We start from the raw sequence: 115,343 nt of genomic DNA, 5'->3' as shown, positions 1-115,343 counted from the left end.
AAACTGCACCATGACATTTCCTTGCTTTAAGCGTTGTAAGTTACTGTCCAATTGGGTTGAATCTTTAAAAGATAAGGGTTCCATATCATACGCTTGTCCTCTTTTAGCCATTTGCAATTTTAATAAAACATCGCAATGTGTATCGATTAGTTTCATGCTAAAATCTCCCTATTTAGTGTTGAATTTCTCTCTTAAAGTTGAATTTTTTCGCTCCTATAACGTACTCTTTTCCTTAACAAATTCAATGCATTTTTCAGCAATATGTTCTTTGTCATTATCGAGTGTTGCTACATGATAGCTGTTATCCAATGAAATAAGTTTTCGATCCTCCGCTAAAATCGTTTCAAAAATTTCTTGTGAATTCTCTGGTGGTACGACATGATCCTCTACTGATGAGAAAATAAGTGTGGGCATTTTTATTTTCCCTAAATTATTCCGTACCTGTTCTGATAAGGTCATAAGCTCTTTCATTGATTTCACTGGTGTTTTAGCATAAGCGAGCTCTTCCACGTTTTCTTGCTTTATATCGGATCCAATTCCATCAATGAACCTCGTATCTGTAGGGGCTAAATCCTTATACGCAGCATTCATTTCTGGCATATGTGTTGCTGCATTAATCGGCATAATCCCCTTTAGTTCTGGATGATGTTCGGCCAAGTATAATGTCAGTGTTCCACCCATTGATAATCCTGTAACAAACACTTCCGAACATGTAACGTTTAATTTTTTCAGTCCATTTTCAACCGTTTCAATCCAATCTTGATATGTTGCTTGTTCCATATCTTCTGGTGTTGTCCCATGCCCGGGTAGCCTAGGACCAAATACAGTAAAACCAGCTTCAGCCAACTGTTCACCTAAAAAAAGCATGCTTTGTGTTGACCCTGTAAACCCATGAATCACGAGTACCCCTGTTTGATTCCCAGGAAAATAAAATTCCTCAGCCCCATTCATGACCTGACCATTATTTACCACAGCAATTCCCCCTTAATAAAGTTTGATAATTCCATCTTATCACAAATATGGGACATGGGGACAGGTTAGGTGTCCCACTTCTTTCTCTTTGGGAATAGTTCGCTGTTTCCGTGCCACATCAGCTTTTTAGGCCCTGCCACCCACTCATCATGACTGGGACAAGGAACCTGTCCCCACGTCCCACACAAAAAGAGGACTCGGGTTGAGTCCTCTTTTTGCGTATGCTGTCTATTTGTTACGATTTTGCATACTTTGTTCGGCGATTTGGATCATTCGTTTGACCATTTCGCCACCCACCGATCCGTTCTCACGTGCTGTCGTGTCAGCTCCAGGCTGAACTCCGAATTCATTTGCAATTTCTTCTTTCATGTTATCCATTGCATTTTCCGCACCAGGCACTAACAAATCATTATTGTTGTTGTCTTTTGCCATGTTTGATCACCTCTCGTGGGGTTTGGAACAGAAATCTGTTCAACCTTATCATTTAACGATGAGCATGTATTATTCCTGGTGAATGGTGGTGTTTTAAGATTTGTTTACTTCTTTCCATGTCCTTACCAAACCATTGATAATTGGCTCCAGTACATCATTATCAGTATTGTACTTACTATGTGAAAATGGATTCCAGCTTGTAAACATTCCACCAACATTCACGGCAACATCTTTTGTGACATGGGTTTGGAACGTATCATTTAATGATTTTAATGGATAAGCAAGCACGTCATCTTTATCATAGAAATTAAGCCATTCTCCTTGAACAGTTGGGTAATAATTTTTCAACACTGGCGAAGGAACGTAAATGGGTGAGCCAAAATCAATATATCGTAAAGACCACAATGCCATTGGACTCCCCATCGTGTAAAAAAGTGTAAGTGTATCCCCTTTTTCTAAAGGAGAATTTTCCATCGATTGTTTTGTCCACGTCCCTATCTTTTCCCGCCTAAACTGCAAATCAAAAAAGTAATTACTTGCAACAATAGAGCCAAGACTATGACTTATCACACATAATGGCGCATCAGGACCAGCCTTTTTCTTTAATTTACAAAGCGATTCTGCAAGCAGAGCATGCACCTTATCATAATTTTGCGCACCTATCGTAGTTGGCTGATAGGCTACAGCATCGGCAAGAAATTCAATCGTGAATTGTCGCAATCGATGGTAATCCAAGTCTGCCTCTTTTTGTACTCTGTTCCAAAGTTTTTCTTGTTCTCCTTCAAATACTGCCGACCAAAATACCGGTTCAAATACCAATTCCTGGTCCAGATTTTCTTGATGAAACTTTTTTGTAAAACCATCTGTTATTTTTTTAATCATTTCTTCAGCAAAATTTTGTTCAGGTGTTCCCGCTCCATGAAGTACCGCAACAGCAATTTTTTGCGTCATGGGCTCACTCCTTAGCTAGGATTGAAAGAAGTTCGATCATGTTATTACCATTGTATTGAAACTAACTTCATTGCAAAAGATATAATCTACCTATTTACGCCGAATGAAAAGACCTATTTTATGACGTACTTTATTCTGGAAAAATCTCACCAAGTTTGCGTACATCTACATTCCCACCCGAAAGGACACATGCTACCTTTTTGTCTTTAATCCCCAACTTACCGGACATTGCAGCAGCTACTGTTACAGCGCTTGAAGGTTCAATTAGCTGTTTCATTCGTTCGAGAACGAAAAATAATGCGTGTCGAATTTCTTCTTCACTGACAAGTACCAATTTATCCAAATACTTTTGAACAATCGGAAAGGTTACATCACCAGGTTGACTTGTTCGGAGTCCATCAGCAATGGTTCTTGTTTCTGAAATAGCTGTAATTTCACCTTTTTCCAATGACAAAAATGTATCATTAGCAATTTCCGGTTCGACTCCAATAACTTTTACATGAGGTTTTGTTTCTTTTATCGCCGTTAGGATTCCGGAAATTAACCCACCTCCACCGATCGGAACGACAACAACATCTACATTGTCCAGTTGTTCAAGAATTTCCAGACCTACAGTGCCTTGGCCAGCAATAATATATGGATCATCGTATGGTGGTATGTACACTCCGCCTTCATTTTGGGCTAGTTCTTTTGCACGAGGAAGGCGTTCTGCAGAAGTGAATCCACATTTTTCAATTTTTCCGTTATATGCTTCGATCGCTTGAATTTTACTCAATGTTGCATCTTCAGGAACAACAATTGTCGCAGATATTCCTAGTTCATTAGCGATATATGCAACAGCTTGACCGTGATTACCAGATGAAGCGGCTGTTACAAATGTTGCACCATCCTTTACAACCTGCTTGACTTTATTTGTGGCTCCCCTAATTTTAAATGCCCCAGTTTTCTGCAAATGTTCTCCCTTTAAATAAATGTCATTTCCACAAAGAGCGGATAACTGTTGTGATTTTATAATAGGTGTTTCGTGAATAATTTCTGCGATTTGCTTTCGTGCTTGATGGATATCGTTAATCGTGATCATTAGAAAAGCCCCTTTTTATGTAAAAATTAAAATAATACATAAAATAAGGATAATCGATTCATTTGCTCTTAATCAATTATCCTGCATTTATTTCTGGGCATTTGCAGTGCGTGCCAGGCACCCAAACAATTCAAAATAGTTCGGGTACCTGGCACACACGATTAGAAGAGAATTATTTCTCTCCCAGTCTCTCATCTACAAATTCGCTCCAATCCGTAACAAATTCATCAAAATTTCCAGGTGTAATATCTTCTTTATCCGTTCCTTGTCCTCCGTATTTTTCAACCGTCCCATCCTCAAATTGCAGCCATAAATTCCAGCTGTATCCATCCTGATAAGTAGCAGGATCTTCAAAGGTATAATCTTGCTTCCATTCTTGAACGTCATGCTTTTCTAAAATCTCCATTACCTGTTCGGCGTTGTTAATTTTAACCGTCCCATCATTAAAGCGGAGGCCACGATTACGCATCGAAGGATTTTTATAAATCTCTTTATTTGCAACATCGATTGCTATTTCATTCATTTCAGATATGCTCCAATCGCTGAAGTATACTTTGATTACCTCTTGCAATGGATGTTTTTCTTTTGCGTCTGGTGCTTTCCTTATAAAAGCAAAATCATAAATATCAATCCCATTCATGTCTTTTCCCCCATTTCCTTCATTTACTTCATCTTTGATTTTCTGACTATTTGCATCATCATCTCCATTTTTCTTTGTAAATGTTTGACATCCAATTACCGCTAAACATACCGTGAATATTGCTAAAAAATAGAATATTCCCTTCATTAGTCGTCACCTGCTGTCGACATAGATTTGAACATTTCATCCATATGTTGTTTTGATTGATATAAAAATTGCTCAATGCTTTCTATTCCATTATCTTTCTTTTCATCATCTGGTGTCATAATACGACCATAGTATTCAGCGAAGCCTTCCCGATTCGGTTCTCTTATTCTCTGCCCATAACCCTTTGTCCAGACGCCACGCATCAAATAACCGTTGGAACAAACGCCGAGTATGGTTGTTTATTTCAAAAAATCCTGTTCTGTTTGTTCGTGTACAGCCAAAGCACGCTGGTTCTGATATTGTTTTTCAGTTACATGCTGCAGCTTATTTGTAATTTGTTGCATCTGTTCCTCACTGTTTTTCATTCTTTATTCATCCATTCTTCGCTTTGTTATACGTGTTCATATCTTCAACGGCGTCGTTTATGGGCAGCAATGGCTCGAAGTTGTTTTGAAGTTCAATATCCGTTCGTTCAAATTCTTTTAAGGCCAACTGAATATTTTGGACGGTTTGTTGAAAGGCTTGATTAAACTGTTGCGCCAGTTCCAACGCTTGTTGATTGGTTTTTTGCGCTTTCTGATTCACAGTGAGTGTCGTTCGTTCGTCTTTTGAAATGGTGTTGGAAGTTGCTTGTTGGATAGCGTCCGAAGCGTTTCCCATACGTGTGGCAATTTGATCCGCGGTTAGAAAATTAATCTGAATCATTGCATCCTCCCAAAATCCTATCATTTTTAAATAACGGTTAATTTCTGAATTTTATCACATTTATAGATTATTGTAGCATGTTTGAGAGGAGTTACAAGTGATTATTGGTGTAAAACACTGTCATTTCTTGAAATTGCAACTTTCTTCCTATATTGTTTTTAAACCCGACCTCCTTGAACAGAGATTTGCAGTGCGTACGGTTTTCCTAGCACACACGATTATTTTGGTATTTTAAAAATTCGGTCATAAGAGTCAAATTACCACTTTTACATCCCCCTAATCAAAATGAAATAAAATTGTAAGATTATTTTTCTAAAAAAAGGCAATAGCTTGGTAAGAGATACTCTTTAATCGTAATAAAAGTTTTATCAAATGGCGAATGCCCAATTTTAAAAATGAAACTTACCAGATGAAACGAAGGGGTGGTATTCATGAAAGGCATCATACTTGCTGGTGGAAGTGGAACAAGACTATCACCAAGTACAAATAGCATTAATAAACATCTGTTGGCGGTTTATGATAAGCCGATGATTTATTATCCATTATCTGTATTAATGCTAGCTGACATGAAAGAAATAATGATCATCAGTACCCCCGCTGACAGGCCACGATTTGAGCAACTGTTAGGTGATGGGTCAGAGCTTGGAATTTCGCTTTCATATGGAGAACAGGTTGAACCAAATGGAATTCCAGAAGCATTTATGATTGCGGAGGATTTTATCGGAAAGGATGATGTCACCTTAATACTTGGTGATAACGTTTTTTACGGGCAAGGGTTTACGACTCTGCTGAGAAATGCAATCAAACACCATAAACATGCAACCGTGTTTGGCTATCGAGTAAAGGACCCAGAACGATTTGGTGTAGTCGAATTTGACCATCAACAAAAGGTGGTTTCACTGGAAGAAAAACCAACAGAACCACGCTCAGACTTTGCCGTAACAGGATTATATATTTATGATAACCGGGCTGCTAACTTTGCCAGAAAGCTCAGCTTCTCCAAACGCGGAGAATTAGAAATTACCGACTTAAACAAGGAATATTTAAAACGAGGAGAACTAGACGTTCAATTGTTAGGAAGAGGGTTCGCCTGGATGGATGCTGGGACGCATGATTCTTTGTTTGATGCGGCGGAATTTGTAAAGAATATTCAGCAACGCCAAGGGTTCAAGCTCGCTTGTTTGGAGGAAATTTCCTATTACATGGGGTATATCGATAATGAAATGCTAATGAAGAAAGGGAAATCGATGGAAAAGAATGACTATGGAAAATACTTACTGGAAATCGCTGGACGTAAACATACACAACAATACTGGGAAGCCATCGATCAGAATCCAATGTTAGGACTGGTAGAAAATGAATAAACAGAAACCAACATTGCTTGTAACTGGTGGGGCGGGATTTATTGGATCTAATTTCATTACGTACTATTTGGAAAAGTATCCTGATAAACAACTACTAAATATTGATAAACTCACTTATGCCGGATCAACAGCAAACTTAAACGAAGCAGAAAAATATGAGGGCTATCATTTTATTAACGGCGACATTACCGATGAAGCATTGATAGATAGAATTTTTACTGACTTTGATATTTCTGGCGTCATCCATTTTGCCGCAGAATCCCATGTCGATAGATCGATACAGGATGCCAAACAGTTTGTCGAAACGAATGTTATCGGTACGACGGTTCTTATGCAGGCAGCTCGAAACGCATGGGGAAACCAAGGTATGCTCAAAGAAAAACGATTCCATCATATTTCTACTGATGAAGTTTACGGATCACTCGGTGCAACAGGTAAATTTCATGAACAGACACCATATGATCCGCGCAATCCTTATAGTGCGTCAAAGGCAGGGGCCAATTTACTTGTCAAAAGCTTTGGTTCTACCTATGGGATGAATGTCGTTATCTCCAGCTGTTCGAATAATTATGGGCCAAGACAGCACAAGGAGAAACTAATTCCAACAATCATCGCAAACGCGCTAGCCTTACAACCGATCCCTATTTACGGTGATGGCCAGCATATCCGCGACTGGCTCTATGTGGCGGATCATTGTCGTGCTTTAGATCTTATCTACCATCATGGAAATAGACTAGAAACATATAATATCGGTGGGGGAAATGAACGGACGAATATCGCAATTGCAATGGAAATTTGCGACATTCTGGATCAATTGAAACCGGAAATCAAAGCACATTCGTCCATTCGTAGTTTTAAAGAACTTATTTCGTTTACCACAGATCGTCAAGGGCATGATCGTAGGTATGCTGTTGACGACACAAAACTTCGGCAATCATTAGGCTGGCAACCTGTCGTTTCATTTGAATCTGGTCTAAAACAAACAGTCGCATGGTACGTAAATCAATGGGAAAAAGTAACCCTTTAATCTCAGTCGTTGTCCCTGTTTATGGTTGCCAATCATGTCTAACAGATTTATATAATCGCGTTGCGGCTACCATTGAGTCGATTCCAGCCCGACTTGAGATGATTTTAGTCAATGATGCCAGTCCAGATCATGCTTGGGAAGCCATTAAACAATTAAGTGTACAGGATGATCGTGTGAAAGGAATTGATCTTGCTCGAAATTTCGGGCAACACCACGCGATCACTGCAGGACTTGACCATACAACTGGGGACTGGATTGTCGTGATGGATTGTGATTTGCAAGATCGCCCTGAGGAAATTGTTAAGCTGTATAACAAAGCGCAAGAGGGATATGAAGTAGTTTTTGGTAAACGCATCGAACGACAGGACGGGTGGTTCAAGCGCAAATCATCGCAGTTTTTTTATCGTGTGTATGATTATTTTACAGGCGGTTCATCTGACTGTACAATCGCCAATTTCAGTATTAGTTCAAAAAAGGTTGTAGAAAGTTTTCGGCAAATGAGAGAACAAAATCGTTTCTTCCCTTTATTTATCCAGTGGATGGGATATCGAACAGGGACAGTTCAGGTCGAACATAACGCAAGAAAAGCAGGGAAAACATCCTATAATCTAAAAAAGCTGATTTCACTTGGGACAGATGCGATCATCTCCCAATCGAATAAACCGCTACGCCTATCGATTCAATTTGGCTTTTTCATCTCCCTTGTGTCCTTTCTGTATGGGGTGTTTTTAGTTGGCCGATATTTTTTCCTTGATGTACCAGTAAAAGGTTGGACCAGTGTGATGGTTTCCATTTACTTTATCGGCGGACTAATTTTTTTCAATATTGGCGTACTCGGTCTCTATCTTGGAAAAGTGTTCAATGAAACGAAAGGGAGACCATTATACTTGATCCGCCAAACGACTGAAGTATTGGAGGAAGATACGAATGACGGGAGCTGATTGCATGACAGAACATTTGCGACCTACACCGTGGGATAAACGGAATTTTTCTATTAACACATATGAAGTTATGTCTTTGACGGAAGAGGCACTTTCAGAAACCGACCAGCAGGAGGGCCATTATACTGTTAAAATCGACTCTTTACAAAGTCCTGAGAAGTTGCTGAATCACGGCTTTTACTATATGGATACATTGATCGAGCCAGTTTGTAAACATGAAAAATTCATGCCCTTTGATCGTGACGGCACATCGATTTCGAAGGATTACCAGGCTCAGGATGTTTTTGATATTGCCGGGGGAGCCTTTGTCCATGGACGATTCCACCGCGATTTTAATATTCCATCACCCCTTGCTGATTTACGTTATATAAACTGGGTAAAAGATTTACATGAAAAAGAGCAGATTTTCGGGCTGTTTTATGAACAGGAACTTGCTGGTTTTTATGGCTATGAAGATGACAAAGTTCTTTTACTCGGTATAAAAAAGGATTTCCGCAACAAAGGTCTTGCAAAAGCATTCACAAGCAAAGGCTGTCAGGAACAGTTCAACCTTGGTCATGATACGCTCCGGACATCGATTTCAGCTGCGAATGTGGCATCGTTAAATCTATTCTATTCGCTTGGATTCCGCTTGAAACATACGGTTGATGTTTACCACAAATTAAATGGTACGAAGCCAATGGAAGTGTAGCAATGGGATATGCATATATTTTTGGGACCATATTTTTTACCGTTTATGGACAACTGATTTTAAAATGGAAAATTGATCGGGCTGGGAATCTCCCTGAATCAGGGGTAGATAAACTACTTTTTCTTTTACGGCTGTTACTTGACCCTGTCATCTTATCCGGTTTTCTTTCCGCGTTTGTCGCTTCCCTATTCTGGATGGCGGCAATGACTAAATTTGATATTAGCTATGCATATCCATTCATGAGCCTGTCGTTTGTTTTGGTTTTCCTGCTATCCGTTTTTCTTTTTCAGGAACCAGTTAATGTCCAGAAAATTGCTGGGCTCGGGTTGATTGTCTTAGGCATTATTGTGACAAGTCAATCGTTGTGAGATCGGGGTGCGGGTGCGGTCTGAGTTGTCCGGCGACTTTCCGCGTTCGTCCGGCGACTTTTCCCGTTTGTCCGGCGACTTTCCGTGGTTGTCCGGCGACTTTTCGCGTTCGTCCGGCGACTTTCCGTGGTTGTCCGGCGGCTTTTCGCGGTTATCCGGCAACTTTTCGCGGTTATCCGGCAACTTCCGGCGGTTGTCCGGCGACTTTCCGTGGTTGTCCGGCGACTTTCTGCGTTCGTCCGGCGACTTTCCGTGGTTGTCCGGCGACTTTTCGCGTTCGTCCGGCGACTTTCCGCGTTTGTCCGGCGACTTTTCGCGGTTATCCGGCAACTTCCGGCGGTTGTCCGGCGACTTTCTGCGTTCGTCCGGCGACTTTCCGTGGTTGTCCGGCGACTTTCCGCGTTTGTCCGGCGACTTGCCTTAGTCCGCCGACTTTACTGCTTTTATTAAAATGTGAGGTGATAACGTGATTCCGTTTAATAAACCGTGTACTGTTGGAAGTGAAGAGGCGGCAATCAAAGCGGCGATCAAAAATAGTAAACTATCAGGTAATGGTCCGTTTGGTAAGAAGTGTACCGATTGGTTGGAGGACCGTTTGCAGTGTGAAAAAGCTTTGCTGACCCCATCGTGTACCGCTGCATTGGAAATGACCGCCATGTTAACTGAAATCAAAGACGGGGATGAGGTTATCATGCCATCCTATACCTTTGTATCGACCGCAAATGCCTTTGCAATTAGGGGTGGAAAAATCCGTTTTGTCGATGTCACACCAGATACGATGAACATCGACCCTCAACAAATAGAAGCGGCGATTACAGATCGTACTAAAGCTATTGTTGTTGTTCATTATGCTGGGATTGCTTGTGATATGGATGCCATTATGGAAATTGCCTACAAGCATGGACTATGGATTATTGAAGATGCGGCACAAGCTTTGTTGAGTACATATAAAGGAAAACCACTAGGAACGATCGGTCATTTTGGTACCTTTAGCTTTCACGATACGAAAAATTACACCTGTGGGGAGGGTGGTGCACTCATTATCAATGACCCCTCTGCGGTGGAACGAGCGGAAATCATCCAGGAAAAAGGAACAAACCGCCAGCAATTTAAGAAAGGAATGGTCGATAAATACACATGGCGCGATATTGGCTCTTCTTTTTTATTAAGTGAATTAAACGCCGCATATTTACACGTTCAATTCCAGCATGCCGATATAATTAATGAAAATAGATTGCAAACCTGGCATCACTATCAACAGGAACTGCATTCAATTGAAAACATAACAATTCCTCATGTACCAAAGGATTGTATGCATAACGCCCATATGTTTTATATTAAAACGAAAGATGAGACAGAACGCGACCAGTTAATGGATTACTTAAACAAACACGCCGCCATCATGACAGCGACACATTATGTGCCATTGCATAGCTCCCATGCTGGAAGAAAATACGGAAAGTTTATTGGCAATGACTTAAACACAACGACCGAAAGTGAACGATTATTACGTTTACCGTTATACTATGGAATCGGAGAAGAGGCAGTCGATTATGTGGTCAAAACGATTCACACCTTTTACCAAACATAAATACGTAATCATCGCATGTTTCATCATCTTGGCCTACTTAATGCCATATTACGTGCTCGGTGAGGATACCCATATTCGTGTACATGACAATTTAGACTCCAACATCGTCTGGTATAAAATGCTTGCAGAAAGTGGACAGATTTTCACCCTGAAAGATGTTACCTTGCCAAATGTTATTAACGGATTACCGAGAAGTGCACTCCCTTCCGCGTTCGATGCGATGGTCTGGATGTATGTGTTATTTCAGCCAATGACTGCATATATGATTGGGCAAACAATCATGAGGTTTGTTGCTTTTTTTGGTATGTATTTGTTGTTGAAAAATCATATCCTTCGAAATAACAATGTACCCCTCATTTCGGCTGGGGCTGCATTAGGATTCGCCATTTTACCGTATTGGCCATCTGGCTTATTATCTATAGCTGGGTTGCCATTAGCGTTACATATTTTTCTAACAATCCGTTCATTAGGAAAAACGGCACCAAAATACTATTGGATTATATTATTTCTGATTCCTTTTTTCTCTAGTTTTATTTTAACATTCGTTTTTTTCTTGGCACTAATGGGATTATGGTGGCTGTACGATTGGATTCGGTTGAAGCAGGTAAATTGGGCATTTTTTGCAGCGATAGTAGGTATGACGGGTATTTATGTACTAAAAAATTACTTGCTCATTTACTCGATGTTTTTCGAAAGTAATTTCGCATCCCATCGCAATGAATTAGACCTTGGACATAAAGACTTACCTGGAACATTCGATTTATTTTTGCATAATTTAATCAACGCTCACACGCACGATTTATCATTGCACTTTTTGATTATTTTTCCCGTAATTGGCCTTGCATTGCTTGTGGCGGCTTATCGTAACCTAAAACCGAAGCAGCTGATTGGCTTTTTTCTATTTAACGTGTTTCTTTCATTATGGTACGCTTTTTGGTACTGGGAAGGCTGGCGTGTTGTAAAAGATAATTTCATGGTTGCCAACACCTTTAATTTTAGCCGAATTCATTTTTTCCATCCAGCAATTTGGTATCTTTGTTTCGCGATCGGATTGACAATTCTATGGAAGCACTTTAAATTTTTCAAACCATTCGTTGTCATCTTGCTTGTCTTGCAATGTTGGATGGTGTTTCAGTTGAATGAGGAAAACAAATACAGTGAGATCGGCACACCATCATTCAAACAGTTTTATTCTGAGTCCTTATTCCAAGAGATTGAGGATTACATTGGTGATGATCAGTCAGACTATCGCGTTGTCAGCATTGGTCTGCATCCAACTATTGCACAATACAATGGATTTTACACATTGGACACATACAATAACACCTTTCCACTAAGTTATAAACACAAGTTTCGCAAAGTGATTGCCCCAGAGCTCGAAAAAAACACTAAGCTAAAAAGTTATTTTGATACGTGGGGTGGCAGGTTGTACATGTTCGTTGGTGACTTGGGAAAACACTATATGTTCACCAAAAACAGTAAAAAAACGATTGATGACCTTACCATTAATACGGATGCATTAAAACACTTAGGTGGCGATTTTATTTTTTCGGCATTACCAATTGAAAATTTTAAGGAAAATGGACTTCGTTATGAGCGTAGTTTTGTGAAGGATAATTTGCCCTGGAAGATTTATTTGTATCGTGTTGTTGGAAGTGGTAAATAAAAACAGGGAGAGTAGAACGAAAGAATTCGATCTACTCCCTCATCTATAAAATGTCGTTGTTATTTTGCTGCGCTTCCTGCACTTGCTGGCGTGTATCGTGCAGTTGTTCAGAGGCTTGCTGGAATTGCGGATTTTTCGTTGCTTCCGTTCCTGCTTGCTCGCGGGCAGTTTGTAATTCATCCTCTGCTTGTTGTAACTGCTGTTCCGCTTGCTCCAACAGTTGTGCATCTGCCCCTTGTGCATCACTAACAGCTTGCTGGGCCGCTTGTATCTGCTGGCTGGCTTGTTGTAGTTTCTGATGTAAGTTTTGTTGCGTCATATAAGTACCCCCATTATTTTTGATGGAAAACTATCTATATTGTTCCTTGAATTTTTCCATTTATGTATTACTCCTTAACTAAGCAAAAAGAGTTCCTGGTATGAATGACCAACAACTCTTTTTGCGATTTCTTTTAATTATGCTCCATCAGCAATTCGACAAATCGGTCCCCCACTTCTCTTGTCGAACGTTTTCCACCTAAATCAGGGGTGAGTTGCTCGGGCTCGCTAAGTATTTCTTTTATAGTCTTTAAAATAGCGCTTCCCCATTGCTCCTCACCGAAGAAATCCATCATCTGACTAATGGACCAGATGGCAGCAAGCGGATTAGCTAACCCTTTTCCAGCTATATCTGGTGCCGAACCATGGACAGGCTCGAACATGGAGGGAAAGTTTTTTTCCGGATTAACATTGGCCCCTGTCGCAAGGCCCATTCCACCTGTTATTGCTGCACCGATATCTGTCAAAATATCGCCAAATAAATTAGATGTCACCACAACTTCGAAGCGTTCTGGATTTGAAACAAAATAAAGACTTGCAGCGTCAACGAGATAAGAATATGTTTTTACATCTGGATATTCTTTTCCAATTTCCTCAAACACCTCATCCCAGAATACCATGGAATAATTTAAGGCATTCCCTTTACTAACACTTGTCAATGTTTTATTTACTTTACGAGCCTCTTCATATGCATAACGAATAATCCGCTCCGTTCCTTTTCGAGAAAATACCCCTGTCTGCAATACTACTTCTTCAGGTTTTCCCTTATACAACCAATCCCCAACTCCGGCATATTCTCCCTCACTATTTTCCCGGATGACAAGAAAGTCAATGTCCTTCTCCGTTTTTGATTTTAAAGGTGTCAAGCTAGGATGCAAAAGTGTAACCGGACGTAAATTCACATACTGATCAAATTCTTTTCGGATCCTCAGTAATAAATCCCTTAATGAGATATGATCAGGTACGCCTGGGTAGCCAACAGCCCCAAGATAAATCGCATCGACACCTTTTAATTTTTCCATTCCGTCCTCATCCATCATTTTTCCATTTTCAAGATAATACTCACATCCCCAAGGATACTTCGTGAAAGAGAATGAGATCGAATCATCCACCTTTTCAATCGCCTGTAAAACTTTTACACCTTCTGCGACAACTTCTGGTCCAATTCCATCCCCTGGTATGAGTGCGATTGTGTAATTTTTCATGATTTCCCCCCTACGTGTTTAAGCGCCAATCTTACTATCCGCTTCCATAAATTTTTTTTCGTGTCGATTGCCCAAATAACGGAGCAAGAAGAATTGAACGATAATCCCCGCAATTAAAAGGGCGATACTACTTCCGATCAACGAATACGACAAATATAACACGCCGGTAATTCCTGCTGGCACAAGTGCATAGGGAATTTGTGTGTTAACATGGGCAATGTGATCTGATTCAGCAAAGATGGATGCCATGACTGTCGTGTCTGAAATCGGTGAAACGTGATCACCAAAAATGGCTCCTGCAAAAATAGCACCAATAACGATATGAACGAGGTCAATTCCACCAATGGAAAACGCTAATGGAATCGCGATCGGCGTGAGAATGGACATGGTTCCCCATGAAGTTCCCGTGGCAAATGAGATAAACATGCCAATAACAAAAACCAAAAACGGGACAAGTGCTGCAGTCATCCAACCCTCTGTTGCGTTAACCACAAACTCAGCTGTACCAAGTTCAGATGTGACGGTGCCAATTGACCATGCCAACACAATAATAACAAGCGCTGGCAACATTGTCCGAATACCGCCAAGGAGCGTATCTTCACACTTTTTTAAACCCATTCCTTGCACAAGCGCCAAAATAATCCCGACAACTGTCATGGCAAAAGCACCCCATGTCAGTGCAATTGAAACATCAGTATCAGCAAGGGCATTCATAATCGACTTTCCTTCAGCTCCGCCACCTGTATACCACAATCCCCAAATACTTACGGAAATCAATGTGATAAGTGGCAGAAAAAAATTCCAAACACTACCATCTTTTTTATGTGGCTCACCTAAATCTTGATCAACGGAAGACAGTGGTGTTGAACCTTCTGGGATCAATTTTCCCGTTGTCTGTGCTCGATGTTCTGCTTTCGCCATTGGTCCAAAGTCTTTTCCGGCAATAATCATCGGTACAGCTAACAGACAAAGAATTGCATAAAAATTCCACGGTATGGAATGCAAAAAAGCAAAGTAAGGTTCCACACCCATGATACTCATGCTGGCAAAAGCCCCTGCAATCAAGGAGACCTGAAAACCGATCCAGTCGGAAACCGGCCCCAAAGTTGCCATAGGGGCAGCAGTTGAATCAAGTATATAGGATAACTTTTCTCTTGATATTTTATGTTTAGCAGTGATGTCTTTTGAAGCATTTCCTACAATGACAGAGTTCACGTAATCATTAAAAAAGATGATAATTCCTAAGAAGTATGGTAAAAATTGAACACGTCTTTTTGTCGTTAATTTTTTTTCCAGAATCCTTATGAGGCCATCTGATCCACCAGTTTTAAACATGAAGGCTGCACCGGCTCCAAGTAATGCCGTCATCACGAGAAAACGCGCATTCCAAGGATCAATCATCACATCTTTCATCCATGTGAAGGTTATACCTACTGCTGCAAATGGATTCCCACCAGCCGCAATCAGACCGCCAACCCAGATACTGATGAAAAGTGAAAGCAAAACCCGCTTCGTAACAATGGCCAGTACCACTGCAACGATTGGTGGAATAACGGATAAAAAATCCATGTGTTTCCCTCCTTTTTCGTCAGGCTGTTTTATAAAAAATTGTCGTTTTTTACACAATATATATAAAATGCTAAGTAAGTAATATTTTGGGTTAGCATTGTTTATTGCTTTCTACCCCGTAGCCCGTATAAAATCAAGCATTATAAAATTGCAATAATATGATAAGGCACGACACCAGCGAAGGAAATACACGTAGACTCCTGCGGGAAAGCAACAGCTGAAGATCCCGCAGGACAAGAAAGGCTTCGGCAGCGTTACATCGCACGCAGAAAAAGTGGTTTTCCTTTTTCAAGGAAGTGGTTTTCTTCCGAGGAAGCTGAAGCGTTGCCCGCGGAAAGCGTAGTGTATTTTCCGTAGCGATTATTAGTGCGCACTTGTTATCAACTACGCCATTCCCTTAAAAGGTTGTTTAAAAGCTCCCAAACTAAAAACAATGAAGTGTTGAATTCGCCACCAATCACTTGATTTAAGTAAGAAAGAAGTACGTGTCTACACATACTCCCTTCGAATCCGTTCCATTAACCCTGACAATACTTCATCAACAATGCTATTCATCCAACCAGCAATTTCACGTGCATTGATTTCTTCGTCCCCCTGTTTACCGAGTAAAACCACTTCATCCCCTTCACAGACATCAGGTATACTTGTAACATCAATCAATGTTTGATCAAGTGAAATCGTGCCAACAATTGGCGCTCTTTTTCCACGGACAAGCATTTCTCCTCTGTTAGACAGTGCACGCTGGTAACCATCTCCATGACCAATTGGTACGATCGCTATTTTTTCCGTTGTTGATGTGATGTAGCTACCACCATATCCAACTGGTGTGTTCGGTGATAGTTTTCGAACATGTAAAAGCTTTGATTTTAATGTCATGACAGGTTTAAGTGTTATTGTATCTCGCTGACGAAGTGCTGGCGGATAGCCAAATAGTGCAATTCCTGGTCTGACCATATCTAGAAGCATGTCATTTCTTTCAATCGCAATTGTTGATCCCCCAACATGGTGGAGGGGAAAATCATATCCATGGCTTTTTAAATCCGTCATTGTATTATTAAATAACATAAATTGTTGTTCTGTCGTTACCCAATCCGCTTCATCTGCACTTGAAAAGTGTGTATAAACTCCTTCCCATTGCAAACCTGGAAGATGATAACACGATCGGCAAAAATCCACCATGTTCATTGGGTCAACGCCAAACCGATGAAGTCCTGTGTCCATTTTCAAATGTACCGGGGTTATTTTATGCTGTTTAATCGCCTCTTCACTAATGGCATTCGCCAGTTTCTGATTGGATATGGAGGCTGTCAATCCGTAACGGACAACATCTGCTGCCCGATCTGGAGTAACGGAACTTAGAATATGAATAGGTACGTCAATGCCATTTTCACGAAGCATTGCACCTTCTTCAACAGCTGTTACACCTAGACGCTCTGCCCCAGCGTTAATGGCTGCGCGCCCGATTGGAACGATTCCATGTCCATACGCATTTGTTTTGATAACTGCTAGAAGTAGACAATGGTTCGTGTGCTCACTTATTGTTCTAATATTTTCTTTAAACGCAGCTAAATCTACCACAGCTACTGTCGGGCTTTGGGATACCAGATTCATTGAATACAACAAGGGTTGGTTCCTCCCCTACACAGGTATCGTTTTACTAAACCGAATTCATCACGTTTCACACAACTTGCTAGTAAAGCGTGCGAAATTCCTGCACAATTCGCTTCGTTATTTCACCAGGTTTTCCAGAACCGATCACCTTATCATCAACCTTCAGAATAGGAATGACATCTGATTTTGTAGCAGTAATAAAAACTTCATCCGCGTTGAGTAAGTCATCAACTGAATACTGTGTTTCGTTCACATTTAATTGTAGCGCGTCACATAGTTGAAGGATTTTCTTCCTTGTAATCCCATTTAAAATAAAATTGTTTGCTGGATGTGTGTAAAGTTCCCCATTTTTTACGATAAACACGTTCGATGCGCTCGCCTCTGTAACAGTTCCATCACGGTGTAGAATCGCTTCGATTGCATTCTGCTCTACCGCTTTTTGCTTGGCTAGCACATTAGGAAGTAAGTTGAGTGTCTTAATGTCACAGCGCAACCAGCGAATATCTTCGGTCAGCACTGCGGTTGCACCTTGATCTTCTACATCGGTCATTCGCTCTTCGGCTCTTGTGTATGCAACGGTTACTGGCGAAACATCAGTGCTTGGAAACTCATGCCATCTAGGTGCAGCCCCCCGGGAAATCTGCATGTAGATAATCCCTTCCGTCAATCCATTTACCTCGACAAGCTTTTCTAAGTTCTTTTTTACATCACCAACCGAACTGGGCAATGTTAATTGAACTTCCCGAGCACTTCTCTTCAGACGCTCTAAATGTTCATCTATCATTAATGGATTACCATCGTAAACGCCAATCACTTCATAGATTCCGTCACCAAATTGATAGCCACGATCCTCGATATCAATTAGATTTTCTCGATCGACAAGTTGATCATGATACAACATTTTTGCCACTATAAAACCTCCCTTTCGTTTTCGGCTATTAAGAAAGTCTGGACTTATATCGATGGGCGACATCCAATAGAACGGATGTATCCACACTACATCCACTGATTACGACCACAACATGGGAGCCTAATGGAACCTTATTATTTAAGATGGCCCCAATTCCAGAAGCTGCTGCCCCTTCAATCGCCATGTGGTGTTTATCCAGCATGACCGCCATCCCTTCTGCAATTTCATCTTCTTGTAGCAAAACAATATCATCAACATATTGCTGAACCATATCAAACGTATACTGATTGTTAGTGCCAATACCGCCTAGTAAACTATCAGCCAACGTGTCTTGTTCTTTTATCGTAATTGGTTTTCCAGCTTGAATGCTCTCATACATTGTGGCCCCACGTGCTGTTGATATTCCGATCACCTGGATAGACGGATCAACCGATTTTAATGCCAATCCTAACCCTGAATTCAATCCACCACCAGATAAACCACCAATTACAGTATCAACTTTCGGCAAATCATCAAGCAATTCCAAGCCAATTGTTCCCTGGCCTGCAATGATATGCGGATCATCAAATGGGTGAATCACCGTGAGTCCGTGCTGTTTTTCTAACTGATAACTGCGCTGTTCTGCATCATCCTGTGATTCACCATAAATTTCAATTTGTGCACCTGAATGTTTTAATGCATCCACTTTCGCTTGGGGAACACGGTTAGAAATACAAATCGTGGCATCTATTCCTAATTTCTTAGCAATGTAAGCAACACTCATTCCAAAATTCCCAGTCGAAAACGTTGTCACCCCACGTTCCATTTCAGCTGACGTTAGGCTTAAAATTTTATTTGTTGCTCCCCTAATTTTAAAAGAATTACTGACATTCAAATTTTCAAGTTTCAAGTGAACAGATGTCCCTGTAAAGTCGGACAGTGCTGGCGAATAGATGAGGGGCGTTTTCGTAACAATCGGAGAAATCCGCTTCCGTGCCTCCCAAACATCCCTTAGTACAGGTTTTTCTATCATTTTATCCCCTCATTTCTATGTCTCGTTTGCGGTGTGCGCGACTTTTTGCCGGAGATGCGCGACTTTCCGAAGACAGTAAGTGATTAACTGTGGCTGATCGTCTACCATTCAATTAAAAAACGCCTGACAGTCTCTGCCAAAATAGATGCGCCAACTGGTAACACCTGTTCATCTATATCAAAATTTGGTGTGTGCAGATCACGAGTTTTTCCGTCTGCTACGGCACATCCAAGGAAAAACATTGCTCCGGGAGCGGCCTCTGTCATATGGGCAAAGTCCTCGCCGCCCATGCCAAATGGCGTTTCTACTATTGTAAAACCGGGGTATAAATCCTTAATAACACCTTTAATTAGTTGGTTAACCTTGGGGTCATTTTTTAATGACGGATCCTCAGGTGTTATCATTAATTCATAATCACCATCTAACGCCCTCACAAGTGAAAAAGCTTTCTCTAACTCGGCATGTAGCAGTTGTCGAACTTCCGGCTGATAACTTCGGATCGTACCCTTAAGAGATACTTCAGACGGGATTACATTGCTTGCTGCCCCAGTTTGAATACTACCGATGCTGATAACCGCTGGGTCAAGCGGTGATATGCGCCGTGCTACAACCCCGTGTAATGCCTGCAACACTGGTCCGAGCATCCAAATCGGATCCTTTCCCAGATGAGGATAGGCGCCATGCCCACCAGTTCCAAAAATCTCCGCTGCGAACACATCGACATTGGCCATACTATAACCATCATGAACTTTTACCTCGCCAAGCTGATTCTCCGGGCTCATATGCAAGGCAATTACGCAATCCACATCAGCCAACACACCAGCCCTAATCATGTATGGAGCCCCTGTCGATCCAGTTGCATCTGCCATTTCCTCGGCAGGCTGGAATAAAAATTTTACCGTTCCTTGTATTTCCTTATTTTGAAAACTTTCACCTATTAAACTAGCAACACCTAATCCAATTGCAGTATGTGCATCATGACCACATGCATGCATCACACCATCATGTTGCGATTTATAATCATGTTCATTCTCTTCCTGAATTGGCAAGGCATCCATATCTGCCCGAATCGCGATCGTTGGCCCATTGCCAGAAGAAAGGGTGCCAACGACGGCGATTGGATAGCCTACCCCAACCTCCACTTGCATGCCCGGGATTTTCCCCAACACTTGAGCTACATATTGTGCTGTTTTCACTTCTTGAAAACTAAGTTCCGGGTACATATGAAACCTTCGCCGCCATTCTACCATTTGTAAAGCTAGCTTTTTTGCCCTATCAAGCATTGCATTGTTTACCGAAGCCACAACCAAGCCCCCTTTAGTTAACCAACCTCCTTCAGTCAACCTACAGATGCGATCGCAGTAATTTCCACCTTTCCCTCTAATAATTGACTGCCAACTGTAATCCGTGCTGGCTTTACGTCAATATCTTTAAAATAAGATTCATAGACACGATTGAATTCTTTAACATTTTCTTGATTTAAATCAGAGAGATGACAGAAAACATACACGACATCAGCTAATGTTGCCTGCTTTTCTGCTAAGATATATTTAATATTCTCAAGGCTGGCAGCAGTTTGTTCAGCGGTTGTGTCACCAGCTGAAGCACCATTTGGCTGAATACCGTCTTGACCTGACACAAAAATCAACCCATCAATTTTGACTCCTTGGGAATATGGACCACTTGGCTTTGGTGCATTTTCTGTTTGGATCATCTGTTTCAAAAAGATCACTTTCCTTTCCATTAGCGGGAAGCAAAATCCTGCCTTGGTTAGCCTAAAGGAAAAAAATACCTATCTTATTCCATACCAATGGAAACATATTGTGACTCTATAAACGCATCGATTCCTTCGTGACCGCCCTCACGGCCAATGCCACTTTCCTTCATTCCACCAAAAGGAACCTGTGCCGCTGATGGTGCGCCGTCATTCCAGCCAACAATTCCAAAGTCGAGCTGCTCAATTATACGGGTACCTCTAGCCACATTTTCTGAAAACACATAGGCAGCTAAACCATATGATGTATCATTTGCCAATTTTACAGCTTCATCGTCGGAAGCAATTTTTTGGATTGGTGCCACAGGGCCAAATGTTTCTTCCTCCATCACCACCATCGATTGATCCACATCTTTGATGACAGTTGGTGCGTAAAATACTCCACCATATTGTGTTATCGGTTCTCCACCGGTTACGACTGTCGCCCCTTTTGCTACTGCGTCCTGAACGTGATGCTTTACCTTATCAAGTCCTGCTTGATTAATTAATGGACCAATAGCAACGGATTCATCCGTACCGTCGCCAACTTTTAATTGCTCTACTGCCTTGGCAAATTTCTCGACAAACTGATCATAAATACCCGCTTGAACATAAATCCGGTTGGCACATATACACGTTTGACCAGCATTTCTGAATTTAGAAGCCATGACACCTTTAACAGCCAAATCAACGTTTGCATCGTCTAAGACAATCAATGGTGCATGCCCGCCAAGTTCCAAGGATAACCGTTTTACCTGGTCAGCACTTTGTCTAATTAAAATTTTCCCAACTTCGGTAGAGCCCGTGAAGGTAATTTTACGAACTCGATCATCTTTCATAATGGCACCAGCAATTTTAGACGATGATCCGGTCACAAGGTTTACAACGCCATTTGGAAAACCTGCTTCTTCACATAGTTCCATTAATTTCACAGCTGTTAATGGGCTTTCACCTGATGGCTTCATAATCACTGTACAACCGGCTGCTAGTGCTGGACCCATTTTCCGTGTTAACATTGCTGCTGGAAAATTCCATGGCGTAATTGCTGCCACAACACCAACAGGTTTTTTCCATACTCGCAGCCGTTTTCCGGAAGCATGTGACGGAATCGTTTCGCCATAAATCCGCTTGCCTTCTTCTGCAAACCATTCGATAAAAGAAGCAGCATAGGCTACTTCTCCTCGCGATTCATTGATTGGCTTCCCCATTTCTAATGTCATGATTTGGGCTAATTCTTCTTTGTTTTCAATTAGTAGTCGATACAAGTGTTTTAAGTAACCCGCACGTTCATATGCTGTCAGCTGTGACCACGACTGATAAGCCTCATGGGCAGCGTCAATTGCCTGTTTCGTTTCTACCTCCCCACCTTTTGGTACCGTTCCAAGAAGTTTCCCATTAGCTGGGTTCGTCACGTTTAATGTGTCAAGGTCATCACCAACCCATTCCCCATTGATGTGCATGGCATAAGCTTTTGTTTTGACTTTATTCATTATCCCGATCACTCCAATCCGTTTATATTCGGCTTTGCCCGTGCTTAACTTTTAGCACCAACAAGAACAGTTTCGATTGATTCTTCTAAAATATTTAACCCTTCTTCCAATTGCTCATCTGTAATCACAAGTGGCATAAGCAAACGGATTACATTATCATAGACCCCTGCTTTCAGAGTGATAAGTCCTCGCTGATGGGCCGCTTTTAAAATCTGGTTTGTTAACTCTTTTTCCGGTTCTTTGCTTGTGCGATCTTTTACAAATTCTAAGGCACACATTGCCCCAAGTCCTCGATAATCACCAATAACATCAAACCGATCATACAGCTGTTTAAATTTATCCATAACCCGTTTACCAACCGCTTGCGCACGTTCATTGATGTTTTCCTTTTCCATAACTTCCAACACTGCAATCCCAGCACGACATCCGAGTGGACTTCCGCAATATGTTCCACCTAATTCACCTGGACGTGCTGCATCCATAACTTCTTCACGGCCAATCACACCACTGATCGGCAATCCGGCAGCCATTGACTTGGATATCGTGATCAGATCTGGATCAACGCCGTAATGCTCCATTGCAAAGTATTTACCTGTACGTCCAAAACCTGTTTGAATTTCGTCCGCGATGAACAGAATTCCATGCTGTTTACACAATTCATAAACACCTTGAACAAATGCCTTACTCGGAACAATAAAGCCGCTTTCCCCTTGCACTGGTTCCATAATGAATGCCGCTACGAGACTCGGGTCCACTTCACTAATGAAAAAGTTTTCCACTTGTTGTAGCATGAATTCCGTATATGCTTCCTCACTCATCGATTCCTGACGCCGGTACGCATATGGATACGGGGCATGGTAAATTTCTGGAGCAAATGGTCCGTATTCATATTTATATGGTTTTACCTTACCAGTTAATGACATTGACAGTAATGTTCGCCCATGAAAACCACCAGAGAATGATACAACCGCCTGCCTCCCTGTATATTTCCGGGCAATTTTGATCGCATTTTCAACCGCTTCCGCACCACTATTTAAAAACATGACTTTCTTGGTAAAATTCCCCGGTGCCAGTGCTGCAATTTTTTCTGCAAAGTCAATATACGGATCATACATCATGACATTAAAACCGGTATGAGTGTATCGATCCACTTGGTCATGCAAAGCACTGACAACAGTCTCATGGCTATGACCGATATTAATGCATCCAATCGCTCCAGCAAAGTCGATGAATTGATTGCCATCAACATCCTTCAGCAGTGCACCTTTTGCTGATTCAACAAAGGTTGGGATGCCATAGCTAACACCTTGTGGCACAACATCATGTCTGCGATCAAGCAGTTCCTTTGCCTTTGGTCCAGGTAATTCCGTTTTCACATGTGCAAATTGTTTGCTCATTTTGCTGAAACCTCCCCATTTTTATTTAGTTGATTAGCACCAAGCAGCTTTTCCTCTACATAGCTAATATGCGTTTGTACCTGATTCTGAACAGTCTGTATGTCTTTAGAAGTGAGTGCATGAAGTAAATCCTGATGTTCTTTGTAAAATGATTGTGGACTCGAATAATACTTGTCGAGATGCATGAGAAATGTTCTGATTTGTACTTGAAGTGAATTGTATATTTTTATAATACGGGAATTATGGCATAAGTTAACAACATAGCTGTGGAATTTCATATCGAGGTCAAACAACTCATTCCAGTCCTTTTCCCCGGCTTTTTCTTGCATTTGACTGGTTATTGCCTCCAGCTCTAGTAAATGTTGTTTTTCAAGACGTGGTATGGCATCAGTAAAGGCTCGAGTCTCCAACAATGTTCGTAATTCGATCATTTCGTCCAGATCTTGTTCCGTGAAGTTTGCAACGTACGTCCCTTTTCGTGCTTTACTGATCACTAATTCTTCAATTTCTAGCGTTTTTAATGCTTCTCTTATCGTACTTCTGCTGACATCAAACCTTTCCGCCAGTTCTGTTTCCAGCAAACGCTCCCCAAACTGAATTTCTTTATTCCAAATTTGTTTTTTTAATGCGTCCGCAATAAGCTGACTTAATGGTTTTTGCAAAATAATACTATCATCATCCATATGCAAAACCCCTCTCCATCTAACACATAATTGTTTTATGTCGATTGTCGACATCATTACATATTCATCATAATTCAGACTATTTAGATTGTCAATTATATTTTAGATAATTTTAAATATTTATTTTTCATATTGACTTCTCGCTCATTTCTAGCTATTTTAGGGGTAGTTACTGATTAACAGGAAACGGAGGCATTCAATGAAAAAAAAGATTATTGCGTATAACCGTGTAGAGAAGCCTGTCCTGGAAAAGTTACAAAAAAAATACGATGTGCATTTTTTTAAAAACATCGATACCAAAAACGATCCAAATTTTTTGGAACATGTAAGCCAAGCCGAGGGAATCATCGGGCTAGAATTAGAAGTGGACTGTAAATTACTGGAGCGAGCACCTCGTTTAAAAATTGTAAGCAACGTCTCTGTCGGCTATAACAACTTGGATTTGGATCAACTAAACAAGTTAAACATCATGGCCACCAACACACCAGGCGTGCTAACAGACACTGTCGCCGATACTATTTTCGGTATTCTTATTGCCACCGCCAGACGAATTCCAGAACTGGATCAATTCGTAAAAAATGGTGAATGGGTTTCTGAGGCAGTTGAAAAAGAACATTTTGGCATCAATGTTCATCATAAAAAACTAGGTATAATTGGCATGGGGCGTATTGGTCAAGCAATTGCGCAGCGGGCTCACTTTGGTTTTGATATGGACATTTTATACCATAGTCGGACACGTAAACCAGATGCCGAGGAAAAATATACGGCAACATACCTTGATCTCGATGCATTATTACGTGAATCTGATTTCATTTGCTTAATCACACCACTAACACTGGAAACAAAAGACCTCATCGGAATACGGGAATTTCAGTTGATGAAAAAATCAGCAATTTTCATTAACGGCTCTAGAGGAAGAACGGTTGTGGAACAGGATCTGATCGAGGCACTTCAAAATGGTGAAATTGCTGCTGCTGGGTTGGATGTTTTTGAACAAGAGCCGGTTGATCCGGATAATCCGCTACTGCAAATGAAAAATGTCGTGACGACCCCACATATTGGATCTTCTACACATGAGACAGAACTGGAAATGTCGAAACTCGCTGCTTACAATTTGGAAGAAGGATTAAGCGGTAGGAAGCCACCAAACCTGATTAATCAAAGTGTGTGGCACGGAAAATAGGCGGGGGATTATATCTCCGCCTATTTTTCGTGATAATTTGTATATGTCGAGTGATAGGACTACATCTTCGAGCGATGTCTATGCTTTTTCAATCGACAGCAACACATTTATGAGCGGCGCCTATGCCTTTTCGATCGACAGCGCTACATTTTTTGAGCGAAACATGCGCTTTTTCCATTAAGCCAGCCGAATATTTGGTTTAACCAATAGCTCGCGTGGAAAATCCGCGAGTACTTCACAACCTGTATCCGTTACCCGAAATGATTCACTAATTTCAACTCCCATTTTTTCCATCCAAATGCCAGGGATTAAATGAAAGGTCATATTTGGCTGTAATACAGTACGATCACCAGGTCTTAAACTAGCTGTATGCTCCCCCCAGTCAGGCGGATAGTTAAGCCCCATAGAGTAGCCCATACGTGATTCTTTCTTAATTCCGCTTTTCTCAATTACCCTCCGCCAAACTAATTCAAGCTCTTCACAAGTTACACCTGGTTTAACGGCATCAAGCGCTGTATTAATCCCTTCAACAACAACATCAGCTACATATTGCAACTGCTCCGATGGCATACCAATTACCGCTGTTCGAGCTAATGGTGAATGATAACGTTTGTAGCAACCTGCCAATTCAACAATCACTGGATCACCCTGTTTGAACGTATCATCCGTCCAAGTCAAATGACATGCAGATGTTTTATCACCTGTAGGGAGTAATGGAACAATTGCAGGGTAATCCCCGCCAAAATCCTCCAAGCCGCTGATTTGCGCATGTGCGATTCCTGCTACGACATCACATTCTCGAACCCCTTCATTTAACGTATCAAAAGCAACTTGCATGGCTTTTTCGGAAATTTTTGCAGCCTGTTTAATATAATCGATTTCCTGTTCCGATTTTATAATTCGAACCCAATTGACCATATTTGTACCATCTTTAAAGGTGGCATTAGGTAATCCTTGCATAAGTTGCATATAACATTTAGCCGTAAAATAATAAGCATCAAGTTCAACAGCAATGGTTTGATTATCACGCTTTTTCATTTTTAACAGGTCACAGACAAAATCCATTGGGTGTCTTATTGTTGATTGAACATAATTATCGGCATATGGAAGAATATGGTCTGCATCAAGCCATGTTGTATGTTTCGCCGCACTAGCATCCTGCCCACGACCTACCCAAATCGGCTGATCTTCATCAAGCATCACAATAAGTAGTTGATGAACGTAAAATGACCAAGCATCATATCCGGTTAAATAATTCATGTTTGCCGGATCAGTTACCAACAGAACATCGACTCCAGAATCAACCATCCGCTGTTTCGTTTTGGTCAACCTCGTTTGAAACTCAGAAATAGGAAATGTTAACACATTCATCCCTTCCCCTCTTGCATAATTTAACTGACGCTCTTTTGAACGCGCTTACATAAATTGAAAATGAATTTGCATTAATGGTGAGTTTGGTTAATTAGTATGATGTGGGCTGATATAATTTAACAGATATTGTCCCGCGTAAACGGGCAGTAATAGCGTGGAAAGTAAGAAAACCCCACTAAATAAAAGATGAGTATTAGAAGAAGTTTTACCTTATCCAATAGATACATAAAAGAATGAATCATGGAAAATAATGAACTTTTGTCGATTGTCGACACTGTGTTACTACTATTATAGTTCAGTTCTTTTTTTAAAGTCAATAATTATTTGAATAATTAAAATGTACTATTATTTTATGAAATAATACCTTAAAATGCTATTGTTCAAACTTAATTTAAGAAAAAATGGGAATTAGTTTAGATCGTTATTTAGGCTCTTTGTTGCTTTATAATTTCGTAGTTGAAAGAAAATGCAACGCACTATACCCAGCGGAGGAAATACACGTAGACTCCTGGGGGAAGAGAGGCATCGGTGAGACCCCGCAGTGCGTTAGCACGAGGAGGCTCAACAGCCGCCCCCGGAAAGCGAAGTGTATTTCCGTAGCGGTAATTAGTGCGCATTTTATATATATTGTGTCAAAAAAACAATCTTTTAGAAAACAGCCTTTTTTAAAAGACTAAAAAGCTCGACATTGCTTCATTAGCTAATGTCGAGTTTTTACATTCTTATACTTAGAAAAATTGCCAGTTATCACAAAAACAAGTAGACGGGATAACTGCATTTATGCAATACGGTCAATTTCTTTTTTCATATGATCATCTGCATATTTTTTTCCGTACTTCGCCATCGAAATTTTATATAGAATCACACCTAGGACAGCCCACAATCCAACAATCGCCCATTCGTAAGGCCAAATCAGAGCGGACGGCATTCCTGGCATATACAATATGGATATTCCTGCAGCCAATACCACTGCAATCCAACCAAGTGTTGTGCCGCCAGGGAGTTTAAATGGGCGTTTCATTTCAGGCGCTCTTTTTCGTAGGATGATAAACGAAATAGCCACCATCAACCAGGCAACAACTAACCCAAGTCCACCAGCATCAACCAACCATACAAGTGCTGGACGTCCTAATAATGGAGCAACTGTTGAAAATAGACCAATCAGCAAAATTGCTTTATGTGGCGTTTTATATTTTGGATGCAATTCACCAAGGGCTTTTGGTAGCATTCCCGCGTTCGCAAGTGCATAAATTGCACGACTACCACCTACATAGAAACCAATCCAGCTTGTTAATATCCCACCAATACCACCAAGCACAAGGATATTGCCCATAAAGCGGCTATCCCCAAAGGCCTTAGCCATTGCATCAGCTGTTACTAGATTTGACTCACCGATTTCAGCTGGATTCATTATCCGTGACACTCCAAAAATAATTGCAATATACCAAACAACCGCAAGAATGACCGATACGATTAGTAATTGACCGATTCTCTTCTGTGGTAGATTTATTTCTTCGGCAGCTTGTGGTATGACATCAAATCCAACAAACATAAACGGCGTCATAATAATAACCGATAGTAAGCCTGCAACCCCTTTCTCAAATAATGGCTGCATGTTTTGTACATTTCCACCAACAGTACTCCCCGTGATTAACAAGAGTCCCGCAATGATGATTAACAATGTGAAAATAAATGTAATCACTGTTGTCAGCTTGATCCCACGGTAATTAATCCACGTTATGAGTAAAGATCCAACAATACCGATCCCAGCCCATGTAGCAGTTACATCCCATCCTGCAATTGTGTATAAATAACCTTGACTATAATTGGGAATTAAATACTCGAAAACAGTTGGCAGTGCAACAGCTTCAAAAGCAACTACAGAAACATAACCAAGAATAATCGCCCAGGTAGCGATAAAAGATGCTACCCTTCCCATCGCCTTATAACTGTAAACATGCTCCCCTCCAACAAGCGGTAATGCCGATGCTAGTTCCGCATATGTAAGCCCGACAAAAATAACTAATGTTCCACCAATTGCAAAAGCAAAAATGGCCCCAAGTGATCCTGCCTCGGTTATCCATAAGCCAGTTGTTACGACCCATCCCCATCCAATCATCGCCCCGAAGGCAAGTGCTAGTACTTCCTTATTCCCCAAAATCTTTAATAGTTTTTGTTCGTTTTTCATTTGCTCCCCTCCAATCGGATCATTATAAAGTCACACTATTCAGTTAACTATGATTACACAAACTCTTATAATTATCTTTATGCTGGTCTTGGTGCAATTATTTATCTCTCTTTGTGCTCTTATACATCCTACGCATTGCAAATCTCTACCAAAAAACTTCATTATATAAAACGGAGGCGACAAACCACCCCCGTTTTAGTGCGTAACGCCAAGTTGACTTTGAACTGCCAGTACTGCATCATGAACTTTCTCAACCAATGTATTAACTTGCGATTGATCCATAATGAGTGGTGGTGCAAAGCAAATAATGTCTGATCCGTCATACGTAACAGGGCGACAGATGACTCCTCTTTCATGTAAAGCTTCGATCACTTTCGGTGCAACTTTTAAATCCGGAGAAAAACGCTTGTTTGTTTTCGGATCCTGCAGGAGTTCAATTGCCCCGAGAAGGCCAATCGTTCTAACATCTCCAACAATATTTAGTTCATGTTTCATCCGTTGGAAGCCTTTCAGCAATACTTCACCCATTTTTCGAGAGTTTTCCACCAACCCCTCTTGTTCCATAATTTCAATATTCTTCAATGCCACAGCTGCGGCAGTTGGGTGCCCACTATATGTAAAACCGTGAAATAGCGTACCCTTCGATTTTTCTTTCAACACGTCATGAATATGATCGGAAACAACAACTCCTCCAAGTGGAATATAACCACTAGTAACCCCTTTAGCAAATGTCATCATGTCAGGAGTAACGTTCCAATTCTCCATTCCGAACATTTTTCCAGTTCGTCCAAATCCGGTGATCACTTCATCCGCAACAAATAAAATACCGTATTCATTACACAACGCGCGTACTTCTTTAAAATAATCTTCGGGTGGAATTAGTACACCACCTGCACCTTGGACAGGCTCTGCCATAAATGCTGCTACTGTTTCCGGTCCTTCTGTTTCAATCGTGTGGCGTAGTGACATGATGGCTTTTTCCGTACTACTTCCATATGGTGTATCCGCATGGGTAATGTCCGTCATCATGTGACCAGCCATCCCCCAAAATTCAGGAATCCCCGTCACACTTGTCGAAGCTGCCGCAACCCCGTGATAGCCACGTTTTAGTGCAATAATTTTACGTCGTTGTGGTTCCCCTTGTATCTTCCAATAATGACGTACTAACTTTACTGCCGAGTCATTCGATTCCGATCCTCCTGAAGTGAAAAAAACGCCATTTAATCCTTTGGGGCTGATGTTCGCAATTTTTTCTGCTAGTTTAATAGCCGGTTCATGGCTAAACGTAGAAAAAGCGGAGCTAAATGCCAAGTTTTTCATTTGTTGTGCAGCAGCTTCAGCCAGTTCCTCTCGCCCGTGCCCTACATTGACATTCCACAATGATGACATCGCATCAATGTATACGTTTCCATTTTTATCTGTTAAATAAATCCCCTCCCCCTTTTCCATAATCACCTTTGCGCCATTTTCCTGTTGCTGTTTGATTGATGAAGTCGGATGAATAAAATACTTTTTATCCAATTCGATTAAATTGTCCAATATGAATCCCCCTTTTATTCAAAATAGTTTTCGTAAATCAAAAAACCAGCAATACAGGCAGATCAAATAAGCATACTCTCTCTACCTATATTAACTGGTTTTAATCCAAGGTCTTGCTCCACTTCATCAGTAGAGTCAATTAGATTTAGCAGTCAATCATAATCTTATTATTAATAATTTACCAAATATTCAAACCGAAGTCAAACCTTTTTAGATCAAAATGTATTTGTCTATTAAAGTTTTAGAACATTTATCTCAAATTATTTTACCTTAAAGTGAGTGTTCAAAAGGTTGCCAAATTAGAAGCAAGCCAACGATGAGATTGGCCGCTTATTATTTGGTGACTATTTGAACAACCTCTTAAACAAAAATATCATGGTAAAGAACTGTAAATCTATTAGCTTGCATTAAGAATACATAAGAAAAGAGCATCCAAAATAGTGCTGCTCTCTTCTCTATCTAGATTTATATTTCAATAAATCGAGGGAATTTTTAACTATGTTCGATCCCAAAAACGTTGATGAGCGATTGCGGAGACAAAATCTTTTCCAAAGTTTGGATTGTTTGCAGCAAAAACGACCCCGGCCAAGTTATTTCCTTCTGTTGATTTAATATAAGACTGGGCTGTCGTTGCAACACCAATTGGTTTATAGTGTTTGTATTGTTCACTTACATAATGCAAAATTTGCTGATTGAATTTTGCTTGATTTTCAGTTCTTCCACCAACAACATAAGTAGAGTCATAGAGGACAGGATATGTTGAAACAAAAGGCTTATCAACTTCAATTTTTGTGCCATCATCCCCAGTAACCATGCCAAGATTTTCACTAATAATCTCTATAAATACCCCATATTGCTTCAAGGTGTTAAGAACACTTTTTACCTCCTCACCGTTAAATCCATTGCCAATTAATACCCCAACTTTTCGTGTGTATGCATAATGTGGAGTATTTGCCATAGAAACCGCTGGGGAACTCTTCGTAATCGGGACATTTGAACCCTTTGGACGTTCTACACCAACATTGTCGGCAATGATACATGCCATCTCCTTATCAACGTTGACAAACATATCGACAACTTGTTGCCTAACAGATTTACTTTTTACATATCCAAGGTGAAAGCTGAATGTTTCTATAATGTGTTGTTTCTCGACAGATGTCATACTGTTCCAGAAAAGTCTTGGCTGGGAAAAGAAATCATAGAACGATTCGCTTGGGCGTTCTCTCGTTTTATGCCCTTCTACTTTCTCTGGATAATGCGCGTATCCACCTTCTTCAGGGGGAGTCTCTGCAGGAGTATTGCCGGCTAACGAATTTTTATGATAGTTTACGGAATCAACGTCAATCCGATGGCGCACATCGCTTTGTCGTTGGTTAAAGTTTGTTTCGACGATAGGTTTATTAACAGGTATTTCATTAATATTTCCCGTTCCAAGTCGATGATAATCTGTATCCCTGTAAGCAAAGGACCTTCCCTGTAGAACAGGATCATTGGAGAAATCAATTCCTGGAACAAGTGTTGCCGGGTCAAATGAAGACTGTTCTTCTTCTGCAAAATGATTATCAACGAGTCGATTCAACGTCATTTTACCAATGATTTCAACAGGGACGACTTCTTCCGGCCAGAATTGTGTATCATTTAGAATGTCAAAGTCATATTTGAATTCATCTTCTTCAGCGATCAACTGCACACCTAATTCATATTCCGGATAGGCACCGCATTCAATGGCCTCATGTAAATCTCGCCTGTGGAAGTCTGGATCTACACCTCCGATAATATTCGCTTCATCAAGTAGCAATGAATGAACCCCAAGAACAGGTTTCCATACAAATCGGACAAAAGTTGATTTCCCCTGTTGGTTGATAAATCGGAACGTATTGACCGGCCAAGCTTCCATCATTCGCCAGCTTCTCGGACGGCCCCGACCGGACATCAGCCACATTATGAAATGCGCAACTTCTTGATTATTGGCGACGTAATCCCAGCTATTCGTGTGCGCAACAGTGGCTTGTGGGACTCCCGTACGCGGATTCGGCTTAGCCATATGCGTAAAATCTGAAAATTTCATGGCATCCATAATAGAGAAGATAGCAAATGAGAGTGCCAACATATCATAATTTCCTTCTTGGGTATAAAACTTGGTTGCAAAACCACGTATATCGATTGCTGTATCTTTAGAACCTTTACTTCCTATAAAATTAGAGAATCGAACAAATACTGGTGTTTTGCATCCTGGCTCCTGCAAAAAGTGTGCTCTTGTGACATGGCCCATGGATTTATATAACTCAAATTCACCATATGCTCCGTCACCTCTTGCATGAACCACTTTTTCCGGTATCCGTTCTCGGTTAAAATGGGATTGTTTCTTATAAAAATGGAAGTCTTGAAATAACGTTGGACCGCGTCTTCCCGCCCTCAACGACCATCTGTCATTTGAAATTTTTAAACCTGCATCACTTGTCAGCTTTTCGCCTGGGCCCGTATTTTTGCGGCGGTACTGTTCTAGTTGCTCATCTTTTGGGTTGCCGTCAGTCGGCTTTTTATTTCTATCTTTATCTTTATCCATCTGATCACCCGCCCTGTTGTAAGATTTAAAACTCTACTTTAATCCATATGTGCCGTTATAAAATTTATTACCTTTTTTAATCTAAATATTGCAACTGGGAAAAAGTAGCGCAGATGATTGTTTTTGTAAATAAAACCAACAGTAAAGATGACGCAAAACGCCGAGCAACTACACTCATAGTAGTTTCTCGGCGGTTTTGGGCGGTATTTTCGGTGACTTTCTGCCTTTGTCCGGCGATTTCTCGCTCTCTTCCGGCGACTTTTCGCTTTCTTCCGGCGACTTTCCGCTTTTTTCCGGCAACTTTCGCTTTCTTCCGGCGACTTTCGCTTTCTTCCGGCGATTTTCCGCTCCCGTCCGGCGACTTCCTGCTAATCGAATTCTGTTAGATCAACAAAAGACGCCACCCAATTTGGTATGACGTCCCCTTACATTATGTTTCCAACTTAGCTCTCTCTTCTTTTTCAGCTCATCAAACGATACTCAGCGGTTATCTATCTTCTCCGGATACAAATCATGATTCATCATCCGATGGTCGGCCATTTGCATAAATTTTGTTCCAGGCTTTCCATAATTACAATACGGATCAATCGAAATACCTCCGCGCGGTGTAAATTTCCCCCACACTTCGATATACCGCGGATCCATCAGTTCAATAAGATCGTTCATAATAATATTCATACTGTCTTCATGAAAATCGCCATGATTTCGGAAACTGAATAAATATAATTTTAATGATTTACTTTCCACCATTTTTTCACCAGGTATGTAGCTAATGTAGACCGTACCAAAATCTGGTTGCCCTGTTTTCGGACACAATGTTGTAAATTCTGGACAATTGAATTTTACAAAATAGTCCCGGTTTGGATGCTTATTATCAAATGTCTCTAAAACTTCTGGTGTATAGTCAAATTCATATGTTGTTCCCTGGCTGCCTAAAAGCGTAATATCTGGTAGTTCATCGTCTCGTCTTCCCGCCATTTATATACCTCCCAATCATGTAAAAAGACCACGGCCTAAGGCACATGGTCTTTTAATCGCATCATCTGTCCTTAGTTTTTTATAGAGGGTTTAAGCTAAGAACCTCTCCCATTTATCACCAATTATTATATAGTGGGCATAGTGTTATGTCAATTCAACATTATCTTTCAACAGCAAAAACAATGCCACTTTGTTTACGCGCTTCTTCCGTAATTGAAAGCACTAAGTAACTTAACTCTTTCAATGCTTTATATTCCCGATCATTTGCCGTTTCAATGATTTTTCGAAAATGGTTAATTTCATATACCATGTCATGGTCATTAACCACAGTCTCTAATAAAACTTTTTCATCTGAATGGGTTTTAATTAGTGCTTGATCTGTAAGTGTTCCAGTATCACCGAATAATAGCGTGCCCTTTTCCCCATGAATTTCATTGGGATTATAGGAATTGGATATTTTCGAGCAAACAATAGTGCAAGTAAAATCAGGATACACTAAAACAAGAGTGCCATTTCCATCAACACCACTTTCTAGCTTCACAGGAAAATAGGCAACACGTTGCGGTTTTCCAAATAGCGCCACAGCAATAGTAAGTGGATAAACGCCTAAGTCAACAATCGCACCACCGGAAAATTCAGCTGAGAAGATATTAGGAACTTCCCCTGCTAAATATTTGTCATATCTTGATGAGTATTGTACACGTTGCAGCATCATACTACGGACGGTACCTATTTCTTTCATATTCTCCTGTAAACGTAAAAAATTAGGAGAATGGATATTCCGCATTGCTTCAAATAAATAGACTTCATTTTCCTCAGCAATTCGATGTGCTTCCTGTAACTCTGTTGTATTTGAAAAAATTGGCTTTTCACAGATGACATGCTTTTTATGCTTTAAAAATAAAACAGCCTGTTCAAAATGCAAGGAATTGGGCGATGAAATATATACACAATCGAGTTCATTACTCGCTGCCATTTTTCGTAAGTCCGTGAAATAATGTGGTGCATCATGTTTCTCAGCAAATTGCTTCGCTTTGTCTTCCGTGCGGGAATAGACTGCTGCAAGCTTAAAATTATCTGCTTCGTTTGCGGCATCAATAAAAGTATCCGTGATCCAGCTTGTTCCAATGGTACCGAATTTCATTTTTTCACTCTCCCTTTTCATAATTAGCGTGTACTACCTCATCTGTATTTTAGCAGGAAAAGACCTGGAACGCACGATACGAGTTGGGATACTGTTTGTTACAGAAAGTTATAATCCATTCTATCACCCTCCCTCCACAACTTGAATTTCCAATAAATTAATATTAAGATATTTCTAATTATCGATATTAACAGGAGGAATCATTATGGACTTAGGTTTACAAGGAAAGTCAGTTGTTGTAATGGCATCAAGCAAAGGCTTGGGAAAAGCAACGGCCCAATTATTCGCGGCTGAAGGAGCACATGTCTTTATCTCCAGTCGAAATGAACAGGAATTGGATAAAGCGAAAAATGATATACAGAAGGAAACCGGAAATGAAAACGTGGAATATGCGGTCTGCGATATTACCAAACCTGATTCCATCAAACAATTAATCGAAAAAGTAGTGGAGAAAAATGGCACGATCGATGTACTGGTTAACAATGCTGGCGGTCCTCCAGCAGGGCTATTTACCGATTTTGATGATCAAGCATGGTACGATGCGTTTGAATTAAACCTGTTAAGCTTTGTCCGAACCATCCGAGATGTTTTGCCCTATATGAAAAAACAACGAAGCGGTCATATTGTCAACATTGCTTCCTCTTCCATTAAACAAACACTGGATAATTTGATTTTATCCAATACGTTCCGAGCTGGGATTGTTGGTCTTTCCAAGAGCCTCTCTCAGGAACTAGCAGAAGATAACATTTTAATTAATACCGTTGGCCCAGGAAGAATTGCAACTGATCGTGTTGCCAAATTAGATAAAATAAATGCGGAGAAGTTAAACATTAATCCGGATGAGTTAAAAGCCAAAACAGAACAGTCCATTCCAATTAAGCGCTATGGCGAACCTCAAGAATTTGCAAATATGATTGTTTATCTATGCTCGCAGGCAAACACTTATGTGACAGGACAGTCATTGGTTGTAGATGGTGGTTTGGTGAAGGCATTGTAAGTAGGAAGGGTTATTCAAAGAAGGTCCCATAAGCTCTAATCATGACTTACGGCTTATGAGACCTTCTTTTTTTATAATGCCTTCAATTTTACAAGTTATAATTCTACCCCTTAACAGATCCAGCCAATAATCCTCTAACAAAATACTTTCCTAAAAAGATGTAAACCAATAGCGTTGGCAAGGCTGCAATTAACGCACCAGCCATTTGCACATTCCACTGCACGATTTGACTGCCAGATAAGTTCTGCAGGGCAACCATGATCGGTTGTTTATCCGAGGTTGTAATGGTTACAGCAAATAAAAACTCATTCCAAATATTCGTAAACTGCCAAATCGCAACAACGACAAAACCTGTGATAGAAAGAGGAATAATAATATGTCTAAAAATCCCTAAGAAGTTTGCTCCATCAATTTTAGCGGCTTCAATCATGGTATCTGGAATACTTGCGTAAAAATTACGGAACATCAATGTTGTAATCGGTAACCCATATACCACGTGTGCAAGAATTAATCCGGGAATCGTATTATACAATTCAATGGTACGTAAAAATTGGATCAATGGAATTAAAATACTTTGATATGGAATGAACATCCCAAATAAAATAAATGTAAATATCGTTTCAGAACCTTTAAACTTCCATTTTGATAATACATATCCATTCATGGCACCTAGCAAAGCAGACAATAATGTTGCCGGTACAACTAGGTATACGCTATTCATAAAGTTGGGTGCCAAATTAGAAAATGCTTCAGCATACGAACTAAAATCGATTGACGTTGGTAATTCCCACATCTGTTCAAGGGATACTTCGTCTAAAGGTTTTAAACTTGTTACAAGGATGACATAAATTGGCATTAAAAAAACGATCGCCAAAATTATCAAAATAAGATATTTAAAAAATTTCCCTATGTTAAATGCTGCCATTAATTATCACCCTTTCTACTATTCCATAGGTAAGGAACGATAAAGATTGCAACTAAAAGCAACATGATAATTGCAATAGCAGCACCGTTTGCATAATAGTTTCCTCTGAATGTCGTCTCAAACATGTATACACCAGGTACATCTGTAACGAAATTAGCACCTGAACCTGTCATCGCATAAATAAGGTCAAATATTTTTAGGGATATGTGTGCCATGATGATAATAACACTCACTGTAATCGGCATAAGCATTGGTAATACAACTTTTCGATAGACCTGAAATTCACTCGCTCCATCCATTCTTGCCGCTTCTCTCAATTCTTCTGGAATTCCACGTAACCCCGCCAAGTACATTGCTAGCGAGAACCCGGTCATCTGCCATACTGCTGCAATAACAACTGCAATAATCGCTACAGGCAAACCAAACTCAATACTGCCCCATTGGAAACCTGCTAAGATATTCGTATCGGTATACCATTTTGGTTCAATGCCAACCACGCTTAAGAATTGGTTAAATCCAGTCGACGGATTTAACAGCCACTGCCAAACGACCCCAGTAACAATAAATGATAAGGCCATCGGGAATAAAAATATATTTCGAAAAATCGATTCACCTTTTAATTTTTGATCTATTAATATAGCAAGACCCATTCCCATAATGATCACCAAACCAATAAAGAGAATAGTAAAAAACAGTGTATTTCTTAAGTCGGCCTGAAACCGGAAATCGTTGAATAAATAAATATAGTTTTTAAGTCCTGCAAATGAAAAATCCGGTATTAATGTATTCCAATTACTTAAGGAGACATATCCTGTCCAGCCAATAAACCCATAAACGAAAATCACAATCAATAGAATAGACGGTATTAAAAAGGCTACAGCAGTCCATTGATCTTTGGTCAATCTCCTTTTACGTTTCATCTTAATTTCTCTCTCCACATGACATCCTCCTAACAAGAGGTTAAGAAACATGAGGCTGCCTTACTATGAGGCAGCCTCATCAAGCTTCGTATTTTTACATTTCTGGTGCTGCGTTTTTCAATGCTTGAATAAAGTTGTCCGCATCCCTTTGTGTAACAAAAATATTTACCGCTTGATTCGCTTTTGTTAAAAATCCTTCAGACGCTGCAGAACCATGAGCAAGACTTGGAACTAGACGTGAATTATTAAAATCATCCATTGCATCCTTCCCATACTCGTCATAGTTGGATTTATCCGCATCTACCCGTGCTGGAATGGATCCTTTTAATGGGTTAAATGCATCCTGTCCTTCTACAGATCCAAGAACCTTTAGGAATTCTTTCACGTCATCTGGATTCTCAACACCCTTTGGCAAGCCAAATGTATCTGTAATAATAGTGAATTGACCATCTGTATTTGGGAAGGCAAAATATCCAAAGTCTTTATTTGTTTCCAGATCTAAATCATTATTAAAGTACCCTTTCGCCCAATCACCCATGTTAATCATTGCTGCTTCGCCATTTGCAACTAATTGCGCAGAGTCTTGCCAGTTGCGTGAAGCGTGGTCTTCATTCACATAATCAAGTATTTTGTCAAATTTTTCTACGGCATCCTTAACACGTTTATCATCAAAACCGATTTCACCTTCAAAAAGCTTTTTGTAATCATCTGGTCCCAATACACCTAATAGTACATTTTCAAAAATCTGTGTAGCAGGCCACGATTCTTTATCACCTAATGCAAGTGGAACAACCCCAGCATCTTGTAATTTATCTGCCGCTTCAAAAAACTCATCAAATGTTGTCGGTACCTCTACTCCATTTTCTTCAAACACTTGCTTGTTATAGAAAATAACGTTCCCACGATGAATATCAACAGGCACCGAATAAATATCGCCATCTTGACTCACCAAATCAATTAACTCTTCAGGAAATTTATCCATTAAGTCATTTTCTTCATAAAAGTCATTCAATGGTTCCATTTTACCGGCAGCAACCCAACCTTCGTTCAACTCATCTCCACCATGAACCTGGAATGTTGATGGTGGATCGTCCCCCTGCATTCTTGTCGCAAGTACTGCCTTGGCGTTTGTTCCTGCTCCACCGGCAACAGCTGCATTTTCCACTTTAATGTCCGGGTGTTTTTCTTCAAACAAGTCAATTAAAGCAAGTAAGCCATCTTCTTCACCGGCACCCGTCCACCAGCTAAAAATTTCAACTTCTCCGCCTGCATTTTCGCCATCGCTACCGTCGTTGTCTGATTCACCATCAGATTCCCCCGATGAATCCGAGCTACATGCAGCCAGGACAAGTGCTAATACAAAGAGTAATAAAAATCCATACGATTTCTTCACAAATTATTCCCCCTTTATTTGATAACGCTTACATATAGTATAAAAAATATTGCTCGCCAACAGGGAAAAAGTTTCTGTACATATTTACTATTCTCTTCATTTTTTTAAGATCCCCTGCAGAAAGTGCTTCGGGGACTCCGAAAAGTGTTTTTTAAATACCCTGCTAAAATAATTGGGATCCTTATAGCCAACCATATAACTTATTTCTTTAAGTGAATAGTTGTTTTCCTCCAACAGCTCTTTAGCCTTATATAACCGTACCTTTGTAACATAATCAATAAATGTTGTCCCAAACTCCTGTTTAAACATATTAGAAAAATAATTAGGACTTAAATTCACATGTGCTGCTGTCTCCTCCAATGTAATCGAATTCTGGAAATGTTGCTGTACAAATTTTTTCGCCTTTTCAATGTATTGCTTTGATTGATAGTATTCTTGTATCTGTAAACAACACACCTTGATAAACTTCTCCCAATCTTTCGTTGTCCCCAATTCAGATATGGCCCTCTCGGGTACAGCTAATTCCCGTTCCATCATGATACTTTTTATATGAAGGTATAATTCATCGAGATCATTTGGCACGAAAAAATGTTGATATTCTTTATAAACGCGTACAGCTTCTTGATCATTGCCTTTTTCAACCATTTCCATTAACCTTGTCATCGATTTTTTATTATCCATACGCCTGTCTTTTTCTGCAAAAAATCCATAATTTCTATCATTCTCTTTTTCCAACTGGTAACAGGCGGTAAATGCCTCTTGAAACGATTTTGGCAAATCCTCTACCGAAGCATATGCTTGTCCTGCTCCAACAAAACTATTACCCGCAAGTTCAAGGTGAACACTTCTAGCAACTTGCAATATCTCAGCCTTGTCTATTTTTACAGCGGAAAGTATACAAACAAAGTATTGATCCTCCTGATGATAAGTGAGAAAGGAATTGTCAATAAACCTCTCTAGTATATATTCGAGCTCCTGTTGGGAAATCTCCCTGCCCGTTTGTATTACAAGAAAATACCCACCTTTCATCGTCGGAAAAAGCTGTTTTTGTATAGTAATCGCATCACAATCAACCGGGTTTTTTATCAGTTTCATGATTAAATGTTCTTTTATTACCTGATTAGCCTGCGTTTTCTCCTCCTGCTGCTGTCTTTCTAGTAAGATCTCCTTTTGCACACGACGAATGGCCTTCACTATTTCTTCTTTTTTACCTGGTTTAAGAATATATTCCTTAATCCCAAAGTTCATCGCTTGCTTCGCATAATCAAATGAATCATATGCCGACACAAGAATAAACTTGACAGCTGGATTTACCTGACGAATTTTCTCAATCGCTTTCAAGCCATTAATACCCGGCATTTTGATATCCATGAAAATAATATCCGGCTGTAAGCTTTGCGCTAATTCAATTGCTTTCCTGCCATTTGGAGCTTCACCAACTACTTCCATATCATTAAAATTTACTTCCATAAACTTCTTCATTGCTTTTCTTTCCAAAAATTCATCTTCGGCAATCAATACACGCATTAGCTTTTCCTCCCATCATTTTTAGGTAGTATCAATGAAATAGTCGTTCCTTTACCAATTTCCGATTGAATGTCAGCTACATGTGTCAGTTGATAAAATAATTGCAGGCGACGAATAACGTTTGTTAATCCAATACCAGTTGAATGACCAACATGTAAATCCTGTTGTTTCACTGTTGAGACGAACTGATCCATTTTGCTTTGGCTCATACCAACACCATCATCCCTTATTTCTACAATTACTCGATCGTCATTTTGGAAAATATTTAATGTTATCGTACCGCCTTCTTCCTTTTCCTCGATTCCATGGATAAAGGCATTTTCTATCAACGGCTGTAATGTTAAACGAGGTACGTTAATAGCTAAACAAGCTTCATCGATATTCATATCGAATTGTATCCGCTCCGAAAATCTAGTTTTTTGAATATGAAAATAGTCTTTCACTACTTTTACTTCGTCTGCTAGTGTTACATGATGATCTATCTCACCTAAATTATGTCGAAGTAATGTTGCAACGGAATCAATTAACGTGGACGTTGATTTCGCATCTTCCAGGTACGCCATTTTGGATAACGTGTTAAGTGTATTAAATAGAAAATGCGGGTTGATTTGACTTTGCAGGTGCTTTAACTCCATGTCTTTAAGCAAACGGTCCAATTCAGACTGATCCTTTATTTCCTCAACAAGATCATGGATGTTCGAACGCATACCATTGAATGTATCGCCAAGAAATTTCAATTCATCATTGGATCGAATATTGATTGGCTTTCCTAATAAATCCCCCGCTGAAACCTCTTTTGCAGCACGCGATAATTTATTTAATGGTCTCGTAATTCCTCTAGAGAACCAAAGTGCAAAAAATATGGCTAGCATAATAGTCGAAACAAATAGGAAAATGATAAAAATGAAAAAGGAATCATTTCGTAATTGTAAATCCTGATAAAACGATTGGTAAGCCGTCAGCTCAAGATCTATTAATTCCAGTGTTGCTTCCTGAATATATTCCGACGCATTCCGGGTTTCTTCTAGATGATAGGTATATTGCTCAATATCATCCCTTAACACAAATCCAACCGTTAACTCACTCTCATGAATAAACGTCTCTAGTAAATTACGATAATTCTTCATTTCGATCGGATCGATATCATGAAAGGAAGACGCTACCTTATCTTTTTCACGTTGCAATACATTTTTTGCAGTATAATAATTTTTCACTTTATCAGGATCTGCTTCCCTAACAAATTTTTGAGTTTCTGTATACAACTCTTCGGCATTTTGTGAAATGGAATTTAATAACAGAAATCGCCGGAAACTGTCATTGTATATATTTGTTAATTTATTGGAACTGACAAATATGGAGATGGCTGTCACGTGAAAAAGAATAACGAATACCAAAAAATAGACCAATAGTTTTCCCCGAATTGTTTTCATTTTGCATCACCAATCCAGTTATCCAGTAAATCTTTCTTTTCTATGATGTTTGTCCCGGTATATTGCTGGCTGTCTAAAAGATCATTCTTTTGCAATTTAATCATAACATTTACAGATCGATAGCCCATTTCTTCGGGATACTGTGCAACACTCGCATCTATTTTATTCTGTTTGATTAATTTCAATGTCTCAGGTAAAACATCAAAAGCAACAATGTACATATCGTTATTCGGTGCAATCTCCTCAAGCCCGTCAATCATGCCAACCCCATCAAGCGCACTCGTCCCGAATAGTGCTGTAATTTTCGGATATTGCTTTAGCAGTGAATAGGTTGCCTGTGATGCACCAACCACCGTAATATTTGATTCCCTTATCTCAACGATATGGATGCGATCGTTTGCTTGGATTGCTTGCTTAAACCCGGCGATTCGTTCTTGCTGATTAATGGCGTCAAAACGACCAGTCACAATTCCCACATATTGTTCACCGGTAGTATTCTCTAAAATCGCTTTACCGGCAAGCTGACCGGCATAAAAGTTATTTGTCCCAACATATACCTTCCGTTCGCTGCTTTTTACGTCTGTATCAACTGTGATAATTGGTATTCCCCGTTCAATTCCTTTATGTACTAAATTGACAAATCGCTCACCTTCAACACCTTGCGTAATAATGCCATCAATTTTTGTTGATATCATGCGATCAAGTAGCTTTAACATTTTGTCATTATCCGCTTTTTCAGGTGCTACATATTCAATGTATATATCATTTTCCTTTTCCGCTTTCCTCGCGCCTTTTTCAATTAATCGCCAATAATCATTATCAGATTCTTCGGCAATCAGGGCAAAATGATAGGCGTAATCCTTGGATTCTATTTCACTAGTTTCGATATAAAATGTTTTATAGCCATAAATCAGCATGCCAACAAAGCTGATCATAAAAATCACACCACTGAATGTAAAAAGTAATAATTTAGACTGGGGCCTCATTTATTCCACCTACTCGCAATATTCGTACATTTATACTATCATAAACCTCTTCTATAGAATAGAAATACTCCGTTAAGATAAGATAACGCACACCATTCCCCTACTCCCATTACAACAATGGTTTAATCAAAACTGACAAAAGGGTGAATTATCTGTTAATATAGGTACAATACATATCCAAAGGGGTGCTCACCAATGACAAATAGTACACAACAAACAAAACAGGTAGACACGTTATACAATGCTTATGACCGAAAGCAACCCATTTCTAAAGATCGTATTCAAGAAAACATCGAGAAATCAGTCGCTTATGATATCCAACATCAACTTACCGACAAAAAGACTATTCTTAATCAGGACAAGTTAATCGGGTACAAAATCAGTTTAACAAGTGAGGAAACACAGCAATTATTTCATTCAACGACACCTCTTTATGGTGCATTAACACAGACAAGCCTTTCAAATGGAACAATTGAATTGGCTTCTATGAACGAACCATTACTAGAGATTGAATTAATGTTTATTGCCAATGAAGACTTATCACAGTCTGACAATCAGGAAACAATTCTACAAAAAATGAGCATTGCACCAGGACTGGAAATTCCAGATTCCCGCTTTAGTGACTGGTTTCCAAAGCTGAGCCTGGGACAAGTTATTGCGGATAGTGCTGTAGCAGGCAAAGCAGTTGTAGGGGAAGCGATACAGGGATTAACGTACGAACAACTTGGGAATATAAAAGCTGTATTGCAGTTAGATGGTGAGCCAATTGTTGAAGGACCATCATCTGAAGTACTGGGCAACCCAGTTCACGCGATAAAATGGCTAATCGATGAACTTGCCAAAAGTGGACGCCATATCGAAAAAGGAATGATCATATCATCTGGTACATTTATACTCCCGAAAACATTACAAAGAGGAAAATATGACGTACATTTTGAAAGTGTTGGTGGAGTTAGTCTTCAAGTAGTTTGAAGGGTGATTCCTGGACCTAAAAAACCCCGGACATCATGTCGGATAATTCGGTTTTTTTAGGTCCATATTTTTATGCGGGACATGGGGACAGGTTTCTTGTCCCAGGCAAAAATGTACAGATGGTGTGGGATACAGAGCGGGACACTTAACCTGTCCCCATGTCCCTAAACAGAAAAGTAAAAATCTTTTCATTATAAAGGGTTGTATTTCTATTCCTATTAGTAATAAAATAGTATTTAATCATTTATTGATTTTCATGAAAGCAAGGCGAATAAATTTAACAACAAGGAGATAGTGCCATGGAAGAACAGTCAATTCAAATGAACCTATGCTCTACAAAGAAAGAAAAACCAAATTCAGATCAATTGGAATTTGGCAAGATTTTCACCGACCATATGTTTATCATGGATTATTCGAATGAGGAAGGTTGGCATGATGCCCGGATTATTCCCTATCAGCCGCTCGCTTTAGATCCTTCTGCAATGGTATTCCATTATGGTCAGTCAGTTTTTGAAGGTTTGAAAGCATACCTCACACCAGATGGCGAAGCACAATTATTCCGTCCGGAGAAAAATATGCAGCGATTAAATCGTTCCAACAATCGAATATGCATTCCACCAATTGATGAGGAGTTTGCGCTTCATGCGATTAAACAGCTTGTTGCACTGGAAAAAGATTGGATTCCACGTGCAGAGGGAACATCCCTTTATATTCGGCCGTTTATCATTTCAACTGAACCTTATCTTGGCGTAGCACCATCCGGCCATTATCAATTTATTATTATTTTATCTCCAGTCGGTGCTTACTACAAAGAAGGGATTAATCCGGTGAAAATCGCCGTGGAAAATCAGTATGTAAGAGCAGTCTTAGGTGGCACAGGAGAGGCCAAAACCGGCGGGAACTACGCATCCAGTCTAAAAGCACAAGAAATGGTCGCTGATAAAGGATTCGCCCAGGTACTCTGGTTAGATGGTGTCGAGAAAAAATATATTGAAGAAGTCGGCAGCATGAATGTGTTCTTTAAAATCAACGGAGAAGTAGTAACTCCTGCACTAAATGGAAGTATTTTAGAGGGGGTAACACGAAACTCGGTCATTCAATTATTAAAGCACTGGAACGTTCCTGTTGTTGAACGACGAATTTCCATGGAAGAGCTCTATCAAGCGAACAAAGCCGGTATTTTAGAAGAGGCATTTGGCGCAGGAACAGCAGCTGTTATTTCGCCAATCGGACAATTAACCTGGCAAGAAGAAGATTACATTATTAATAACGGTAAAACTGGTGAAATAGCGAAAAGGTTGTATGACACATTGACTGGCATTCAATATGGAAAAGAAAAAGATCCATTTGATTGGATTGTCAAAGTGGATAAAGTAGAACATCTTGTTAAATAAGGATGGGAGTCATAACGCTCAGATCTAATCTGAGCGTTATTTTGCGTAGAGTTGAAATTAGTTGTGAAAGGATTGCTACAACTGAGCAGTGATATAGATCATCAATGTCAAGAAAAAACATAAAGCTTCTATATTATAAATAAAAGGATTCGGTTTAATCCTTGAAAAAAACTTAATTCGCTTAATAAGACTATTATCCAGAACTACAATTAAAAGTAGAAAAACAGTAAGCTAAACAAAAACATCAGACTCGCCAGTAAGAAGTTATCATTCTCCCAAAAAGCAATTCCTAAAAATAAGGTCCAAATCGATTTAAATACACCTGTTAACCCTTCAAACGATCCGGATAAAGTCGCCATCATCCAACTACTGCGCTCTTCCCAGTCTTTATTCTGTTCTTGTTTTACAATATGTACAATATGCCCGGTTTGCAATCCCATCGTAATGATTAACATGATTAGATAAGTAAGTCCAAATATGGTTCCCACCTGTAATATCTAACTATCCAATAAATTATTTACTGTCATCGGCAATGGCAACCACATCGAATACATGAATGCCATTAAGAGATGTAAAAAGCCTAGCTCATCATTTTTAGCCAGCTTCTGAAATGTAAAAATGATAATGAAGAAAATTAGAATTCCTATCCACCCTAATATTATAGTAGAAAGTAACACAAGCACCTCTCCTCAATATCGTCACTTATTATAAATTACTCGTGTGGAACTGGTTTAGGAAAAACGAACTCCTAATTAAAGTAGGTTTCCCCCACACTTTTTTAAAATTAAACTGGTTTCATTGTTTCATCATCATCTATAAAACCTATGAAATTGACAATTAGTATATAAATAGGAAACACAATCAATGCAGCTATTGCTAGGAGACCAGTAACTGGGTTGGGTTCATCTCCTCCATATGTGATCGGAAACAGGGTTACAAAAATATAAACGAAAAGAACAAAATACGGAACCCACAGAATGACTGTCCAATAGTTAGCTTTTCGTCTCCACTTTTTTGTTAGAAAGCAGAGAAGTATTGTGCCAAATATAAATCCAACGATAACAGCTATACCAATTAACATGTTTACAGTACCTATATTCAAACTTGTTACCCTGCTAATTCGATATACATTTAGCATAAGTTCAAAAGGGACAACGATCATTAAGGCGTAGAGAATACTAATAATATTTAATTTCACGAAAAACTTCATTAAGTGGAACCCCATCCTTCTTGAAGAAATCATCCGTTAACTAATACTCGTAAATTTCGCAATACCAGCCTGATTTTTAACAGATTGCTATGCTTACTCCGTTGTTTGCTTCAGCATTATGCACTTCACAAACACTAAATTTATTTTAACATAAATATTCAGAAAGTAATGGTACCAATCAAAATATTTTATACAACAAAAAAGACGTTTGGTGTAACGTAAACCAAACGTCTTTTTAACTCATCGGACCGGACCAGCCCAGCAGTTTTGAAAGATTTACTTCAAATAATCGGTCACAGCACCTTTTGATGAACAGGATACATTATGTGCATATTTCCCTAGAATTCCCTTTTTGTATAATGGTGGAGCCGTCCAATTCTTACGGCGACTTTCCAACACTTCTTCGGAAACATCCATGGAGATTTCTTTTTTCTCGGAATCAATTGTTACTAGATCTCCTTCTTCTACAAACGCTACTGGACCACCATCCTGCGCTTCAGGGGAAATATGTCCGACGACCAATCCATGTGTTCCACCAGAAAATCTACCATCAGTTAATAAAGCGACTTTTTCATCCATTCCTTTTCCAACAATGATACTGGAGATTGACAACATCTCTGGCATTCCCGGCCCGCCTTTTGGACCAACGTAACGAATGATAATTACATCACCATCATTAATTTCATTATTCATAACTGCAGCAGTCGCTTCCTTTTCCGTATTAAAAACACGAGCTGGACCTGTATGACGTTTTACTTTTACACCGGAAACTTTGGCAACAGCACCGGTCGGCGAGAGATTCCCTTTTAGAACAATTAATGGGCCATCTTCCCGCTTCGGATTATCAAATGGCATGATGACTTCCTGCCCCTTCTCTAGTGAAGGTGCTTCAGCCAGATTTTCAGCAACGGTTTTTCCCGTTACCGTTAAACAATTCCCGTGTAGATAACCTGCTTCATAAAGAAGTTTCATGACTGCCTGTACACCACCAACACGATGCAGATCTTGCATGACATATTTACCACTAGGTTTTAAATCAGCCAGATGTGGTACTTTTTCTTGCATTCGATTAAAATCATCAATCGACAAATCTACTTCCACCGCATGAGCAATCGCCAGCAAGTGTAAGATAGCATTTGTTGATCCTCCAAGTGCCATAACAACAGTCATTGCATTTTCAAACGCCTCTTTTGTCATGATATCTTTCGGATAAATGCCTTTTTCCAGTAGATGATATACAGCTTCCCCAGCAGCAGCACAGTCTTTCACCTTTTCTTTTGATTCGGCGGGATTTGATGAGCTGCCAGGCAAACTCATTCCCATTGCTTCAACAGCTGAGGCCATCGTATTAGCAGTATACATCCCACCACAAGCACCGGCACCAGGACACGCGTGGCATTCAATTCCTCTTAGTTCACTATCATTGATATCCCCATTATTGTGTTGGCCTACCCCTTCAAACACGGATACGATATCAATATCTTTCCCATTATGATTTCCAGGGGCAATGGTTCCGCCATAAACAAATACAGCGGGAACATCAGAATTTGCGATCGCAATCATACAACCTGGAATGTTTTTATCACAAGCACCAATGGCAACCAACCCGTCCAAATTCTCTGCGCCTACAACAGTTTCGATCGAGTCTGCAATCACATCACGACTAGGTAGCGAATACCGCATTCCTTGTGTGCCCATGGAAATTCCATCTGAAACGGTGATCGTATTGAAAATTAACGGAACACCACCAGCACTTTTTGCACCCTCTTTTGCATTTATTGCTAAATCATCCAGATGAATATTACATGGTGTCACTTCACTCCATGTGCTAGCAACCCCGATCATTGGCTTCTTAAAATCTTCATCGGAAACACCGACAGCCCGAAGCATCGCGCGGTTTGGTGCTTTCATTGCTCCTTCACTAAATACGTTACTATTAATACGCAAGTCTTTTTTCATCTTGTATAATCCTCCCCTACATTTTATGAACGGCAGACCACTCATCGCGTAGCCCACTACCTAAGCTGTTTTTTCCCCTTTATCTTTTGGTGGTTCGATAGGTTCATCATTTTTCCCCCACCATGTTGCCAGTATAGGGCCGGAAATGTTATGCCACACACTGAAAATAGCACTTGGTACAGCAGCTATCGGTGAGAAATGGGCAAGCGCTAATGTCGATCCAAGCCCCGAATTCTGCATTCCTACCTCAATTGAGACTGCCTTTTGATCACGTAAATCCAGTTTTAATAGTTTTCCTAATACATAACCAAGTGCAAGTCCCAAACAATTATGTAAAACGACAACAGCAAAGATTAATAAACCTTCTTTAACAATATTTTCTGTATTCACCGCGACAACGGCAGATGCCACTGCAACAATGCCAATGACAGAAACTAGCGGTAATACGGCAACACTTTTTTCCACTTGTTTGCGGAACAATAAGCGAATCACGATCCCAAGAACGATAGGAACGAGCACAATTTTTACAATTGACAGGAACATGTCCCCCGCAGATACAGGCAGCCATTTACTAGCCAAAAGCAATGTTAAGGCTGGTGTAAGAATTGGTGCAAGCAGTGTTGAGACAGCTGTTACAGAAACAGAAAGTGCCGTATTGCCTTTTGCTAAAAAAGTCATCACATTAGAGGCAGTACCTCCAGGACAACACCCTACTAAGATAACCCCTACTGCTACCTCGGCTGGAAGTTGAAAAATAGTGGCAAGCCCATATGCTAAGAGCGGCATAATGATGAATTGAGCAAGTACAGCGATAAGCACACTTTTTGGAGCTTGAAAAACAGCTTTAAAATCACTTAAAGAAAGCGTCAGCCCCATCCCGAACATAATAATGCCAAGAAGCAATGCTATATGTGGCGCAATCCACGTAAATCCACCTGGTAAAAAGAAACTTAAAATAGCAAAAAGAATGACCCATACTGCAAATGTGTTCCCTGCAAAGCTACTTATCTTCTCTAGTGTTTTCAACTTTCCCCCTCCTTTAATTCTTTCTATTATAATCCATTTTCTAAATATTTCAATAGTGTTGTAATATTTTGATACGATTTTTTCGTGGAATTGATTGTTAGAAAACTCGGCATTTGCCTTATAGTGCGTGTTCAAAAAGTCGCGAAATTAGAAGCAAGAAGGTCGAGGCGGCGTAGTTTCGAGCACAAGACATGCTTCCCTGAATTCACATCCCGCGCAGGAAAAGTGATTTTCTTTTCCAAGGAGCGGAACGTATGCAGTTAGATACGTGAGAGCGGAGAAACAAGCCAACGAAGAGATTCGCCACTTATCATTTGGTGACTTTTTGAACATCCTCTTATAGCGGTTGCCGAAGTTTCTTATCCTTTAATCCTATAAAATTTTATATTTTAAAGTGCAAAAAATTCACCATATCCCTCTATTATTGACCTACGTCACTTAATTTCCTTAAAAATAGCGCTAGAATAATAGTAGATAGATAAGGAGAGGATAGCCATGAAGAAATTCTGCTTTATCACTATTGCTTTGTTCCTTACAGTAGCAACTCTTCTCATTTCGACTCATGATTTTGGTGGAACGGGTTTTGCGGATACATTACAAGTCAATCCTGCTAAAATAACGAAAATAGCATTAATAGTACCTTCAGAAAGCGGTTATCATCATACAACAGACAAAACAAAAATCAAAACGCTGATCAATTATTTGGATCAAGTACACTACAAACGAATGCAAGATGCGGAATCCTCGAGCATGCCGATGTCTGCAAGCATCATTTACCTTTATGAAGGCGATAAAGTAGATTTTATTGTCCCTTATCAAAAAGGGGTCATGATTAGTCAAAAAGTTTTTAAAGTGAAAAACGGTGTGATCGAGAATACGTTCATCAAGCAATTTTATAATTCATTGGATCAATAATAGTTACGTGAAAAATACTGGTCTAAACCAGACGGTGTCAACATATAATCAACAGGCAGACACAAAGCGTTATTTAACAAAAAGTGCAACCCCACGAAAAGGAGGATATCACCATGCCGAGCGGTGAACATCATTTAGAATTAGATATTCCCATTGAACATGTCTGGTCTTTCGTTAGTGATATGAACAAATGGGCACCTTTAGTACCAGGATACATGGAACACAAGATATTACACGAGAGACAATCAACATGGAAATTTAAGGGGGAAATTGGGATTATTCAAAAGACAGTCCACCTGCAAATCGACATTACCAAATGGCAAGAGCCAACAAGGGTTACGTTTAATTTGACCGGACTAAATGAAAATGTAAAGGGAAATGGCTATTTTGTGGCAAGAACATTAGATGGAAACAAAACAGAAGTAACGAGCTATCTTGGTGTTACCGCAAAAGGCATGAAAGGTCCAGTAATCAACTCTGTTTTAAAATCACTGGTTCCCAAAACGACAAAGGAGTTGACAGAAGCAATAGCTGCTAAAGTAATTAGGCAAGATGCTGTTACGGTTTAACAACAGTGACACATAGTAAACACGGGTCCTCTTGACATAAGGATCCGTGTTTACTTTTTTATCAGGTTCTTTTCGTATGTATGTTACTATTTAGGATCGTAGTTTTTAATTCGTATCCAAAAGCAACAAACTTTTACAATATAACCTTTCACCTCTGTGTTGTTAACTCTTGCGCCTGATACAGGTATACGTTTACTATTCTGTAGGTGATGCTTCCGCTCTCAAGACGATGTTTTCGATTTCGCGCCGATGTTTTTGCTCTCGGGTCGATGTTTTTGCTCTCGGGAAGATGTTTTCGAATTCGTGCCGATGTTTCCACTCTCGGGTCGATGTTTCTGCTATCCCGCCGATGTTCCCGCTCTCGCGCCAATGTACCCTGATCTAATGAGGAAGCCAAGGCTACCCTGTTATTTCCCGGGTAATATTTTGTAGAATCATGTTACATGCAATGAAGATTAAACAACACAAAGCAAGCACCCTCAATAATGGGAGGGTGCCTGCTTTTGTTACTATATTACATTTTCTAATTCACTTTCTTCGGTCCTTCCCAATGCAATTCTCTTAATCGATACTTTTGCAGTTTACCTGTAGCTGTTTTTGGCAAGGACTCTACGAATTCAATTGCTTTGGGTGCTTTAAAGTGTGCCATGTTAGACCGGCAATACTCAATGATAGCCTCCTCTGTTACTGTTGCCTCCGGGTATAATACAATAAACGCTTTCGGTACTTCACCCCATTTTTCATCTGGGATGGATATAACAGCTACTTCCATAACATCTGGATGCTTATAAAGTACACCTTCTACTTCGGTTGAGGAAATATTTTCACCCCCAGAAATAATCAAGTCCTTGGCACGATCGCGTATTTCAACGTACCCATTTGAATAGGTAACCGCTAAGTCTCCAGTATGGAACCATCCATCCTTAATTGCTGCAGCAGTCTTTTCTGGATCTTTGTAATAACCATCCATCACTACATTGCCGCGGGTAATAATTTCTCCCAATTCTTCTCCATCCCATGCGACCTCTTCTCCATCTGGACGAACAACTTTTGTTTCCCCGTTAAAAGCCAGCTCAATTCCTTGTCTTGCTTTAATTGCTGCTTGGTCATCCGATGTTTTTACATCAAATTCCTTTTTCCATTCACAATAGAGAATGAACGGTGAAGTTTCCGTCAAACCGTAGACATGGATCATGTTTAACCCCAAAATGTCTTGAGCCTTATGAATAAGTGCTGCCGCTGGAGGAGCTCCTGCAGTTGCCATGCGCGGATTTGTCTTAATATCCGTTTCTTTTGCTTTTGGATCATTGATTAGCATATTAATAACGGTTGGTGCTCCACATAGCAAGGAAATATGCTTTCGTTCAAACAAATCAAGAATATGTGGCGGATCAACCTTACGTAAACATACATGGGTACCACCAGCCGCTGTTATAGCCCAAACACCACCCCAGCCATTTGCATGGAACATCGGTAATGTATGAAGGTAAACATCATCATGACTTACACCGAGATGATACATAAAATTAGCTGCGTTTAGGTAGTTACTACGATGATTCAACATCACACCTTTTGGCTTCGATGTTGTTCCACTCGTATAATTCAGTGTAAGAAGTTGATTTTCATCTATATCAACCTGTGGAAGTGCTATATCTGGAGCATGCTGAAGAAATGCCTCATAGTCTACACCTTTCAACGATGTTTCTTGACCTTCTACGGAAACGATAATAATCTGTTCTAGTGAAAGTTCATCGACAATTTCCTCAATTGGACCACTGAATTCTTCATCAACAATTAACATTTTTGCATCACTATGGTTGATGATATATGCTAAGTCCTTCGCATTTAATCGGTAATTGAGCGGTACCATTGCAGCACCAAGCTGACAAATCCCATAGAAGCATTCCAGCATATAATGAGTATTCGGGAGCATTACTGCAACATGTTCACCTTTTTGGATACCTGAATCGTGTAAAGCAATGGAAAGCTTGTCAGATCGTTCTCCAAATTCCTTATACGAAAATTCTTTTTCACCATCAATAACAGCTATTTTTTCTGGATAATATTTCACTGCCCTGCGTTTCCAATCTAGTGGGGTTAATGCGGAAAACATAGTAGACAACTCCTTCTAAGTGATTTACGCTTTGATTCATTTTCCCTTCCGATCAATCTTACTTTTGATTTTAAGATAAAGCGCTTTCGTTTGTAATTATAATAATATACTGTTTATTATCTTACAAGTAAAAATTACCTAAATTATTTAATTATTATGATTAAATTCCATTATCCCTTTGCTACATATTATAGAAGAAGTTTTAACGGTTGATGTTCTTGCTATTTTTATTGCCAATATATCGCCATTTCGGTATAGTAATAACTAAAAAGATAGTGATTAATCAGCATTTAACCCTCTCGACTTGAATAAAACAAGATTTTCCTTCATAATTAGAAGGCAATTAAACAAAACGTGGGGTGCCTTAATAATGAGCAAAATTAGAAGAAATGATCCGTGTCCATGTGGAAGTGGTAAAAAGTATAAAAAGTGCCATGGTGCTTCCAATGCAACCGGTGTCAACCCCAAATTGATAAACGATTCACTTGATCGTTTACATCAAGAGGTAATTTCTTTTGCTATAAACAACAATCAAAATAAAATAAACGAACAAATCAAAAAGCATGACAACCCATTTTTGCAAGATAATGTGGAAACAGCAGATGTATATACTACAGGCCTAACCATGTGGATCTTGTTAAATGTGCCTTGCTTTACAAACAACCAAACAATATTTGACATTTTTTATCACCATCGAAAGGCAACGTTAAATCAACAAACAAGCAATGCATTTGCCAAATGGAGGAATACTGTCCCATCTGTATACGAAGTCATCTCCGTTGATCAACTACAAAAACGCGCTGTGACAGTCCGTGATATTTTGACAGAGGATTCCTTCCAAATTCCTTTCCACGATGGGGATGATTATCTGGAAGGAAGTCTAATTATTGGGACGCTTGTACCATTTGCCAACCAGCACAACTTCTTTTATACCCTAATCAAGTTATACCGTCATGATAAAGAAGTTTTACGAAAGCTATTACAACAATACACGAACGAAATCGGCGGACTAAGTAGGAATTTCCCTAATTTCTTAGCTGATGCACTTCTTCTTGGCGTTGATGCAAATGAGTGGGACAATCCGTTACATGAGGAGACAGCTCAATTATTTGCCAAACATATGGTTGACAAAGATATTCACGATGAAATTATTCTAAAAGGGGTTGCACTTTGGAATCAGTACTGTAAAGCGGAAAACCCGTCCCTTAAAAAGATCGAATCCTATGCAGCTGCATTAGAATACTTGGTGCAAAAAACACTTCTAGCTAGTACAAGCGTTACACAAGGTCAGCTAGCAGAAGAGTACGGAGCGTCACCTGGTACCGTTTCAACTATTTTCCGTAAATTATCGAATGTGTTGTCGGATGATGTGGAGTAGGACATGCTTCTTTCGCATTCTAGGATTGACCTAAAAAGCAATCGACCTGAATCAGTCGATTGCTTTTTTTATTACCTGCTTTTATTAACTAGCATAGGATCAAACCCCGACCGTGGAGTCTGATCCTTAGAATTCGTTTCCTTATTCATAATAATATTGCATGAATCGACTGTATTCTATAAAGCGTAATATTGTCGCTAAATCCTTTGGGCCTTCTTCGCCTGCTATTAAAAACGGCAACCTTTTACTGGCTTTTAAATCGTCCATGTGTTCTTTCGCATGTATATGGAATGGTTCAGTGGTAGTTTGATAATCTGAATCATTATGAGGCTCACTGTGAAACTTTATAATGATTCTTCCGTTGCTGTCATACAAATCATAATGATAAAACTCAATTCTGTTATTTTTGACAACCTCATGACAATGCATCTTGGATAAATCGTTAAAAATGATTGTTTTCCGAATGGAACCTGGCTTAGAGGGAAAACCATTGCTTCTATCTCGAATTTCCTCGATCAAGTGAGAATACGATTTTTCTAAAAAACGAAAATTTGTCTTAGGAAGTCCTGTTGACATCTTTCATCCGTTCTAAGAAAAACTTCCATGCTGTTAAGTCTGTTTGCTCTTCTGGTGTCATTTCATTGAAAGATTTCTTTGCAAGTGTTTTATTGTATTCTCCCCCATATTTATTTTCATACATTGCCAATTGACCAACCAAGAAGGCATACTCATCATTATCTTTAATGTTCTCATCATTCTCAACACTTTCTTCGTTATACATTTCAACAACTTCTTTTACATATAAAACCTCTCCTGATTGTGCCATATACCTTGTATTTGCAGAAATTCGCGCTTGTTTATTGCGTTCCTTACGTTCAACTCCAATAAAGCGACCTTCCTTAATCCAATTATTAATTGTTGTAGTAGAGACACCAAAAAACTTTGCTAACTGTCCTGTTGTATAAATTGGTACATGCTCAGTTTCTTCCGCTGCAATTGTTGCCATATGCTCAAGAATTTGAGAGAAACATGCTTTTAACTCATCTGAATTAGTAAAGATTCTTTCATCTAATTTTTCTAGATGCAATTCATTACCATTTGTCTTTTCTAAAAAATTTACTAAGACCTTAAAAAAAAGCATATTACCTTTGTCTTGTTCCAAAAATAAATCTGCAATGGAATCCTTACGTTTTTTAAACTCATTTAATTCGTATGCAGTTAACATAAACATCTCCTCCCACCTCCTACGTTACACAAACTGCAACTGAACTGCAAGTAAATTAAAATAAAAGTACAAGTAAACTGCAAAAAAAGAGTAACTAATATCATTATTATTGCTATGGTTACATTTTATACATCACTTTTTAGATTTTTATTTACTTACTAATTTTGCTTGTGAATGAAGGTTTTCAGATGATATTCAAAGGGAATAATGACAGACGAGTTTGGAAAATACATCCCCTTGCCTTCTAAAACAACCCCAGCTCACCAATCCGCTCAGCCGCTTCCCCCAGCCGTTCTTCAGAATCCAACAAACCGACGCGCACATATCCTTCTCCCTTTGTCCCAAATCCGTTCCCGGGTGCTACAACAACATGCGCTTTTTCTAAAAGTAGATCAGCAAATTCCGTTGAAGAATAACCTGTTGGAACTGGCAGCCAGGCGAAAAAAGTACCCTTTGGCGCATCTACCTTCCAACCAATTTGGTGTAATGCTGCAATAAAGCGATTACGCCGTCTTTCATATGTATCCAGCAATTTGCGTACTGCCGTCTGATCCCCTGTTAGCGCTTCTGCTGCTGCTTGTTGGACCGCACCAAACAAACTGACATAAAGATGATCCTGAATCAGATTGATACTTCTCACTACAGATGGATTTCCTACAGCAAATGCGACCCGCCATCCAGCCATATTGTATGTTTTTGATAGGGTATAAATTTCAACACCAACATCCTTAGCACCAGTAGATTGCAAAAAACTTTGCGGTTTCTCGTCATACCCAAGTGCACCGTACGCAAAATCATGCACTACACATATATTATTTTTTTCCGCCAGTTCTACCGTTTCATCAAAAAAACCTTTTGTTGCTGTTGCGGCTGTTGGGTTGTTTGGATAATTTAGGAACATTAATTTTGCTTGCTCCAATACATCTACTGAAAGCTCGCTATAATTAGGCAAAAAATCATTTTTCTTCACTAATGGCATGAATTTAGTTTCCGCATCAGCCATCGCAATCCCTGACATGTAGTCTGGATATCCCGGATCTGGCAACAATGCCAAATCTCCCGGATTCAATAAACATTGGCTTAATTCCACAAGACCCGTCTTAGCGCCGAAAAGAATGGCTACCTCATGTTCCGGATCAATCGTAACGTCATACTCTCTTTTATAAAAAGCTGCCACTGCTTCCTTTAAATAAGCAAACCCTTGAAAAGGTGAATATTTATGATTAATAGGATCTGTTGCTGCTTCCTGTAATGATTTCACAATCGAATCAGGCGTTGGCAAATCCGGATTACCCTGCCCTAAATTAATGATATCGTACCCCTGATCTATCAAATCCTGTGCCTTTTTCACAAGCTTCGCAAAAAACTGCTCAGGCAATCGCTTCAACATTGCTGATTGTTCAAATGTCCGCACCATACTCACACTCCTACCCTAAGTCATTGATTTTCATGATAGCGACATCATCTATTTTTGTAAAGGAAAGAATGTTAAGATAAAAGTCAAAATAGAAGTTATTCTTTACTACAAAGCTCTTCTCCCAATGGAAAACAAATGATTTTTCCTCTATGATGAAGGCAAGGTCTATATTAATAAAAATTTGAGAATTCCAGTTTCATAACATTATCAAGAAAGGTAGTGGGAAACGAATGAAATATGCTATTTATCAAACGGAAGTTATTGCAGGAAATCCGGAAGCAAACCGCCAACAGGTTGAAGAGTGGGTTAAACGTGTTGTCAAACAGGAACGACCAGACACCATTCTACTTCCAGAAATGTGGAATACCGGCTATGCGTTATCAGAACTAGTAAACACAGCTGATCAGGACGGAGAACCAACAAAATCATTTCTTCGTGAATTAGCCAAAACGTATAACATTAATATTGTTGGTGGTTCAATCGGCAATAAAAAGGATGATAAATTCTATAATACAAGTCTCGTTTTTGACCGTAAAGGAGAACTCGTTTACCACTATGACAAAATCCACCTCGTTCCTATGTTGAATGAACATCAGTATTTAACAGGCGGACAAAAAAAGGTGCACACATTTGAATTGGATCATGTTAAAATGGGACTTATTATTTGCTATGACCTGCGTTTTCCTGAGTTGGCAAGACAACTGGCATTAGAAGGTGCACAAGTACTACACATTGTTGCCGAATGGCCAATTGCTAGAAAAGACCATTGGAAAAGCCTCCAGCTTGCACGTGCAATCGAAAATCAATTTTTTGTCGTTTCCAGCAATACGGTTGGTACGTATAACGGGACAGAATATGCAGGTGAATCAATGGTAATCGATCCTTGGGGAATAACAATTGCAACAGGCAGTGTCCAAAACAAAGAAACAATCACAGCAACATTGGATCTATCCATTGTTCCAAAGGTTAGAAAAGATGTCCCAATTTTTTCAAGTAGAGTCCCGGAAATGTATGATCTGTCTTAATGAATTTACTTTTCTAACAAACTAGTTTACAAGGAAGGAGGAAAATAAGATGAATAGAACAACAAAAGATATCGTGCTTCTTATCATTGGCTCACTTATTTTTGCGCTAGGAATCAATTATTTCACCATCCCTAACCATTTATCGGAAGGCGGGGTTATCGGTATAACAATTGTGACCTATTATTTATTCGAGTGGTCGCCTGGTATCGTTAATTTCATCGTAAACGTATTATTACTGGCAGCAGGATATAAATTTTTCAGTAAACGAATTATTTGGTATACGATCATCTCCATCGTGTTTTCCTCCATCTTTTTACATGTAACGGTGAATGTAGGTGAAGAAATAAATGAAGATACACTGCTTGCCGCTTTATTTGCCGGCTTAACAGTTGGTCTTGGGCTAGGATTAATTTTTCGTGCAGGAGGAACTTCAGGTGGATCAGCTATCCTCGCCCGCTTAGCGAATCAGTTTTTGGGTTGGAGTATTGGAAAAGGAATGCTCGTAATTGATATTCTTGTCATCGCCGGTTCTGCCTTTATCATTGGTCGGGAAAAAGCGATGTATACTTTGATTGCCGTTTATGTTGGTGCTAAAGTAATTGATGTGGTTGTCGAGGGCGCAAATGAACGGACCGCGGTATTGATTATTTCTAGGAACCCTAATGAAGTATTGAACCAAGTTACAACGAAAATGGCCCGTGGTATCACAGTGCTGGACGGAAAAGGCGGCTATACAAAGGCAGACAAGGAAGTTTTGTATCTTGTCGTAAATAAACAGGAAATCGTCCAACTGAAAAAAATCATCCAGGATATTGATCCAGATGCATATGTAACCGTTCATAGCGTGCAGGAGATATTCAGGAAAGGGTATAAAGGATCGCTAGCTAAGAGTTGATAACTAAATGAAAAACGCTCGGAACACAACCGCCTCCTCTCCTACAGGTGCAGTTCATATTCCAAGCGTTTTTTAGTGGGAATGCTATGCTATCCTATCGACTACTTTCCCGAACGATTAATTCCGTTGCTAAGGTTACTTTTTTTGCAACTGTCCGGTTATCAAGAATTCTTTCTTCTAATAATGAAACAGCTGTCTCTCCCATTAATTCAGTTGGCACTCGTACCGTACTTAATGAGGGGGAAACATACTTTGCCACACTTGAATCATTAAATCCGATAATGCTGACTCTATTTGGCACATCAATCCCATGGTCATTTAATGCGCGCAATGCCCCTATGGCGATGGAATCATTTGCACAAAAGAAGGCTGTGGGCAAATCATCTTTCAATTTACCAATTGCCTTCTCCATCATTTGATAACCAGAATCGACCGAAAATGAACCGTTAAAGCAATACTTTTCCACATATAAACCGTTCTCTTTCATGTAGTTCTGAAAACTTTCATATCTTGGATCTAAAAGCGTGCTTGTTGAATCAGAGAATTGCTCCTCACCAGCAAGCATACCAATTTTCTCGTGACCATTAGCATGCAAATGAGACAAGATACTGTTTGTAGCCTGATGGAAATCAACGACAACGGAATCATACGATGGGAAGGGATGACTATCATCCACAAAGCAGATGGTTGAACTCCATTCCCGCAGTTGCTTGATTTGTTTTTCGGAAAACTTGCCGATTGCAATAATTCCGTCTATCTTCATGCTGCTTTTTTTATCCGTATGCTGGAAAATACGGATATACTCATACTGATCATTCTCCATTTTTTTCTCTGCACCATGTCGGATGGCATAATAATACATGTCATTCAGTTCTTCCGACTCCGTGTACCATTGCACAACCGCTATCCGCAGTTGCTTATTCGTCTTTTTGTTTTGATGCTTTTTATAATCCAACAGCTCTGCGGCCGCAAAAATCCGCTTTTTCGTAGCCGCCCCTACTGACAAAGTCGGATCACCGTTTAGCACGCGTGATACGGTTGCAATGGATACATCTACCTTTTTTGCTATATCTTTAATCGTTGCCATTTTCTCAACTCCGATTTCCCATTATCTAACCAAAGGGAAAATATCATATTTTACTAATTTTTTTACTCGCCATTTCCTTTTAAAACCTTCTAAGATATTTTGTAATTTAAGTATACGCTTTCACTATTTTTTCGTAAAGAATTTTTTTGCAAGCGTACATAAGTAACTAAGGATAAATAGTCGGAGAGTAAATACTTTATTTTAACTAAAATAATTATTACTTTTACTAAAATAATGGGCGAATACCATTGTGATGATACCTAATTCATAGTAAACTGAACATAGTTAACAAATTCTCATTGCATCGTTTTGTAAGCGCATTAACAAATGAATCTAGATGGAGGGAATCTTTCGATGAAAAACCTCAATAAGGAATTTCAGGAAGTTTTCGGGATAACCAGAAAGCCATCCCAATTCTTCGCACCGGGTAGAATTAACCTAATCGGAGAGCATACGGACTATAATGGCGGACACGTCTTTCCGGCAGCGATTTCGTTCGGCACCTATGCTCTGGGAATCAAACGAAACGATTCGAAATTCCGCTTTTACTCAATGAACTTCGCTAAAGACGGGATAATCGAATGTGATCTGGCGGATTTAAGTTACAACGAGCAACATGACTGGGCAAACTATCCAAAAGGAATGATTACGTACATCATGGAAGCTGGTTTATCGATAACCAGTGGTGCAGATATCCTTTACTACGGAGACATTCCGAATGGTGCTGGTCTTTCATCTTCAGCATCCATTGAAATGGTAACCGGTGTCTTACTGGAAAACCTTTTTAATCTTAAAATTGACCGCATTCAAATGATTACGCTTGGACAGCGAGTTGAAAATGACTATATCGGGGTAAACTCTGGTATTATGGATCAGTTTGCGATCGGCATGGGCAAACAAGATCATGCGATTCTATTAGACTGTCAAACATTGAAATATGAATACGCGCCAATTAAGCTGGATAACCATGCTATCCTAATTATTAACACAAATAAACAGCGCACACTTGCCGGCTCGAAATACAATAAACGCCGCACCCAATGTGAACAGGCTCTACATGACTTGAAAACAGAGCTTGCCATTGATAGTCTTGGCGCATTAACTAGTGAACAATTTGAACAGCATAAACACCTCATCCAGGATGAAATAAATCAGAAGCGCGCAAGACATGCTGTTTCTGAAAATGTTCGTACTGTTACGGCATTAAAAAAACTGCAAGCTGGTGATTTGGAGGCATTCGGAAAACTGATGAATGAATCTCATCAGTCCTTAAAGAATGATTATGACGTTACTGGCGCGGAACTTGATACGATCGTAAAAGCAGCCTGGGATTTAGATGGTGTGTTAGGCGCTCGCATGACTGGCGCCGGATTTGGTGGTTGTGCCATTGCGATTGTTGAACAGGATAAAATCGAAAACGTGAAGCAACATGTAAATACCACTTACCGGGATACACTTGGCTATGATGCAACATTTTATACAGCGGCAATCAGTGACGGTGCCAAACAAATGACAGAAGGAGTGCTTTAAATGCGAATATTAGTTCCAGGTGGAGCAGGTTATATTGGTTCCCATGCAGTCTATCAATTAATCGATCGAGGTGATCATGTCGTTGTCGTGGATAGTTTGGAGACCGGACACAGAGAAGCGGTTCATCCACAGGCAGCATTCTACCAAGGCGACATTCGCGATATTGATTTTTTACGTAACGTTTTTGCGAAGGAATCGATTGATGCTGTTGTTCATTTTGCAGCGAATTCACTTGTTGGAGAATCAATGGAGAAACCTCTTAAATACTTTGATAACAATGTGTATGGTACACAAGTATTATTAAGGGTTATGGTCGAACACAATGTGAACTATATCGTGTTCTCCTCCACTGCCGCAACGTACGGAGAACCGGAGTCTGTTCCATTGACCGAAACGATGCGGGCAAATCCAGCCAATGCCTATGGTGAAACAAAATTGACGATGGAAAAAATCATGAAGTGGACAGAACAAGCTCACGGCATTCAGTTTGTTTCATTGCGGTACTTTAATGTTGCTGGGGCTAGGGAATCAGGGGAAATTGGCGAAGATCACCGCCCAGAGACACATCTTGTCCCCATTATTTTACAGACAGCACTTGGTCAACGATCCCATATTACAATTTTCGGTGAGGATTATGATACACCAGACGGCACCTGCATTCGCGATTATGTCCATGTAGAAGACTTGATTCGGGCACATCTTTTAGCATTGGATTATTTGCAAGACGGCGGACAAAGCGATATTTTCAACCTTGGCAGTAGTCAAGGTTTTTCCGTAAAAGAAATGATTGATACAGCGCGAGCCGTTACAGGTAAGGAGATACCAGCCCAAACCGGTGAACGCCGATCCGGAGACCCTAGTACCCTGATTGCTAGTTCGGATAAAGCTAAAAACATACTGAAATGGAACCCTATCCGGACATCGATTGAAAAAATCATGCAGGATGCTTGGAACTGGCACAATGCCCACCCAAATGGCTATGGAAAGGAGTAATCCATCATGATCTATCAGGACCTAGCAGGACTGATTCAGCAAGCAACAAATAAAGAATTAATTGATGAAGCAGATCGTATATATATACAAAATCAAGTCATGCATTTATTGCAACTAGAATCATTTCCGGAAAAAATTGATAACGTAAGCGAAGGAACGATTCCCAATTTACTGGAAAAACTGGTTGACTATGCAATCGAACATCAAGTCATTGAGGATGTTTTTGATGATAAGGAAATGCTAGCCGCCGCCATCATGAACTGCTTTGTGGCGCGTCCATCTGTTGTGAACGCCACTTTCCAGGAAAAATACGAACACTCACCAGAGGCTGCAACCGATTATTTTTATCAATTAAGTCAAAATAGCAATTACATTCAAATGAATCGTATTAGAAAAAACATCCATTTTAAAACAGATACACCATACGGGGAACTGGATATCACCATTAATTTATCAAAGCCGGAAAAGGACCCGGAACAGATCAAACGGGAACGCGAAATGAAAAAAACTGCTAATTATCCAAAATGTGTATTATGTGTGGAAAACGAAGGATACAATGGCAGAATCGGTTATCCTGCCCGCGCCAATCATCGTGTCATTCGTATCCCGATTTTGGATGAAAACTGGTATCTGCAATATTCACCATATGTTTACTATCCGGAGCACAGTATTTTACTAGCTGAAGAACATCGGAATATGAAAATAGATAAAGATGCCTTTAAACGACTACTTTTATTCACGGAAAAATTTCCACATTACTTCATCGGGTCCAATGCCGATCTGCCAATTGTTGGTGGCTCGATTTTGACCCATGATCACTACCAGGGTGGCCGTTATGAATTTGCCATGACAAGAGCAGGAAATAGATTTACATTTGAACTAGAAGGTTTTTCAGACGTGTCTGCTTCTGTTTTGAACTGGCCTTTATCCGTTATTCGCTTGAAAAGTTTTAAAAAAGAGCAATTGCTTGATGCAGCTGATCATATTTTACAAACGTGGCATGGCTATTCAGATGAACATGCTGGCGTGATAGCTCACACGAGAAACACACCCCACAATACGATCACACCAATTGCTCGAATACGAGATGGCGAACATGAATTGGATCTTGTTTTACGTAACAACCGTACATCTGAAGTATATCCGCTGGGAATTTTTCACCCACATGCAGACGTTCAGCATATTAAAAAGGAGAATATCGGGCTGATTGAAGTAATGGGTCTTGCAGTACTGCCTGCACGATTGAAGGATGAACTTGCGGCAATAGAACAATTTTTACAAGGTAAATCAGATGATGTAGCAAACTACCACCAAGACTGGGCACAGCAGATGAGGGAAACGCACGGAACAGTAGCAAATTCTGATGGTGCCAAGGCTATCATACAGAAGGAGCTTGCGAAAAAATTTGTCCGCGTTCTTGAGGATGCAGGAGTTTTCAAGGAAGATGCAGCATTTAACCGATTTATCAAAACGCTGAATAAGTAGGTGATTGAGCACATGAATATTTCGCAACAAACTAGATTAAATAAATGGACAGAATATACGCTTACGAATGATAACGGCATGGCAGTCAGCATACTCAACTACGGTGGAATTATTACAAAAATAATCACTCCAGATAAGGATGGAACAATGGAAAATGTCGTCTTGAGCTATGATGATTATGCTGACTACGAAGAGAACCCCCATTTTTTGGGTGCCCTTATCGGTCCCGTTGCGGGTAGGATTCAACATGCTTCCTTTAATCTGGATGGACGGTCCTATAAATTGGAAAAAAATGAAGGAAGCCACCATTTACATGGAGGTTCAAACGGATTTCATCGTAAAATTTGGGATGCTGAAACGTTTCAAACGGATGATTCAGCTAGTTTAATACTTGCCCTTTCACGTAAAGACGCAGAAAACGGCTATCCTGGCAATATTGAAGTCAATGTTACGTATACACTAAATAATGCCAATGAACTGTCACTCGATTATTGGGCCAGCACTGATCAAACAACAGCTTTAGCATTGACTAATCATTCCTATTTTAATTTAACTGGGAATCTGAAGAAACCTGTTCACAATCATCATGTCACATTTGCTAGTGATTGGATTGTAGAGCTTGATAATGAACTGATTCCAACAGGAAAATTACTAGAAACCTCTGAAACTAGTTTTGCTTTTCACAATGGGCGGACGCTTGACGATGGTTTCCGATCTGATTTAGTTCAACACCACATCGTTGACGATGGTTATGATCACTATTTTCTTTTTAACAACGAAGGTAATGTAGTCGTAAAAGAGGCTAGTTCTGGACGTGTTATGACGGTTAAAACTGATCAACCTGGAATGGTGATGTATACATCCAATGGATTGGATGATGGACTACGCTTAAGCGAAGGTCTTTCCCGGAAACATCTTGGTGTATGCTTTGAAACACAGGCTTCCCCAGCATCATTACATCATAATGGCTTACCAAGTATACGATTACACGCTGGGGAGGAATACAGGAAGCAGACTATGTTTTCGTTTGGAATAAAAAATTAAGTATAAGAGGTTGTTCAAAAAGTCACCAAATGATAAGCGACGAATCTCTTCGTTGGCGGCAAAGGAACTTCTACTAAACCCGCCCACGTCCTGTGGGCAACACAGAAGTCAGCACGTCCTGTGCAAGTCCGGTCCTCATGTAGATTTTGCCTACATTCCGGTCCTCAAGACTACGCCACCTCGACCTTCGACGCACAGGACGTGCTAGTGTCGGCGTTGTCACAGGACGTGACGAACTTAGCCGACCTTGCTTCTAATTTGGCAACTTTTAGAACACGCACTATAAAAGCTGAAGCGGCACTTATCACTGACAAAGTGCCGCTTAGCCTTCCCTATTTACACCTTTCCATCAACTGGCAATCCGCTATCCTTCATAGATTTTGCCGATTCATAGATTTTTTTATATGAAAAATTCACACATATGATATAATAAAAGAAAAATAGTAATGGGGAATAGATATGTTAAAAGACTTATTTATTGGTATGTCACAGAATAAAATTTTGAATGCGCTTGCACAGAAGTACGGCTTTAAACTCGGAGCCCAATCAGTTGTCGCTGGGACAAATATCAAAGAGATGATTGAAAGCGTTAAAGAACTTAATGCGCAGGGTATCTCTGCAACAATTGATAATTTAGGAGAATTTGTTTCTGATAAACAAGAGGCACTCGCAGCTAAAGAACAAATTATTGAAGTTATTGAAGCAATTCACGACAATCGTGTGGATGCCCATATCTCTTTAAAAGCAACCCAACTTGGATTGGACATTGACTATAACTTCTGCTTGGCTAATTTAAAAGAGATTGTCACCAAGGCCAATGAATTAAATATTTTTATCAATCTTGATATGGAAGATTATGGTCACCTACAACCATCTTTTGATCTCTTAAATGAGCTATCAAAGGATTATAGCAATATCGGCACTGTCATCCAATCTTATTTCTATCAATCGGAAGAAAATATCCAAAAATATAAAGACTATCGTTTGCGTATCGTAAAAGGTGCATATAAAGAACCAGAAGAAGTAGCATATCAGGATAAAAAAGATATTGATGAAAACTTTATCAAGTTAATCGAATCTCATTTGTTACATGGCAAATTTACATCGATCGCAACCCATGATCACCATATTATCAATCATGTCAAAGAATTTGTTAACGAACATAATATAGCAAAGGATAAATTTGAGTTCCAAATGCTGTATGGTTTCCGAAAAGATCTGCAGTTTGAGCTCGCTAAAGAAGGCTACAACTTCTGTACCTATGTACCATTTGGGACAGATTGGTATGGCTATTTCATGCGCCGTCTTGCCGAACGTCCACAAAACATGAATCTGATGGTCAAACAGGTGTTTAACAAAAAAACGAATACAATGATCGGAATTGGTACAGGAGCATTCATACTTGGTCGGCTTAGCAAGCGAAAATAAAAATAGAATTATAGAGATTTAAAGTGCAACGATCACAACGACACGCTGCACTTTTTTATTTTCTTATTTGATTGATTACCTACAAAATCTTATTCAAAAATCCTTTTGTCCGGTCAGACTTCGGGTTAGTAAAGATTTGTTCCGGATTTCCTTCTTCAACAATGACCCCTTCATCCATAAACAACACGCGGTCGCCCACTTCTCTGGCAAACCCCATTTCATGTGTGACAACAACCATTGTCATCCCTTCATTTGCCAGCTGCTTCATTACTTCCAGAACTTCTCCAACTAATTCGGGGTCCAAAGCAGATGTAGGCTCATCAAATAACATCACTTTTGGCTCCATGGCTAGGGCCCGGGCAATTGCCACACGCTGTTGTTGTCCACCAGATAATTGATTTGGATACATGTCGGCTTTATCACTTAACCCAACCTTTTCCAACAATCCTTGTGCACGATCTTTTGCTTCCATATTACTAATCTTACGTACCTTTTGCGGGGCCAACATAATATTTTCAATAACGGATCGATGTGGAAACAAGTTAAACTGCTGGAAAACCATGCCCACTTCCGTTCGAATTTCGTTAATGTCTGTTCTTGGATCTGTCAAATGCTCGCCATCCACAACTACATCCCCGCTGGTAATCTCCTCCAGCATATTTAAGCAACGCAAGAATGTACTTTTCCCTGAACCACTGGGACCGATTACACAAACAACCTCTTTTAATTCTATTTGACAATTAATACCTTTCAGCACTTCCAAATCGCCAAATTTCTTATGCAAATCATTTACTTCAATCATTGAATATCCAACCTTCTTTCAACAAGACGTAAAATAAGGGATAAACTCAAGGTAATTGCAAGATAAAATACCGCAACTGTTGTATATATTTCAACAGCATTAAAATGGTTTGCCGCAATCAAACGTCCTTGGAAAATCAACTCTGGAACAAGAATGACGGATAAAAGCGAGGTATCCTTAATACTGATAATAAATTGATTACCTAGAGGTGGAATCATTCGTTTGAACGCCTGTGGCCATATAATATAACGCATCGTTTTCCCATGATCCAAACCAAGTGATCGCCCTGCTTCCATTTGACCTTTTTCAATTGATTGGACTGCCCCACGAACGATCTCGGCAATGTATGCTCCGGAATTTAGTGCAATCACGATTACACCTGCCGTAACGGATTCAAGATTAAAACCTACAATAAGTGGCAGCGCGAAAAATATCCAAATAGCCTGCACTAACACTGGTGTCCCGCGGATAACTTCGATGTAAACGCTAGAAATCCAATAAACTAATTTGTTTTTAGAAATTCGGCCTAGACCGAAAATCGCACCCAAGATAAACCCAATAAGAAGCCCAAGTATCGAGATAAGGAGGGTGTAGTATAAACCCGTTGCTATTTGTGGTAAAAAATCAATAACGCCTGCCCAATTAAATCTGCCTATCATTCTTTCACCTCTCCTGGTTTAAAATTCTCTAAAGCTGGTAATATTTAACTATTAAAAGTTAAAAAGGGTGTAACAATTGGATGGTTACACCCTTTTGTAATTAGCTGCGTTCTATTTCACTGCATAGAAACGCGCTAATTTTGTCTGCTTGCCTAAATCTTATTCAGGTTTTTCCCCGAACCATTTTTCATAGATTTCATCATACTTTCCATTCTCTTTCATCGTTTTTAATGCTTCATTAACCGCCTCAACTAAATCTTCTTGATCTTTCGCAAAAGCGATTCCATAATTCTCAGCCTCATAAAGATCGCCAACCATTTTTAGACTGTCCTCACCTTTTGTTTGAATATAATAAGCAACGTTTGGTGCATCATACAAAATTGCATCAGCGCTACCATTTTCAACAGCTAGGTATGCTTGATCAAGTTGTTCATATTGATTTGCCTCGGCACCTTCAATATTCTCTTTAATATAGGCAGAGCTCGTTGATCCAAGTCGTGTCGCAATTGTCTTCCCTTCCAAATCTTCCATGCCTTTTATTTCATCGTTATCAACCGAAACACCGATACGTAAACCGGATTCATAATACGGATCACTGTAATCAATTTTCTTTGCCCGCTCTTCTGTAATACCAATACCTGCTAAGGCAATATCAAATTGACCTGTTTGTAAGCCAGGAATAATCCCATCAAAATTGGTCGTTTCCAAATTGATTTCAAATCCGACTTCATCAGCAATCGCATTAATAAGATCAATATCGAAGCCAACATATTCGCCGTCTTCTTTAAATTCAAATGGAACAAACGATGTATCACTAACAACTGTATATTCGTCCTTTAACCCATTTCCGCCCTCTTTTTCCGATCCATCTGCCTCATTATCAGATCCACATGCAGCTAGTCCAACAATTAATAATGAAAGCAAAATGAAGCCTAAAAATTTTCTACTTTTCTTTTGCATTACTTTTGTCCCCCTTAAGTAGTATTAACTAATACGTATTCATTAACTTTAACAAAAATTCACTTTTTAGAAAACTCCGATTAATGTACGCCAATATGAATAGACTGGCTATTAATGGACTAAGGGGTAAATAATTTCCACCATCCGTTCATTTATTACAGATATCTACCAAATACGATAGATTCTGAGGATTTTGCTTGTTATGGTGTCCGGTTTTGTAGATCGATAGTTTATAAAGGTGGTTTATGGAGATAGGAATTTTGGCTTATAGGCGAAGAAATAGATTAAACTTTTTGTTAAATTTAAAATCAGTACCAACCTTGAATAAGATTGGTACTGATTTTTCTGTTATTCATCAAATAAACCCATGCTCAAATACCGTTCACCAGTATCAGGGGCAATACACAATACCCGCTTGCCTTTCCCTAATCGTTTGGCGACTTCAATTCCTGTATAAATCGATGCTGCACCAGATAGGCCAACAAACAACCCTTCTATCCTAGGCAGCTTTTTAAACATATCAACTGCTATATCATCTTCAATCAGCATAATTTCATCGTAAATATCTGTGTTTAAAATTTCCGGTACAAAGCCAGGGCTCGTTCCAACCAGCTTATGTTTTCCGGGTTTCCCTCCGGATAGAACAGGAGATCCTTTTGGTTCCGCAATCGTTATTGACAATTCTGGTAGTTTTTCCTTTAACACTTCACCTGTTCCTGTCACGGTCCCACCAGTTCCCGCTGTACAAACAAATGCATCCAGCTTGCCATCCATTTGTTCGTAAATTTCCAGTGCCGTTGTGATTCTGTGAATGTCCGCATTTGCCTGGTTCTCAAATTGTTGCGGAATGAAACTACCAGGAATTTCGCTTTGCAGTTCCATCGCCTTTTTAATGCAACCGGGCATTTTTTCCTCACTAGGGGTTAAGACAACTTTTGCCCCATAGGCTTGCAAAATATTTCTTCTTTCCATTGTACTATTATCAGGCATCACCATAATTGCTTGGTATCCTTTAGCAGCAGAAGCCATGGCAATCCCTATTCCAGTATTTCCGCTCGTTGGCTCGATAATGGTTCCTCCTGGCTTGAGCAATCCTTTTTCTTCTGCAACACGAATCATGTTTATTGCCGCACGATCTTTAACACTTTTGCTTGGGTTAAACATCTCTAATTTCACAAAAACTTCAGCCGCATCTTCCGGAACAAGCCTGTTCAGCTTTGCAACAGGTGTATCTCCCATCAATTCCGTCATATTGTTAACAACTTTCATCGTCCAAGACACCTTCCCCGATTAACAATGTATTTTAACGTAATTTAATTCCTAGTAATTCACTATACAATACATGATACTAATTATCGTTACGTGTTTACAAATTATTTGGCTTGGAAATATATTTTTGATTGTTTGTTGCTTTTGGCTTCGTATCCTGTATATACCTAACTTCCGAGGGATGGGTGGAATTTTTGTAATCGAAAAATAATCCAAAAAAGGGGATTTAACTTATTTCTAGAAGCACTTTCCCAGAACATCTATTTACAATACTAATTTCAATACTAAATCCAATGATAAAAGGTGATTTTACCCCTATCAAGAACATTTTTCGTAAATTGTTGATAGTTTATGTACATGACTAAAAAGCATCTTAGAGGGGGGGTGAAAAAATGAGCGAGCAATTATTACAGCAAATGGTAAATGAAATACAGTATATAAAATCCAGTATGGCTATGAAGAGAGATTTAGAATACATGGCTACTAAGGATGCTCTCAGTTCCATGGCTACTAAAAAAGATCTTGAATCTATGGCCAATCAAATTGATCGAAACTTTAAACAAATAGTCCGCAATTCAGAAAAACTGAATGACATCTCCGACAATCAAAACCGTCATGAAAAAATACTTGAAACACTCTCAGTACGATCTATTTAAGAAAAGCGCAAGCGCCCTTACAGGCTAAGAGCGCGACGTCCTGTCGCAACGCCTGTACTAGCACGTCCTGTGCGTCGTAGCAACGTACAAACTGGAGCACTCCGCAATGAGATAAAGGAAACATGCCCCTGCAAAAGGGGTATGCCGACGTTGGGCGCAAAGCCCGCTCTTAGTCGGCCTTCCTTTAAAAATTAGCCGATGTTGACTTATCGTAGTGCATTGAATAACTCCTCCGAAATAACAACACACGAAGGAAAAGCGAATTAACTTTTTCGAGGAGAGGAGTGTGAAGTTTGGGACTGCGCTAAATGCTCGTCCCACCAAAAAATCTGCTAGTTGCTGGGCGCTGGAGCTGGACATGGCCAACTTTGCTGTAAGCATAATAGCGCCACGATTTTCACACTTTCTTATACGTGAACAAGAAGGCAAAATACGAAATTTGAAATAGGTTTAAGTGTTTACCATATTCCCCTTTTAAAGAAAAGTGCCCAGTTTATATTGGGCACTTTTTTAAATTAGTATATTTATTCTACTAAAGGTTATCGTCTAGTCCGCTTTCATCTACACAGTTCCCCACCTTCAACCGTAACATGATGAAACAACTGACCTGCTTTTGACTTAATGGTCTCATGATCCGCCTTTATGTAAACGGCGATAAAACATGTTGCAGGGCCTGATGATTTTTTCAAATCCAGATCACTTGAAAATTGTAGGGATTTATTAGGAAATAGCTGCTTTAATTCATATAAAATACCTTTCGACCCAACTGGAACGACTGTCAGAACCGCATCATGCTCACAACACCACTGAAACAGGTTAAGTGATGCGACAGCTTCTTTTTGTTGCGTGACTTCATCACCGACTAATGGGCTTCCGATGATTGCAATTGCTTCTGCTTGATTATTAGCAAACGTTTGCTCCTTCTTGCGTTGCCGCTTCCCTAACACGGTAATCCCTGTTGCTGATTGCGACAAGGAAAAATTGGATTCAGTACTGCCTGTAACCGGAAGCTTGACAATTCCCAGTTCATCCGTCCCTCGCTTTATTCCTGCTATTAGCGATGGCCATGTCTGTTCATCATTAAAATTTTGCAGTGTGACCGAAAACGGAACACCTCCCGCAGCAGCACACTCCATATATGCTACGCGAAAGGCAAAATAGGACACAATATCATAGGGTACAGAAACATCATCAGCTGGTTTCATTCCGATTGAGCCACTATTATCACTAGAAATAACAATATCGTACTTCTGATCAAACGGAACAATAAGCACATCTCTTTTCATTTCAACATCTCCACTATTTTTCCCTGGAATAGCGTGGCAAACCTTGGAATGAACAACAAGGCAACACCTGCATTAACTATCGCTCCAATTAACAATGCAGGTAAAACTGCAAGGTAAAAAGAAATTCCTAGTAAAAATAACATCGGTAATGCTGCAAGAAAACTGTTACTGAAAACAAAAAATAGACCCGCTAACTTTCTTTTTCCGGACAAATAGATAACGCTAAAAAGCCAGACAATGATTGCCATTTCTATAGCAATGATCACATGCATTGGCCCTAGAGGCATGCCTGCGATAAGTGCCGATAAAAGATGTCCAAATCCAGCAACGAGTGCTCCCATTTGCCTGCTAAGCAAAACGGCAGCAAGCAAAGCTGGAAACGCATCAAGTGCTATGCTTCCAACAAATGAGGGGATTTTGATCATTGCACCAATCACTGAAAGCGCAATAAACAGAGCCAACAGGCATATTTTTTTCGTCGTCATTCTCCTTTTTCCTTCCGTTTACCATTGCGGAACACCTTGGCACTTCGAACATATTCAACATCTGCAACGCCCATTCTTGCATTGACAACTCGTGCAAGTGCAAAGAAATAGTCAGATAGTCGATTTAAATACTTTAGCGGTATATCCGTTTCTAATTCCTCTTGCTTCATAAGTCGTACAACTAGCCGCTCTGCCCTTCTCGTAATTGTTCGAGCAATATGAATCGAAGCTGCCGGTTTGGTACCACCCGGTAAAATAAACCGTTCCACTTCTGGTGCCTGGTCGATAAACTGATCGATTTTTTCTTCCAAATAATCAATCGTTTCTTCTAATAGCTTTAGCGGTCTCCGTTTCGAAACACTTGATAAATCACCACCACAATCAAATAGTTCGTGCTGAATTTTTTCCAGGTCTTCAAGAATATCGGAAAACAGCTCTGGATCTAATTCCGTCACTATTTTTCCAACAAAACTATTTAATTCATCAACTGTTCCATATGCCTCGACACGAATATCATCCTTATCAACTCGCCCGCCAATCAAAGCTGTTTGTCCTTTATCACCTGTTCGTGTGTAAATTCGCATGTTTATTCCTCCAAATTGTTATTTTAATTGCTTTTGGACCCCATACCAGATTAGGTCCAAGCGATCACATTTCTCCACTAAGTCTTGGTAAAACCAACCTGTTACATCGCGCCATGCCCGCATCTGTTGCTCCATTGGAACGATTCCTTTTGAGATATCAGAACCGATGATCACGAGTTTTCGGCCAGCTTTTGCATCTTCCCAATTTGTCCAATCGCTTATGATAGACCGTCCAAATTCACGAATATCATTGATACTTCGGGTTTTCAGCCATTCGAACACCCATTGCTCAATCCCATTTACAACGACCAAATTTTGCGCTAACATAGCCAAATCTTCCGGGCTTGTTTCATCATAGGCCGATATCCAGTGCCAATTGGAGGTAGTATTAAGCTGGTAAAATTCCCTCACCCATGCGGATTTTCCATTGTAGGCACCGCCTGTAACCATGTGCATGCTTCTTCCCTCCTAAAACTATCCTTTGACCAACACAACCGGTAACCACCACCATAAGGAATTTTCCAATCAAAAAAGGACCCGTTTTGCCCTGAGAAAACAGACAATAAATAACGTATAACGCCTCCATGAGTCACAACAGAACTATCCCTAGCACTTGAATCGAGGATCCGTCTTTTTACGATGGAAAATCCCGCAAGTATTCTGTCGCCAAATTCAGTAAAAGTTTCACCACCGGCAGGACGTGCAGTAAACGGGTTGTCCAGCCAATGCCGATATGTTGGCAGATGTTTTAGTTGATCATACGTTTTTCCTTCCCAAGCGCCAAAGTTCATTTCCCTCATTTCATTCAAAGCTTGCACAGGTTGATTGGGAAATAGAATTGCTGCTGTTTCCAGACAACGAGTTAAATCACTTGAAAATACGAGGTCCTGTTTTGGTAAGTTCGTATTTAGATCGTTGCACCCTTTATTACTCAAAGGCGAGTTCGTCCAACCAATATATACACCCTGTTGATTTTCGGCTGTCATCCCATGCCGTAATAGTGTAATAGCCAGATAATCATCCATAAACAAACTTCCACCCCTTCCGTTGCCGCACCAACAACATCTCCAGTTATGCCACCAAACCATTTACGGACCTTTTTGCGGATAAACAGAAAAAGCATGAGTGCAACAAGAAACATGCCGATAACCATCAACATGCTTGGAACACCCGAAACCCAACCTACAAAAATGAATAGGACAAGGTAAATGAAATAGCTCCATAATGTCGAACGCTTACAAGATTGCTGGAATAAATGCCCAAGCCCTGTTTCTTTGGCGGGAGGAACGAGTGTGAGCATCATCCCCATCACCATTCTGCTTAAAAACGGAATGAAGATGATCAGAATAATAGAATGTAGTGCCAACCCATGAATGATTTCATAGATAAAAAGTAATTTCGCACTAAGTAACACGATGACACTTAACACACCAAACGCACCGATTCTCGGATCGTTCATGATTTCAAGTCGTTTAGTCGAATCACGATAGGAAAAAAACGCGTCACTAGCATCCATCCAACCATCAAGATGGATCCCACCAGTCAAGATAATCGGCAGCAACCACATGAAAAACGCAATCGCAAGCGGTGAAAAGGGTGTCCACTCAAAAAGACCGTATAATGAACCGCCATACACGAGCCCCAACAGCAAGCCAAATAAAGGAAACATCCGGATTGCTCGCTCCAAATTTTTAGCTGTCATGGGAACTTCCCGACGGATTGGTAAAACACTAAAAAATTGTATCGTGATGATCAACCCGTTTACATACGATTTCATTACGTATTCCACCGTTTCATAATGGTAATTATCTGCTCCCAATCCAAATGTGCTTTTAGTTTTTCCGCCAAATCGTCGTATCGATCGCCAGCTATCGCGTTTGGTGACTCAAGTTTATTTTGTTGATCAGATAGGGAATCTTCTGCTTCAATCAGATGCTCAACAAAAGGGATAAGCCCCAACACAGGGATGCCAGTTTTTTCTTCGATCCAGCGAATACCACCAGCAAACAGTGCCGGATCACCACGAAACTTATTGATGATAATTCCTTTTACACGCCCTCTTTCTTCTGGACGTAGTAATTCCAATGTGCCCACAATGCTGGCAAATACCCCTCCACGATCAATATCAGCGACAAGCAAAACTGGTACATCGGCGAGCTCTGCCACTTTCATGTTGACCAGTTCTTTATCCTTTAAATTAAGCTCAACCGGACTGCCGGCACCTTCCATTACGACGACATCATAATGATCATGGAGCTTTGTTAATGATTCTTGAATAGCTTCCAAACCGGTTTCATAAAAAGTATCCCGATAACCTCGATCAGAAAATGTATTAGCTCGCTTTCCAAGCAAAATCACCTCTGCTTGCAAATCAGAACGTGGTTTCAGTATAATTGGATTCATCCAAATGGTTGGTTCCTGTTTCGCTGCCTCTGCCTGTAGCGCTTGGGCCCGTGAAATTTCCGCCCCATCCTTCAAGAAATACGAGTAATTGGACATGTTCTGGGATTTAAAAGGTGCAACAGCATACCCTTCATTAGCTAAGATCCGACAAATAGCTGTCACGAGCAAACTTTTTCCTACATTAGATGCTGTGCCTTGAATCATCATGCCTTTCATCTGACATTCGCTCCCTTCATAGCGATCGGGACACCTGCTGCTACCACATATGCCTCGGTTGCATTCCTGACAATTTGCTGGTGTAGTTTCCCAAGCAGTCTGCAATACACATGAACGAGTGCGCTGTCTATCATCGGTTCATGTAATACTTCGTTCGAAACGATTAAAAGTGTTTTTGCATGCGTCCTAATTTCCTTTATCCCTTGCCAGATCGTCTGCATCACTGTTTCCTGATAATCCGCTTGTTCCAAGAGATTTTCCGAAAATCCCTCCCGAAACAACTCATTCGTCAGCAAAACAGTTAAACAATCAAGTAAGACAATATCATTTTGCTGCAAAACATCGACCATTGTTGGTAAGTCAACCGGGCATTCCGTCGTTTTCCAATCAAGCCCGCTTTCCTGACGCTGCCTTTGGTGACGGGCAATTCTTTCTTTCATTTCACGATCTGTCGGCTTAGAAGTAGCTATGTAATGCAAGTTCCCATCCGTTTTTTCGGCAAGTGACGCGGCATACCTTTCCGCAAATGTACTCTTTCCACTTCTCGCACCACCTGTAATGAAAATCAATCCCTGTTCTTCCATGTAGTTAATGCCTCCATGAGGATGTCATTTTCTTTCGTTTGTTTAACAGCAAACCGCAACCAGCGTCCATTTAGCCCATGGTAATTGGCAGTATGTCTGGCAACAATTCCTCTTTTCAATAAAAATAAAAACAATGGCAGTTGATCATCTAAGTCTGGATCCCGAAGCAAGTAAAAATTCACCTTGCTATCGGAAACGAGATACCCCTGTTCCCTTAACGAATGCACCATCTTTTTTCGCTCAGCGGAAATAAAGGTGCGTGTACGATGCACATAATCTTCAGCTAATAGACATTCCTTCCCCGCCAGCATTGCCAGTGCATTTACACTCCAATGTGGTTGATAGGGTTGCAGTTTTTCGATAATCTTAGGAGCAGCAAGAAGATAACCCAATCGCAATCCAGCAATCGCATACATTTTCGTTAATGACCGGACAACAGCTAAATTAGGGAAATCATTGATCATTGGTACCATCGTAATAGGCTCTTCTAAGAAGTCATAAAAAGCTTCATCCACAACCAAATAGCAATCATGCTTCCGGCAGGCTTTTAGAATTTTAACCAGAAAATCCTCTGAGTAGACGATTCCAGTCGGGTTGTTTGGGTGACAAAGAAACAGCACATCAGCAGCAGCTAACTCAGATTCCAGTTCGTCCGGTTGCAACTTCCATGTCCCCTCCGTCAATGTCATATAAGAAATAGAACAACCATATGCTGCACACGTGCGTTCATATTCGGAAAAAGTAGGTTGGATAAGTAACACCCGTTTACCCGCAAACATTCTAGCCAGTAATGTAATGATTTCCGCAGCCCCATTTCCAAGCAAAACGGATCCCATCGGCAGCTGTTCTTTTTCCGCAATATGTCCGATCAATTCCTTTCCAGTTGGATCAGGATAATCATCCACTGCTGCAAACCAGGAAGACCATTTTCGCTTCACTTCTGCGGGTGAACCGAATGGATTTAAGTTCACACTAAAGTCAATGACCTCTTTAGGCATTGGTAATCCCATATACTCATATACATAGTTCGGATTAGATCCATGTAATGGCCAATTCAATTGTGATTCCTCCAATCATAAAGCATAACAAGAATAGGAAAACGGTTCTCCGCATTAGCGTTATTGTTTGCAAAATATGTTCGGGCTGTAATGGAACGTGAACATCCCCCATCACTTTAGAAGCCGACTTTTTCCCCTGATAATAATTAGTCCCACCAAGCTGAATTCCCAGTAAAGAGGCAACTGCTGCTTCCCCCCAGCCGCTATTAGGACTATTGTGCTTCCTTGCATCACGAAACAGGATCGACCAAGCGTTTTGAAAAGTAGTGTGAATTGGCCGTTTGACAACCATCATTATGAAGGCCGTTAACCTTGCTGGGATCCAGTTAAGCAAATCATCAAGTCTCGCAGAAGCCCAACCAAATTCCTGATAGGTAGCATTTTTATAACCGACCATCGAGTCACACGTATTTACGGCGCGATAAACGAGTGCGAATGGTGCACCACCAATAAAACCCCAAAAGAACGGAGCCGTTATGCCATCACTCGTATTTTCCGCAACGGTCTCAACTGTGCCCCTAGTAATTTCTCCTTCTGTTAAGTGCTCCGTATCGCGCCCAACGATATAAGAGAGGTTCTTTCTAGCATTTACCAGATCCCCTGATTCCAACGGGTGATACACGTTCATGGCTGCTTTTGCTAAATTGTTTTGTGAAACTGTTGTCGCAATCAATACAGCCTCAATCGTCATCCCGACTAGAGGGTGTAATTGATAACAGCAGATCACAAGTAAGAGACTTAGACCAAGTACAATACTGACAACAACCCCGACCATCAGAAGCCCCTTCGATTTTCGATGTTTTCCTTTATTCATTTCTCTATCCAAATAAGAAATAAGCCGACCAAAGCCTTTCACTGGATGTGGCCATTTTTCCGGATCACCAACGAGCCAATCAATGATGTATGCGAGGGCAATAGCTGTAAAATGGTAAATCATTGGGGGTTTTTCCTTGCTAAATAATGCTGTAATGCTTGTTTCGTACAGACATAAACACCTTTGCCAACAAGATTTCCCAGTGGTGTAATGGAGCCTGCAAATGAAATATCAGAACCATGCTGTGTTGCGGCAATTAGCATGCTGTCTGTTGATGTCCCTGTCGCATATGTTCCGGTTATTTGATCCAGGATTGATTCCTCTCGCAGCGCTTTTACCTTTGCTTCTGTTGCCGTCATGATACATTGAATAAATGCTTCATCGGTCAGCTTTCCATTCACAAATACCCACGTATTGATTGTTCCCGGTGATCTCGTGAAACCATGCTTTTGCCCGAAAGCCACATCAACCGCATTACCTACTCCAGCAGTCACAACCACAAATACAGAGCATCCATCCGCCTCCAAAAACTGATAAGATACATCACGCAAGTAAACTGCTGTCATCATGCCAACCGTTTCATTCGGTTCAAAACCATGAGCAGTTAAATAATCGATCATATCTTGTTTATAATCGTCACAATTATAATCCTTTCCAACATGGCGATTCACAAATGATCGGTACCATCCCATTCCTGAACCTGTCACACCAGAGGACAGCGTTTTTAGCGCAATTGGTGACTGCAAATGAATCATTTCCTCGCTAACTTGCAAAAAATCTTCTTTAATCATCGGCACCATCTGTCCATTGTCCTGCTTTTCCGGAACCAACATAATTTGCGGCTTCGGAATTTTCGGATGGGGATATTTTTCAATACGAGTTTCATAGACTTCCTGGATCTTTTCCGCCTTCAATACTTCGTCTGGATGATCACATGTTTTTATGTCGCCTTGATGCAATAACAATAGCCGATCACAATATAGACTTGCCAAATTCAAATCATGAAAAATCGACACGACAGTCAACTGCTTTTCATTGGTCCATTTTTTCAACAGATCCAGCAATTCCTTCTGATAAGCCAGATCAAGGTGATTAGTCGGTTCATCCAACAGTAGAATTTGCGGATTTTGTGCCAGGGCCTGGGCCAAATAGACACGTTGACGTTCCCCACCAGAAAGCTTATCAAGCAGTTCATCCTGATAATGATCAACACCGGTCTGCTTCATCACTTCCTGCACAACCCGTTCATCTTCGTTGGAAAACGACTGAAACAATCCTTTTTGATGGGTATACCTGCCAAGCGAAACCGTCTCTTTCACGGTATAACTGAATGTTTGTGACGTGTGTTGCGGCAAAACAGCCATCCACTTGGCAAAATCCTTTACCGAATAGGATGAAATGGACTCACCATTCAATGTAATCTCACCGGACTTGATTGGCAAAATACCACTCATCATTTTCAATAGTGTTGTTTTACCACTGCCATTCGGTCCAATAATGCCAAAAAACTCTCCCTTCTTTATGCTGAAAGAAACATCCTTTAAAATGGCCTCATTCGTATACCCGCCAGAAACATGTAAGACATCAATCATATTATCCTCTTCCTTTCAGCCGTTGCCTCATTAAAATGAACGCAAAAATTGGTGCACCAATTAAAGCAGTAATAACGCCAATTGGCAATTCAGATGGGGCGATGATGGTTCGGGAAACGAGATCAGCCAGAATCAGAAAGCCGGCACCAGCCAAAGCTGATAACGGTAGTAAATGCTTGTGGTCAGGCCCCCAAATAATTCGAATAAAATGCGGTATAACTAGGCCAACAAACCCAATCGTCCCAGAAACCGCAACAGACGCACCCGTTAAAATAGAACCAGCGATAAGGATGTTCATTTTTTTCCGCTCGACATTGACACCTAAGTGTTTTGCCTGATCTTCGCCAAATGACATCGCATTCAATTCTGTCGCATGCATCATGAGAATTACTGACCCAATGGCAAAAAACGGTACGATGATCCAAACATAATCCCAGCCACGCATTGATACACTACCAAGCAACCAGCCGATGATTTGCCTTAGTTCCTCACCAGTCAAGGCAATCATTAGCGATATCAAAGCTCCTAGGAACGAACTAAAAATGACCCCAGTTAAGATAATCGTCTCCACTCGCATTGTCCGATCCACTCTTTTGGCAAAAAACAAGACAATGAAAATCGTGAGAAACGATGCGATAATGCTCAAAACCGGCAATGTGTACAAACCGAGAAATGGCAGGGACAGATTAAAAAAGATTGTCAGTACCGCACCAACACTGGCCCCGGATGATACGCCAAGGGTATAGGGGTCAGCCAGGGGATTTCGCAATAACCCCTGAAAAGCTGCCCCAGCAATGGCAAGTGATGCACCAACAATGCCTGATAGAATGACACGTGGCATCCGAATGTTCATCACAATATTTTCATACATTGTATCTACCGAATCTGGTAAAGATGTCTGCGTAATCGAGGCGAATAAGATCCTCAAAATAGCTTCTATTGGAACTTTTACCGTGCCAATGGAGACCCCCATCAATACAGCTGCAAACAAAACCAGCAACAATATGGGATAGGCACTTATTTTTTTAGTCTTTGAAAACATCTGGATAGATCGCCTTACCAAGTTCCTCTGCTCCTTCAACCAAACGAGGGCCTGGACGATTAACAAGATCAGCATTCACGTCATAGATCTGCTCATTCTTGACTGCCGTAATATCCTCCCAGCCTTCACGTTCGGTTACCTCCGCAACAGGATCATCCACATATGATCCATATGTCGTAATCACAACGTCCGGATTCATAGAAATAACTGCTTCTTCATTCATTTTGACCCAACCATCCTGATCTGCAGCGGCGTTGTCAGCATTTATAACAGATAATAGCTCGTCCATAAATGTATTTTTCCCCGCAGTAAAGATCTCTGGTGAAGGTGAAATTTCCATATATACCTTTTTCCGTTCATCTTCCTTTATCTTGCTAGCTTTCTCCTTAAGTGATGTTAATTCATCTTTCATATCCCCAATAACCTGATCTGCTTTTTCTTGTGCCCCGGTTGCTTTCCCCATCAATTCAATTGTTTCATAGACACCCTCAAAGTCGGTTGCTTCCCCAACAATCAATACTGGGATTCCAGCTTCTTTAATCTGATTCAGTGCTTTCTCATCATTGGTTTGATCTGCTAACACCAATTGCGGGTCAAGTGCAAGGATCTTTTCAACATTTAATTCCAAACCACCGATTTTTTCCTTTTCTGCTGCTTCTTCTGGATAATTATCATGATCAGAAACCCCAACAATTTGTTCGCCTAGTCCTAAAGCAAAAGCCATTTCTGTATTGCTTGGCAGGACAGATACGATTCGTTCTGGTTTTTCTTCAATTGTCAGCTCTTCACCAGTTCCATCTGTAACGGTTACTGGGAAATCGGCTTCCTCTGTCTGTTCTGTTTTCGCATCTTTATCGCTATTGTTATCCTTTTCGGCATCATCCGAGGAACTGCCACAGCCTGTCAATATCCCGATGAATAGGATCATCATCAGTAATAATAACTGTATTTTTTTCAATTTCATTTCTTTTTCCTCCTGTTTTCCTATTAAAAGCTCATACTTCTAAACCAAAATAAAAACATCTTAGCTATGAAAGATGTTTAAACGAATATTGTTCAGCAATCATGATCAAGTATGATGTTCTGCCGACTATACACCTCCCTATCCTCGTAGGTTTATTGGTATATCAGAATTGGGTAGGTCTCCTGGCTCATGGCATCTCATTTCCTGTTCTTTTCAGTAGTTATACAGGCAAAAACCATTTACAGTGGCGGGACCGCGTTGGGTTTTCACCAACTTCCCTTTTAAGTCTTTACGACAGACACCCTATTCTGTTACACATATTATATTTTCCATTCTTGAGTATACACTATCTGCGTAATCTAGAACAGCAAAAAAGGAAGAATTTAGAGTAGATGCGACAAGTTTAGACAGCAGTACTTCCTGCGTTAAATTTAACTACTACGAACGCCCTCCACGTTTTATTTGGCGATAATAAGCTCATTCCTTTATGACAGAGTCACCATATCCGTCAAATTGTATAGACACATAGACACTTTTCACAGTTTTTCACCTTGCGATATAAGCGTTAGTGCCTGGCACAGTTCTTGCAACAATATTAGCAGTAATTTTTAAGGGGGATTTTCTTTATGAACTATCGTGCACTAAAAATAACAACCGAAAACGATATCGCTATTGTGGAGATAAATGCTCCACCTGCAAATACTTTATCATCTTCATGTATCTCAGAATTACGCTCAGCCATAGAAGATTTAAAGTTAAAAGAGAATGTACATGGAGTGGTCATCACAGGATTTGGCCGATTCTTTGTAGCTGGTGCAGACATTAAGGAATTTATACCGGCCCTTGGTGATTATAATAAGGGACAGAAAATGTCAGAAGCGGGACAAGCACTTTGCAATGAAATAGAAGCAATGAATAAACCTGTCATTGCGGCAATTAATGGACCTGCATTAGGCGGCGGCTTAGAATTAGCAATGGGATGTCACTTTCGGATCGCCTCTGAAAATGCTGTTCTTGGACTTCCAGAGTTAAAGCTCGGGCTAATACCGTCGTTCGGTGGAACACAGCGACTTAGCCGAATGACTGACACAGCAACAGCGTTAGAGTTAATTTTAACGGGTAAACAAATTAATAGTAGTGAAGCCAAAGAACTTGGAATTGTGCAGGTAACCGTTTCCCCTGAAAAACTTTTAACCACAGCCTTAACAATTGCCCAATCCTTTGTGGATGGGAAAAGTATGACAAGTATCAAACGAGCAATCGAGTGTGTTACAAAGGGATATAATGAAACATTTGAAAAAGGGTTAGAACGGGAAAGAAAGCGATTTGCTGAGTTGTTTTTAACAGAAGATGCCAAGGAAGGGGTTCAAGCTTTTACTGAAAAGCGGAAGCCTCATTTCAATCATTCATAAAGGAGTGTCCAATACCATGGCCGAAGTTTTATTTTCTACTGATGAAAATGGTGTAGCTACAATTACTTTGAATCGACCAAAGGCAATAAACTCATTAACATACGACATGCTCGTTCAAATAAAGGAAAATCTTTTGGAATGGGGTCAAGACGATGCGATATGCATCGTCATACTACAAGGTGCGGGATCGAAGGGATTTTGTGCTGGTGGGGATATTAAAACCCTATATGAAGCAAGAAAGGGTCAAGCAGCATTGCGAACAGCAGAACAATTCTTTAAAGAGGAATATATAACTGACCAAGTTCTTTATCGATTTCCAAAGCCAATTATCGCCTGCTTAGACGGCATCGTCATGGGCGGTGGTGTAGGACTCTCATACGGGGCCAGCCATCGAATTGTAACAGAACAAACGAAATGGGCAATGCCTGAAATGAATATTGGCTTTTTTCCAGATGTTGGGGCAGCTTACTTTTTAAACAAGGCTCCAGATTATACAGGACGTTACCAAGCATTAACAGCGTCCGTTATTTCAGCACCAGATGTTATCTATACAAATGCTGCCGAGGCTTTCCTGTCCAGTGATCAATTAACTAATTTACTTCGCGAAGTAGAAAACACGAACTGGCACACAGTAAACACAGTAAAAAAATTGGACCAATTATTGGATATGTATACAGATAATCCAGAAACTAGTGGGATATTAGCTCCTTTACAAACTAAAATTGATCAGCATTTTTCCCATGACACGATCGAGGAAATCATCGAATCACTAGCAACAGATACAGATGACTTTGCCGTAAAAACAAGAGAAATACTTTTATCTAAATCACCTGTCTCCTTAAAGGTTACATTAAAGCAATTAATTGATGGGGAAGGGAAATCATTAGAGGAATGCTTTCAAACTGATTTGATCCTAGCTAAAAATTTTTTGAAGCATGCCGACTTTTATGAAGGTGTTCGTTCGGTACTGGTTGATAAAGACCAAAACCCACAATATAAATATAAAAGCTTAACTGATGTTTCCCAAGCATTTATAAATTCATTTTTTGCAGAATCATGACAGATTAAAATCCGGTTCCTTGGATAGGAACCGGATTTTTCTAGTTCATAACAAAGTATAAACATACAAAGCTTACTAAAACCAGCGTTCTGTAACTACTTTTTTACGCGTATAGAATTGTACACCGTCTTTTCCGTTTGTCCCTAAATCCCCATAGAAGGAGGCCTTATTCCCCGCAAAAGCAAAGAATGCCATTGGTGCAGGAACATTTACATTGATTCCGACCATTCCAGCATCTATTTTTTCGCGAAATTGACGTGCGCTTTTCCCACTTGAGGTATAGATAACTGCACCGTTTGCAAACCTTGATTGATTGGTTAATTCAATACCTTCTTGCAAATCCTTTACTCTGACAACACTTAAAACAGGGGCAAAAATCTCATCCTGCCAAATTTTCATATTAGGATTTACGTGATCAAAAATAGTCGCTCCTACATAGTAACCGTCATCATTCTTAACTTGTCGGCCATCTACAAGTAAATCAGCCCCTTCTTCTACTCCAGTATCAATGTATCCAAGCACGCGTTCTTTATGTGATGCACGGATAAGCGGACCAACAAAATTATCCTCATTCATGCCATCACCGACTTTTAACTTTTTTGTTTCAAAAACGAGCTTTTCCAGGAATTCGTCTGCAATGTCATCTACCACCGCTACAACTGAACAGGCCATACAGCGCTCACCACTACTTCCAAATGCGGCCCCTATCACCCCTTGAACGGTTTTGTCGAGCTCACAGTCAGGCATGACAATTGCATGGTTTTTTGCACCAGCTAGAGCCTGCACTCTTTTACCATTAGCCGTACCAGTTTGATAGACATGCTTTGCAACAGGCTCCGAACCAACAAAAGAAATTGCTTCGATATCAGGGTGTTCAAGTGTTCGGTTTACAACCTCTTTTCCGCCATGAACTAAATTTAACACTCCTTTTGGAAAGCCAGATTTGTAAAATAAATCGACTAACCTTTCTGCTAAAATTGGTGTTCGTTCTGAAGTTTTTAATACAAATGTATTTCCACAGGCAATTGCTAACGGATACATCCATAATGGAACCATCATTGGAAAATTAAATGGTGTAATACCTGCAACAACACCTAATGGATACCTCCAAATAGAACCATCGATCTCAGAAGCAATACTTGGAAGTGCGTCACCCATCAGCAAATTTGGAGTTGATGTTGCTAATTCTACTACTTCTATGCCGCGCTGTACTTCACCTTGAGCATCCTTTAACGCCTTGCCGTTTTCCATTGTAATTATTTCAGCTAATTCGGCTTTATTTTTCTGTAATAAATGGAGGTAGGTAAATAATAAGCGGCTCCGATTTGGCGCAGGTACCTCCGCCCATTCAGGATACGCTTTCTTGGCAGCCCTCACTGCTTGATCGACATCCTCCTTACTTGATAAAGGCACACGAGCGATTGGTTCTCCAGTTGCTGGATTGAGTATCGTCTCCATTTCTCCACAACTAGATTCCACCCACTGATCATCTATATAATTTTTCATTACCTTTAGTTCTGATGTAATCATTTTGCAGCCTCCTTTTTATTATTAGATTGCGCCTTCACCTTTTCGTAAAGAACGGCCATGTCTTTATCACCAAAGCCTTCATCTTCAACCTGTTCATACATAGTCAGCAATTCCCTACTTATTGGCAAATCCAATTCATTCTGCTCCGCGAGTTCGAGCGCAAACCCGAGATCCTTCCGTAATAATTTCAAGGAAAAGCCCGGATTATAATCTTCTTTTGCAATAAAACTTTTATAGTTTCGTTCATAAATACGACTTTGCCCATAGCTAACATTCAACATGGAAAATAAATCATCTAGATCAATGTTTTTCTTATTAGCTATATGAAGTGCCTCACTCACTCCCGCAGTATAAAAACCAATAAGCAGATTATTAATCAGTTTAACCGTTGTCCCGCTATCAATCTGTTCATCTACATGAAAAATATTTTCCCCTAACACGTTTAACACTGGTGAAATCTGCTCATATACTTGTTTCGAACCGCCAACCATGAACGTCAGTGTGCGATTCTTGGCACCAACGACTCCACCACTAACCGGTGCAGCCATGAAATTAATCCCTTTCTTTATAGCGGATTCAGCAATTTTATTATTTAGTTCTGGAGCAACTGTACTGGTATCTACCAGAATTAGTTGAGAATGTCCGTTTTCGATCAAACCATCATTTCCTAAATATACCTCTTCTACCGCTTTTGAAGATGGAAGGCTGGTAAATAATAGTTCACTTTTATTTACGAGTTCAGATATGGAATGACCTTTCTCTCCTCCTGCTTGCTGAAATGATGTATTTGCCTTTTCATTTACATCATATCCGATGACTTTAAACCCCTCATTTAGCAACCCTGTTGACATGGGAAGTCCCATATTTCCCAAGCCGATAAATCCAATTCGCTCCATCATATCCCCCTTTTCCTAAACACAATATCCATTTTTATTAATTACTTCGAGTGCTATTTTCCGCTTCTTTAAAACCAAGTTAGCATAAAGTGGTACTCGTAATGCTTTTATTTCTTCATGAAGGGCTTCCTTATCCGAGTTGTCTAATGCGATGGATGAAATAATCGACAAAGCAGCAGCTTCTATTTTTCGATATCCCTCTTCACATTGAATATCTACAATAAGTTGTTGAATAGGCTGATTGCTTTGAGTCTTGTTTAAACGTAATAGTGCAGCTTTCATTACATATATATCCTTGACAACATCCCCCAATAGTCGTAAATATACCTGCTCTTGTTCCAAAGCTTGCTTTGTCATCTCGGGGAGTGCTCTTAAACTGAGTTGCAATAATTGGATAGAAAGCTGAACAAATCGATGATTCCTTCCCGTAACCTCTGACACTTCTTTCTCTTCAATAATTGACTTATCTTGATAATATTGTTTTAAAAATGACTTTGCTATGGTAAGTCGGTTTATTTCGTTGGTTCCTTCAAAAATTCGATTTATCCTCGCATCACGGTATAAGCGCTCTATCTCGTAATCTTGCATATACCCGTAGCCACCATGGATTTGTAATGCTTCATCGACAATAAAATCTAGTGCTTCCGATGCATACACCTTATTGATCGCACAATCGACCGCAAATTTGGATAGATTTTGAACCACATCAGCCTCTTCCGCTACAGATGCATCCAAACTGTCTAGTAAATTAGCAGTATAATATGCAGAACTTTCTGCACCATAAATAGCAACAGCCATATCAGCAAGTTTCTCTTGAATCATGGGGAAGCATACAATCTTTTTCTGAAATTGTTGACGCTCTTTACCATAATTTACGGCAATTTCCAATGATTGCTTTGAGACCCCAATGTTAGCAAAAGAAAGCTTCAGCCTAGCAAGATTTAAAATGTTAAGGGCAATATGGTGTCCTTTCCCAACCTCTCCCAATACACTTTCTTTCGGGATCCGCACATCTTCTAGTAGAAGCGTTGCAGTTGAAGAACCTTTAATCCCCAATTTTTTCTCTTCCGGTCCAATAGAAACACCTGGCATAGTTCTTTCAATGATAAACGCTGTCATTCCTTCCGTTGTCTTAGCGAATACAACAAAGCAATTCGCAATATGAGCATTGGTAATCCATTGTTTTTCCCCATTCACAACCCACTCAGTAGTATTTAAATCCAATTTTGCTGTTGTACTTGCAGAAAGGGCATCTGACCCAGCATTTGGTTCTGTCAAAGCATAAGCTCCAATCCATTCACCTGATGAAAGTTTAGGTAAATAGGTTTCTTTCTGTTGTTCAGTTCCAAAATATACATATGGTAAAGTTCCCACTCCGGTATGAATATTAAAGGAAACGCTAAATGACCCTCCAAAGCCCATTTTTTCAGCAATGAGACCGGATATACTTTTGCCCATTGCAAATCCTCCATATGCTTCTGGAACATCGGCACCTAGAAGCCCAAGGTCACCAGCATGACCAAATAATTGTCGGGCAATTTTATAATCATGAACTTCCAGATCAGCCAACTTAGGAACAACCTGTTCTGAAACAAACTTTTCAATCGTTTTTGAAAGAAGTATTTTTTCTTCACTAGGTTGAGCTGGATTGGTTGATCCAATTAAAGACGCATCATTGGGGAAAATTGAACAATGATGATGCGGTGACTTTATTTTTTCCATTCCCCTTCCTCCTCTCCTTATTCCCTTCATACTTTTTAATGCAAAATTCATGCCAATTTCTGAAGGCTTTATTTCAAGAAAATAAGGAGTGGAAGATTGCCTAATTGTCTGGACATATTTACACCTTTGACAGCTAACTATCTCCCATCAACTGAAAACGGGAAAGCTTATTATAAAGAGTGGCACGGGATATACCCAGCAATTTAGCAGCTTTAGATTTATTTCCCTGTACTTGTTTTAGTGCCATTTCAATAGCATCCTTTTCTTCCTCCAAAACAACTTCATCATTGTGTCTATTTAGCCTGCCGATTTTTTTGTGTGGTTGATCTTCACCACCTGGCTTTTTTGCAAATAAAGGTATTGGTACATTTTTAACATTAATGTGATCTTCATCTGTTAAAACGAATAATCTTTCCAACACATTCATTAATTCACGTACATTCCCCGGCCAATCGTAATTATACATATTACGCAAAATTTGCTTGTCAATTGTTTTCTCCGTAACACCATACGCTTCAGCTAATTGTTGCAATTTATGGGAAACCATAACCGGGATGTCCTGTTTTCTATCTCTCAAAGGCGGGATATGGATGGGAATGACATAGAGACGATAGTAAAGATCCTCACGAAACTCTTTTCTTTCCACCAGTTGTTTCAGGTCTTTGTTTGTAGCAGTGATCAGCCTAAAATTGACCGGGATTGAAGTAGTTCCACCTACTCTCTCGACCTTCTTCTCTTGCAATACACGTAAAATTTTAGCTTGCATCGCCATGGGCATGTCCCCGATCTCATCCAAAAACAATGTACCGTCATGAGCAAGTTCAAATTTCCCTGCCTTTCCATCCTTGTTAGCGCCTGTAAAAGCGCCTTTAGCATAGCCAAATAATTCTGATTCCAATAGATTATCCGGGATAGCCGCACAGTTAACACTGATAAACTTGCCTTGATTGGTGATACCTGTATCGTGTATGGCGCGTGCAAACTGCTCTTTTCCAACCCCACTGTCACCAGTGATAAGAACTGTAGCCCTTGACTGAGCAGCTTTTCTGGCAATCTTTTTCGTTTCAGAAATTACAAGACTTTCGCCAAGTATGTCTTCAAAGTGCACTTGAACATCATTCATGTTACAAGGGATTTCTACTAATTTCTTCTGACTTTTTATATCATCAAGCCGTTCCATTCGATCAATCACTTGATATAATTCAGAAATTCCCTCATAAACAAGCATACCAACAGCACCAATAACCCTATTATCCTTCCATATAGGTAGACGATGAACAACTAAATTCTGTCCTTGCAATCGATGTGCTTGACTACGCTCCGGGACCCCTGTTTTTAATACGATCGGTAGTCTAGTCCTGTCGATTACTTGATCAGCCCTTTTACCAATTGCTTCCTCTTTTGTTACCCCAACAAAACGGCTATATGTTTCATTAAATAATTGAATCACACCTTTCTCGTCAACGACCACCAATCCTTCGTAAGCAGTATCAAAGCACAACTCAAACCATTCCACCAATTCTTTTTTCTGCTTTATGTCATCTATCATGGCTTTATGATAGGCAAATAATTCTTCTTCCGTTATTTCACCTACGAGTTTTTCTTCCTCACCTTCCACTACATACAATGGTATCTCAACTAATTCTGTTATCGGTAAGTCTTTATTCACGGAAGTCCAAGCTAAACTCATAATCGTTTTAATCGGGTCATGAATAGCCAAACCGTTTGAAATCCCATCCATACACTCTTTTAATCGTACTACACCAATTAGACTTTTTCCCTCAACTACCGGGAGCTCTGTTTTACCTGATTCCCCTAGTAATTGCATGACATCATGAATAGTCATAGTTTGATCAATTGTTTCCAAATCTTTGTTCATCCAGTTTTCAACAGTATACGTCTCCAACGTAATCATGACGTTCCATCCTCCTTTTGAAGATAGAAAAAGGCGATAGTCTCCACTATCTATTTTTCATAGAGATGGAAATCATCGCCTTATACCTTAAATAGCTTAGAACCACACTTCAAGATATTTATCTATTGATCATTTGACAATGTTGTTTTTGCGATTGTCTTATCCAGCCCCTCAAAATCATGGTACGAAATTGTTTCATACAATTCTTTTCTTGTTTGCATATCGGAAACACCCTCTTTTTGAGTTCCCTCCCGCTTGATTAAACGAAAGATTCGCTCATATGCTTTTGCAGCCACCCTCAAAGAGGTAACAGGATAAATAACCATGCTAAACCCCATGTCTTCAAATGCCTTCGCTTTAATATATGGGGTCTTACCAAATTCTGTCATATTAGCCAGTAGCGGCACATCCACTTTTTCGGAAAATAAGCGAAATTCATCATCTGTTTGTAATGCTTCTGGAAAAATTCCATCCGCTCCAGCTTCGATATAGGCAGCAGATCTATCAACCGCAGCTTCTAGGCCTTCTACTGCCCGTGCATCCGTACGTGCAATGACAACAAGTGAGGGTGCTACTTCCTTAATTGCCTTGATTTTTTGTGCCATTTCTTCTTTAGAAACGAGTTGTTTTCCATTAAGATGGCCACATTTTTTCGGGAGATTTTGATCCTCAATTTGTACAGCAGCTACATTGGCCTCAACCATTTCCCGTGCTGTACGAGCGACATTAAGAACTCCTCCAAATCCTGTATCAATATCGACAAGAACCGGTAAATTCGTTGCCCGAACGAGATCTCTCGCCCGTTCTGCTACTTCAGTTGATGTCACAATGCCAAGATCAGGCAGACCCTTGCTTGCTGTATAAGCACCACCTGATAAATAAAGCGCTGTGAAACCCGCATTTTTTGCCACAAGTGCTGCCATTGCATCATGTGCCCCAGGGATTTGCAATATAGTTTTTTCTTCGATTGATTTTTTAAATTGATTTGCTAATTCTATTTGTGATGACTGTTGATCCACTATCCAAGCCATACATGATTCCCCCCTTTACACGTTAACAAATAAATCCATAAACTCATTTACATACATTGAGTTGATTCTATCATGATCGAAACATTTTTCCTCAATTTTCTTCCTTTGTTTTGCTGTGAAGTGTGTTGAGAGATTCGCCATAAATTTATCTCTGAGTTTTGGAAATGCTTCTTCTCTTCTGAAGCGATGCCCTAGTGGGTATTCACATTCCACACTTTCCGTTGTCGTTCCATTTTTAAAATAAACTTGAACGGCGTTAGCGATTGAGCGCTTGTTCGGATCAAGATATTCTTTTGTATAGAGTTTGTTTTCTGTAACAACCATCTTATCTCGTAATCTATCAATGATAGGATCAGCCGCTGCTTCATCCTCATAATCATCAGCGGTAATATCTCCCTTTAACAGGCCAATTGCCGTAATATATTGTAAACAATGGTCGCGATCAGCCGGATTGTTTAATGGACCTTTTTTGTCAATAATACGAATGGCCGACTCATGTGTTGTAATAGATATCCTATCAATCTCATCGATTCGGTCCTTCACTTTCGGGTGCAGCTGAACTGCTGCCTCTGCAGCCGTTTGGGCGTGAAATTCAGCTGGATAAGCGACCTTAAATAAAACATTTTCCATCACATAGGCATCAAGGGGGCGACTAAGTTTTACTGTTTGTTTGTTAAATAAAACATCTTGGAATCCCCATCCAGGTGCAGTCAATGCAGTTGGATAGCCCATCTCGCCTTTTACAGCTAACAATGCCAAAAATACTGCTCTGCTCGTTGCGTCTCCAGCAGCCCACGATTTACGAGATCCTGTATTAGGCGCATGTCGATACGTACGTAGACTCGAATTATCGATCCAAGCATTCGACAGTGCGTTAATAATTTCCTCACGTTTGCCACCTAACATTTTTGTCACAACAGCCGTCGTAGCTATTTTTACAAATAATACATGATCAAGTCCGACACGATTTAAACTGTTTTCCAATGCAAGCACACCTTGAATTTCATGTGCTTTAATCATCATTTCCAATATATTATGAACCTGAAGCGGATCTTGTCCTTTTGCAACACGCACCTGACTAACATGATCAGCAACTGCTAGAATTCCTCCTAAGTTATCGGAAGGGTGTCCCCATTCTGCCGCCAGCCACGTATCATTGTAATCAAGCCAACGAATCATTGTTCCAATATTAAAAGCTCCACGCACTGGATCAAGTACATGGGATGTACCAGGCACACGAGTTCCATTAGGCACAATCGTACCAGGTATAATGGGGCCAAGTAACTTTGTGCACTCTGGATAGCTAAGCGCAAGAATGCCACAGCCTAAAGTATCCATCAAAACATAGCTGGCTGTCGTATATGCTTCTGTACTTGTAATTTCTTTGTTTAAGACATAATCGGCAATTTCTTCTAATAATACATCGGTCTTATTCGTTTCATCCACTTTTAACACATTCCTCTTCCTTTCTCAATCGATGTTATATATTATATATATAAGTGGTGGTTATATCACTATGGCGAGCAGGTCACAACTCCCCAGTTGTTTACTATGAATACTGCTCGCCAACATAGTTTACACGTGGGCGAAAAAGCCGGTTATTTTGATGCTGTTCAATAACATGTGCACATAATCCAACTGTTCGGGCACTAAAAAAGATTGGTGTATATAACTGGATTGGAATCCTAAGCAACCAATATACAGGAGCAGCATAATAATCCAAGTTCGGGTATAATCCTTTTTCTCGCTTCATCAGCTCCTCACCAGCCTCGCACATTTCTAGCAACAAGAAGTCTCCTTTTTTTTCACAAAGCCGCTTTAGCGATTCTTTCATAATCAGCGCTCTTGGATCCATTTTGTTCATATAAACACGATGTCCAAATCCCATGATCTTCTCTTTTTGTTGCAGCTTTTTCAACAATAATTCTTCAAATCCTGCAGTCGAATCTACCTCAAGCAACATGTGCATGACAGCCTCATTGGCCCCCCCGTGTAAATTACCTTTCAGTGATGAAACTGCGCCAGTTAATGCACCATATAGATCTGAATGTGTCGACGCAATTACCCTTGCAGTAAATGTTGAATTCGGCATTTCGTGCTCACTATACAAGAGTAGAGATCGATCAAAAATCTTCGCCTCTTGTTCAGACGGAACCTCCCCTGTAATCATATATAAAAAATTAGCACTATAAGACAAATCCTTGTGAGGGTGAACCGGTTTTTGTTTATTTAGAACCCGATAACTATTAACTGTAATATTAGGGAGTTTTGCCAGGAGATCGTAGGCACGATTGTTATTCACCTTCAAAGAGCGATCATCAATATTCTCTTCGTACCCCGCAAGCACGGATATGCCTGTTCTTAATCCATCCATCGGGTGTGTCTTTTTAGGCAATAATGCAAAAACATCAATTACATTGGATGGAACATTATACCTTGCCTTTAACTTCTTCTCTAATTTTGTTTTTTCGATTTGATTAGGCAGCGTATCCTCAAATAAAAGATGTACAATGTCTAAGTAATCCCTACTCTTAGATAACTCGATCAAATCATAACCCTTTATAATGATCTTCTCTTGTTCAGTATCAAGCAGTGAAATCCCAGTTTCTGCTGCAATAACTCCTTCAAGCCCAGGTACAAACTTAGTTTCCGTTTCCATTTAATTCCTCCCTCTCTCCTATTAGTTCTATCAGAACACTATTGGAAGCCCTTTCAAGATTTATTAAATAACGTCCTTTTGTTTCGTCACTCTCTTTACAAGTATCAATTTCTTTTTTCATTCGTTCATAACATACTTGCATGGGAGAAGATTGATCAACTGCCAAATTGTTCATAATCGCTGCCTTTAAACATTCCGTGAAATAAGTCACTGTTCCATACAAATTGTTTTCCCCCAGATGTTTGTTTATTTTCTGTATTTTTAATGCAATAAAAAAACAACTCCCCTTTTAGAAGTTGTTAGCATGCATCCCAAAAAAAGCATAAATAAACATGGTAAATTTCCAGAACATGTTCATCTGTTTATTCGCATGTAACACCTCCTATCCTCGTAGGTATGGATGTTGCTAGACATAGGCAGGTCTCCTGGCTCATGGTCATCACTTTTCGAACCTTCCCATTTTCATATACGTGAAAACAGTGGTTTTTCTCGAATCGTTCCCATACACAGTTGCGGGACAGCGTCGGGTTTTCACCGAACTTCCCTTTTAAGCAATAAAATGGAATTAACTTTATTGCACCTACATCTTTAACCTATTCAGTTAATCTCTTAAATTATATCACTCACTTTCAAAGATTACAATAATTCTTACATTTAATCTATGGCAAGTAATCCTGGAATTAAAAACAACGCAGGATCATCGCACATGTTCCTTTATCAAACCCCCCGCAAATTCCCCCACAAATACGTATGCAGTTGTGGTAAAACGCGTACATTCTTCAACACGTTGCTGGCCATCACCTGATCAATCAACCATTCATACCGGTCCAGCAAATGCTCAAGCAATTTCTCGTTGTCAGCGTTGGCGGTATCATCATTCCCCACTTGCAAAAATAACGGAACATCCGGATACCGCTGATGTAGCTTCGTTGCATAGTCCAAATCTGCTTGATCAAAAATGACAACTTTTAAACTGAATGTTCCCTGCTGATGCAATGTTAGCGAATCAATGATAGAGTCAAGGATATCAAAATTTGTCCGCATTCCAGAGCTCGGCGGTTTTGGTGAAATCGTCAGCTCATCGATCTTTACGAACCATGGCTGCCACTTACTTCCTTGTGTCTCAAGTGCGATTTTAATTTGCTGGCCATGAAGCAAATCAACAAGTCCATCTAACCCCGCAAGTAATCCGGGGTTCCCTCCAGAAATGGTTACATGGCCAAAGCGGCCGCCTGCTTGTTCCTGTAACGCCTCCCAAATATCTTCTGGCTCCATCATTTGGATGTTTTCCTTTTCCGATCCATCCCAAGTGAACTTAGAGTCACACCAGGAGCAGGAATAGTCGCATCCCGCGGTTCGGACAAACATGGTTTTTTGCCCAATTACCATTCCCTCTCCCTGAATCGTTGGCCCAAATACTTCCATTACTGGCAGTTTCATTTAGCTTTCGCCCCCTTTGGACGATAAACGCAGTAGCTTGTTGGCGTCTCACGTAAAAAAACTTGTAAGCATACTGGCCGATTAGATAATGTTTCTAAATGCTCCTCGATGATGTCATAAATCGTTCGTGCAACAATCTCTGTCGTTGGAAATTGTTCTGGACGATCGTTGGAAAATGCGGGATCATCATTCAATGTTCCATGGTCAAACCGTTTGTGAATGATGTCTTTGATTTGTTTAAAATTTACCAAAAAACCCAAATCATCAAGCTCATTGCCGCCAATCGTGATATTGGCAAAATACGTATGGCCGTGTGTATATTGACATTTGCCAGCTTCTGCATTTGGAATATAATGTGCCGCCGCAAAGTGAAAGTCCTTATTTAATTCATATGAATAATCATGGTCTGGAGCGGGATAAATTTGCTGCATCATTTGGCAATCTCCCCTTCCCGTCTATTTTCATACTGCTCAAGCCCTCGTTGGCGCAACTTACATGACGGGCATTCTCCACAGCCACTTCCCTTTACACCGTTGTAGCAAGTCAATGTATGGTCTTTGACAAATTCAAAAGCACCAAGTTCATCACTTAACTCCCACACTTCCGATTTGTCCCGCCACATTAATGGAGTATGTATCACAAACGCATCATCCATCGCTAAATTCAGTGTCACATTCAATGACTTAACAAAGCCATCGCGGCAATCCGGATAACCACTGAAATCAGTTTCGCTCACCCCTGTAATAATATGCTTGGCGCCGATTTGTTTAGCCAAAACTGCTGCAAATGAAAAGAACAACAAATTTCGCCCCGGCACAAACGTTGATGGCAAGCCTTCCCCTTCTGTGATTGCAATATCATCTCTTGTCAGTGCATTCGGCGCTAACTGGTTTAGTAATGACATATCCAATTCATGGTGTGGAACCTCAAGCGTTTGACAAATCTCCCTTGCACACTCCAATTCCTGAATATGTCGCTGTCCATATTGAAATGTAACAGCCTCCACATGTTCAAACTTTTCCATTGCCCAGAACAAGCATGTCGTACTATCCTGGCCGCCACTAAACACCACAACTGCCTTATTATTATCCAACTTTATTTCTCCTCTCTTTTGCATCCCAAAAGAAGAGCTTCAATCATTTTCCATCAAAAAAACAACACTAAGTAGCGTGTTGTTTTCGACTCCTTAGTTTTTTATCGAGGGATGGAATTTCGAACCTCTCCTGCAACGTATGCAGATTTCTTTTTTGTTATGTTTCTACTTTATCACGTTTTTTTCTAACTGTCATGGCTATATTTGGAATTTCCTAACATAACAGAACCAAACCATATATATACATCTAAGATAAACGACTTTCTGAAAATTGCATTGCATGTTGAGGTTTGGTATTGTTAATTTTATAATGTCAAAATATTCAAGGGGGCTTCATGAAGAAAGTTTCAAGAGTTTTTTATATCACATTAGTTTTAGTCATTTTAACTGTAATTTTCGGTGCAATTTTCCCAGAACAATTCGAAACGATATCTGGTAACATAAAAGCATTCGTTTCTACATCATTTGGGTGGTACTACTTACTGCTCATGTCCGCTTTGGTTATCCTATCTGTTATCATTTCAGTTAGTCCGTATGGAAAAATTCGCCTCGGAAAGGACAATGAAAAGCCGGATTTCTCCACGCCAACATGGATAGCTATGTTGTTCTCAGCAGGAATGGGAATTGGTTTAGTGTTTTATGGGGCCGCTGAACCACTATTCAACTATGCTGTTGACTCTCCTTCAGCGGAAGTTGGTTCGGAAGCAGCATTCAAGCAAGGGCTCTCATACTCCTACCTTCACTGGGGTGTTCATGTTTGGGCAATGTATGGCATTATTGCTTTGGCCTTGGCATTTTTTCAATTTCGCAAAGGAGAACCTGGTTTGATTTCCGCAACATTGAAACCATTGTTCGGCAACAAAATGAACGGCCCACTTGGTATTTTGATTGATGTGTTAGCCGTTTTTGCAACCGTTTTCGGAGTTGCGACATCACTTGGGTTTGGTGCCGTGCAAATTAATGGTGGACTTTCCCATTTATTCGGTGTTGATATCGGGTTTACATCCCAATTTTTAATTATCGCCGTCGTCACCATTTTATTTCTTATCTCAGCATGGACCGGTTTGAGCAAAGGGATTAAATATTTGTCCAATACAAACATGGTACTTGCTGTATTGTTGCTAATTGTCGTGTTGATCGTTGGACCGACATTGTTGATTTTAAACATGTTTACGGAGACATTTGGTTGGTATATGCAGCATATTGTGGAAATGAGTTTTCAGTCTGCTCCCCTCGAAGGCGATAATCGAGAATGGCTTGACGGCTGGACAATTTTCTTTTGGGCATGGTGGATATCCTGGGCACCATTTGTCGGGATGTTTATCGCTCGTGTATCTCGTGGACGTACGATCCGTCAATTTTTAATCGGTGTAATGGTTGTACCGACCCTGTTTATATCGATCTGGTATGCAGTGTTCGGTACGACAGCCGGAAATGTGCAAAACAGCGGTGTTGATCTGACGCAATATTCAACAGAGCTCGTGCTATTTAACATGTTTGATCAATTGCCGATATCGCTCATCTTGTCTGTCATTGCCATATTGCTTATTGCATCATTCTTTATTACCTCTGCAGACTCAGCAACTTTTGTTCTAGGTATGCAATCAACAAACGGTTCGCTTATACCGCCAAATAAGGTAAAGATCATCTGGGGTATTGCCCAATCCGCTGTTGCCCTTATCTTGCTCTATGTTGGTGGCTTAACAGCAATCCAGAACACTATTATTATTGCGGCGCTACCGTTTTCTTTTGTAATGATTTTGATGGTCATTGCATTATTTAAAGCATTAAACAATGAAGTGAAAACCGCGGAGCCGAAGAAAAAGAACACATGATGAAGGGGTACTACCTGGAAAGATATCAATCTTTCCAGGCTTTTTTTATACCATTTTCTCCTCCTAATCCGACATTCGCCTATTGGAAAAGACAGATAACCATGGTACAATACCTATAATCCATATAAAACCAATAGGAATTATAGTTATTAATCGGAGGTGATAGCTATGTTTTTAGAAATAAAAAATATATCCAAATCGTTTCAGCGTGGAGATAAACAGCCATTATTGGTGTTAAACGATATTAATCTATCCATTGAAGAAGGAGAATTTATTTCTTTATTAGGACCTTCAGGTTGCGGTAAATCAACGCTTCTTTCAATTACCGCAGGGCTGACAAAACCATCTTCTGGTACAGTGCTGTTAGATAACAGCGAGATAAAAGAACCAGGACCAAAAAAAAGCATGGTTTTCCAGGAAGCAGCACTCTTTCCGTGGATGTCGGTCATAGAAAATGTAATGTTTCCACTCAGAAAAAGAATGGGGAAAAAAGAACAGGCAACCACCGCCGCACATTTTTTGCAAATGGTCCACCTCAGCCAATTTGCTGACCATTATCCACACGAGCTTTCCGGCGGCATGCAGCAGCGTGTCTCGATTGCCAGGGCACTTGCGATGGATTCCAAGCTTTTGTTAATGGATGAACCATTCGGTGCGCTGGATGAACAGACAAGAAACGTACTGCAGGAAGAACTGGAAAAGATCTGGCTTGCCAATAGAAAGACGATTGTTTTTGTCACCCATAGCATTCGTGAAGCTATCAAACTATCGGATCGCGTCATTGTCATGGGTGCAAGACCGGGAACCATCATTTCTGATTTCAAAGTTGATTTACAAAGGCCGCGTCCACAAAAAGATATAGCTAGTTTAGAAGAGGATGTAATGGCCATTTTAAAAACTGAAATAGACAACGTGATGAAAGAGGAGTTGCAACATGCCAGTACCAATTAAACGTATACTGTTTTTCGTTTCACTCATTCTGATCTGGCAAGGTGTCGTGCTACTCGGTTTCTGGCCTGAATCGATGATACCAAGTCCCTTATCTGTCGCCGAATCCATTTATAATGGGCTTCAGGATATGACACTTGTATATGATATTCTAGCAAGCTTCCGTCATTTACTTATTGGCCTTGCTATCTCATTAATAATCGGCACTATTCTTGGTGTTTTACTTGCCAAAGTTAAAACAGCTGATGAGACCCTAGGGACGATGATTCTAGCATTGCAAAGTGTCCCAAGTATTGTTTGGGTCCCACTTGCCATTATCTGGTTTGGATTTGGTGAAACCGCGATCATTTTTGTCGTCATCATTGGCGGTACCTTTGTCATGACGATGAATATGCGGATTGGTATCAAAAATGTCGCACCGATTTATTTAAAAGCAGCACGAACAATGGGATCAAGAGGAATGGATCTGTTTTTTAAAGTTGTTGTTCCAGCCGCTATCCCCCATGCCGTGACGGGTGTCAGACTCGCATGGGCATTTAGCTGGCGAGCACTAATGGCTGCGGAATTACTAAGCACAGGCCCAGGACTAGGATACACACTCAGCTATGCATCCGACTTTAACAACATGAGTCTCGTAATCGGGATTATCATTATCATCGGTGTCATCGGGTCAGTTGTCGATCAATTTGTTTTCCAGCGAATTGAAAATAAAGTACTAAAACGCTGGGGATTGGAAGAAGCAGCGTAAAAGAAAGGGGTAATCATCTTGAAAAAAAGCATTGTTTTTCTGTTCGTGAGTTTTTTACTCATTCTAGGTGCATGTGGCAATGATTCACAAGCATCATCTGACGACGGAAGCAAAAAGGAAAAAATCGTTATCGGTTATTTTCCAAACCTTAATCACGCACCAGCAATGATAGCAAAGGAAAAAGAAATGTATGAAAAACATCTAGGTGAAGATGTTGAAGTAGAATATCGGACTTTCCCAGATGGGTCTACTTTTATGAAAGCTTTGGCAACAGGTGAAATTCAAGGCGGGCTTGTTGGTCCGGGTCCAGCAATGAATAACTTTATTTCCGGTGTCGACGTTCAAGTAATTGCAGCTTCTTCAACTGGCGGAACTGTAATCGTCTCCCGTGAAGGTAGTGGCGTAAAAAACGTCGAAGATATCGAAGGGAAAACGTTCATTTCGCCACGAGTTGGCTGTACACATGATGTCCAGTTTGAAACATACATGAAGGAAAGAGGCATTACGTCCGACCGTGTTGGCGGCAGCATGAAACACGTAACAGGCAAACCAGCACAATACCAATCCATGTTCGAAAGTGGCAATGTTGATGTTGCCACAGCACCGGAACCATGGGGATCTGTTTTGGAAGCAAAAGCTGATGCAAATGTTGTTGTTGATTCAGACGAAATCTCCTTTGGTAAAAAATTACCAGCTGCCGTATTTGTCACCACATCAGAATTGGCTGAAGACGACCAGAAGCTTGTAACCAAACTGATTGATGCCCACAAAGAAGCAGTCGAATATATAAACGAAAATCCTGATGAAGCGATCACGATCACGATAAATGGAATTGCTGATATTACTGGACAGGAGCTTACCCGTGACGTAATGGAAAATGCCTGGAAACGAACTAATTTTGTTTATGATATGGATCCAGAAGTTATCCAGCAATTCGGTAACTCTTCTTATAACTTGAAGTTTTTGAAAGAGAAACCGGATTTCACAGGATTTGTGAATACGGGTTTTGTGGAATAGTAAGGCTTGTTGAAATCGGCTAATCTTACAGGCAGCTCACGATGTTCACGTTTGGTAAATGAATATCATGAACTGCTACATTTTTAAAATGGGTGTTAAAAAAACGGGGAATGCTTAACCCGACTTCATTCCCCTTTTACTCGAAAGCTATCAAAATTTAAATTACATAGAGACCTTGCAACTTATGCATAAAGATCGAAGCCCTGTTTCTCTCTATAACAATTTCTTCTCTACGCTGTTGCAGCACATTTTCTTTCGTCTGATCCCGAACGGTTAAAGAAAAACCTGATGATTGCCTTCTCTTAGGTGTTTGGGTCTTATTAATATCATAGAGCCTATTTTCTCGTTTTTGTTCAGGATAAACCACAAAAGCTTCGTGCTCTGTAGTTGGTACAAGATTCATTTTAGCTAACTTACTTTTGTTAAACAAACTATCTGGAACCTCTTTTACAAAACATTGTTTTATAAAATAACCCCTTACACTGTAATGTGTTAAGCCTAACTATTAATCATCAGGTTCGTTACCGGAAGCTTTCCTTCTTTCTATCATATCCCGTACTACATCATAATTAGGCCCTCCAGTAACATTTCGTCTTTCAACAAAACATACCGGATCAATAATGTCCTGCCAGTCTTTCGCAGTTAATTCGACTTCACCTAACAATTCATTAATCTGAAGTAGCGGTATTTCATATAATTCTTTTCCCCAGTTATCCGCTTCTTTAGCTATCATGCTTGCTTTATGATGGGCTTTTCGAAATGAAACACCATAATCCCGGGCAAGTACATCCGCAAGCTCTGTGATTGTAATCATATTTTCTCTTGCCTGTTGATGTGCTCTATTCTTATTAAAATCTATTGTTATTATTACAGCACGCATCAAGCGTAATACTCGTATTCCTTTTCGATATCCTTCATAAATGTGTGGTTGCAAATCATCTTCTGTATCATTAATATCTCCATATGGTGTATTATGAATCATGTGAACAACTGCCATACCTTCAGCAGCTGCACTACTAGCTATTGCACGTGAATGTTCAATAGAAACAGGATTTCTTTTTTGCGGCATAATACTACTTATTTGCACATATGCATCAGAAACTCGTAACAACCCAACTTCTTTTGATGCCATTCGTAAAAATTCTTGAATCCATCTTCCCATATTTGTCATCAAACTAATTAAGACTTGAGCAGCCTCTATTAAATAATCACCAGCACCTATAGCATCATATGAATTTTCTACTAAACCATCAAAACCAAGAAGTTCCACCATACGTTCACGATTAATCGGGAAACCGGAAGTTGTTATGGCTGCGGCGCCCATTGGTGATTGATTAACCGTTTTGTATGCTTGCTCTAACCGTTCGATATCATGTTGTAAGTTGTCATAGATTGCTACTAAGTAATGACCAAACGTTGTTGGCTGAGCAGGTTGTGTATGTGTATGAGCGGGCATGATCGATTCAATATGTTGTTCAGCTTGATTAAGGATTGCAACACTAAGTTCATTCGCATTAGTTATTGCTTTTTGTATATACCCCCGAATTACAATTCGATACATGGCCTCACCCATATCATTCCGACTTTTGGCTATATGCATCTTTCCCGCTAATTCTTCACCTACTAGCTCTCCTATTTGTGATTCTACAAGAAAAAACAAATCTTCATATTCAGCAGAGTACTCAAGTTCTTCTCGATCGAGTTTTTCTACTTGTTGAATTCCACGTAAAATTTCCATTGCTTCATTTTTCGTAAGAATTTCTTGCTCTTGAAGCATAGTAGTATGTGCCTTGTGAATCATAAACATAGCATCAAATAAATATTCTTTTTGATCATAAAATACCGGCTTCAACAAGGCTTCTACAAATGTTTTACCTGGAAAATCCACACCTTCATCTTCTTCAAATTGTTCCCTTTTTATACTCATCAAAAATCACCTCAATATATCTTTTTATCCTTACAATGTATTCTCCGTTTTAACACCCAAAAATTTATACGATGCATACATAACAATTGCTATTAAACATACCTGAATCATACCGTAAGCAGCCGCTTGCCCAATATTAAACATACGTAATTGGTTCATAATTTCGATTGAAATAGGTCGGTTACCTATTGTATAAAGTAATACAGAAGTAGGGAATTCTCCTACCGCCTGAACAAATGCAAGCAGGGTACCACTTAAGACTCCAGGCATGATGATTGGAATTACTACTCGCCTAAAAGTATATAACCATTTTGCGCCTAAATTTTGCGCCGCCTCTTCTATGGAATCATCCATTTGTTCTAAAACTGCATTTGTAGAGCGAACAACAAGCGGAATAAATCGTACAAAGTATGCTAAGGGCAAAATCCAAAATGTCCCTACCAGAATCTTTCCAAACGAAAATGGTGACGACTCATTAAAAGCTAGTATTAAATTCATACCAACAACTGTAGCTGGCAATGCCCACGGAATCATTACTAAAATATCTAAAAGATTTTTCCCAATGAAACTACGCTTAACAAGTGCATATGACGTAATAATTCCAAATATAAATACACCAATACAAGCAAGAAACGCCATGATTAAACTATTTTTCACTGGATCCCATATATTTGGATCATCAAACAACAATCTAAAATTCTCTAAACTGAAGGCTTGTGGATATGTTTGCCATGTCCATCCTCCTTCAGGTACAAGTGATAGAATAAGTAATGTTACATGTGGTAATAGTAAAACAATCATAGCAAGAATGCCCAATGTTACCATCGTCCACTTCAATACAGGATTATTTACCTCACTACGGTGCGCGCCAATCCCCTTACTAGCCATACGGTAATCTTTGCGCCCCTGGTACCAACGCATAAATAATAAGAAGGAAATGGAAACAACGGATAAGATAACTGACTGTGTTGCAGCCATTTCTAAATCCCCATTAATTTTAGAAAAATAGATTTGTAAACTTAATACCCGAAACCCACCAGCCAGTAAAAATGGTGCACTAAATGAAGCCATTGAAACCATAAACACTAATAAAGACGCAGCAACCAATCCTGGTGTTAATAATGGAAAAGTAACTTTCCAAAACACCTTAAACTTACTTGATCCTAGATTGTATGCAGCTTCCTCTAAGGATGGATCAATATTATTTAGTGCTGATGAGGTCGTCATATAAAAATATGGATACATCGTATAGGCATGCACAAGTAGAATACCGGAAATACCCCCAATACTAAATGGCACCTCGGAAAGATGAAACAAATCCTTTATAAAGTTTGGAACTAATCCTGCTTCACCGTATAAGAACATAAATGCCATAACCCCAACAAGGGATGGTAGAACAATTGGCATTATTGCTATATTAGAGAAAAATTGTCGTCCAGGGAAATCATACCGATTAAAGATATATGCTAACGGGACACCAATTAAGGCGCTAAAGAAAACAGATAATAGGGAGATATAAACCGAATTCCATAAAGCCTCTAAATTCGCCTCTGCTTTTGGTCCAAAAAAGTCGGTATAATTTTGCATGGAGAATATCCCATTTTTTTTAAAGCTTTCAAATAATGTTTCGATCGATGGATATAAGACATATCCTACTAATATTAATACAACAGGAATTAATAAGAATAACGTTTTTCTCTTCTCTGCATTTAACATATGTTTATCACTCCCTTGCCCTTGGGATCACACGTATTTGATCTTCAGGCAACTGAACGTAAACCTCTGTTTCCTCTTTAAAATATGTACTAGGTCCTTGGTTTAAATCTGTTGCCCTAATCATGATATCCTCATTTACTTTTACGAATGTATGAACAGAGGCACCTGTAAATTGAACAAGTGATACAATACCTTTAAAAACATTGTTTCCTCTTAATTTATTCTGATTAATTCGTACAGCTTCAGGCCTAACTGACATCATAAGATAATCACTCTCTTCATAAGGAGCAATATTCAATTCTGTATTGTCAACATAAATCGAATCTGTTAATTTATTAGATTGATAAACAAACTGCTTCTCAACTGACTTGTTATACGATATTGGTAATAAATTCGTTTCCCCGATAAATTCCGCTACAAAGTCATTAACAGGTCTATTATAGATTTCTGTTGGTGTCCCTACCTGTTGGCATTCACCAAAATTGAACACCGCTATCCGATCGCTCATGGTTAAAGCTTCCACCTGATCATGTGTAACGTAAATAGTTGTAATACCATATTCGCGCTGCAAACGTAATATTTCGGTACGCATTTCATCACGTAATCTAGCATCCAAATTACTTAATGGTTCATCTAAAAGTAAGATGTCTGGTTCAATCACAAGTGCACGAGCCAATGCAACACGTTGCTGTTGTCCGCCACTTAGCTGACTTACTTGACGGTCTACATATTCAGCTAAACGAACCTTTTTTAAGACCTCTCCCACTCTTCTTTTAATCTCAGTTTTATTAATTTTCCTTACCTTTAATCCAAAGGCAACATTTTCAAACACAGTCATATGAGGAAATAGCGCATAGTTTTGAAAAACCATACCGGTATTCCGTTTTTCAGGTGATACTGTCGTCATATCTTTATCATTGAACTTAACCTTTCCCGTTGTTGGGTAGTAGAAACCGGCAATCATCCTAAGAGTTGTTGTCTTTCCACATCCACTTGGACCTAAAAACGTAAAAAACTCGCCCTCTTCTATTAATAGATCTAATCCTTTGACTGCCGTTATACCACCAAATTGTTTTGTGATTGTTGATAAATTCACTGTTGACATGCAACAACAACTCCTCTTATCTTAGAAAAGCGAGAAGCAGTCGTCAGGTATAATGGCGAATGCTCTCGTTTCTCTGTTTTAACTTAGAATCTAATTCCTTTTTTTATTCTTCACTTTTATCTTTATCGGTGTTCTTGATTTCGTTATCCCAATGTTCCATCCACTCAGGTGATTTCTCTTGGAATAGTTTCCAATCGATTTCCATTGGATTAATTTCTGTTTCGGTAATCCAATCAGGAAGATCCTCTACATCTTCACGGGTTGGAATTCGGTAGTATTTTTCAGCTAATAGTTTTGCAGCCTCTTTCTTATTTACAAACTCATAAAAGGCTTCTGCAGCTTTTGGGTGTGGTGCATCTTTAATTACAGCAATACCTTCTGTTAAAACTGGTGTCCCACTTTCAGGTATTACATAATCAAATGGATATCCTTTTTCCTCCGCTAACATAACTGTATCTGGCATGTTCCATACGGACAAAGAACCTACACCTTTTGCGACTTGGTTATACATGATCTCTGGATTTGCAGAATACTCTTTTGTATTTTCATCTAGTTTCTGTAGCCATTCATATCCTTCATCTGGACTTTCTGTATCCTTATAAGTGTTGTAAATCATTGCAGAGTAAATGGTCCGCATCGTACCCGAAGCCAATGGATAACGGATAATAATCTCATCTTTCCACTTAGAATCAAGAAGTTCATCCCAATCTTTTGGTACTTCTTCCCCTGAAATTTCTTTTGTATTATAAAGAATAACTTCTGGAGTTATCGATGTCCCAGACCACATCCAATCCTCATCACGATACATTTCATCTAATGCATTTGCATAGGATGGTTTATATTCTGCTAGTAGCCCTTCATCCTTAGCTTGATCAAAGTTTACTTGCGGAGCCCCCCACCATACGTCAGCTTGTGTGTTATTCTTTTCAGAACGTACACGATCTAGAATTTCTTGAGAACCCATATCTAAAAATTCCATGTCTATATCATATTCAGCTTCAAATTGCTTTTCAAAATCACTTAAAATATCTTTTCCATGTGGAGAATAAACAACTACCTTATCCTCCAAATCATCCCCGCTTTCTGACTCCGTATCACCGTTTGATTCTTCATCTCCACCAGCCATACAACCAGTCAGTACAATAGTAAATACCGCAGCAATCAAGATAGAAAATAACCAATTTCTTTTAGGATTTTTCACTAAAATTACCCCCTCATCTAAATATCAAAAATGGTATCAAATTCCTTCAAAAACAATGCCACTGCCCCGATAACCCCTGCTTCCCTGCCAAAAGTTGTTTGCACAACATCACACTTCTTTGGTGTAAATCGCTTAATAATGTCGCTGATTTTTTTATTTATAATATGATACGAATCACTTACACCACCTCCTAAAATAATTAACTCAGGATCCAAAAGAGAAACATAATTAGCAATTCCAAGCCCTAAATTTTCAATAGCAAAATCAATCACTTCAACTGCATCTTGGTTATTTCCTTTGTATAAATTAAATGCATCTTCGGCGGTTACTTCCTTGCCAATACGCTCAGATAATTGTTGTCCTATGGATGAGCCGCTAGCGACACTTTCCAAAAAACCATATCCCTCATATACGGGATGATAGCGTTTTGCGTATAATCTATCGGTGACCATATACCCAATTTCGCCTGCACTATTACTACTCCCTCTATACAAGTCGCCATTAATCATAATGCCGCTCCCTATCCCAGTGCCGATCGCTATATAAATCAAATTGCTTTTCTGTTGGCCGATACCTTTCCAATGCTCTCCAAGTACACTTATGTTTACGTCATTATCGATGTAAATCGGCATATCAAACAATTCAAGTAATCTTTTTCGTATAGGAAAGCGTTTCCATTTGAGCGCCGGGGCTTCATCTACAACTCCTTTTTCCACATTTATAACACCTGGAACTCCCACCCCCATACCAAGAATCTTTGAGTCATTAATTTTCAGCTCATTTTTCATAGAAACTATACTTTTATTAATCTCCGAAAAAAGATCTTCTTCCAAGTTTTTTTGGGTAGGAAAGTCACGATATGAAATTAACTTACCATTTAAATCAGTAATTCCTGACGCTACTTTAGTTCCACCAATATCAACACCTATTACATAAGCTTTTTGCGGGTTGAATTTTAAATTGACCGGCTTTCTCCCCCCACCTTTTGAAGACTCTCCACATCCAGTTTCAAAGATCCATCCCTCTTTTATCAATTGATCAACAATCACTGAAACAGTTGGCTTGCTTATTGATAGTTTTTTGGATATGGAAGCTCTTGAAATAGATTCCTCATCAATAATACATTTTAAAATTAACTTGCGATTCATCTGTTTTATGTAAGCTGAATTACCCTTCTGCATTTCATAAGCCCCTTAATCCGTCATCTTTTTAAGTAATGAGCACTATTTTAGTTAGTAAAGTTTACTTACTAATTTGACTGTTGTGTATATTCTAGATGAAATCCTTGTCGTTGTAAAGATTATTTTTTGAAAAATTTGATTTCACTAAGTTACTTACTTTTCCATTAATAACCTTATGCGATTTATATTCTAAAATGATACTTTTTAACTACTAGCTCTTAAATAATTAGATCCTTTTTAATATTTACATTATTTTAAAACGTGATATGTTTTATGTGTACTAGGCTCTACTCTTATTAGTTAGTAACCTTTACTAACTAATGCCAATTTATAGAAAGGAGGTTCAATTTTACTCAATCTAACAAATGAAAGGGGTTACAATAAATGAAGAAATTTTTTTATTTTCTGTTGTCTGTATTGTTAATCGTCACTTTCCTTCCCCTACCAGGACAGGCTAAAGAAGACAAAGATCCGGACGTTAAACTTTGGAATGCGATTAAACCACTTGATACTACAGTTTCCTTCCTGAATACAGGAGCACATCCTGATGATGAACGCAGTGACTTTCTTGCGTATCTATCAAGAGGATTAGGAGTGAAAACAGCCAGCCTAATTGCAAATCGCGGTGAAGGTGGACAAAATGAGATCGGAAGTGAATTAGGTAATGCACTAGGTATTATCCGTTCAAATGAAATGATCGAAGCAGCAAAAGTTACCGGTGTAAAAGCACACCATCTAAGTCAAACAACTTCTGATGAAATTTACGACTTTGGTTTTTCAAAGTCGCCAGAAGAATCGCTTGAAAAATGGGGCGAAGAGGAAACATACAAAAGGCTTATCAAATTTATTAGAACCTACCAACCCGATATTGTAATGCCTTCTTTCCGTAATGTTGAAAGCCAACACGGGCACCATAGAACAATGACTATATTAAGCAAAAGAGCCTTTGCGGATGCAGCTGATCCATCCGTCTTCCCAGAACAATTAGAAAACGGTTTATCAGTCTGGCAGATTAAAAAGCTCTTTTTACCAGCTGAGTCTGAAGAGACAGCAACAACTTCGATTGAAATCGGTGATTATGATTCAATCTATGGAATGACGTATCCGCAACTTGGAGAAAAGTCCAGATATCTACACAAAAGTCAAGGTATGGGTAATGATATTCCAGCTGAGCCACGACAATTCGATCTTGAATTAGTGAATTCAACAGAATCCGCTAGCAATCCCGAATTGTTCGCCGGAATTCCTTATGACTTTAGTGAATGGGCTGATATCATACAACAAAAAAACATTCAAGTTCACCTAAAGAAACTACAGCAAAATTTAGATCATATCATCACATTATATCCAAATCGCGAAGATATTTTACCAGCATCACAGAAGGCATTAAAAGATGTTAAAAAATTAATCAAAAAGGTCAAAAAAGCTAAAATGGATGATTCCATTAAAAATGATTTACTTCACAAACTTGAACTTAAAAGTGAACAGTTAATGCAAGTAAGTTTTGTTTCTTCTAGCCTTAATATTGAGACATCTATTGATTCTCAAGTATTGACACAGGGTGAGCAAGCACAGGTTACGATGAAATTTACGAATGAAGGTACTATAAAGTTAAAACATGTTAATGCGTCATTACGTACACCCAAAAATTGGAAGTATAATCAAGAAAGACAACTGAAACATTTAATGCCTAATGAGTCAAAAACAATTACGTTTAATATTACGGTACCAGCCGATGCAGAATACTTCCATCCTTATGATGAACCTATTATAAGTGGCAAAATCAGTTTTAAAGAGAAAGGAGTAAAAACTTCTTCTGTTGTTGATTTTAACAACACAATTGCTGTATTGCCGGGGTTAAGCGTTAAACCGGATCCGGAAAATATCACAATAAATACAGCCGATATCCAAGATGAAGTACCTATTACTATTAAGATCAAAAATTACGTTGATGGTCAAAAGAATGCGACTCTTTCCTTAAATCTTCCAGAAGGTTGGAATAGTAAGCCTGTACAAAAGGAACTATCATTTAATAACAGATTTGAAGAAAAAGACGTTACCTTTAATTTGATTCCACCTGCTAATATCGAAAAAGGTGATTTTGCCATTGATGCGATTGCTGAAGCGGATGGGAAGAAATTCAATACGTCTGTACAGGAAATTAAGTACGACCATATTAAAGATTCTTATTACCAATATTCGTCAAGTATCAATGGGGTAGCTTTTGAATTATTAAAACCGGATAATCTGAAAATAGGTTATATAGACAGTGGATTTGATAAAGTAGCTGACTATTTAACCAATACTGGTTTTGATATTACTCGATTAACTGAAGTGGATCTATCCTCTGGTGATTTATCACAATACGATACCATTGTTACAGGAATCAGAGCAAACTTATCACGTGAAGACCTTGTTCAAAACAATGATAGATTACTTGAATATGTAGAAAATGGCGGACATCTTGTGGTTCAATACCATAAACCATGGGACAACTGGAACACGGAACAAACTCCTCCATACTCATTGGAAATCGGACAGCCATCCATCGAATGGCGTGTTACAGATGAAGACGCAGAAGTAACCATGACAAAACCGGATCATAAATTGTTTAACTATCCAAACAAAATCACAACTAGTGATTGGGATAATTGGGTTCAGGAACGGGGACTTTACTTCCCTATGAATTGGGACGAAAGATATGAAACTTTTGTAAGCATGGCAGACCCGGACGAAGATCCATTCACAGGGGGCATTTTAATGGCTGAATACGGAGAGGGAACATATCTTTACACAAATCTTGTATTCTATCGTCAAATTGAAAACCAAGTTCCGGGTGGATATCGAATATTTACTAATTTGATCAGTTATGGTGCAGATGATTAAAAAGTGATTAAAATGCCCAGTAAGATATAGTCTTACTGGGCATTATTTTTTACCTTTTACACTTAAGGGGGCTACCTCGCAAGCACTTTCACTTAAATAGATTATCCGGGGAGCACTTTAAACCTCCTTATTACCATAATGACGGTTTAATTATCAAAACACAGTTGATAGATTCAAACGAGATAGTATAAAGTACAATTTTAAATTGTAATCCGAATAAAGTTAATATTTACATTAAGGGATGACTTACACATAATGCCCGAATCAAGTTTTAAATTAAGAATGATGATTGTAACAACGCTGTTTGTAGCAATTATTGGTGTACTAGCACAAGTCCATTCCATTACCGTTTGTACTGATCACAGACAAGCACTTGATTGGAATCGCAGCAACTATTTTAGGAGCCATATCATGCTCTCTTTTCCAAATTCCTTGCTGTCTCACTTTTTTCCACCTCTTTATGATTCCTATAAGTACCAAGGGTTTTATCAACGGATGTATGTGTTACACCAAACCAGTAATTCTCATTTTTATAATGATGCCAAAGATGGGTTTTCTTGATCTGTTTTCCTAGTCTTGTGCGTGGCTGGATTGGTTTATGAGCAACATAGTGCTTCCATTCATAGTAAAGAAAATAAGCAATCAACCCCGTAGCAAAGGCAATTGTTAACTGTAAATTAGTGGTTATGGCATAACAGATTACTGTAAGAATAGTAAAGTTAGGAAGGCTGAACCAGATTGGTAAAAATAACAATTTCAAATCTTTCGGATCGACATGATGATCATAGTGTAGGCGCTTGATCATTTTTAGCAAAAAGGGATTCTGTGGTGTTTTAATGTGAAATAGAAAACGATGAATCATATATTCACTAATTGCATACATAACCATACCAATTATAATCGCGATCCATGTATCAAATTGAAGTAAATGTGGAAATGTATAGATCATTACAGCAAAAAACAAAACTAGCATAATCGTTACATCTGGAAAAGTGGCAAATTCCTTCCAATATTTCTTCATAAACTTTTTCCTCCTCTTTAATTCATTGTCTCCTCATCCTCTTTTATTTCAGAAGAAACATGATTTTTCCATAAAGCAGAACTTTTTTCCATTATAAAGGATGCCGCTTTTTCCGCTTGTTTGTAATCTCCCTTTAGTGCAGCCTCCATTAATTCTTTGTAGTAGCTATACGAAGCGTTGCGACAAAAACTCAATGAAAAATACGCCGTTGCCAATCTTACATACAAACGATCGAAGCTATTTAACAGTAAAAGATAAATTGGATTATCCGATAATCCCGCTAACGATTTCTGCAAATTCCAATCGAATAATGCGTAGTCTTCAGGACGGTCTGATAATGTATCCATTTCAGCAAGCGCAGCAACTACTTTAGGATGATAATGCATAACAGCATCCTTTACATATTTTGGTGTTATTGCACCACGTATTTCTAGAAAATAAAGGATAAATTCATCCGGGATTTTTTCATAATTTTCAACGATATCAACTAATGTTTTAATATTTCCCTCCTTCCAAAAATCGTTCACGATGGCGGGCTGACCTTTTTGCATCGTAATCCAACCCGCAAACGATAACCGCTGCAAAACCTCCCTTATTGTCGGACGACCCACTCCATAATGGATAGCAAGCTCCCGTTCTGGTTTTAGTTGACTGTTCACTTTGTATTCACCTCGGATGATAGTGCTAATGATCTTTTTTTCGATAGCGATAGCAGATTGTTTCATGTTTAATTCCTTTCTGGTATTACCAAGTTTTATTTATGGTATTACCAAATATATTATAATAATCCAAAAATTATGTCAAGTATTAAAACAGCAATCCTTTGTGAAATGGCAATATAAAAAAACCATCAGATCCAATGGTACATATTATCACCATCAGAACTAACGGTTTATTTAATCAGAAGCGATCATAAACGAAATGTTACTAATTGTTTACTAAAACACATAGACCGGGAGTTACGATAACTTATAATCACTCGTATTATCTTTTATCAGTACCTTACGTTTTTTATTAAACAACTGCGCGATGACTACGATAATAAGCAAACCAATACCAACAACGTCCGTAATCAAACCAGGTATAACTAGTGTTACCGCACCACCTATAGATAAAATTCTAAGCAGCCAGTACATGTTTCCCATTAAATACCCTTCTAATCCAGCTCCTAAAGCGATAATTCCTATAGCGGCAGTGACAGCTACCCATATAATGCCAACAACACTGGTACCTTGCATAAGCAGTTCAGGGGAATAAACAAAAATGTATGGAACTAAAATACCGGCCGCTGCTAGCTTTAATGAGATAAATCCCGTTCGATTTGGATCGCCCCTAGAAATTCCCGCTCCTGCAAATGCAGCAAGTGCTACTGGCGGAGTTAGGTTTGCTAATATACCGAAATAAAACACAAACATGTGCGAAACAAATGGTTCAACACCAAACTGAATCAATGCGGGAGCAGCCATGGAAGATGTAATAATATATGTTGGGATTGATGGCATCCCCATCCCTAGAATAATGGAGGCAATCATGGTAAAGAACAATGTTAATATCAGTGTATGATTCCCTAATATAAGAATAGCTGTTGTCATTTTTAGTCCAAATCCTGTTAGTGATGCAACACCAACAATAATTCCTACCATTGCACATGCCATGGCAACACCGAGTGCACTACGCGTTCCCTCTTCCAATGCCCCAATAATTTTCTTGATATTTAAACGTGTTTTTACCCTAAACGCGGCAATCACGACTGTTGAAATAATTGCCCATGCTGCAGCGTAGATTGGGGTAAAACCACCAAATAACATATAGATTAATATCGCCAATGGAATCAACAAATGTCCTCGCTCTTTAAGGACTTGTTTCATTTTTGGCAGTTCTTCTCGTGATAAACCTTTCAGCCCTCGCTTTTTAGCCCGCAAGTGTACAACCGTGATAACACCCATATAATAAAGAACTCCAGGAAGAATCGCTGCTAAGGCAATTTCTGCATAAGGCATTCCTAATGTTTCTGCCATTATGAAGGCAGTCGCCCCCATTACTGGCGGAAGCACCTGGCCACCAACAGATGCAGCCGCTTCCACTGCTCCAGAAAAGTTTTTCGAATAACCTGTCCGCTTCATCAGAGGAATTGTAAAAGACCCAGTTGTCACCACATTGGCGATTGCCGATCCGTTAATTGAACCAAGAAAACCACTTGAGATGACTGCGACTTTTGCTGGCCCTCCTGAGGTGTGCCCAGAAATTGACATCGCAGCATCATTAAATAACTGCCCCATGCCTGTCCGGT

At 39.7% G+C, this 115,343-nt stretch carries 111 protein-coding genes and 4 riboswitches (2 of these 115 cut by a window edge); of the genes, 31 read left to right on the top strand and 80 right to left on the bottom strand.

The features are described from left to right. The 9 genes from ACW2QC_RS04635 to ACW2QC_RS04595 form a co-directional block, all read right to left on the bottom strand. On the bottom strand, nucleotides 1-156 hold the 5' end (the start) of the coding sequence (locus tag ACW2QC_RS04635; RefSeq protein WP_457542809.1) for a dipeptidase. The gene continues 813 nt to the left of window position 1, outside the view; the window shows 156 of its 969 coding nt (coding positions 1-156); its start codon is at nucleotides 154-156; its stop codon lies off the left edge, out of view. 57 nt (nucleotides 157-213) lie between these two features. Beyond that, nucleotides 214-972: an alpha/beta hydrolase gene (locus ACW2QC_RS04630; RefSeq protein ID WP_457542808.1), complete on the bottom strand. Its 759-nt coding sequence runs from the start codon at nucleotides 970-972 to the stop codon at nucleotides 214-216. A 228-nt stretch (nucleotides 973-1,200) separates the two neighbouring features. Next, a complete protein-coding gene (locus tag ACW2QC_RS04625; RefSeq protein WP_457542807.1) occupies nucleotides 1,201-1,404 on the bottom strand; it encodes a small, acid-soluble spore protein, alpha/beta type in 204 nt (67 codons plus the stop codon). Nucleotides 1,405-1,497: 93 nt separating this feature from the next. Further along, nucleotides 1,498-2,355 (bottom strand): chemotaxis protein, encoded by an 858-nt coding sequence (locus ACW2QC_RS04620; RefSeq protein WP_457542806.1) that lies wholly within the window; start codon nucleotides 2,353-2,355, stop codon nucleotides 1,498-1,500. 130 nt (nucleotides 2,356-2,485) lie between these two features. Next, nucleotides 2,486-3,436, bottom strand: a complete 951-nt coding sequence (locus ACW2QC_RS04615) for a threonine ammonia-lyase (protein ID WP_457542805.1) — start codon at nucleotides 3,434-3,436, stop codon at nucleotides 2,486-2,488. Nucleotides 3,437-3,608: 172 nt separating this feature from the next. Next, nucleotides 3,609-4,223, bottom strand: a complete 615-nt coding sequence (locus tag ACW2QC_RS04610) for a hypothetical protein (protein WP_457542804.1) — start codon at nucleotides 4,221-4,223, stop codon at nucleotides 3,609-3,611. Next, entirely contained in the window at nucleotides 4,223-4,426 is a 204-nt protein-coding gene (locus ACW2QC_RS04605) for a hypothetical protein (RefSeq protein WP_457542803.1), read from the bottom strand. The genes ACW2QC_RS04610 and ACW2QC_RS04605 overlap by 1 nt, the downstream gene beginning before the upstream one ends. A 36-nt stretch (nucleotides 4,427-4,462) precedes the next feature. Further along, entirely contained in the window at nucleotides 4,463-4,588 is a 126-nt protein-coding gene (locus ACW2QC_RS04600) for a hypothetical protein (protein WP_457542802.1), read from the bottom strand. A gap of 7 nt (nucleotides 4,589-4,595) precedes the next feature. Continuing rightward, on the bottom strand, nucleotides 4,596-4,928 hold the full coding sequence (locus ACW2QC_RS04595) for a TIGR04197 family type VII secretion effector (protein ID WP_457542801.1): 333 nt from the start codon (nucleotides 4,926-4,928) through the stop codon (nucleotides 4,596-4,598). 431 nt (nucleotides 4,929-5,359) lie between these two features. Between ACW2QC_RS04595 and rfbA the strand changes: the two genes are divergently transcribed. The 8 genes from rfbA to ACW2QC_RS04555 are packed head-to-tail and all read left to right on the top strand — an operon-like array spanning nucleotide 5,360 to nucleotide 12,576. Further along, nucleotides 5,360-6,292 carry a glucose-1-phosphate thymidylyltransferase RfbA gene (gene rfbA / locus ACW2QC_RS04590; RefSeq protein WP_457542800.1) on the top strand — a complete coding sequence of 311 codons (933 nt, stop codon included), beginning with the start codon at nucleotides 5,360-5,362 and terminating at the stop codon, nucleotides 6,290-6,292. Beyond that, nucleotides 6,285-7,319 (top strand): dTDP-glucose 4,6-dehydratase, encoded by a 1,035-nt coding sequence (rfbB, locus tag ACW2QC_RS04585; RefSeq protein WP_457542799.1) that lies wholly within the window; start codon nucleotides 6,285-6,287, stop codon nucleotides 7,317-7,319. The genes rfbA and rfbB overlap by 8 nt, the downstream gene beginning before the upstream one ends. Next, entirely contained in the window at nucleotides 7,298-8,260 is a 963-nt protein-coding gene (locus ACW2QC_RS04580) for a glycosyltransferase family 2 protein (protein WP_457542798.1), read from the top strand. Before rfbB ends, ACW2QC_RS04580 begins: the two co-directional genes overlap by 22 nt. Further along, on the top strand, nucleotides 8,247-8,951 hold the full coding sequence (locus ACW2QC_RS04575) for a GNAT family N-acetyltransferase (protein WP_457542797.1): 705 nt from the start codon (nucleotides 8,247-8,249) through the stop codon (nucleotides 8,949-8,951). Before ACW2QC_RS04580 ends, ACW2QC_RS04575 begins: the two co-directional genes overlap by 14 nt. A gap of 2 nt (nucleotides 8,952-8,953) precedes the next feature. Next, nucleotides 8,954-9,319: an EamA family transporter gene (locus ACW2QC_RS04570; protein WP_457542796.1), complete on the top strand. Its 366-nt coding sequence runs from the start codon at nucleotides 8,954-8,956 to the stop codon at nucleotides 9,317-9,319. A gap of 13 nt (nucleotides 9,320-9,332) precedes the next feature. Beyond that, nucleotides 9,333-9,743 (top strand): hypothetical protein, encoded by a 411-nt coding sequence (locus ACW2QC_RS04565; protein WP_457542795.1) that lies wholly within the window; start codon nucleotides 9,333-9,335, stop codon nucleotides 9,741-9,743. A gap of 42 nt (nucleotides 9,744-9,785) precedes the next feature. Continuing rightward, complete coding sequence (gene rffA, locus ACW2QC_RS04560) at nucleotides 9,786-10,910, top strand: dTDP-4-amino-4,6-dideoxygalactose transaminase (protein WP_457542794.1); 1,125 nt, start codon at nucleotides 9,786-9,788, stop codon at nucleotides 10,908-10,910. Continuing rightward, nucleotides 10,873-12,576 (top strand): DUF6044 family protein, encoded by a 1,704-nt coding sequence (locus ACW2QC_RS04555; protein WP_457542793.1) that lies wholly within the window; start codon nucleotides 10,873-10,875, stop codon nucleotides 12,574-12,576. The genes rffA and ACW2QC_RS04555 overlap by 38 nt, the downstream gene beginning before the upstream one ends. Before the next feature lie 43 nt (nucleotides 12,577-12,619). Here ACW2QC_RS04555 and ACW2QC_RS04550 read toward each other — a convergent pair whose 3' ends face one another. The 11 genes from ACW2QC_RS04550 to ACW2QC_RS04500 form a co-directional block, all read right to left on the bottom strand. Continuing rightward, complete coding sequence (locus ACW2QC_RS04550; protein WP_457542792.1) at nucleotides 12,620-12,895, bottom strand: hypothetical protein; 276 nt, start codon at nucleotides 12,893-12,895, stop codon at nucleotides 12,620-12,622. A 133-nt stretch (nucleotides 12,896-13,028) separates the two neighbouring features. Next, on the bottom strand, nucleotides 13,029-14,099 hold the full coding sequence (locus ACW2QC_RS04545) for a tartrate dehydrogenase (protein ID WP_457542791.1): 1,071 nt from the start codon (nucleotides 14,097-14,099) through the stop codon (nucleotides 13,029-13,031). A gap of 18 nt (nucleotides 14,100-14,117) precedes the next feature. Next, nucleotides 14,118-15,668, bottom strand: a complete 1,551-nt coding sequence (locus ACW2QC_RS04540; RefSeq protein WP_457542790.1) for a Na+/H+ antiporter NhaC family protein — start codon at nucleotides 15,666-15,668, stop codon at nucleotides 14,118-14,120. Between the two features lie 489 nt (nucleotides 15,669-16,157). Continuing rightward, complete coding sequence (gene alr / locus ACW2QC_RS04535) at nucleotides 16,158-17,291, bottom strand: alanine racemase (protein ID WP_457542789.1); 1,134 nt, start codon at nucleotides 17,289-17,291, stop codon at nucleotides 16,158-16,160. Between the two features lie 67 nt (nucleotides 17,292-17,358). After that, a complete protein-coding gene (dat, locus tag ACW2QC_RS04530) occupies nucleotides 17,359-18,180 on the bottom strand; it encodes a D-amino-acid transaminase (RefSeq protein ID WP_457542887.1) in 822 nt (273 codons plus the stop codon). 37 nt (nucleotides 18,181-18,217) lie between these two features. Continuing rightward, nucleotides 18,218-19,201 carry a pyridoxal-phosphate dependent enzyme gene (locus ACW2QC_RS04525; RefSeq protein ID WP_457542788.1) on the bottom strand — a complete coding sequence of 328 codons (984 nt, stop codon included), beginning with the start codon at nucleotides 19,199-19,201 and terminating at the stop codon, nucleotides 18,218-18,220. A 101-nt stretch (nucleotides 19,202-19,302) separates the two neighbouring features. Next, the gene (locus ACW2QC_RS04520; RefSeq protein WP_457542886.1) at nucleotides 19,303-20,484 is read right to left on the bottom strand and encodes a M20 metallopeptidase family protein; all 1,182 of its coding nucleotides are present in this window, start codon (nucleotides 20,482-20,484) and stop codon (nucleotides 19,303-19,305) included. A gap of 56 nt (nucleotides 20,485-20,540) precedes the next feature. Then, nucleotides 20,541-20,915, bottom strand: a complete 375-nt coding sequence (locus ACW2QC_RS04515; protein WP_457542885.1) for a RidA family protein — start codon at nucleotides 20,913-20,915, stop codon at nucleotides 20,541-20,543. 83 nt (nucleotides 20,916-20,998) lie between these two features. Next, nucleotides 20,999-22,444: an NAD-dependent succinate-semialdehyde dehydrogenase gene (locus ACW2QC_RS04510; protein ID WP_457542787.1), complete on the bottom strand. Its 1,446-nt coding sequence runs from the start codon at nucleotides 22,442-22,444 to the stop codon at nucleotides 20,999-21,001. A 44-nt stretch (nucleotides 22,445-22,488) separates the two neighbouring features. Then, nucleotides 22,489-23,841 carry a 4-aminobutyrate--2-oxoglutarate transaminase gene (gene gabT / locus ACW2QC_RS04505; protein ID WP_457542786.1) on the bottom strand — a complete coding sequence of 451 codons (1,353 nt, stop codon included), beginning with the start codon at nucleotides 23,839-23,841 and terminating at the stop codon, nucleotides 22,489-22,491. After that, nucleotides 23,838-24,524: a GntR family transcriptional regulator gene (locus ACW2QC_RS04500; RefSeq protein ID WP_457542785.1), complete on the bottom strand. Its 687-nt coding sequence runs from the start codon at nucleotides 24,522-24,524 to the stop codon at nucleotides 23,838-23,840. The genes gabT and ACW2QC_RS04500 overlap by 4 nt, the downstream gene beginning before the upstream one ends. A gap of 199 nt (nucleotides 24,525-24,723) precedes the next feature. Here ACW2QC_RS04500 and ACW2QC_RS04495 point away from each other — a divergent pair, with 199 nt between their 5' ends. Then, nucleotides 24,724-25,707 (top strand): 2-hydroxyacid dehydrogenase, encoded by a 984-nt coding sequence (locus tag ACW2QC_RS04495; RefSeq protein WP_457542784.1) that lies wholly within the window; start codon nucleotides 24,724-24,726, stop codon nucleotides 25,705-25,707. 177 nt (nucleotides 25,708-25,884) lie between these two features. Here ACW2QC_RS04495 and ACW2QC_RS04490 read toward each other — a convergent pair whose 3' ends face one another. The 4 genes from ACW2QC_RS04490 to ACW2QC_RS04475 all read right to left on the bottom strand — a co-directional run bounded on the left by ACW2QC_RS04490 (nucleotide 25,885) and on the right by ACW2QC_RS04475 (nucleotide 33,371). After that, entirely contained in the window at nucleotides 25,885-27,078 is a 1,194-nt protein-coding gene (locus ACW2QC_RS04490) for a M24 family metallopeptidase (RefSeq protein WP_457542783.1), read from the bottom strand. Between the two features lie 778 nt (nucleotides 27,079-27,856). Continuing rightward, complete coding sequence (locus ACW2QC_RS04485) at nucleotides 27,857-29,266, bottom strand: APC family permease (protein WP_457542782.1); 1,410 nt, start codon at nucleotides 29,264-29,266, stop codon at nucleotides 27,857-27,859. A 195-nt stretch (nucleotides 29,267-29,461) separates the two neighbouring features. Beyond that, nucleotides 29,462-30,805 carry an aminotransferase family protein gene (locus ACW2QC_RS04480; protein ID WP_457542781.1) on the bottom strand — a complete coding sequence of 448 codons (1,344 nt, stop codon included), beginning with the start codon at nucleotides 30,803-30,805 and terminating at the stop codon, nucleotides 29,462-29,464. Between the two features lie 496 nt (nucleotides 30,806-31,301). Then, nucleotides 31,302-33,371, bottom strand: a complete 2,070-nt coding sequence (locus tag ACW2QC_RS04475; RefSeq protein ID WP_457542780.1) for a catalase — start codon at nucleotides 33,369-33,371, stop codon at nucleotides 31,302-31,304. Between the two features lie 196 nt (nucleotides 33,372-33,567). Here ACW2QC_RS04475 and ACW2QC_RS04470 point away from each other — a divergent pair, with 196 nt between their 5' ends. Next, on the top strand, nucleotides 33,568-33,789 hold the full coding sequence (locus ACW2QC_RS04470; protein ID WP_457542779.1) for a hypothetical protein: 222 nt from the start codon (nucleotides 33,568-33,570) through the stop codon (nucleotides 33,787-33,789). Between the two features lie 62 nt (nucleotides 33,790-33,851). Here ACW2QC_RS04470 and queF read toward each other — a convergent pair whose 3' ends face one another. Both queF and ACW2QC_RS04460 read right to left on the bottom strand, forming a co-directional pair. Beyond that, nucleotides 33,852-34,349: a preQ(1) synthase gene (gene queF, locus ACW2QC_RS04465; RefSeq protein WP_457542778.1), complete on the bottom strand. Its 498-nt coding sequence runs from the start codon at nucleotides 34,347-34,349 to the stop codon at nucleotides 33,852-33,854. A 65-nt stretch (nucleotides 34,350-34,414) separates the two neighbouring features. After that, nucleotides 34,415-34,461: riboswitch (PreQ1 riboswitch) on the bottom strand. A gap of 48 nt (nucleotides 34,462-34,509) precedes the next feature. Beyond that, entirely contained in the window at nucleotides 34,510-35,493 is a 984-nt protein-coding gene (locus ACW2QC_RS04460) for a Gfo/Idh/MocA family protein (protein WP_457542777.1), read from the bottom strand. Nucleotides 35,494-35,698: 205 nt separating this feature from the next. Between ACW2QC_RS04460 and ACW2QC_RS04455 the strand changes: the two genes are divergently transcribed. Continuing rightward, a complete protein-coding gene (locus tag ACW2QC_RS04455; protein ID WP_457542776.1) occupies nucleotides 35,699-36,490 on the top strand; it encodes an SDR family oxidoreductase in 792 nt (263 codons plus the stop codon). A 103-nt stretch (nucleotides 36,491-36,593) separates the two neighbouring features. Here ACW2QC_RS04455 and ACW2QC_RS04450 read toward each other — a convergent pair whose 3' ends face one another. From ACW2QC_RS04450 to ACW2QC_RS04425, 6 genes are all read right to left on the bottom strand, one after another. Continuing rightward, nucleotides 36,594-37,346, bottom strand: a complete 753-nt coding sequence (locus ACW2QC_RS04450; RefSeq protein ID WP_457542884.1) for a carbohydrate ABC transporter permease — start codon at nucleotides 37,344-37,346, stop codon at nucleotides 36,594-36,596. Between the two features lie 68 nt (nucleotides 37,347-37,414). Further along, nucleotides 37,415-38,335 (bottom strand): carbohydrate ABC transporter permease, encoded by a 921-nt coding sequence (locus ACW2QC_RS04445; protein ID WP_457542883.1) that lies wholly within the window; start codon nucleotides 38,333-38,335, stop codon nucleotides 37,415-37,417. Between the two features lie 94 nt (nucleotides 38,336-38,429). Continuing rightward, entirely contained in the window at nucleotides 38,430-39,728 is a 1,299-nt protein-coding gene (locus ACW2QC_RS04440; RefSeq protein WP_457542775.1) for an ABC transporter substrate-binding protein, read from the bottom strand. 96 nt (nucleotides 39,729-39,824) lie between these two features. Then, the gene (locus tag ACW2QC_RS04435) at nucleotides 39,825-41,255 is read right to left on the bottom strand and encodes a response regulator (RefSeq protein WP_457542774.1); all 1,431 of its coding nucleotides are present in this window, start codon (nucleotides 41,253-41,255) and stop codon (nucleotides 39,825-39,827) included. Further along, entirely contained in the window at nucleotides 41,255-42,685 is a 1,431-nt protein-coding gene (locus ACW2QC_RS04430; RefSeq protein ID WP_457542773.1) for a histidine kinase, read from the bottom strand. Before ACW2QC_RS04430 ends, ACW2QC_RS04435 begins: the two co-directional genes overlap by 1 nt. Continuing rightward, nucleotides 42,682-43,671: a sugar-binding protein gene (locus ACW2QC_RS04425; RefSeq protein WP_457542772.1), complete on the bottom strand. Its 990-nt coding sequence runs from the start codon at nucleotides 43,669-43,671 to the stop codon at nucleotides 42,682-42,684. The genes ACW2QC_RS04430 and ACW2QC_RS04425 overlap by 4 nt, the downstream gene beginning before the upstream one ends. Before the next feature lie 195 nt (nucleotides 43,672-43,866). Here ACW2QC_RS04425 and ACW2QC_RS04420 point away from each other — a divergent pair, with 195 nt between their 5' ends. Beyond that, nucleotides 43,867-44,643, top strand: a complete 777-nt coding sequence (locus ACW2QC_RS04420) for a 2-keto-4-pentenoate hydratase (protein WP_457542771.1) — start codon at nucleotides 43,867-43,869, stop codon at nucleotides 44,641-44,643. Between the two features lie 299 nt (nucleotides 44,644-44,942). Then, nucleotides 44,943-46,037 carry a branched-chain amino acid aminotransferase gene (locus tag ACW2QC_RS04415; protein ID WP_457542770.1) on the top strand — a complete coding sequence of 365 codons (1,095 nt, stop codon included), beginning with the start codon at nucleotides 44,943-44,945 and terminating at the stop codon, nucleotides 46,035-46,037. Nucleotides 46,038-46,246: 209 nt separating this feature from the next. Here ACW2QC_RS04415 and ACW2QC_RS04410 read toward each other — a convergent pair whose 3' ends face one another. The 5 genes from ACW2QC_RS04410 to ACW2QC_RS04390 form a co-directional block, all read right to left on the bottom strand. Then, nucleotides 46,247-46,525, bottom strand: a complete 279-nt coding sequence (locus tag ACW2QC_RS04410; protein ID WP_457542769.1) for a hypothetical protein — start codon at nucleotides 46,523-46,525, stop codon at nucleotides 46,247-46,249. Between the two features lie 9 nt (nucleotides 46,526-46,534). Beyond that, entirely contained in the window at nucleotides 46,535-46,714 is a 180-nt protein-coding gene (locus tag ACW2QC_RS04405; RefSeq protein ID WP_457542768.1) for a hypothetical protein, read from the bottom strand. A 107-nt stretch (nucleotides 46,715-46,821) separates the two neighbouring features. Then, nucleotides 46,822-47,247 carry a hypothetical protein gene (locus ACW2QC_RS04400; protein WP_457542767.1) on the bottom strand — a complete coding sequence of 142 codons (426 nt, stop codon included), beginning with the start codon at nucleotides 47,245-47,247 and terminating at the stop codon, nucleotides 46,822-46,824. Nucleotides 47,248-47,523: 276 nt separating this feature from the next. Next, nucleotides 47,524-49,206 carry a dihydroxy-acid dehydratase gene (gene ilvD / locus ACW2QC_RS04395; protein WP_457542766.1) on the bottom strand — a complete coding sequence of 561 codons (1,683 nt, stop codon included), beginning with the start codon at nucleotides 49,204-49,206 and terminating at the stop codon, nucleotides 47,524-47,526. Nucleotides 49,207-49,266: 60 nt separating this feature from the next. Beyond that, complete coding sequence (locus ACW2QC_RS04390) at nucleotides 49,267-50,232, bottom strand: bile acid:sodium symporter family protein (protein WP_457542765.1); 966 nt, start codon at nucleotides 50,230-50,232, stop codon at nucleotides 49,267-49,269. Nucleotides 50,233-50,727: 495 nt separating this feature from the next. Here ACW2QC_RS04390 and ACW2QC_RS04385 point away from each other — a divergent pair, with 495 nt between their 5' ends. Together ACW2QC_RS04385 and ACW2QC_RS04380 are read left to right on the top strand one after the other, a co-directional pair. Further along, nucleotides 50,728-51,147 (top strand): hypothetical protein, encoded by a 420-nt coding sequence (locus ACW2QC_RS04385; RefSeq protein WP_457542764.1) that lies wholly within the window; start codon nucleotides 50,728-50,730, stop codon nucleotides 51,145-51,147. A gap of 113 nt (nucleotides 51,148-51,260) precedes the next feature. Further along, complete coding sequence (locus ACW2QC_RS04380) at nucleotides 51,261-51,716, top strand: CoxG family protein (RefSeq protein WP_457542763.1); 456 nt, start codon at nucleotides 51,261-51,263, stop codon at nucleotides 51,714-51,716. Between the two features lie 148 nt (nucleotides 51,717-51,864). Here ACW2QC_RS04380 and ACW2QC_RS04375 read toward each other — a convergent pair whose 3' ends face one another. Continuing rightward, complete coding sequence (locus ACW2QC_RS04375) at nucleotides 51,865-52,113, bottom strand: hypothetical protein (RefSeq protein ID WP_457542762.1); 249 nt, start codon at nucleotides 52,111-52,113, stop codon at nucleotides 51,865-51,867. Nucleotides 52,114-52,239: 126 nt separating this feature from the next. Continuing rightward, a complete protein-coding gene (locus ACW2QC_RS04370; RefSeq protein ID WP_457542761.1) occupies nucleotides 52,240-53,829 on the bottom strand; it encodes a long-chain-fatty-acid--CoA ligase in 1,590 nt (529 codons plus the stop codon). A 370-nt stretch (nucleotides 53,830-54,199) separates the two neighbouring features. On the opposite strand from ACW2QC_RS04370, the gene ACW2QC_RS04365 reads away from it, so the two are divergent. Continuing rightward, nucleotides 54,200-55,207, top strand: coding sequence for a YecA family protein (locus ACW2QC_RS04365; protein ID WP_457542760.1), 1,008 nt, complete (start codon nucleotides 54,200-54,202; stop codon nucleotides 55,205-55,207). Nucleotides 55,208-55,348: 141 nt separating this feature from the next. Here ACW2QC_RS04365 and ACW2QC_RS04360 read toward each other — a convergent pair whose 3' ends face one another. The 3 genes from ACW2QC_RS04360 to ACW2QC_RS04350 all read right to left on the bottom strand — a co-directional run bounded on the left by ACW2QC_RS04360 (nucleotide 55,349) and on the right by ACW2QC_RS04350 (nucleotide 57,846). After that, nucleotides 55,349-55,783, bottom strand: a complete 435-nt coding sequence (locus tag ACW2QC_RS04360) for a toxin-antitoxin system TumE family protein (RefSeq protein WP_457542759.1) — start codon at nucleotides 55,781-55,783, stop codon at nucleotides 55,349-55,351. Then, nucleotides 55,764-56,432: a hypothetical protein gene (locus tag ACW2QC_RS04355; protein WP_457542758.1), complete on the bottom strand. Its 669-nt coding sequence runs from the start codon at nucleotides 56,430-56,432 to the stop codon at nucleotides 55,764-55,766. The genes ACW2QC_RS04360 and ACW2QC_RS04355 overlap by 20 nt, the downstream gene beginning before the upstream one ends. A gap of 244 nt (nucleotides 56,433-56,676) precedes the next feature. After that, nucleotides 56,677-57,846, bottom strand: a complete 1,170-nt coding sequence (locus ACW2QC_RS04350) for an aminotransferase class I/II-fold pyridoxal phosphate-dependent enzyme (RefSeq protein ID WP_457542882.1) — start codon at nucleotides 57,844-57,846, stop codon at nucleotides 56,677-56,679. 233 nt (nucleotides 57,847-58,079) lie between these two features. Between ACW2QC_RS04350 and ACW2QC_RS04345 the strand changes: the two genes are divergently transcribed. Together ACW2QC_RS04345 and ACW2QC_RS04340 are read left to right on the top strand one after the other, a co-directional pair. Further along, a complete protein-coding gene (locus ACW2QC_RS04345; RefSeq protein WP_457542757.1) occupies nucleotides 58,080-58,874 on the top strand; it encodes a carbon-nitrogen family hydrolase in 795 nt (264 codons plus the stop codon). A 49-nt stretch (nucleotides 58,875-58,923) separates the two neighbouring features. Further along, nucleotides 58,924-59,769, top strand: a complete 846-nt coding sequence (locus ACW2QC_RS04340; protein WP_457542756.1) for a YitT family protein — start codon at nucleotides 58,924-58,926, stop codon at nucleotides 59,767-59,769. 94 nt (nucleotides 59,770-59,863) lie between these two features. Here the strand turns inward: ACW2QC_RS04340 and ACW2QC_RS04335 are convergent, their stop codons facing one another. After that, on the bottom strand, nucleotides 59,864-60,856 hold the full coding sequence (locus tag ACW2QC_RS04335) for a LacI family DNA-binding transcriptional regulator (RefSeq protein WP_457542755.1): 993 nt from the start codon (nucleotides 60,854-60,856) through the stop codon (nucleotides 59,864-59,866). A 354-nt stretch (nucleotides 60,857-61,210) separates the two neighbouring features. Between ACW2QC_RS04335 and ACW2QC_RS04330 the strand changes: the two genes are divergently transcribed. The 5 genes from ACW2QC_RS04330 (at nucleotide 61,211) to ACW2QC_RS04310 (ending at nucleotide 67,336) form a co-directional block, all read left to right on the top strand. Continuing rightward, the gene (locus ACW2QC_RS04330; protein ID WP_457542754.1) at nucleotides 61,211-62,386 is read left to right on the top strand and encodes a galactokinase; all 1,176 of its coding nucleotides are present in this window, start codon (nucleotides 61,211-61,213) and stop codon (nucleotides 62,384-62,386) included. Beyond that, complete coding sequence (galE, locus tag ACW2QC_RS04325; RefSeq protein ID WP_457542753.1) at nucleotides 62,387-63,379, top strand: UDP-glucose 4-epimerase GalE; 993 nt, start codon at nucleotides 62,387-62,389, stop codon at nucleotides 63,377-63,379. It begins immediately after the preceding gene. Between the two features lie 6 nt (nucleotides 63,380-63,385). After that, nucleotides 63,386-64,864 (top strand): UDP-glucose--hexose-1-phosphate uridylyltransferase, encoded by a 1,479-nt coding sequence (gene galT, locus ACW2QC_RS04320; protein ID WP_457542752.1) that lies wholly within the window; start codon nucleotides 63,386-63,388, stop codon nucleotides 64,862-64,864. Nucleotides 64,865-64,876: 12 nt separating this feature from the next. Then, nucleotides 64,877-65,908, top strand: coding sequence for an aldose epimerase family protein (locus tag ACW2QC_RS04315; protein ID WP_457542751.1), 1,032 nt, complete (start codon nucleotides 64,877-64,879; stop codon nucleotides 65,906-65,908). Between the two features lie 459 nt (nucleotides 65,909-66,367). After that, nucleotides 66,368-67,336: a proline dehydrogenase family protein gene (locus ACW2QC_RS04310; protein ID WP_457542750.1), complete on the top strand. Its 969-nt coding sequence runs from the start codon at nucleotides 66,368-66,370 to the stop codon at nucleotides 67,334-67,336. A 79-nt stretch (nucleotides 67,337-67,415) separates the two neighbouring features. Here ACW2QC_RS04310 and ACW2QC_RS04305 read toward each other — a convergent pair whose 3' ends face one another. From ACW2QC_RS04305 to cysK, 4 genes are all read right to left on the bottom strand, one after another. Next, nucleotides 67,416-68,138, bottom strand: a complete 723-nt coding sequence (locus ACW2QC_RS04305) for an amino acid ABC transporter ATP-binding protein (protein ID WP_457542749.1) — start codon at nucleotides 68,136-68,138, stop codon at nucleotides 67,416-67,418. Next, the gene (locus ACW2QC_RS04300; protein WP_457542748.1) at nucleotides 68,135-68,797 is read right to left on the bottom strand and encodes an amino acid ABC transporter permease; all 663 of its coding nucleotides are present in this window, start codon (nucleotides 68,795-68,797) and stop codon (nucleotides 68,135-68,137) included. Before ACW2QC_RS04300 ends, ACW2QC_RS04305 begins: the two co-directional genes overlap by 4 nt. A gap of 159 nt (nucleotides 68,798-68,956) precedes the next feature. Beyond that, on the bottom strand, nucleotides 68,957-69,757 hold the full coding sequence (locus ACW2QC_RS04295) for a glutamine ABC transporter substrate-binding protein (RefSeq protein ID WP_457542747.1): 801 nt from the start codon (nucleotides 69,755-69,757) through the stop codon (nucleotides 68,957-68,959). A gap of 348 nt (nucleotides 69,758-70,105) precedes the next feature. After that, nucleotides 70,106-71,026, bottom strand: coding sequence for a cysteine synthase A (cysK, locus tag ACW2QC_RS04290; protein ID WP_457542746.1), 921 nt, complete (start codon nucleotides 71,024-71,026; stop codon nucleotides 70,106-70,108). 392 nt (nucleotides 71,027-71,418) lie between these two features. On the opposite strand from cysK, the gene ACW2QC_RS04285 reads away from it, so the two are divergent. Then, nucleotides 71,419-71,682 carry a hypothetical protein gene (locus ACW2QC_RS04285; RefSeq protein ID WP_457542745.1) on the top strand — a complete coding sequence of 88 codons (264 nt, stop codon included), beginning with the start codon at nucleotides 71,419-71,421 and terminating at the stop codon, nucleotides 71,680-71,682. 557 nt (nucleotides 71,683-72,239) lie between these two features. Here ACW2QC_RS04285 and ACW2QC_RS04280 read toward each other — a convergent pair. From ACW2QC_RS04280 to ACW2QC_RS04220, 13 genes are read right to left on the bottom strand one after another with little or no spacing between them, the layout of a single operon-like run. Then, nucleotides 72,240-72,968, bottom strand: coding sequence for an ATP-binding protein (locus ACW2QC_RS04280; RefSeq protein ID WP_457542744.1), 729 nt, complete (start codon nucleotides 72,966-72,968; stop codon nucleotides 72,240-72,242). Further along, complete coding sequence (locus tag ACW2QC_RS04275) at nucleotides 72,965-73,453, bottom strand: ECF transporter S component (protein ID WP_457542743.1); 489 nt, start codon at nucleotides 73,451-73,453, stop codon at nucleotides 72,965-72,967. Before ACW2QC_RS04275 ends, ACW2QC_RS04280 begins: the two co-directional genes overlap by 4 nt. Further along, nucleotides 73,450-74,037, bottom strand: a complete 588-nt coding sequence (locus tag ACW2QC_RS04270; protein ID WP_457542742.1) for a cob(I)yrinic acid a,c-diamide adenosyltransferase — start codon at nucleotides 74,035-74,037, stop codon at nucleotides 73,450-73,452. The genes ACW2QC_RS04275 and ACW2QC_RS04270 overlap by 4 nt, the downstream gene beginning before the upstream one ends. An 18-nt stretch (nucleotides 74,038-74,055) precedes the next feature. Beyond that, nucleotides 74,056-74,493, bottom strand: coding sequence for a bifunctional adenosylcobinamide kinase/adenosylcobinamide-phosphate guanylyltransferase (locus tag ACW2QC_RS04265; RefSeq protein WP_457542741.1), 438 nt, complete (start codon nucleotides 74,491-74,493; stop codon nucleotides 74,056-74,058). Next, nucleotides 74,445-75,062 (bottom strand): histidine phosphatase family protein, encoded by a 618-nt coding sequence (locus ACW2QC_RS04260; protein ID WP_457542740.1) that lies wholly within the window; start codon nucleotides 75,060-75,062, stop codon nucleotides 74,445-74,447. Before ACW2QC_RS04260 ends, ACW2QC_RS04265 begins: the two co-directional genes overlap by 49 nt. Continuing rightward, nucleotides 75,020-75,814: an adenosylcobinamide-GDP ribazoletransferase gene (gene cobS / locus ACW2QC_RS04255; RefSeq protein ID WP_457542739.1), complete on the bottom strand. Its 795-nt coding sequence runs from the start codon at nucleotides 75,812-75,814 to the stop codon at nucleotides 75,020-75,022. Before cobS ends, ACW2QC_RS04260 begins: the two co-directional genes overlap by 43 nt. Next, nucleotides 75,814-76,656, bottom strand: a complete 843-nt coding sequence (locus ACW2QC_RS04250; protein ID WP_457542738.1) for a cobyric acid synthase — start codon at nucleotides 76,654-76,656, stop codon at nucleotides 75,814-75,816. Before ACW2QC_RS04250 ends, cobS begins: the two co-directional genes overlap by 1 nt. Beyond that, complete coding sequence (locus tag ACW2QC_RS04245; protein ID WP_457542737.1) at nucleotides 76,653-77,240, bottom strand: bifunctional adenosylcobinamide kinase/adenosylcobinamide-phosphate guanylyltransferase; 588 nt, start codon at nucleotides 77,238-77,240, stop codon at nucleotides 76,653-76,655. Before ACW2QC_RS04245 ends, ACW2QC_RS04250 begins: the two co-directional genes overlap by 4 nt. After that, nucleotides 77,222-78,298, bottom strand: a complete 1,077-nt coding sequence (cobD, locus tag ACW2QC_RS04240) for a threonine-phosphate decarboxylase CobD (protein WP_457542736.1) — start codon at nucleotides 78,296-78,298, stop codon at nucleotides 77,222-77,224. The genes ACW2QC_RS04245 and cobD overlap by 19 nt, the downstream gene beginning before the upstream one ends. Next, the gene (gene cbiB / locus ACW2QC_RS04235) at nucleotides 78,273-79,235 is read right to left on the bottom strand and encodes an adenosylcobinamide-phosphate synthase CbiB (RefSeq protein WP_457542735.1); all 963 of its coding nucleotides are present in this window, start codon (nucleotides 79,233-79,235) and stop codon (nucleotides 78,273-78,275) included. Before cbiB ends, cobD begins: the two co-directional genes overlap by 26 nt. Continuing rightward, nucleotides 79,232-80,704, bottom strand: coding sequence for an adenosylcobinamide amidohydrolase (locus ACW2QC_RS04230; protein WP_457542734.1), 1,473 nt, complete (start codon nucleotides 80,702-80,704; stop codon nucleotides 79,232-79,234). The genes cbiB and ACW2QC_RS04230 overlap by 4 nt, the downstream gene beginning before the upstream one ends. Nucleotide 80,705: 1 nt before the next feature. After that, on the bottom strand, nucleotides 80,706-81,767 hold the full coding sequence (locus ACW2QC_RS04225; protein WP_457542733.1) for a FecCD family ABC transporter permease: 1,062 nt from the start codon (nucleotides 81,765-81,767) through the stop codon (nucleotides 80,706-80,708). Further along, the gene (locus ACW2QC_RS04220) at nucleotides 81,730-82,710 is read right to left on the bottom strand and encodes an ABC transporter substrate-binding protein (protein ID WP_457542732.1); all 981 of its coding nucleotides are present in this window, start codon (nucleotides 82,708-82,710) and stop codon (nucleotides 81,730-81,732) included. Before ACW2QC_RS04220 ends, ACW2QC_RS04225 begins: the two co-directional genes overlap by 38 nt. Nucleotides 82,711-82,865: 155 nt before the next feature. Continuing rightward, nucleotides 82,866-83,031, bottom strand: a riboswitch (cobalamin riboswitch). Nucleotides 83,032-83,336: 305 nt separating this feature from the next. On the opposite strand from ACW2QC_RS04220, the gene ACW2QC_RS04215 reads away from it, so the two are divergent. Beyond that, nucleotides 83,337-84,122, top strand: coding sequence for an enoyl-CoA hydratase-related protein (locus ACW2QC_RS04215; protein ID WP_457542731.1), 786 nt, complete (start codon nucleotides 83,337-83,339; stop codon nucleotides 84,120-84,122). A gap of 16 nt (nucleotides 84,123-84,138) precedes the next feature. Beyond that, nucleotides 84,139-85,182, top strand: a complete 1,044-nt coding sequence (locus ACW2QC_RS04210) for an enoyl-CoA hydratase/isomerase family protein (protein ID WP_457542730.1) — start codon at nucleotides 84,139-84,141, stop codon at nucleotides 85,180-85,182. Nucleotides 85,183-85,257: 75 nt separating this feature from the next. Here ACW2QC_RS04210 and ACW2QC_RS04205 read toward each other — a convergent pair whose 3' ends face one another. The 11 genes from ACW2QC_RS04205 to queC form a co-directional block, all read right to left on the bottom strand. Beyond that, nucleotides 85,258-86,712 carry a CoA-acylating methylmalonate-semialdehyde dehydrogenase gene (locus ACW2QC_RS04205; protein WP_457542729.1) on the bottom strand — a complete coding sequence of 485 codons (1,455 nt, stop codon included), beginning with the start codon at nucleotides 86,710-86,712 and terminating at the stop codon, nucleotides 85,258-85,260. Continuing rightward, complete coding sequence (locus tag ACW2QC_RS04200; RefSeq protein ID WP_457542881.1) at nucleotides 86,709-87,608, bottom strand: NAD(P)-dependent oxidoreductase; 900 nt, start codon at nucleotides 87,606-87,608, stop codon at nucleotides 86,709-86,711. Before ACW2QC_RS04200 ends, ACW2QC_RS04205 begins: the two co-directional genes overlap by 4 nt. Before the next feature lie 15 nt (nucleotides 87,609-87,623). Continuing rightward, nucleotides 87,624-89,330, bottom strand: coding sequence for an acyl-CoA dehydrogenase family protein (locus ACW2QC_RS04195; protein ID WP_457542728.1), 1,707 nt, complete (start codon nucleotides 89,328-89,330; stop codon nucleotides 87,624-87,626). A gap of 133 nt (nucleotides 89,331-89,463) precedes the next feature. After that, a complete protein-coding gene (locus tag ACW2QC_RS04190) occupies nucleotides 89,464-91,245 on the bottom strand; it encodes a sigma 54-interacting transcriptional regulator (protein WP_457542727.1) in 1,782 nt (593 codons plus the stop codon). A gap of 122 nt (nucleotides 91,246-91,367) precedes the next feature. Next, nucleotides 91,368-92,276 (bottom strand): methylisocitrate lyase, encoded by a 909-nt coding sequence (prpB, locus tag ACW2QC_RS04185; RefSeq protein ID WP_457542726.1) that lies wholly within the window; start codon nucleotides 92,274-92,276, stop codon nucleotides 91,368-91,370. A 15-nt stretch (nucleotides 92,277-92,291) separates the two neighbouring features. Beyond that, complete coding sequence (locus tag ACW2QC_RS04180) at nucleotides 92,292-93,731, bottom strand: bifunctional 2-methylcitrate dehydratase/aconitate hydratase (protein WP_457542725.1); 1,440 nt, start codon at nucleotides 93,729-93,731, stop codon at nucleotides 92,292-92,294. Between the two features lie 94 nt (nucleotides 93,732-93,825). After that, entirely contained in the window at nucleotides 93,826-94,935 is a 1,110-nt protein-coding gene (gene mmgD / locus ACW2QC_RS04175; RefSeq protein WP_457542724.1) for a citrate synthase, read from the bottom strand. Continuing rightward, nucleotides 94,919-95,158: a hypothetical protein gene (locus ACW2QC_RS04170; RefSeq protein ID WP_457542723.1), complete on the bottom strand. Its 240-nt coding sequence runs from the start codon at nucleotides 95,156-95,158 to the stop codon at nucleotides 94,919-94,921. Before ACW2QC_RS04170 ends, mmgD begins: the two co-directional genes overlap by 17 nt. A 175-nt stretch (nucleotides 95,159-95,333) precedes the next feature. Further along, a riboswitch (cobalamin riboswitch) is annotated at nucleotides 95,334-95,534 on the bottom strand. Nucleotides 95,535-95,652: 118 nt separating this feature from the next. After that, the gene (gene queE / locus ACW2QC_RS04165; protein ID WP_457542722.1) at nucleotides 95,653-96,375 is read right to left on the bottom strand and encodes a 7-carboxy-7-deazaguanine synthase QueE; all 723 of its coding nucleotides are present in this window, start codon (nucleotides 96,373-96,375) and stop codon (nucleotides 95,653-95,655) included. After that, entirely contained in the window at nucleotides 96,372-96,809 is a 438-nt protein-coding gene (locus ACW2QC_RS04160; RefSeq protein WP_457542721.1) for a 6-carboxytetrahydropterin synthase, read from the bottom strand. Before ACW2QC_RS04160 ends, queE begins: the two co-directional genes overlap by 4 nt. After that, on the bottom strand, nucleotides 96,806-97,468 hold the full coding sequence (gene queC, locus ACW2QC_RS04155) for a 7-cyano-7-deazaguanine synthase QueC (RefSeq protein ID WP_457542720.1): 663 nt from the start codon (nucleotides 97,466-97,468) through the stop codon (nucleotides 96,806-96,808). The genes ACW2QC_RS04160 and queC overlap by 4 nt, the downstream gene beginning before the upstream one ends. Nucleotides 97,469-97,555: 87 nt before the next feature. Beyond that, nucleotides 97,556-97,602, bottom strand: a riboswitch (PreQ1 riboswitch). 201 nt (nucleotides 97,603-97,803) lie between these two features. Here queC and ACW2QC_RS04150 point away from each other — a divergent pair. The 4 genes from ACW2QC_RS04150 to ACW2QC_RS04135 all read left to right on the top strand — a co-directional run bounded on the left by ACW2QC_RS04150 (nucleotide 97,804) and on the right by ACW2QC_RS04135 (nucleotide 102,016). Further along, nucleotides 97,804-99,303 (top strand): glycine betaine uptake BCCT transporter, encoded by a 1,500-nt coding sequence (locus ACW2QC_RS04150; protein WP_457542719.1) that lies wholly within the window; start codon nucleotides 97,804-97,806, stop codon nucleotides 99,301-99,303. Between the two features lie 168 nt (nucleotides 99,304-99,471). Further along, a complete protein-coding gene (locus tag ACW2QC_RS04145; RefSeq protein ID WP_457542718.1) occupies nucleotides 99,472-100,254 on the top strand; it encodes an ABC transporter ATP-binding protein in 783 nt (260 codons plus the stop codon). Then, nucleotides 100,238-100,999 carry an ABC transporter permease gene (locus ACW2QC_RS04140; RefSeq protein ID WP_457542717.1) on the top strand — a complete coding sequence of 254 codons (762 nt, stop codon included), beginning with the start codon at nucleotides 100,238-100,240 and terminating at the stop codon, nucleotides 100,997-100,999. The genes ACW2QC_RS04145 and ACW2QC_RS04140 overlap by 17 nt, the downstream gene beginning before the upstream one ends. An 18-nt stretch (nucleotides 101,000-101,017) precedes the next feature. Beyond that, nucleotides 101,018-102,016 carry an ABC transporter substrate-binding protein gene (locus ACW2QC_RS04135; protein WP_457542716.1) on the top strand — a complete coding sequence of 333 codons (999 nt, stop codon included), beginning with the start codon at nucleotides 101,018-101,020 and terminating at the stop codon, nucleotides 102,014-102,016. Between the two features lie 157 nt (nucleotides 102,017-102,173). Here the strand turns inward: ACW2QC_RS04135 and ACW2QC_RS04130 are convergent, their stop codons facing one another. The 6 genes from ACW2QC_RS04130 to ACW2QC_RS04105 all read right to left on the bottom strand — a co-directional run bounded on the left by ACW2QC_RS04130 (nucleotide 102,174) and on the right by ACW2QC_RS04105 (nucleotide 109,113). Then, nucleotides 102,174-102,446: a hypothetical protein gene (locus tag ACW2QC_RS04130; protein WP_457542715.1), complete on the bottom strand. Its 273-nt coding sequence runs from the start codon at nucleotides 102,444-102,446 to the stop codon at nucleotides 102,174-102,176. 75 nt (nucleotides 102,447-102,521) lie between these two features. Next, nucleotides 102,522-103,943, bottom strand: a complete 1,422-nt coding sequence (gene argH, locus ACW2QC_RS04125) for an argininosuccinate lyase (protein WP_457542714.1) — start codon at nucleotides 103,941-103,943, stop codon at nucleotides 102,522-102,524. 30 nt (nucleotides 103,944-103,973) lie between these two features. Next, the gene (locus tag ACW2QC_RS04120) at nucleotides 103,974-105,659 is read right to left on the bottom strand and encodes an ABC transporter permease (RefSeq protein WP_457542713.1); all 1,686 of its coding nucleotides are present in this window, start codon (nucleotides 105,657-105,659) and stop codon (nucleotides 103,974-103,976) included. Nucleotides 105,660-105,666: 7 nt separating this feature from the next. Continuing rightward, nucleotides 105,667-106,764, bottom strand: coding sequence for an ABC transporter ATP-binding protein (locus ACW2QC_RS04115; RefSeq protein WP_457542712.1), 1,098 nt, complete (start codon nucleotides 106,762-106,764; stop codon nucleotides 105,667-105,669). Between the two features lie 103 nt (nucleotides 106,765-106,867). Further along, on the bottom strand, nucleotides 106,868-107,965 hold the full coding sequence (locus ACW2QC_RS04110; protein WP_457542711.1) for an extracellular solute-binding protein: 1,098 nt from the start codon (nucleotides 107,963-107,965) through the stop codon (nucleotides 106,868-106,870). A 17-nt stretch (nucleotides 107,966-107,982) separates the two neighbouring features. Next, complete coding sequence (locus ACW2QC_RS04105; RefSeq protein WP_457542880.1) at nucleotides 107,983-109,113, bottom strand: ROK family transcriptional regulator; 1,131 nt, start codon at nucleotides 109,111-109,113, stop codon at nucleotides 107,983-107,985. Nucleotides 109,114-109,530: 417 nt separating this feature from the next. On the opposite strand from ACW2QC_RS04105, the gene ACW2QC_RS04100 reads away from it, so the two are divergent. Further along, nucleotides 109,531-112,032, top strand: a complete 2,502-nt coding sequence (locus tag ACW2QC_RS04100; protein ID WP_457542710.1) for an NEW3 domain-containing protein — start codon at nucleotides 109,531-109,533, stop codon at nucleotides 112,030-112,032. A gap of 409 nt (nucleotides 112,033-112,441) precedes the next feature. Here the strand turns inward: ACW2QC_RS04100 and ACW2QC_RS04095 are convergent, their stop codons facing one another. The 3 genes from ACW2QC_RS04095 to ACW2QC_RS04085 all read right to left on the bottom strand — a co-directional run. Then, entirely contained in the window at nucleotides 112,442-113,053 is a 612-nt protein-coding gene (locus tag ACW2QC_RS04095; RefSeq protein ID WP_457542709.1) for a sterol desaturase family protein, read from the bottom strand. 17 nt (nucleotides 113,054-113,070) lie between these two features. Next, complete coding sequence (locus ACW2QC_RS04090; protein WP_457542708.1) at nucleotides 113,071-113,778, bottom strand: GntR family transcriptional regulator; 708 nt, start codon at nucleotides 113,776-113,778, stop codon at nucleotides 113,071-113,073. Nucleotides 113,779-114,012: 234 nt separating this feature from the next. Continuing rightward, nucleotides 114,013-115,343, bottom strand: the 3' portion of a protein-coding gene (locus ACW2QC_RS04085) for a TRAP transporter permease (RefSeq protein WP_457542707.1). 652 nt of this gene lie beyond the right edge of the window; only the last 1,331 of its 1,983 coding nucleotides appear in the window; its start codon lies beyond the right edge, outside the window; it ends in the stop codon at nucleotides 114,013-114,015.

The sequence above is a fragment of the Virgibacillus sp. FSP13 genome, assembly GCF_054048505.1.
The sequence above is the reverse complement of the archived record's forward strand: the minus strand, read 5'-3'. Positions and strand labels throughout refer to the sequence as shown.

Coding starts and splice junctions, on each gene's coding strand:
- ACW2QC_RS04625 (WP_457542807.1), bottom strand. CDS start 1,404: ATGGCAAAAGACAACAACAATAATGATTTGTTAGTGCCTGGTGCGGAA.
- ACW2QC_RS04620 (WP_457542806.1), bottom strand. CDS start 2,355: ATGACGCAAAAAATTGCTGTTGCGGTACTTCATGGAGCGGGAACACCT.
- ACW2QC_RS04615 (WP_457542805.1), bottom strand. CDS start 3,436: ATGATCACGATTAACGATATCCATCAAGCACGAAAGCAAATCGCAGAA.
- ACW2QC_RS04610 (WP_457542804.1), bottom strand. CDS start 4,223: ATGAAGGGAATATTCTATTTTTTAGCAATATTCACGGTATGTTTAGCG.
- ACW2QC_RS04605 (WP_457542803.1), bottom strand. CDS start 4,426: ATGCGTGGCGTCTGGACAAAGGGTTATGGGCAGAGAATAAGAGAACCG.
- ACW2QC_RS04600 (WP_457542802.1), bottom strand. CDS start 4,588: ATGAAAAACAGTGAGGAACAGATGCAACAAATTACAAATAAGCTGCAG.
- ACW2QC_RS04595 (WP_457542801.1), bottom strand. CDS start 4,928: ATGATTCAGATTAATTTTCTAACCGCGGATCAAATTGCCACACGTATG.
- rfbA (WP_457542800.1), top strand. CDS start 5,360: ATGAAAGGCATCATACTTGCTGGTGGAAGTGGAACAAGACTATCACCA.
- rfbB (WP_457542799.1), top strand. CDS start 6,285: ATGAATAAACAGAAACCAACATTGCTTGTAACTGGTGGGGCGGGATTT.
- ACW2QC_RS04580 (WP_457542798.1), top strand. CDS start 7,298: ATGGGAAAAAGTAACCCTTTAATCTCAGTCGTTGTCCCTGTTTATGGT.
- ACW2QC_RS04575 (WP_457542797.1), top strand. CDS start 8,247: ATGACGGGAGCTGATTGCATGACAGAACATTTGCGACCTACACCGTGG.
- ACW2QC_RS04570 (WP_457542796.1), top strand. CDS start 8,954: ATGGGATATGCATATATTTTTGGGACCATATTTTTTACCGTTTATGGA.
- ACW2QC_RS04555 (WP_457542793.1), top strand. CDS start 10,873: ATGTGGTCAAAACGATTCACACCTTTTACCAAACATAAATACGTAATC.
- ACW2QC_RS04550 (WP_457542792.1), bottom strand. CDS start 12,895: ATGACGCAACAAAACTTACATCAGAAACTACAACAAGCCAGCCAGCAG.
- ACW2QC_RS04545 (WP_457542791.1), bottom strand. CDS start 14,099: ATGAAAAATTACACAATCGCACTCATACCAGGGGATGGAATTGGACCA.
- ACW2QC_RS04540 (WP_457542790.1), bottom strand. CDS start 15,668: ATGGATTTTTTATCCGTTATTCCACCAATCGTTGCAGTGGTACTGGCC.
- dat (WP_457542887.1), bottom strand. CDS start 18,180: ATGTTGTATCATGATCAACTTGTCGATCGAGAAAATCTAATTGATATC.
- ACW2QC_RS04525 (WP_457542788.1), bottom strand. CDS start 19,201: ATGATAGAAAAACCTGTACTAAGGGATGTTTGGGAGGCACGGAAGCGG.
- ACW2QC_RS04520 (WP_457542886.1), bottom strand. CDS start 20,484: ATGCTTGATAGGGCAAAAAAGCTAGCTTTACAAATGGTAGAATGGCGG.
- ACW2QC_RS04515 (WP_457542885.1), bottom strand. CDS start 20,915: ATGATCCAAACAGAAAATGCACCAAAGCCAAGTGGTCCATATTCCCAA.
- ACW2QC_RS04510 (WP_457542787.1), bottom strand. CDS start 22,444: ATGAATAAAGTCAAAACAAAAGCTTATGCCATGCACATCAATGGGGAA.
- gabT (WP_457542786.1), bottom strand. CDS start 23,841: ATGAGCAAACAATTTGCACATGTGAAAACGGAATTACCTGGACCAAAG.
- ACW2QC_RS04500 (WP_457542785.1), bottom strand. CDS start 24,524: ATGGATGATGATAGTATTATTTTGCAAAAACCATTAAGTCAGCTTATT.
- ACW2QC_RS04495 (WP_457542784.1), top strand. CDS start 24,724: ATGAAAAAAAAGATTATTGCGTATAACCGTGTAGAGAAGCCTGTCCTG.
- ACW2QC_RS04490 (WP_457542783.1), bottom strand. CDS start 27,078: ATGAATGTGTTAACATTTCCTATTTCTGAGTTTCAAACGAGGTTGACC.
- ACW2QC_RS04485 (WP_457542782.1), bottom strand. CDS start 29,266: ATGAAAAACGAACAAAAACTATTAAAGATTTTGGGGAATAAGGAAGTA.
- ACW2QC_RS04475 (WP_457542780.1), bottom strand. CDS start 33,371: ATGGATAAAGATAAAGATAGAAATAAAAAGCCGACTGACGGCAACCCA.
- queF (WP_457542778.1), bottom strand. CDS start 34,349: ATGGCGGGAAGACGAGACGATGAACTACCAGATATTACGCTTTTAGGC.
- ACW2QC_RS04460 (WP_457542777.1), bottom strand. CDS start 35,493: ATGAAATTCGGTACCATTGGAACAAGCTGGATCACGGATACTTTTATT.
- ACW2QC_RS04455 (WP_457542776.1), top strand. CDS start 35,699: ATGGACTTAGGTTTACAAGGAAAGTCAGTTGTTGTAATGGCATCAAGC.
- ACW2QC_RS04450 (WP_457542884.1), bottom strand. CDS start 37,346: ATGCCAATTTATGTCATCCTTGTAACAAGTTTAAAACCTTTAGACGAA.
- ACW2QC_RS04445 (WP_457542883.1), bottom strand. CDS start 38,335: ATGAAACGTAAAAGGAGATTGACCAAAGATCAATGGACTGCTGTAGCC.
- ACW2QC_RS04435 (WP_457542774.1), bottom strand. CDS start 41,255: ATGCGTGTATTGATTGCCGAAGATGAATTTTTGGAAAGAAAAGCAATG.
- ACW2QC_RS04430 (WP_457542773.1), bottom strand. CDS start 42,685: ATGAAAACAATTCGGGGAAAACTATTGGTCTATTTTTTGGTATTCGTT.
- ACW2QC_RS04425 (WP_457542772.1), bottom strand. CDS start 43,671: ATGAGGCCCCAGTCTAAATTATTACTTTTTACATTCAGTGGTGTGATT.
- ACW2QC_RS04420 (WP_457542771.1), top strand. CDS start 43,867: ATGACAAATAGTACACAACAAACAAAACAGGTAGACACGTTATACAAT.
- ACW2QC_RS04415 (WP_457542770.1), top strand. CDS start 44,943: ATGGAAGAACAGTCAATTCAAATGAACCTATGCTCTACAAAGAAAGAA.
- ACW2QC_RS04400 (WP_457542767.1), bottom strand. CDS start 47,247: ATGAAGTTTTTCGTGAAATTAAATATTATTAGTATTCTCTACGCCTTA.
- ilvD (WP_457542766.1), bottom strand. CDS start 49,206: ATGAAAAAAGACTTGCGTATTAATAGTAACGTATTTAGTGAAGGAGCA.
- ACW2QC_RS04385 (WP_457542764.1), top strand. CDS start 50,728: ATGAAGAAATTCTGCTTTATCACTATTGCTTTGTTCCTTACAGTAGCA.
- ACW2QC_RS04380 (WP_457542763.1), top strand. CDS start 51,261: ATGCCGAGCGGTGAACATCATTTAGAATTAGATATTCCCATTGAACAT.
- ACW2QC_RS04370 (WP_457542761.1), bottom strand. CDS start 53,829: ATGTTTTCCGCATTAACCCCACTAGATTGGAAACGCAGGGCAGTGAAA.
- ACW2QC_RS04365 (WP_457542760.1), top strand. CDS start 54,200: ATGAGCAAAATTAGAAGAAATGATCCGTGTCCATGTGGAAGTGGTAAA.
- ACW2QC_RS04360 (WP_457542759.1), bottom strand. CDS start 55,783: ATGTCAACAGGACTTCCTAAGACAAATTTTCGTTTTTTAGAAAAATCG.
- ACW2QC_RS04355 (WP_457542758.1), bottom strand. CDS start 56,432: ATGTTAACTGCATACGAATTAAATGAGTTTAAAAAACGTAAGGATTCC.
- ACW2QC_RS04345 (WP_457542757.1), top strand. CDS start 58,080: ATGAAATATGCTATTTATCAAACGGAAGTTATTGCAGGAAATCCGGAA.
- ACW2QC_RS04340 (WP_457542756.1), top strand. CDS start 58,924: ATGAATAGAACAACAAAAGATATCGTGCTTCTTATCATTGGCTCACTT.
- ACW2QC_RS04335 (WP_457542755.1), bottom strand. CDS start 60,856: ATGGCAACGATTAAAGATATAGCAAAAAAGGTAGATGTATCCATTGCA.
- ACW2QC_RS04330 (WP_457542754.1), top strand. CDS start 61,211: ATGAAAAACCTCAATAAGGAATTTCAGGAAGTTTTCGGGATAACCAGA.
- galE (WP_457542753.1), top strand. CDS start 62,387: ATGCGAATATTAGTTCCAGGTGGAGCAGGTTATATTGGTTCCCATGCA.
- galT (WP_457542752.1), top strand. CDS start 63,386: ATGATCTATCAGGACCTAGCAGGACTGATTCAGCAAGCAACAAATAAA.
- ACW2QC_RS04315 (WP_457542751.1), top strand. CDS start 64,877: ATGAATATTTCGCAACAAACTAGATTAAATAAATGGACAGAATATACG.
- ACW2QC_RS04310 (WP_457542750.1), top strand. CDS start 66,368: ATGTTAAAAGACTTATTTATTGGTATGTCACAGAATAAAATTTTGAAT.
- ACW2QC_RS04305 (WP_457542749.1), bottom strand. CDS start 68,138: ATGATTGAAGTAAATGATTTGCATAAGAAATTTGGCGATTTGGAAGTG.
- ACW2QC_RS04300 (WP_457542748.1), bottom strand. CDS start 68,797: ATGATAGGCAGATTTAATTGGGCAGGCGTTATTGATTTTTTACCACAA.
- ACW2QC_RS04295 (WP_457542747.1), bottom strand. CDS start 69,757: ATGCAAAAGAAAAGTAGAAAATTTTTAGGCTTCATTTTGCTTTCATTA.
- cysK (WP_457542746.1), bottom strand. CDS start 71,026: ATGAAAGTTGTTAACAATATGACGGAATTGATGGGAGATACACCTGTT.
- ACW2QC_RS04285 (WP_457542745.1), top strand. CDS start 71,419: ATGAGCGAGCAATTATTACAGCAAATGGTAAATGAAATACAGTATATA.
- ACW2QC_RS04280 (WP_457542744.1), bottom strand. CDS start 72,968: ATGAAAAGAGATGTGCTTATTGTTCCGTTTGATCAGAAGTACGATATT.
- ACW2QC_RS04275 (WP_457542743.1), bottom strand. CDS start 73,453: ATGACGACGAAAAAAATATGCCTGTTGGCTCTGTTTATTGCGCTTTCA.
- ACW2QC_RS04270 (WP_457542742.1), bottom strand. CDS start 74,037: ATGCGAATTTACACACGAACAGGTGATAAAGGACAAACAGCTTTGATT.
- ACW2QC_RS04265 (WP_457542741.1), bottom strand. CDS start 74,493: ATGCACATGGTTACAGGCGGTGCCTACAATGGAAAATCCGCATGGGTG.
- ACW2QC_RS04260 (WP_457542740.1), bottom strand. CDS start 75,062: ATGGATGATTATCTGGCTATTACACTATTACGGCATGGGATGACAGCC.
- cobS (WP_457542739.1), bottom strand. CDS start 75,814: ATGAAATCGTATGTAAACGGGTTGATCATCACGATACAATTTTTTAGT.
- ACW2QC_RS04250 (WP_457542738.1), bottom strand. CDS start 76,656: ATGAAAGGCATGATGATTCAAGGCACAGCATCTAATGTAGGAAAAAGT.
- ACW2QC_RS04245 (WP_457542737.1), bottom strand. CDS start 77,240: ATGGAAGAACAGGGATTGATTTTCATTACAGGTGGTGCGAGAAGTGGA.
- cbiB (WP_457542735.1), bottom strand. CDS start 79,235: ATGATTTACCATTTTACAGCTATTGCCCTCGCATACATCATTGATTGG.
- ACW2QC_RS04230 (WP_457542734.1), bottom strand. CDS start 80,704: ATGATTGATGTCTTACATGTTTCTGGCGGGTATACGAATGAGGCCATT.
- ACW2QC_RS04220 (WP_457542732.1), bottom strand. CDS start 82,710: ATGAAATTGAAAAAAATACAGTTATTATTACTGATGATGATCCTATTC.
- ACW2QC_RS04215 (WP_457542731.1), top strand. CDS start 83,337: ATGAACTATCGTGCACTAAAAATAACAACCGAAAACGATATCGCTATT.
- ACW2QC_RS04210 (WP_457542730.1), top strand. CDS start 84,139: ATGGCCGAAGTTTTATTTTCTACTGATGAAAATGGTGTAGCTACAATT.
- ACW2QC_RS04205 (WP_457542729.1), bottom strand. CDS start 86,712: ATGATTACATCAGAACTAAAGGTAATGAAAAATTATATAGATGATCAG.
- ACW2QC_RS04200 (WP_457542881.1), bottom strand. CDS start 87,608: ATGGAGCGAATTGGATTTATCGGCTTGGGAAATATGGGACTTCCCATG.
- ACW2QC_RS04195 (WP_457542728.1), bottom strand. CDS start 89,330: ATGGAAAAAATAAAGTCACCGCATCATCATTGTTCAATTTTCCCCAAT.
- ACW2QC_RS04190 (WP_457542727.1), bottom strand. CDS start 91,245: ATGATTACGTTGGAGACGTATACTGTTGAAAACTGGATGAACAAAGAT.
- prpB (WP_457542726.1), bottom strand. CDS start 92,276: ATGGCTTGGATAGTGGATCAACAGTCATCACAAATAGAATTAGCAAAT.
- mmgD (WP_457542724.1), bottom strand. CDS start 94,935: ATGGAAACGGAAACTAAGTTTGTACCTGGGCTTGAAGGAGTTATTGCA.
- queE (WP_457542722.1), bottom strand. CDS start 96,375: ATGAAACTGCCAGTAATGGAAGTATTTGGGCCAACGATTCAGGGAGAG.
- ACW2QC_RS04160 (WP_457542721.1), bottom strand. CDS start 96,809: ATGATGCAGCAAATTTATCCCGCTCCAGACCATGATTATTCATATGAA.
- ACW2QC_RS04150 (WP_457542719.1), top strand. CDS start 97,804: ATGAAGAAAGTTTCAAGAGTTTTTTATATCACATTAGTTTTAGTCATT.
- ACW2QC_RS04145 (WP_457542718.1), top strand. CDS start 99,472: ATGTTTTTAGAAATAAAAAATATATCCAAATCGTTTCAGCGTGGAGAT.
- ACW2QC_RS04140 (WP_457542717.1), top strand. CDS start 100,238: ATGCCAGTACCAATTAAACGTATACTGTTTTTCGTTTCACTCATTCTG.
- argH (WP_457542714.1), bottom strand. CDS start 103,943: ATGAGTATAAAAAGGGAACAATTTGAAGAAGATGAAGGTGTGGATTTT.
- ACW2QC_RS04120 (WP_457542713.1), bottom strand. CDS start 105,659: ATGTTAAATGCAGAGAAGAGAAAAACGTTATTCTTATTAATTCCTGTT.
- ACW2QC_RS04115 (WP_457542712.1), bottom strand. CDS start 106,764: ATGTCAACAGTGAATTTATCAACAATCACAAAACAATTTGGTGGTATA.
- ACW2QC_RS04105 (WP_457542880.1), bottom strand. CDS start 109,113: ATGAATCGCAAGTTAATTTTAAAATGTATTATTGATGAGGAATCTATT.
- ACW2QC_RS04100 (WP_457542710.1), top strand. CDS start 109,531: ATGAAGAAATTTTTTTATTTTCTGTTGTCTGTATTGTTAATCGTCACT.
- ACW2QC_RS04095 (WP_457542709.1), bottom strand. CDS start 113,053: ATGAAGAAATATTGGAAGGAATTTGCCACTTTTCCAGATGTAACGATT.
- ACW2QC_RS04090 (WP_457542708.1), bottom strand. CDS start 113,778: ATGAAACAATCTGCTATCGCTATCGAAAAAAAGATCATTAGCACTATC.